At 66.5% G+C, this 112,654-nt stretch carries 104 protein-coding genes, 2 pseudogenes and 1 riboswitch (2 of these 107 only partly in view); of the genes and pseudogenes, 54 read left to right on the top strand and 52 right to left on the bottom strand.

The window, feature by feature from the left end; translation table 11 throughout:
* Together AC5P5V_RS05480 and AC5P5V_RS05475 are read left to right on the top strand one after the other, a co-directional pair.
* Positions 1–416: the 3' portion of a protein tyrosine phosphatase family protein gene (locus AC5P5V_RS05480; protein WP_005420843.1), read on the top strand. It extends 22 nt beyond the left edge of the window; 416 of the gene's 438 nt are visible here — the last part of the coding sequence; its start codon lies off the left edge, out of view; its stop codon occupies positions 414–416.
* Between the two features lie 18 nt (positions 417–434).
* Entirely contained in the window at positions 435–1,196 is a 762-nt protein-coding gene (locus tag AC5P5V_RS05475) for a sulfite exporter TauE/SafE family protein (protein ID WP_134967884.1), read from the top strand.
* 72 nt (positions 1,197–1,268) lie between these two features.
* Here the strand turns inward: AC5P5V_RS05475 and AC5P5V_RS05470 are convergent, their stop codons facing one another.
* The 3 genes from AC5P5V_RS05470 to AC5P5V_RS05460 all read right to left on the bottom strand — a co-directional run bounded on the left by AC5P5V_RS05470 (position 1,269) and on the right by AC5P5V_RS05460 (position 5,791).
* Positions 1,269–2,540, bottom strand: a complete 1,272-nt coding sequence (locus AC5P5V_RS05470; protein ID WP_134967885.1) for a DUF2254 domain-containing protein — start codon at positions 2,538–2,540, stop codon at positions 1,269–1,271.
* 122 nt (positions 2,541–2,662) lie between these two features.
* Entirely contained in the window at positions 2,663–4,642 is a 1,980-nt protein-coding gene (locus tag AC5P5V_RS05465) for a BCCT family transporter (protein ID WP_134967886.1), read from the bottom strand.
* Positions 4,643–4,693: 51 nt separating this feature from the next.
* The gene (locus AC5P5V_RS05460) at positions 4,694–5,791 is read right to left on the bottom strand and encodes a hypothetical protein (protein ID WP_134967887.1); all 1,098 of its coding nucleotides are present in this window, start codon (positions 5,789–5,791) and stop codon (positions 4,694–4,696) included.
* Positions 5,792–6,089: 298 nt separating this feature from the next.
* Between AC5P5V_RS05460 and AC5P5V_RS05455 the strand changes: the two genes are divergently transcribed.
* Complete coding sequence (locus AC5P5V_RS05455) at positions 6,090–6,458, top strand: H-NS histone family protein (RefSeq protein WP_134967888.1); 369 nt, start codon at positions 6,090–6,092, stop codon at positions 6,456–6,458.
* Positions 6,459–6,514: 56 nt separating this feature from the next.
* On the opposite strand, the gene AC5P5V_RS05450 is transcribed toward AC5P5V_RS05455, so the two are convergent.
* The 3 genes from AC5P5V_RS05450 to arsH (AC5P5V_RS05440) form a co-directional block, all read right to left on the bottom strand.
* Positions 6,515–7,015 (bottom strand): chromate transporter, encoded by a 501-nt coding sequence (locus AC5P5V_RS05450; protein ID WP_495215828.1) that lies wholly within the window; start codon positions 7,013–7,015, stop codon positions 6,515–6,517.
* Between the two features lie 153 nt (positions 7,016–7,168).
* On the bottom strand, positions 7,169–7,588 hold the full coding sequence (gene arsC / locus AC5P5V_RS05445; protein ID WP_065178723.1) for an arsenate reductase (glutaredoxin): 420 nt from the start codon (positions 7,586–7,588) through the stop codon (positions 7,169–7,171).
* Complete coding sequence (gene arsH / locus AC5P5V_RS05440; RefSeq protein WP_134967889.1) at positions 7,585–8,325, bottom strand: arsenical resistance protein ArsH; 741 nt, start codon at positions 8,323–8,325, stop codon at positions 7,585–7,587. Before arsH (AC5P5V_RS05440) ends, arsC begins: the two co-directional genes overlap by 4 nt.
* 39 nt (positions 8,326–8,364) lie before the next feature.
* Here arsH (AC5P5V_RS05440) and AC5P5V_RS05435 point away from each other — a divergent pair, with 39 nt between their 5' ends.
* Genes AC5P5V_RS05435 through AC5P5V_RS05420 form a run of 4 tightly spaced genes read left to right on the top strand, consistent with a single transcriptional unit; the run spans position 8,365 to position 11,394 of the window.
* Positions 8,365–8,679 carry an ArsR/SmtB family transcription factor gene (locus AC5P5V_RS05435; RefSeq protein ID WP_005420865.1) on the top strand — a complete coding sequence of 105 codons (315 nt, stop codon included), beginning with the start codon at positions 8,365–8,367 and terminating at the stop codon, positions 8,677–8,679.
* A gap of 25 nt (positions 8,680–8,704) precedes the next feature.
* Positions 8,705–9,196 (top strand): arsenate reductase ArsC, encoded by a 492-nt coding sequence (locus AC5P5V_RS05430; protein ID WP_134967890.1) that lies wholly within the window; start codon positions 8,705–8,707, stop codon positions 9,194–9,196.
* Positions 9,197–9,216: 20 nt separating this feature from the next.
* Positions 9,217–10,275, top strand: coding sequence for an ACR3 family arsenite efflux transporter (arsB, locus tag AC5P5V_RS05425; protein WP_134967891.1), 1,059 nt, complete (start codon positions 9,217–9,219; stop codon positions 10,273–10,275).
* 33 nt (positions 10,276–10,308) lie between these two features.
* Positions 10,309–11,394, top strand: a complete 1,086-nt coding sequence (locus tag AC5P5V_RS05420; RefSeq protein ID WP_134967892.1) for an ArsO family NAD(P)H-dependent flavin-containing monooxygenase — start codon at positions 10,309–10,311, stop codon at positions 11,392–11,394.
* Here AC5P5V_RS05420 and AC5P5V_RS05415 read toward each other — a convergent pair.
* From AC5P5V_RS05415 to AC5P5V_RS05395, 5 genes are all read right to left on the bottom strand, one after another.
* Complete coding sequence (locus AC5P5V_RS05415; protein ID WP_235643198.1) at positions 11,355–11,888, bottom strand: arsenate reductase ArsC; 534 nt, start codon at positions 11,886–11,888, stop codon at positions 11,355–11,357. The two genes, AC5P5V_RS05420 and AC5P5V_RS05415, sit on opposite strands and share 40 nt — an antisense overlap.
* A 111-nt stretch (positions 11,889–11,999) precedes the next feature.
* A complete protein-coding gene (locus AC5P5V_RS05410) occupies positions 12,000–13,478 on the bottom strand; it encodes a SulP family inorganic anion transporter (RefSeq protein ID WP_049453246.1) in 1,479 nt (492 codons plus the stop codon).
* 385 nt (positions 13,479–13,863) lie between these two features.
* Positions 13,864–15,195, bottom strand: coding sequence for a S41 family peptidase (locus tag AC5P5V_RS05405; protein ID WP_134967894.1), 1,332 nt, complete (start codon positions 15,193–15,195; stop codon positions 13,864–13,866).
* A gap of 137 nt (positions 15,196–15,332) precedes the next feature.
* Positions 15,333–16,577 carry an HNH endonuclease gene (locus AC5P5V_RS05400; protein ID WP_181357853.1) on the bottom strand — a complete coding sequence of 415 codons (1,245 nt, stop codon included), beginning with the start codon at positions 16,575–16,577 and terminating at the stop codon, positions 15,333–15,335.
* A 577-nt stretch (positions 16,578–17,154) separates the two neighbouring features.
* On the bottom strand, positions 17,155–17,769 hold the full coding sequence (locus tag AC5P5V_RS05395; RefSeq protein WP_134967896.1) for a hypothetical protein: 615 nt from the start codon (positions 17,767–17,769) through the stop codon (positions 17,155–17,157).
* 477 nt (positions 17,770–18,246) lie between these two features.
* On the opposite strand from AC5P5V_RS05395, the gene AC5P5V_RS05390 reads away from it, so the two are divergent.
* The 4 genes from AC5P5V_RS05390 (at position 18,247) to AC5P5V_RS05375 (ending at position 22,336) form a co-directional block, all read left to right on the top strand.
* A complete protein-coding gene (locus AC5P5V_RS05390) occupies positions 18,247–18,528 on the top strand; it encodes an MDR/zinc-dependent alcohol dehydrogenase-like family protein (protein ID WP_231352428.1) in 282 nt (93 codons plus the stop codon).
* Positions 18,529–18,639: 111 nt separating this feature from the next.
* The gene (locus AC5P5V_RS05385) at positions 18,640–19,470 is read left to right on the top strand and encodes an alpha/beta fold hydrolase (protein ID WP_134967897.1); all 831 of its coding nucleotides are present in this window, start codon (positions 18,640–18,642) and stop codon (positions 19,468–19,470) included.
* Positions 19,471–19,945: 475 nt separating this feature from the next.
* Complete coding sequence (locus tag AC5P5V_RS05380) at positions 19,946–20,332, top strand: BlaI/MecI/CopY family transcriptional regulator (protein ID WP_134967898.1); 387 nt, start codon at positions 19,946–19,948, stop codon at positions 20,330–20,332.
* A gap of 3 nt (positions 20,333–20,335) precedes the next feature.
* Positions 20,336–22,336, top strand: a complete 2,001-nt coding sequence (locus tag AC5P5V_RS05375; RefSeq protein ID WP_231352429.1) for a M56 family metallopeptidase — start codon at positions 20,336–20,338, stop codon at positions 22,334–22,336.
* A 67-nt stretch (positions 22,337–22,403) separates the two neighbouring features.
* Here the strand turns inward: AC5P5V_RS05375 and AC5P5V_RS05370 are convergent, their stop codons facing one another.
* Both AC5P5V_RS05370 and AC5P5V_RS05365 read right to left on the bottom strand, forming a co-directional pair.
* Positions 22,404–23,807 (bottom strand): SGNH/GDSL hydrolase family protein, encoded by a 1,404-nt coding sequence (locus AC5P5V_RS05370; RefSeq protein WP_134969464.1) that lies wholly within the window; start codon positions 23,805–23,807, stop codon positions 22,404–22,406.
* On the bottom strand, positions 23,770–24,093 hold the full coding sequence (locus AC5P5V_RS05365; RefSeq protein WP_005421020.1) for an I78 family peptidase inhibitor: 324 nt from the start codon (positions 24,091–24,093) through the stop codon (positions 23,770–23,772). Before AC5P5V_RS05365 ends, AC5P5V_RS05370 begins: the two co-directional genes overlap by 38 nt.
* 148 nt (positions 24,094–24,241) lie before the next feature.
* On the opposite strand from AC5P5V_RS05365, the gene AC5P5V_RS05360 reads away from it, so the two are divergent.
* Complete coding sequence (locus AC5P5V_RS05360; RefSeq protein ID WP_495215823.1) at positions 24,242–24,829, top strand: hypothetical protein; 588 nt, start codon at positions 24,242–24,244, stop codon at positions 24,827–24,829.
* Between the two features lie 27 nt (positions 24,830–24,856).
* Here the strand turns inward: AC5P5V_RS05360 and AC5P5V_RS05355 are convergent, their stop codons facing one another.
* Together AC5P5V_RS05355 and AC5P5V_RS05350 are read right to left on the bottom strand one after the other, a co-directional pair.
* Positions 24,857–25,894 carry a ribonuclease H-like domain-containing protein gene (locus tag AC5P5V_RS05355; RefSeq protein ID WP_231352430.1) on the bottom strand — a complete coding sequence of 346 codons (1,038 nt, stop codon included), beginning with the start codon at positions 25,892–25,894 and terminating at the stop codon, positions 24,857–24,859.
* Entirely contained in the window at positions 25,891–28,386 is a 2,496-nt protein-coding gene (locus AC5P5V_RS05350; protein WP_134969401.1) for a DEAD/DEAH box helicase, read from the bottom strand. Before AC5P5V_RS05350 ends, AC5P5V_RS05355 begins: the two co-directional genes overlap by 4 nt.
* 212 nt (positions 28,387–28,598) lie before the next feature.
* On the opposite strand from AC5P5V_RS05350, the gene AC5P5V_RS05345 reads away from it, so the two are divergent.
* Positions 28,599–29,117, top strand: coding sequence for a hypothetical protein (locus AC5P5V_RS05345; protein ID WP_061479909.1), 519 nt, complete (start codon positions 28,599–28,601; stop codon positions 29,115–29,117).
* A gap of 40 nt (positions 29,118–29,157) precedes the next feature.
* On the top strand, positions 29,158–29,832 hold the full coding sequence (locus AC5P5V_RS05340) for a hypothetical protein (protein WP_134969400.1): 675 nt from the start codon (positions 29,158–29,160) through the stop codon (positions 29,830–29,832).
* Between the two features lie 99 nt (positions 29,833–29,931).
* On the opposite strand, the gene AC5P5V_RS05335 is transcribed toward AC5P5V_RS05340, so the two are convergent.
* The 9 genes from AC5P5V_RS05335 to AC5P5V_RS05295 are packed head-to-tail and all read right to left on the bottom strand — an operon-like array spanning position 29,932 to position 42,282.
* Positions 29,932–31,740 carry an amino acid adenylation domain-containing protein gene (locus tag AC5P5V_RS05335; RefSeq protein WP_231352431.1) on the bottom strand — a complete coding sequence of 603 codons (1,809 nt, stop codon included), beginning with the start codon at positions 31,738–31,740 and terminating at the stop codon, positions 29,932–29,934.
* Positions 31,737–33,905, bottom strand: coding sequence for a hypothetical protein (locus AC5P5V_RS05330; protein ID WP_231352432.1), 2,169 nt, complete (start codon positions 33,903–33,905; stop codon positions 31,737–31,739). Before AC5P5V_RS05330 ends, AC5P5V_RS05335 begins: the two co-directional genes overlap by 4 nt.
* On the bottom strand, positions 33,902–35,023 hold the full coding sequence (locus tag AC5P5V_RS05325) for a BatA domain-containing protein (RefSeq protein WP_231352434.1): 1,122 nt from the start codon (positions 35,021–35,023) through the stop codon (positions 33,902–33,904). Before AC5P5V_RS05325 ends, AC5P5V_RS05330 begins: the two co-directional genes overlap by 4 nt.
* Positions 35,020–35,916 (bottom strand): DUF58 domain-containing protein, encoded by an 897-nt coding sequence (locus AC5P5V_RS05320; protein ID WP_231352435.1) that lies wholly within the window; start codon positions 35,914–35,916, stop codon positions 35,020–35,022. The genes AC5P5V_RS05325 and AC5P5V_RS05320 overlap by 4 nt, the downstream gene beginning before the upstream one ends.
* Before the next feature lie 7 nt (positions 35,917–35,923).
* A complete protein-coding gene (locus tag AC5P5V_RS05315; RefSeq protein WP_180870082.1) occupies positions 35,924–36,907 on the bottom strand; it encodes an AAA family ATPase in 984 nt (327 codons plus the stop codon).
* A gap of 16 nt (positions 36,908–36,923) precedes the next feature.
* Positions 36,924–37,631: a DUF4159 domain-containing protein gene (locus tag AC5P5V_RS05310; RefSeq protein ID WP_061479902.1), complete on the bottom strand. Its 708-nt coding sequence runs from the start codon at positions 37,629–37,631 to the stop codon at positions 36,924–36,926.
* Entirely contained in the window at positions 37,631–38,965 is a 1,335-nt protein-coding gene (locus tag AC5P5V_RS05305; RefSeq protein WP_061479901.1) for a TldD/PmbA family protein, read from the bottom strand. The genes AC5P5V_RS05310 and AC5P5V_RS05305 overlap by 1 nt, the downstream gene beginning before the upstream one ends.
* Before the next feature lie 20 nt (positions 38,966–38,985).
* Complete coding sequence (locus AC5P5V_RS05300; RefSeq protein ID WP_061479900.1) at positions 38,986–40,620, bottom strand: TldD/PmbA family protein; 1,635 nt, start codon at positions 40,618–40,620, stop codon at positions 38,986–38,988.
* Positions 40,621–40,650: 30 nt separating this feature from the next.
* A complete protein-coding gene (locus AC5P5V_RS05295; RefSeq protein ID WP_181357858.1) occupies positions 40,651–42,282 on the bottom strand; it encodes a TldD/PmbA family protein in 1,632 nt (543 codons plus the stop codon).
* A gap of 677 nt (positions 42,283–42,959) precedes the next feature.
* On the opposite strand from AC5P5V_RS05295, the gene AC5P5V_RS05290 reads away from it, so the two are divergent.
* The gene (locus AC5P5V_RS05290) at positions 42,960–43,574 is read left to right on the top strand and encodes a DUF938 domain-containing protein (protein WP_061479391.1); all 615 of its coding nucleotides are present in this window, start codon (positions 42,960–42,962) and stop codon (positions 43,572–43,574) included.
* Between the two features lie 72 nt (positions 43,575–43,646).
* Here AC5P5V_RS05290 and AC5P5V_RS05285 read toward each other — a convergent pair whose 3' ends face one another.
* Entirely contained in the window at positions 43,647–47,333 is a 3,687-nt protein-coding gene (locus AC5P5V_RS05285; protein ID WP_061479390.1) for an indolepyruvate ferredoxin oxidoreductase family protein, read from the bottom strand.
* Between the two features lie 168 nt (positions 47,334–47,501).
* On the opposite strand from AC5P5V_RS05285, the gene AC5P5V_RS05280 reads away from it, so the two are divergent.
* Positions 47,502–48,137, top strand: coding sequence for a tetratricopeptide repeat protein (locus AC5P5V_RS05280; RefSeq protein ID WP_061479389.1), 636 nt, complete (start codon positions 47,502–47,504; stop codon positions 48,135–48,137).
* 179 nt (positions 48,138–48,316) lie between these two features.
* Here AC5P5V_RS05280 and AC5P5V_RS05275 read toward each other — a convergent pair whose 3' ends face one another.
* Positions 48,317–49,801 carry an AAA family ATPase gene (locus AC5P5V_RS05275; RefSeq protein ID WP_005420987.1) on the bottom strand — a complete coding sequence of 495 codons (1,485 nt, stop codon included), beginning with the start codon at positions 49,799–49,801 and terminating at the stop codon, positions 48,317–48,319.
* Between the two features lie 123 nt (positions 49,802–49,924).
* Between AC5P5V_RS05275 and AC5P5V_RS05270 the strand changes: the two genes are divergently transcribed.
* The 9 genes from AC5P5V_RS05270 to AC5P5V_RS05230 all read left to right on the top strand — a co-directional run bounded on the left by AC5P5V_RS05270 (position 49,925) and on the right by AC5P5V_RS05230 (position 58,898).
* Positions 49,925–50,554, top strand: coding sequence for a nucleotide-binding protein (locus AC5P5V_RS05270; RefSeq protein ID WP_005420986.1), 630 nt, complete (start codon positions 49,925–49,927; stop codon positions 50,552–50,554).
* A gap of 49 nt (positions 50,555–50,603) precedes the next feature.
* On the top strand, positions 50,604–51,080 hold the full coding sequence (locus tag AC5P5V_RS05265) for a SixA phosphatase family protein (protein WP_061479387.1): 477 nt from the start codon (positions 50,604–50,606) through the stop codon (positions 51,078–51,080).
* Positions 51,081–51,084: 4 nt separating this feature from the next.
* Complete coding sequence (locus tag AC5P5V_RS05260; RefSeq protein WP_005420984.1) at positions 51,085–51,702, top strand: YceI family protein; 618 nt, start codon at positions 51,085–51,087, stop codon at positions 51,700–51,702.
* Entirely contained in the window at positions 51,699–53,753 is a 2,055-nt protein-coding gene (locus AC5P5V_RS05255; protein WP_088496480.1) for a phospholipase D family protein, read from the top strand. Before AC5P5V_RS05260 ends, AC5P5V_RS05255 begins: the two co-directional genes overlap by 4 nt.
* 10 nt (positions 53,754–53,763) lie before the next feature.
* Positions 53,764–54,198, top strand: coding sequence for a hotdog fold thioesterase (locus AC5P5V_RS05250; RefSeq protein ID WP_061479385.1), 435 nt, complete (start codon positions 53,764–53,766; stop codon positions 54,196–54,198).
* 118 nt (positions 54,199–54,316) lie between these two features.
* A complete protein-coding gene (locus AC5P5V_RS05245; protein ID WP_061479384.1) occupies positions 54,317–55,108 on the top strand; it encodes a lysophospholipid acyltransferase family protein in 792 nt (263 codons plus the stop codon).
* Positions 55,109–55,160: 52 nt separating this feature from the next.
* The gene (locus AC5P5V_RS05240) at positions 55,161–56,150 is read left to right on the top strand and encodes a YheT family hydrolase (RefSeq protein ID WP_061479400.1); all 990 of its coding nucleotides are present in this window, start codon (positions 55,161–55,163) and stop codon (positions 56,148–56,150) included.
* 56 nt (positions 56,151–56,206) lie between these two features.
* On the top strand, positions 56,207–58,276 hold the full coding sequence (locus AC5P5V_RS05235; protein WP_072167383.1) for a tetratricopeptide repeat protein: 2,070 nt from the start codon (positions 56,207–56,209) through the stop codon (positions 58,274–58,276).
* Positions 58,277–58,286: 10 nt separating this feature from the next.
* Positions 58,287–58,898 (top strand): YbhB/YbcL family Raf kinase inhibitor-like protein, encoded by a 612-nt coding sequence (locus AC5P5V_RS05230; RefSeq protein WP_478490720.1) that lies wholly within the window; start codon positions 58,287–58,289, stop codon positions 58,896–58,898.
* 130 nt (positions 58,899–59,028) lie between these two features.
* Here AC5P5V_RS05230 and AC5P5V_RS05225 read toward each other — a convergent pair whose 3' ends face one another.
* Positions 59,029–59,856 (bottom strand): META and DUF4377 domain-containing protein, encoded by an 828-nt coding sequence (locus AC5P5V_RS05225; protein ID WP_134968124.1) that lies wholly within the window; start codon positions 59,854–59,856, stop codon positions 59,029–59,031.
* Positions 59,857–59,929: 73 nt separating this feature from the next.
* Positions 59,930–60,724 (bottom strand): undecaprenyl-diphosphate phosphatase, encoded by a 795-nt coding sequence (locus AC5P5V_RS05220; protein ID WP_061479399.1) that lies wholly within the window; start codon positions 60,722–60,724, stop codon positions 59,930–59,932.
* Positions 60,725–60,947: 223 nt separating this feature from the next.
* Here AC5P5V_RS05220 and glnA point away from each other — a divergent pair, with 223 nt between their 5' ends.
* From glnA to AC5P5V_RS05165, 11 genes are all read left to right on the top strand, one after another.
* A complete protein-coding gene (gene glnA / locus AC5P5V_RS05215; RefSeq protein WP_005420964.1) occupies positions 60,948–62,357 on the top strand; it encodes a type I glutamate--ammonia ligase in 1,410 nt (469 codons plus the stop codon).
* A gap of 320 nt (positions 62,358–62,677) precedes the next feature.
* The gene (locus tag AC5P5V_RS05210) at positions 62,678–63,016 is read left to right on the top strand and encodes a P-II family nitrogen regulator (RefSeq protein WP_004134334.1); all 339 of its coding nucleotides are present in this window, start codon (positions 62,678–62,680) and stop codon (positions 63,014–63,016) included.
* A gap of 22 nt (positions 63,017–63,038) precedes the next feature.
* Entirely contained in the window at positions 63,039–64,469 is a 1,431-nt protein-coding gene (gene amt, locus AC5P5V_RS05205) for an ammonium transporter (protein ID WP_495215822.1), read from the top strand.
* 220 nt (positions 64,470–64,689) lie between these two features.
* The gene (locus AC5P5V_RS05200) at positions 64,690–65,436 is read left to right on the top strand and encodes an N-acetylmuramoyl-L-alanine amidase (RefSeq protein ID WP_134968127.1); all 747 of its coding nucleotides are present in this window, start codon (positions 64,690–64,692) and stop codon (positions 65,434–65,436) included.
* 67 nt (positions 65,437–65,503) lie between these two features.
* Positions 65,504–66,670 (top strand): murein transglycosylase A, encoded by a 1,167-nt coding sequence (gene mltA, locus AC5P5V_RS05195; RefSeq protein WP_134968128.1) that lies wholly within the window; start codon positions 65,504–65,506, stop codon positions 66,668–66,670.
* A 107-nt stretch (positions 66,671–66,777) separates the two neighbouring features.
* Positions 66,778–67,092 carry a hypothetical protein gene (locus AC5P5V_RS05190; RefSeq protein WP_049435786.1) on the top strand — a complete coding sequence of 105 codons (315 nt, stop codon included), beginning with the start codon at positions 66,778–66,780 and terminating at the stop codon, positions 67,090–67,092.
* Positions 67,093–67,230: 138 nt separating this feature from the next.
* Positions 67,231–69,276, top strand: coding sequence for a TonB-dependent receptor (locus AC5P5V_RS05185; RefSeq protein WP_495215821.1), 2,046 nt, complete (start codon positions 67,231–67,233; stop codon positions 69,274–69,276).
* A gap of 171 nt (positions 69,277–69,447) precedes the next feature.
* Positions 69,448–70,509 carry a two-component system sensor histidine kinase NtrB gene (locus AC5P5V_RS05180; RefSeq protein ID WP_061479397.1) on the top strand — a complete coding sequence of 354 codons (1,062 nt, stop codon included), beginning with the start codon at positions 69,448–69,450 and terminating at the stop codon, positions 70,507–70,509.
* Positions 70,502–71,950: a nitrogen regulation protein NR(I) gene (ntrC, locus tag AC5P5V_RS05175; RefSeq protein WP_134969483.1), complete on the top strand. Its 1,449-nt coding sequence runs from the start codon at positions 70,502–70,504 to the stop codon at positions 71,948–71,950. Before AC5P5V_RS05180 ends, ntrC begins: the two co-directional genes overlap by 8 nt.
* Before the next feature lie 93 nt (positions 71,951–72,043).
* Positions 72,044–72,613, top strand: coding sequence for a superoxide dismutase family protein (locus AC5P5V_RS05170; protein WP_049439225.1), 570 nt, complete (start codon positions 72,044–72,046; stop codon positions 72,611–72,613).
* Between the two features lie 32 nt (positions 72,614–72,645).
* Entirely contained in the window at positions 72,646–73,272 is a 627-nt protein-coding gene (locus tag AC5P5V_RS05165; protein WP_053497798.1) for a superoxide dismutase family protein, read from the top strand.
* A gap of 198 nt (positions 73,273–73,470) precedes the next feature.
* Here the strand turns inward: AC5P5V_RS05165 and AC5P5V_RS05160 are convergent, their stop codons facing one another.
* On the bottom strand, positions 73,471–74,358 hold the full coding sequence (locus AC5P5V_RS05160; protein ID WP_134969467.1) for a hypothetical protein: 888 nt from the start codon (positions 74,356–74,358) through the stop codon (positions 73,471–73,473).
* A 93-nt stretch (positions 74,359–74,451) separates the two neighbouring features.
* Here AC5P5V_RS05160 and AC5P5V_RS05155 point away from each other — a divergent pair, with 93 nt between their 5' ends.
* The gene (locus AC5P5V_RS05155) at positions 74,452–75,747 is read left to right on the top strand and encodes an acetyl-CoA C-acetyltransferase (protein WP_152908679.1); all 1,296 of its coding nucleotides are present in this window, start codon (positions 74,452–74,454) and stop codon (positions 75,745–75,747) included.
* A 121-nt stretch (positions 75,748–75,868) separates the two neighbouring features.
* On the opposite strand, the gene AC5P5V_RS05150 is transcribed toward AC5P5V_RS05155, so the two are convergent.
* The 3 genes from AC5P5V_RS05150 to AC5P5V_RS05140 all read right to left on the bottom strand — a co-directional run bounded on the left by AC5P5V_RS05150 (position 75,869) and on the right by AC5P5V_RS05140 (position 79,063).
* Complete coding sequence (locus tag AC5P5V_RS05150) at positions 75,869–77,164, bottom strand: heme biosynthesis HemY N-terminal domain-containing protein (RefSeq protein ID WP_231352436.1); 1,296 nt, start codon at positions 77,162–77,164, stop codon at positions 75,869–75,871.
* Between the two features lie 6 nt (positions 77,165–77,170).
* Positions 77,171–78,148 (bottom strand): uroporphyrinogen-III C-methyltransferase, encoded by a 978-nt coding sequence (locus AC5P5V_RS05145; RefSeq protein ID WP_134969523.1) that lies wholly within the window; start codon positions 78,146–78,148, stop codon positions 77,171–77,173.
* 105 nt (positions 78,149–78,253) lie between these two features.
* Positions 78,254–79,063: a uroporphyrinogen-III synthase gene (locus AC5P5V_RS05140; protein WP_231352441.1), complete on the bottom strand. Its 810-nt coding sequence runs from the start codon at positions 79,061–79,063 to the stop codon at positions 78,254–78,256.
* A 35-nt stretch (positions 79,064–79,098) separates the two neighbouring features.
* On the opposite strand from AC5P5V_RS05140, the gene AC5P5V_RS05135 reads away from it, so the two are divergent.
* The 5 genes from AC5P5V_RS05135 (at position 79,099) to AC5P5V_RS05115 (ending at position 82,184) form a co-directional block, all read left to right on the top strand.
* Positions 79,099–79,566 carry a YiiD C-terminal domain-containing protein gene (locus AC5P5V_RS05135; RefSeq protein WP_061479369.1) on the top strand — a complete coding sequence of 156 codons (468 nt, stop codon included), beginning with the start codon at positions 79,099–79,101 and terminating at the stop codon, positions 79,564–79,566.
* A 32-nt stretch (positions 79,567–79,598) separates the two neighbouring features.
* Positions 79,599–80,024: a hypothetical protein gene (locus tag AC5P5V_RS05130; RefSeq protein ID WP_061479368.1), complete on the top strand. Its 426-nt coding sequence runs from the start codon at positions 79,599–79,601 to the stop codon at positions 80,022–80,024.
* Between the two features lie 57 nt (positions 80,025–80,081).
* A complete protein-coding gene (locus AC5P5V_RS05125; protein ID WP_134968529.1) occupies positions 80,082–80,519 on the top strand; it encodes a rhodanese-like domain-containing protein in 438 nt (145 codons plus the stop codon).
* Between the two features lie 100 nt (positions 80,520–80,619).
* Entirely contained in the window at positions 80,620–81,138 is a 519-nt protein-coding gene (gene secB, locus AC5P5V_RS05120; protein WP_005407596.1) for a protein-export chaperone SecB, read from the top strand.
* A gap of 20 nt (positions 81,139–81,158) precedes the next feature.
* Positions 81,159–82,184, top strand: a complete 1,026-nt coding sequence (locus AC5P5V_RS05115; protein ID WP_061479367.1) for an NAD(P)H-dependent glycerol-3-phosphate dehydrogenase — start codon at positions 81,159–81,161, stop codon at positions 82,182–82,184.
* Positions 82,185–82,326: 142 nt separating this feature from the next.
* Here the strand turns inward: AC5P5V_RS05115 and AC5P5V_RS05110 are convergent.
* Positions 82,327–82,613 (bottom strand): annotated as a pseudogene (locus AC5P5V_RS05110) (YybH family protein); the annotation flags it as partial.
* Positions 82,614–82,672: 59 nt separating this feature from the next.
* On the opposite strand from AC5P5V_RS05110, the gene AC5P5V_RS05105 reads away from it, so the two are divergent.
* Positions 82,673–83,347: an Ivy family c-type lysozyme inhibitor gene (locus tag AC5P5V_RS05105; RefSeq protein WP_134968528.1), complete on the top strand. Its 675-nt coding sequence runs from the start codon at positions 82,673–82,675 to the stop codon at positions 83,345–83,347.
* Positions 83,348–83,360: 13 nt separating this feature from the next.
* On the opposite strand, the gene AC5P5V_RS05100 is transcribed toward AC5P5V_RS05105, so the two are convergent.
* From AC5P5V_RS05100 to AC5P5V_RS05080, 5 genes and pseudogenes are all read right to left on the bottom strand, one after another.
* Positions 83,361–83,735 (bottom strand): hypothetical protein, encoded by a 375-nt coding sequence (locus AC5P5V_RS05100; protein ID WP_061479364.1) that lies wholly within the window; start codon positions 83,733–83,735, stop codon positions 83,361–83,363.
* A 487-nt stretch (positions 83,736–84,222) separates the two neighbouring features.
* Positions 84,223–85,254 carry an ACR3 family arsenite efflux transporter gene (gene arsB / locus AC5P5V_RS05095; RefSeq protein ID WP_134968527.1) on the bottom strand — a complete coding sequence of 344 codons (1,032 nt, stop codon included), beginning with the start codon at positions 85,252–85,254 and terminating at the stop codon, positions 84,223–84,225.
* 13 nt (positions 85,255–85,267) lie between these two features.
* A complete protein-coding gene (locus tag AC5P5V_RS05090) occupies positions 85,268–85,771 on the bottom strand; it encodes an arsenate reductase ArsC (protein ID WP_231352772.1) in 504 nt (167 codons plus the stop codon).
* Positions 85,772–85,807: 36 nt separating this feature from the next.
* Positions 85,808–86,227: pseudogene (gene arsN2, locus AC5P5V_RS05085) on the bottom strand (arsenic resistance N-acetyltransferase ArsN2); the annotation flags it as partial.
* A 1-nt stretch (position 86,228) separates the two neighbouring features.
* Positions 86,229–86,558 carry an ArsR/SmtB family transcription factor gene (locus AC5P5V_RS05080; RefSeq protein ID WP_495215820.1) on the bottom strand — a complete coding sequence of 110 codons (330 nt, stop codon included), beginning with the start codon at positions 86,556–86,558 and terminating at the stop codon, positions 86,229–86,231.
* A gap of 17 nt (positions 86,559–86,575) precedes the next feature.
* Between AC5P5V_RS05080 and arsH (AC5P5V_RS05075) the strand changes: the two genes are divergently transcribed.
* Positions 86,576–87,304: an arsenical resistance protein ArsH gene (gene arsH / locus AC5P5V_RS05075; RefSeq protein ID WP_134968524.1), complete on the top strand. Its 729-nt coding sequence runs from the start codon at positions 86,576–86,578 to the stop codon at positions 87,302–87,304.
* A gap of 28 nt (positions 87,305–87,332) precedes the next feature.
* Here arsH (AC5P5V_RS05075) and AC5P5V_RS05070 read toward each other — a convergent pair whose 3' ends face one another.
* From AC5P5V_RS05070 to AC5P5V_RS05055, 4 genes are all read right to left on the bottom strand, one after another.
* Positions 87,333–87,665, bottom strand: a complete 333-nt coding sequence (locus AC5P5V_RS05070; protein ID WP_231352443.1) for a hypothetical protein — start codon at positions 87,663–87,665, stop codon at positions 87,333–87,335.
* A 192-nt stretch (positions 87,666–87,857) separates the two neighbouring features.
* Positions 87,858–88,544, bottom strand: a complete 687-nt coding sequence (locus tag AC5P5V_RS05065; RefSeq protein ID WP_134968523.1) for a L,D-transpeptidase family protein — start codon at positions 88,542–88,544, stop codon at positions 87,858–87,860.
* Positions 88,545–88,700: 156 nt separating this feature from the next.
* Entirely contained in the window at positions 88,701–88,973 is a 273-nt protein-coding gene (locus tag AC5P5V_RS05060) for a hypothetical protein (protein WP_005420910.1), read from the bottom strand.
* A gap of 212 nt (positions 88,974–89,185) precedes the next feature.
* Positions 89,186–90,181: a DUF2268 domain-containing putative Zn-dependent protease gene (locus tag AC5P5V_RS05055; RefSeq protein WP_231352445.1), complete on the bottom strand. Its 996-nt coding sequence runs from the start codon at positions 90,179–90,181 to the stop codon at positions 89,186–89,188.
* A gap of 161 nt (positions 90,182–90,342) precedes the next feature.
* On the opposite strand from AC5P5V_RS05055, the gene AC5P5V_RS05050 reads away from it, so the two are divergent.
* The 3 genes from AC5P5V_RS05050 (at position 90,343) to AC5P5V_RS05040 (ending at position 92,662) form a co-directional block, all read left to right on the top strand.
* Positions 90,343–90,918, top strand: coding sequence for an OmpO family porin (locus AC5P5V_RS05050; protein WP_049416584.1), 576 nt, complete (start codon positions 90,343–90,345; stop codon positions 90,916–90,918).
* Between the two features lie 266 nt (positions 90,919–91,184).
* The gene (locus AC5P5V_RS05045) at positions 91,185–92,159 is read left to right on the top strand and encodes a Dyp-type peroxidase (RefSeq protein WP_088496696.1); all 975 of its coding nucleotides are present in this window, start codon (positions 91,185–91,187) and stop codon (positions 92,157–92,159) included.
* Between the two features lie 86 nt (positions 92,160–92,245).
* Complete coding sequence (locus tag AC5P5V_RS05040) at positions 92,246–92,662, top strand: hypothetical protein (protein WP_061479358.1); 417 nt, start codon at positions 92,246–92,248, stop codon at positions 92,660–92,662.
* A 96-nt stretch (positions 92,663–92,758) separates the two neighbouring features.
* Here AC5P5V_RS05040 and pnuC read toward each other — a convergent pair whose 3' ends face one another.
* The 6 genes from pnuC to AC5P5V_RS05010 form a co-directional block, all read right to left on the bottom strand.
* A complete protein-coding gene (gene pnuC, locus AC5P5V_RS05035) occupies positions 92,759–93,331 on the bottom strand; it encodes a nicotinamide riboside transporter PnuC (protein WP_072167431.1) in 573 nt (190 codons plus the stop codon).
* A gap of 8 nt (positions 93,332–93,339) precedes the next feature.
* Positions 93,340–95,529, bottom strand: a complete 2,190-nt coding sequence (locus AC5P5V_RS05030; RefSeq protein ID WP_134968522.1) for a TonB-dependent receptor — start codon at positions 95,527–95,529, stop codon at positions 93,340–93,342.
* A gap of 70 nt (positions 95,530–95,599) precedes the next feature.
* Positions 95,600–95,695, bottom strand: a riboswitch (TPP riboswitch).
* A 43-nt stretch (positions 95,696–95,738) separates the two neighbouring features.
* Positions 95,739–96,863, bottom strand: coding sequence for a phosphotransferase enzyme family protein (locus AC5P5V_RS05025; RefSeq protein WP_134968521.1), 1,125 nt, complete (start codon positions 96,861–96,863; stop codon positions 95,739–95,741).
* 128 nt (positions 96,864–96,991) lie between these two features.
* Positions 96,992–97,384, bottom strand: a complete 393-nt coding sequence (locus tag AC5P5V_RS05020) for a glycine zipper 2TM domain-containing protein (RefSeq protein WP_053497758.1) — start codon at positions 97,382–97,384, stop codon at positions 96,992–96,994.
* Between the two features lie 179 nt (positions 97,385–97,563).
* Positions 97,564–97,767 (bottom strand): hypothetical protein, encoded by a 204-nt coding sequence (locus tag AC5P5V_RS05015; RefSeq protein ID WP_495215819.1) that lies wholly within the window; start codon positions 97,765–97,767, stop codon positions 97,564–97,566.
* Between the two features lie 83 nt (positions 97,768–97,850).
* The gene (locus AC5P5V_RS05010; RefSeq protein ID WP_005420808.1) at positions 97,851–98,489 is read right to left on the bottom strand and encodes a response regulator; all 639 of its coding nucleotides are present in this window, start codon (positions 98,487–98,489) and stop codon (positions 97,851–97,853) included.
* Between the two features lie 75 nt (positions 98,490–98,564).
* Here AC5P5V_RS05010 and AC5P5V_RS05005 point away from each other — a divergent pair, with 75 nt between their 5' ends.
* On the top strand, positions 98,565–102,164 hold the full coding sequence (locus AC5P5V_RS05005; protein WP_231352447.1) for an ATP-binding protein: 3,600 nt from the start codon (positions 98,565–98,567) through the stop codon (positions 102,162–102,164).
* Here AC5P5V_RS05005 and AC5P5V_RS05000 read toward each other — a convergent pair.
* Positions 102,158–102,559: a c-type cytochrome gene (locus AC5P5V_RS05000; RefSeq protein WP_231352449.1), complete on the bottom strand. Its 402-nt coding sequence runs from the start codon at positions 102,557–102,559 to the stop codon at positions 102,158–102,160. The genes AC5P5V_RS05005 and AC5P5V_RS05000 overlap by 7 nt on opposite strands.
* A 65-nt stretch (positions 102,560–102,624) precedes the next feature.
* Entirely contained in the window at positions 102,625–104,301 is a 1,677-nt protein-coding gene (locus AC5P5V_RS04995; RefSeq protein WP_134969142.1) for an electron transfer flavoprotein-ubiquinone oxidoreductase, read from the bottom strand.
* Positions 104,302–104,558: 257 nt separating this feature from the next.
* Between AC5P5V_RS04995 and AC5P5V_RS04990 the strand changes: the two genes are divergently transcribed.
* Complete coding sequence (locus AC5P5V_RS04990; protein ID WP_024956299.1) at positions 104,559–105,722, top strand: acyl-CoA dehydrogenase family protein; 1,164 nt, start codon at positions 104,559–104,561, stop codon at positions 105,720–105,722.
* 82 nt (positions 105,723–105,804) lie between these two features.
* Positions 105,805–106,290 carry a hypothetical protein gene (locus tag AC5P5V_RS04985; RefSeq protein ID WP_134969143.1) on the top strand — a complete coding sequence of 162 codons (486 nt, stop codon included), beginning with the start codon at positions 105,805–105,807 and terminating at the stop codon, positions 106,288–106,290.
* 173 nt (positions 106,291–106,463) lie between these two features.
* Here the strand turns inward: AC5P5V_RS04985 and AC5P5V_RS04980 are convergent, their stop codons facing one another.
* On the bottom strand, positions 106,464–106,943 hold the full coding sequence (locus AC5P5V_RS04980; RefSeq protein WP_061479351.1) for a tRNA (cytidine(34)-2'-O)-methyltransferase: 480 nt from the start codon (positions 106,941–106,943) through the stop codon (positions 106,464–106,466).
* Between the two features lie 69 nt (positions 106,944–107,012).
* Positions 107,013–107,489 (bottom strand): XAC0231 family protein, encoded by a 477-nt coding sequence (locus AC5P5V_RS04975; RefSeq protein ID WP_126928900.1) that lies wholly within the window; start codon positions 107,487–107,489, stop codon positions 107,013–107,015.
* Positions 107,490–107,906: 417 nt separating this feature from the next.
* On the opposite strand from AC5P5V_RS04975, the gene AC5P5V_RS04970 reads away from it, so the two are divergent.
* The 4 genes from AC5P5V_RS04970 to AC5P5V_RS04955 form a co-directional block, all read left to right on the top strand.
* The gene (locus AC5P5V_RS04970; RefSeq protein WP_134969144.1) at positions 107,907–110,756 is read left to right on the top strand and encodes a M16 family metallopeptidase; all 2,850 of its coding nucleotides are present in this window, start codon (positions 107,907–107,909) and stop codon (positions 110,754–110,756) included.
* 194 nt (positions 110,757–110,950) lie between these two features.
* Positions 110,951–111,268 carry a DUF4156 domain-containing protein gene (locus AC5P5V_RS04965; protein ID WP_005407628.1) on the top strand — a complete coding sequence of 106 codons (318 nt, stop codon included), beginning with the start codon at positions 110,951–110,953 and terminating at the stop codon, positions 111,266–111,268.
* A gap of 102 nt (positions 111,269–111,370) precedes the next feature.
* The gene (locus AC5P5V_RS04960) at positions 111,371–112,387 is read left to right on the top strand and encodes a 3-oxoacyl-ACP synthase III (protein ID WP_005420782.1); all 1,017 of its coding nucleotides are present in this window, start codon (positions 111,371–111,373) and stop codon (positions 112,385–112,387) included.
* A gap of 140 nt (positions 112,388–112,527) precedes the next feature.
* A protein-coding gene (locus tag AC5P5V_RS04955; RefSeq protein ID WP_134969505.1) for an alpha/beta fold hydrolase crosses the window boundary here: on the top strand, positions 112,528–112,654 show its beginning. Its footprint extends 764 nt past the window's final position; only the first 127 of its 891 coding nucleotides appear in the window; the start codon lies at positions 112,528–112,530; its stop codon lies off the right edge, out of view.

Raw genomic sequence — 112,654 nt, 5'->3', positions numbered from 1 at the left:
CCAGCCTCAAGGTGTCCGGTCAGCTCCTGCCAAAGGACATTGAAGCCCTGAAGGAGCAGGCCTTTGCGAGCGTGATCTGCAACCGGCCCGACGACGAACAGCCGGAGCAGCCCAGTCACCATGCGCTGCAGGCTGCCTGCGACCAGGCGGGCATGCAGTTTGCCTATCTTCCGGTAGTGCCTGGTGTCATTACCGATGATCAGGTGCATACCTTTGCCAAGTTGATCGACGCGCTGCCACGCCCTGTTGTCGCGTACTGCAGAACCGGCACCCGTGCTGCGATGCTGTGGGCGCTGTCGGAAGTCGTTCACAATGGAGCGGCATTTGCTGACGTCCTGTCTGTTGCTTCGGACGCAGGCTACGACCTTTCCTCCATCGCAACACGGCTGCAGCAAGGTCCGGCGTCCGCCGACTGACATATGGAAACGCTATCTATGCTGCAGTGGGCGCTGGGCGGCCTGTCTGGCGTCCTGGTCGGCTTCGTCCTTGGCGTGGTTGGTGGGGGCGGATCCATCCTTGCGGTACCACTGATGCTCTACGCGGTCGGGGTGGAAGATCCGCATGTGGCTATCGGCACCAGCGCCCTGGCAGTGGCGGTCAATGCGGTGTCGAATCTGGTGATGCATGCCCGTAAAGGGAATGTTCGCTGGCCCTGTGCCTCGGTCTTCGCCTTGGCGGGGATCGCGGGCGCCTACCTGGGTTCCAGCTTGGGCAAGGCGTTCGACGGCAAGAGACTGCTGGCTCTGTTTGCTGTGGTCATGGTCATTGTCGGCATCGCCATGCTTCGCAGGCGCAACACGCTTGGCTTCGCGGACGCTCGGCTCGGCAGGCGCAATGCACCCGCACTGATTGGGCTGGGCGCCACTGCCGGTGGGCTTTCTGGCTTCTTTGGCATTGGCGGAGGTTTCCTCATCGTGCCCGCACTTGTGGCCGCGACGGGAATGCCGATCATTGCCGCAGTCGGAAGCTCGCTCCTCGCCGTCGCCGCATTCGGCATGACCACCGCACTGAACTACGCGCATGCAGGCCTGATCAACTGGAAGCTCGCGGCAGTGTTCGTCGTTGCCGGGATGGCTGGCGGTACTGCAGGAGCAGCAATTTCGACGAAGCTTGCCAACTATCGTGGAGCTCTGAACACGGTATTTGCAGTACTGATCTTCATTACTGCCGCATACATGCTGTGGAAGGTGAGCTGACCGGATGTGCTCCAGACCACAGCCGAGCACTGATAGCCAGCGCAGCGCTTCAAAGGCTTTGATAGGAAGACACTACGAACGGTGGTCCACATCTTCCAGAGTCAAATAAGATGCGACGGCTCGAAGCGCCTCGCGATCAGCTTCGAAATCCATGGCCAATAGGCCGCGCTCCAACGCGATGCGGGCATGCGCCTGTGATGCGACTCTTGTCGCTTCATTCGAGGACCCTGCCAACGCTGCGAAGGCCTTCTGCAGCCGGATACTGACCTCCAGGGACGCGGCGGCATCCCTGGCAATCGGAGTGAACGCGTCCTCAAACATGTCGCGTACGTCGAGACACTGCACGTGCACGCGCGGATACAGCACCTCGCCTGTCGCAGCGTCCCCTGCGTGGCTGGACCATGCACAGAGCAGCCTGACACATGTCCCGATGACGTCGATGCAGGTCCCAGGGTCGTTCACCGCAGGTGACATGGCTCGCTGGGCAATTTCCGCAAGCACGACCAGCCCGAACCGTGGGTCATTTTCGATGGAGCGCGCGTCGCTAAAGGAAATGGCTGAGATCACTTCACTCCGCACGTCCGGAAGTGGATTTCCCTCGATGGCTATCAAGGGACGGGCCGGAGTTGCGAACGTACCCGGCTGGCAGAGCAGATGAACGCGCAGATCATGTTCCTGTGCAATGCCGTCGATCCGGGCGACGTCCACATGTTCAACGTAGGCAACCTGATCGCCAACCAGCAGTACCGCCCCCTCCCCTACCGGGACAGCAGTGGCTCCGCCGAGCCGAGGCTCCGCGGCGCGGCGCTTCATTGCCGCTTTGGTCGCCCGCTCCACCAGATCGATGGTTTCGCCAACGCGGCCAAAGCGTGAGAACTGCTCGATAGCCCTGAGCAACGTCACTGTGATGACAATGATGACCGCGATGGTTGCCCCGAACAGCACAAGCCGGCCGCTGTCCCCGTAGATGCCGGTGCTGAGCGCGATGAGGCCCACGATCGAGAACAGGAAGGCACCAATGAAGGTGGCCAGCGCACCTTGGGCCCGGGTGTCTTCGATCAGCAGGCGGGCCGCGCGCGGGGTGGCGCTGCTGGACGCGGACCCGTATGCCGAGACCATGGTGGACAGCGAGAAGGTGGTTACCGTCAGCATCGACGCGGCAAGAATGCCAAGAATGTTGCCGACGGAATCTGCGCCGATCCGTGCGGCTAGGCCGACGGGAATGAGGAACTTCAGGAACGCGCCCGCCAACGCCGTGATGATGCCTAGGGCGCCATACAGGGTCGAGCGGAACCACATCCGCTTTGTAACTTTGCTGGCTGCAAGCCTCAATCTGGTGAGCATGGGCTACTTCCTGGGAAGTTCGACCATCAATAGCACGGCCGGGCGCCGAGGCCACGTCAACGCAGGGTCATGCCCGACCCAAGGCAGATGCCGCTACTCCGGGCGGCATCTGTGTGCAGATTCTACGAGCGCACCTTGTCCAGGAACTGACGGTGGCGCTCGTATTGATCGAGCACATCGTGGATGAGTTGAACCTTGGTCCATCCCATGACGTCGTAGTCCTGCCCGCCCTCCCGCAGATAGACCTCCGCACGGTAATGACGGGTACCCTCGCTGACCGGCCGACGGGGATCCTGCAGGGCGAACGTCGGCGGCTCATAGGGCTGGGGCCGTACGGAGTAGAAGAAGTCCATCTCCTCGCCATGGCCAACCTGTAGCCACGCACGACCATCCTCTCCCTTGGAGACCTGGACCGGCAGATCCTGCTTGCGAAGCTCAGCGGCAACCTCTTCCAATGCAGGAATGACGCGCTGCTCGATGAAGCCGGTCACCTCGATCTTCAACGGGTTGTGCGCCAGCAGGCGCAGGCGCGCCCGCCAATCCTCGCTGGTACCCGGTAGGATACGTGCCTCGCGCAGGATCGAGCGCTTGGTGGCATCCAGATGCATGGCCTTCAGCAGTCCCCAGCACATCAGGATCATGACGATCGTAAATGGCAACGCGCTGGCAATGGTGGCAGCCTGCAACGATTCCAGCCCGCCAGCCACCAGCAATGCAATCGCCAGGCCGCCGACCAGCAGCGCCCAGAAGATCCGCTGCCAGACCGGGGATTCCTGCTCACCCTTCGAGGTGAGCATGTCGATTACCAGGGCACCGGAGTCAGCTGAGGTTACGAAGAACAGCGCAACCAGGATGACCGCCAGCGAAGAGGTCAGCATGGTCAGCGGCAGGTGCTCCAGGAACTCGAAGAGCGCCATCGAGCTGTCGGTTGAGACCGCCTGCACCAACTGCTGTATGCCCTCCGCCCGCACCATGTGCAACGCGGTGTTGCCGTAGATGGTCATCCACAGGAATGTGAAGCCAAGCGGTACGAGCAGCACCCCCACCACGAACTCACGGACGGTGCGTCCACGTGAGATGCGCGCGATGAACATGCCAACGAAGGGCGACCACGCAATCCACCAGCCCCAGTAGAACAGCGTCCAGCCACCCAGCCAACCAGTGGGTTCGTAGGCATAAAGGTTGAAGGTCATCGAGAACAGCTGGGAAACGTACATGCCGGTGTTCTGCACCAGCGCCTGCATCAGGTGAACGGTGGGTCCACAGACCAGCACGAAGGCCAGCAGCGCCGCCGCCAGGATCATGTTGAGCTCGGACAGCCTGCGTACGCCGCTGTCCAGGCCAGCCACGACCGAGCCGGTCGCCACCAGTGTGATGACGGTGATCAAGCCAACCTGGACGAGCGTACTGACCTCCAGGCCGAACAGGTAGTTCAGGCCGGCGTTGATCTGCATGACGCCCAGCCCCAGCGAGGTGGCCAGGCCGAAGATGGTACCTAGCGCGGCGAACGTGTCTACAGCATGCCCCAACGGGCCGTGGATACGATCGCCGATGAGCGGATACAGTGCGGATCGGACACGCAGCGGGAGATTGTGCCGGTAGGCAAAGTACGCCAGCGACAGCGCTACCACTGCGTAGATCGCCCATGCGTGGATGCCCCAGTGGAAGAAGGTGATGCGCATGGCCTGGCGGGCAGCTGCGGCCGACTCGGGCGAGCCGACCGGCGGCGTGGCGTAGTGCATGATGGGCTCGGCAACGCCGAAGAACATCAGACCGATGCCCATGCCGGCAGCGAACAACATGGCGAACCAGGAGCCGTAGCTGTAGTCCGGCGTACTGTGGTCAGGGCCGAGTTTGATGCGGCCGTAACTGCTGATGGCGACGCCGACGACGAAGACCAGGAAGCCGGCCACCGCAAGGATGGTGAACCAGCCTGCATCATTGGCAGCCCATGACTTGGCCGCGGTGAACCACCGCGTGGCTATATCGGGCGCGATGGCAGCAAGCGCCAGCAGCGCGATGACGATGGCTGCCGTGGGAATGAACACCTGCAGAAGAATCCGCTGGCGAACGGGGGGATGTTGCGGAGCCGTGCTCTGCATGGATACCTCCGTGTTGTTGGGTGAAGAAGCCTCTGGCTTGCGCGAGGCCGATCAGAAGTAGAAGCCGATGTTGAAGTTCAGCCGTGAATGCCAGCGGGAAGGACCTCCCTCGTCGATGCCGATACCATCACCACCGGCAAACCACATGTTGCGGCCAGCGATCCAGTCGACATAGGTGAGCATGATGCCTTTCTGCAGGCTGCAACCGGTCACGTTCTGCCACGAATCACGAAGGCCCGCGCGGTGCCCGACCGGGCGGGTCATGCTGAGGTTGTTATAGCAGGTGATGTCATCCAGCCAGCCCTTCTGGCCGAACGAATAGGCGATGTTGGCGCTTGGCACATCCGCCTGCGCTGCAACCTGGAAGGGGGATTGGAACGCCGACATTGCGATGCGATCTCCGGGCACGTCATACCGGTACCGCGCCCACTGCAACTGCGCGGTCCAACCATCGCGCTGCCACTGTGCGTGGAGGGCCGCGCCCTGATGACCGTATTGACGCCGTGTCTGAGTGTTCTGCACCTTGCCAGCAAACGCTGATGCGCCCAGCAACAGTTCGCCGCCGCCCCAGTCGCGCGCGCTCTCCACGCGTGCATGCAGTCGTTGCCGCTCGCGATACGGCAACGCCTCGGTCTGCGCGACATCAAAGGAGTAGCGATCGTAGCGAGCCCCGGACCCGTATTCGTCTCCGGAGAACCAGCCAAGATGCCAAGTTGTGCTGCCGCTGCGGTGAATCACCACAAGGCCCGGATCGTAATCATCCTCGATGCCCAGGTAGTAGCCGGAGCCGAACCAGAAACTCTGCGAAACGGTGGGGAGCAGCCCGAACGGGACTTGCTGGATACCTGCCTTGAGCTGGGTAGCATCGGAGAACTGCCAGCCCGCGTAGGCGTGATGCACGGCGTCGAAGCCATCGTACCAGCGGTATTGGGCAGAGAAGGAAAACGGTCCGGTTCCAGCGTCAAGGTCTGCACGCATCAGTTCAAGCTGCAGGCGGCTGGACGGCCCGTAGTCGAGCCAGCCATAGTTGAACCTGACGGCGCCTCCTGGATCAAAGTAAGGATCTCTATGGAGGTTATCCTCAGAAGCATCTGCAGCCAGCGAAGTTCCCGCCAACGCGGCAGCGACAATGAAGGGAATTGATCTCACGGTTATGCGCCTTGCCTCCCTGATCTGCTACGGAAAGCGCTTGAGTCTAACGTCGATTCATCCAATGCCTCAAACTGGCGATCTCAAAGAACTCTTGGCGACGCCACAGCAATCACTCACGACGCGTCTTTAGTCCTCAGGTCCATATGCCACGTGAAAATCATGTGTAGTGAGAGAGTAGCTAACACGATCCACTTTTTAGTAGTCGATCCTGAGATTGAGCGACTCATAGTGGACATGGAGTGACACGCAATGTCATTTGAGAATAGGCTAGGGCCTCGACATCGGGGAAGAATTCATGACTATTGATATCAGCGGCCTTTCTGCCAAGGAGCTTCGCTCACTGATTGCTCAGGCGGAGAAGCAGCAGTCCAAGGTGCTGTCACGCCCTAAGGCCACAGCGATGCGCGCCAAGATCAACAAGTACGTCAAGGATCATGGATACACGATAGAGGAACTCTACGGCGCTTCAGTGATCGTGCCCTCCGAAACCGCCAAGAAGCGAGGTGATCGGAGGCCTGCCAAATCGACAGTGTCCAAGATCGCTCCCAAGTACCGCAATCCTGCAGTGCGCGGCCAGACGTGGTCCGGTCGAGGGCGGCAACCGCGATGGATAGCCGAGCTGGTAGCAAGTGGAAAATCACTGAATGACTTCCTGATCAAGTAGTGATAGCGAGGTAGCCGCACACCGGTACCGCAGCAAGTCCTGAGAATCATTAGTCATCAGATCGAACAGGATGCTGGTGCGCGCAATGCCCTGCCAGGTAGGCGATCAAAGATTTCAGCTAGTCGCAGTTGATGTGACAGCGGGCGAACAGCAGGCGCTCCCCCTTGCCTTTGGAGAGTGGGCTCAGGCAGCAATGATTGCAGTATCCACTTCTGGCCGACAGCTGCCCTCCGATCTGGCAGGATCCGCTTCCTAGCGGGGATTCGACGCTGCCCGATCTCGCCGCGCTCGCAGATCCGGGTCATCATCGAACATTCCAACCGCATGGCGGCGCGCGTAGCCGAACTGGTGCAGCGCCAACGCGACCTGACCCATGCGATTAACCTGCCCAGGCGGCCAGCAGGCCAAGCCAGCCGGCGCGGGCCAAGCCCAGCAACACCCCAACCTGGCTGCTTGGCTGGGCCTGGAAGCAACTGGCACAAGGCCACCAGATCCGAGTAGCTACGGTCCGTCAGCCACCGGCGGCGCTCGACAAACTCGAGGCGGAAGTAGCTCAGATGGGCAATCGGGCCACCGAACGAGGTCAGTCCCAGTCATAGGAACACCAGAAAGTCACGCCACGCACTTTCGCTTTTTGCGGGATGGAGCGTCGGCATGGGGCAGGATCTCCGGTTGTTCTCAAAGGCGGCCAGCCCGGCCCAGCACCCAGATTAGGTCGCCGGGCCTCCCCTGTGCTCGGCCACCAACTCTCCATCTTCCTTCCGGAATGGTCCGGGAAGCTTCGGCAGGATATCCAGCACCAGTTCGGAAGGCCGGCACAGGCGCGTGCCATTATCGGTTTGCACGAAAGGACGATTGATGAGTATTGGGTGCGCCAGCATGGCATCAAGCAACGCGTCGTCGCTCAGTGCCGCATCGCCCAGTGCTAGCTCGTCATAAGGAGTGCCCTTCTGGCGGATGGCGTCGCGCACGCTCAAGCCCGCGGCCCTAATGAGGTCGACCAGGCGCGCGCGGCTGGGCGGGTGGGCCAGGTAGTCGATCACTTCCGGCTCGATCCCGGCGAAGCGGATCATCGCCAGAGTGTTGCGCGAGGTGCCGCACTTGGGGTTGTGGTAGATGACCGCGTTCACGCACTTTCCTCCTCGTTAAAAACAGTTTCCACCACCCCTGCAGCGGCCGCCAGCGCCGCCGCCTCGATGGCCCCCTTGCGCTCGCTGTAACGGTCCACCAGGTAGTCGCTGCGCCCACGCACCAGCAGGGTGAACTTGACCAGTTCCTCCATGACGTCCACCACGCGATCGTAGTACGCCGAAGGCTTCATTCGACCTTCGTCGTCGAACTCCTGCCAGGCCTTGGCGACCGAGGACTGGTTGGGGATCGTCACCATCCGCATCCACCGGCCGAGCACACGCAGCGCGTTGACGACGTTGAACGACTGCGAACCGCCGCAGACCTGCATCACGGCCAGCGTGCGGCCTTGGGTGGGGCGCACGCCGCCCTCTTCCAGTGGCAGCCAGTCGATCTGGTTCTTGAATACCGCGGTAAGGGTGCCATGGCGTTCCGGGCTGACCCACACGTGGCCCTCCGACCACAGCGAGGCCTGGCGCAGCTCCTGCACCTTTGGGTGGGTGGCTGGCACCGAGTCAAGCATCGGCAGCTCGTGTGGATCGAACAGGCGGGTTTCCGCCCCGAGCTGTTCCAGCAGCCGCTGCGCCTCCAGCGCCAGCTTGCGGCTGAACGACTGAGGCCGCAGCGAGCCGTACAGGATCAGGATGCGCGGGCGGTGCGGCTGCGCCGCCGGGTCGTTGAGCTTGGTGGCCGTCGGGATGTCCAAGGCACCTGGGACCACGTTGGGGATCTGCTGCACGGGGTTGTCCTGCGATATCGATTCCATTATTCTAGAATTATGGAACATAACACTGCAACCCACGCTCTTGCTGCCCTGGGCCACGCCACCCGCCTGTCGATCTTCCGCCTGCTGGTACAGGCCGGCAGCGGCGGCAAGCTGGCCGGTGACATTGCCCAGACGCTCTGCTTGCCTGGCGCGACGCTCTCCTTCCACCTGAAGGAACTGCTGGCTGCGGGACTGATCAGCGCCGAGCAACGTGGCCGGACCATCTGCTACCGGGCCGAGTTCGTGGCAATGAACGAGCTGGTGGCCTACCTCACTGAAAACTGCTGTGCCGACGAACAGGCCTGTGAACGCCCCGCAGGCTGCTGACCAACCCACCTTAGAGATCGCTCAGATGACCCGTCGCGTCCTGTTCTTGTGTACCGGTAATTCCGCTCGCAGTGTGTTGGCCGAATCGACCCTGAAAAAGTGGGGCCAAGACCGCTACGAGTCCTTCAGCGCCGGCAGCCAGCCGGCCGGCCGTGTCAACCCGTTTGCCATTGCTCAGTTGCAGCGCGAGGGTTTCCCAGTGGACGGCCTTCGCAGCAAGTCGTGGGACGAGTTCGCCGAAGCGGATGCCGCGCCGATGGATCTGATCGTCACCGTCTGCGACAGCGCGGCGGTCGAGGCATGCCCGGTAGTGTTCGGCGACTTTGTACGGGTGCACTGGGGCCTGTTCGATCCGGCCGGCGTTGAAGGCTCGGACGGAGAGAAAGCCGAAGCCTTCGATCGCGCGCACCAGATCATCAAGGCGCGCCTGAGGGCCTTCCTGGAGATCTCCGATCGCGTCTGGGATGACAGCGAGGCCCTCAAGGCCCGGCTCGACCCGATCGCACAGATCAACTGACCGTCCTTCCGGAAATCCCCATGACCACTGATACCTCCCGCCTGTCCTTCCTGGACCGGTATCTCACGCTCTGGATCTTCGCCGCCATGGCACTCGGCGTTGGTATGGGGGCGTTGTTCGAGGGTGTGCCCAGCGCGTTGAACAGCCTCTCCATAGGGTCGACCAACATCCCGATCGCGATTGGTCTGATCCTGATGATGTATCCGCCGCTGGCCAAGGTGAAGTACGAGGAACTGCCGCGGGTCTTCGCCGACAAACGGGTACTGATGCTCTCGCTGCTGCAGAACTGGATCGTCGGTCCGTTCCTGATGTTCGGCCTGGCCGTGCTGTTCCTGCGCGATTACCCCGAGTACATGACCGGCCTGATCCTGATCGGGCTGGCACGCTGCATCGCCATGGTGCTGGTCTGGAATCAGCTTGCCCGCGGTGACGGCCAGTACGTCGCTGGGCTGGTGGCATTCAACTCGATCTTCCAGATTGCGCTGTTCAGCGTCTACGCGTGGTTCTTCCTGTCCTGGTTGCCGCCGGTGTTCGGTCTGCAGGGCAGCGTCATCGATGTCAGTTTCTGGACCATCGCCGAGGCTGTTCTGATCTACCTTGGTATCCCGTTCCTGGCGAGCTTCCTCACCCGCCGATGGTTGAAGGCGCGCATGGGCGTGCAATGGTATGAAGAGACGTTCCTGCCCGCCATCAGCCCGGTAACCCTCGCCGCACTGCTGTTTACCATCGTGGCGATGTTCAGCCTGAAGGGCGGCGATGTGCTGAGGATTCCGATGGACGCGGTACGCATCGCGATCCCGCTGACGTTGTACTTCATCATCCAGTTTGTCATCAGTTTCTTCATGGGCAAGCTGATCGCCAAAGACTACCCCCGCACCACCGCGATCGCGTTCACCGCAGCAGGCAACAACTTCGAACTGGCCATCGCCGTGGCGATCGCGGCGTTCGGGCTGGCTTCCCCGGTAGCCTTCGCGGCTGTTATCGGCCCGCTGGTGGAAGTGCCCGTGCTGATTCTGCTGGTCCACGTCGCCCTGCGCCTGGGCAAAAGCTACTTTCCTGCCGATGCACGGAGCCGCTGAACCGCCTAGGTGCTGCAGCATGAGGAAGTCCCGATGGAAAGCGTCGATGTCGTGGTGATCGGAGGTGGCCAGGCGGGTCTTTCGGCTGGCTACTTTCTGCGTCGCAGCGGGCTGTCCTATGTGATTCTTGATGCCGAAACGTCACCTGGCGGGGCGTGGCAGCATGCGTGGAAATCCCTGCATCTGTTCTCGCCGGCGGGCTGGAGCTCGATTCCCGGTTGGCCGATGCCTGCTACCCGGGAACCGTACCCGTCGCAGGCGGAAGTGCTCGACTACCTCGCGCGCTACGAGCATAAGTATGCGCTGCCTGTCATCCGTCCCGTGCAGGTAAAACGCATCAGCCGCTCGGGGAGCCGGCTGCGGGTGGAAGCAGATGACGGCCGGCAGTGGCAGACACGTGCAGTGATCAGCGCCACGGGTACGTGGCGGCATCCCTGCACGCCCGGATATGAAGGTCTGAACGCTTTCGGTGGCGTGCAGCTGCACTCGGCCCACTACAGCCATCCCGAACCCTTCGCCGGAATGCGCGTGGCCATCATCGGCAGCGGCAACTCAGGCGCACAGATTCTGGCCGAGGTCTCCAAGGTGGCCAAGACCACGTGGATCACCCAGCGGGAGCCAGCCTTCCTGGCCGACGATGTCGACGGGCGCGTTCTCTTCGCACGCGCAACCGAGAAGTGGAGGGCTCAGCAGGAAGGACGCGAGCCGGATATTCAGCGAGATGGTTTTGGCGACATCGTGATGGTGCCGCCGGTGGTGGACGCACGGCGCCGCGGCGTACTGGTCTCCATGCCGCCACCCGTCCGTTTCACCGCCACCGGTATGCAGTGGGCAGATGGCAGCGAACGCAACTTCGACGCGGTGATATGGTGCACCGGCTTCCGGCCGGTATTGTCGCACCTGGAAGGACTGGGCATTGTCAACGCTCGTGGTCGGATCGACGTGGATGACACCCAGGTTCGGTCGGTCGCAGCGCCATCGATTTGGCTGCTTGGCTATGGCGACTGGAATGGCGCAGCATCGGCCACGCTGATCGGGGTGACCCGATACGCGCGCGAGGCAGTAAGGCAGATCAGCGACTACATCGGGGAGGCTTCTCCGGTGTTATCTGGCGCGTGAGCCTCGGCGCCATTGCCCAGCGCCCGCACCTGCGATTGCAGGGCCATGCGGTCCAGCGCTTCAGGCTTAAGCGCCAACAGCAATCCGAGACGGTGCTGGAGCTGGTGAAGCGTGCTCAGGAACGCCTTATGGACCAGATCAGCACTGCCCTGCACTGCGGCCGGGTCGGGGATGCCCCAGTGGGCGGTAGCCGGGTGGCCTGGCCACACGGGACACGCTTCACCCGCGGCACGATCGCACACCGTTACGATGAGATCCATCTGCGGTGCTTCCGGACCTGCGAATGCATCCCACGGCTTGCTCGACAGCCCGGCAACGTCGAAGCCAATCTCCGAGAGCACCTGCAGGGCCACCGGATGAACTACGCCCTTGGGATGACTGCCCGCACTGTAAGCGCGGATACGTTCACGCCCTAAATGGCTGGCCAGTGCTTCGGCAAGAATGCTGCGCGCCGAGTTGCCTGTGCAAATGAACAGAACATTCAGGGGAAGCATGTCATCGCAACCATTTATCTAGAATAATCGAAGTATTGCCTTGCCATATGTCAACTCGATGACTGCCGAAAAGGAAGCGGGCACCCCTCGGTGCCCGCTTCGCTCATCTGTTCAATGACCCGACGACCGTGTGGCGCCTGGCGTACGATGCTTTCCCAAGCGGTCTACCAAGGTCTCACTTGCATCGTTGAGACCGAACACCTCAACGGTCGCGCCGTGCTCGCGCAGCTTCATCACTACCCGGTCGAGCGCATCAACGGCGGTCAGGTCCCAGAAGTGGGCGTCCTTCAGATCGATGATGACCTCCTTGGGGACATCCAGATAGTTGAAGCTACTCACGAACTGTCCGGCAGACGCAAAGAACACCTGCCCCTTCACAACGTAGACGCGCGAGTCGGTCTCGACCTGGGTGTCGTCGATGATCAGCATCTTGCCGACCTTGCGGGTGAAGAACACCGCCGACAGGATCACGCCTGTCAACACGCCTTTGGCGAGGTCGTGGGTAGCCACGGTCACGATGACCGTGCCAATCATCACGACCGAAGAGCTCTTGGGATGAATGGCCAGCTCGCGCAGCGAGCGCCAGCTGAAGGTGCCGATGCTGACCATGATCATCACCGCGACCAGTGCGGCCATTGGAATCTGACTCACCAGGTTTGACCCATAAACAACCAGAAGGAGCAAAACCACGCCGGCCACAAGGCACGAGAGACGGCCCCGGCCACCGGAAGTGATGTTGATCACCGACTGGCCGATCATTGCACAGCCTGCCATGCCCCCAAAGAAGCCCGTTACGGTGTTAGCCAAGCCTTGGCCAGCACATTCGCGATTCTTCTGGCTCGGGGTATCGGTCATGTCTTCGACGATCTGCGCGGTCATCAGCGATTCCAACAAGCCAACGACCGCCAAAGTCGCCGAAACCGGCAGCAGGATCTGGAGTGTTTCCCAGGTAAATGGCACATCCGGAATCAGGAACGACGGCAGGCTGTCAGGCAACGCCCCCATGTCGCCTACGGTGCGTACCTGGAAGCCGAAATACATGGAAGCGGCCGTGAGAACCACGATCGCCACCAATGCCGAAGGAACGGCTTTGGTCAGCAGCGGCAGCAGGTAGATGATTGCCAGACCCACAGCACAGATCGCATACACCATCCACGGCATGCCGATGAGCTCGGGAAGCTGCGCCATGAAAATGAGAATCGCCAGTGCATTCACAAATCCGGTCACCACCGAGCGCGACACAAAGCGCATCAGCGAGCCCAACCGCAGGGCGCCGGCCAGCATCTGCAGGACGCCGGCAAGGATGGTGGCGGCAAACAGATACTGAATGCCGTGCTCGCGCACCAGCGTGACCATCACCAACGCCATGGCGCCCGTCGCAGCCGAGATCATGCCAGGGCGGCCACCGGCGATGGCGGTGATGACGGCGATGCAGAACGAGGCATACAAACCTACCTTTGGGTCGACGCCGGCGATGATGGAAAACGCGATTGCCTCAGGAATCAGGGCTAGCGCAACGACAATGCCCGACAGCAGGTCACCACGGATGTTACCGAGCCATTGCTGGCGCAGGGGATAAATTGCAGACATAGAAAATGATCTCCGCGCACAGCAGTGCGCGCCAAACGAAAGAAACAGGCACCCTTCCAGACCTAAGTGTCTGGGTCGCTTCTTCAATCAAGCGTCAGGGTGGAGTCATCGCTAGCCGATCCGTTGGGTATTTGACGGTATATTGTAGACTGGCATAGCGCCTGAGGGGAAATCCGGCCGGCATCGCGGTCGCCTCGGTGCACTCTCAAGGGTAGCTTCCCAGATCCCAAGATCATTTCGCAGGCGAAGTCGACAAGCTGGTAGGCAGTTGATCAGATTGAATTGAGCTCTGACCGAATCGCCAAAGAAGAGGTGGACATTCGCCGCGGGGCCTATGTCCGCTATCGGCCAAGAGCGGACATCGAATTAGAAGGCGATACGAAACCTACGGCGCCGAACGCAGCCAGTGCAGCGCAATCTCGATCGCATCCTGATCCCCGCGAACAATGCTAACCGGCACGATCCCCTTGGGGTACTCAGTACCCTCACGGTCAGCCATTGCCGCGGTCGTCAGCAACAGCGCGCCACCATCGGGAAGCGGGAAGGTCGTGTTGGACGTCGCAAGCCCTGCGGTTGGCTGTCCGAAGAACCGGGTTCCGGGTCGCGCCCTGAAGGCAACGGCCACGGCCTCGCCGGAACTCGCCGTCCTCGGCCCTACCAGCACGGCGACGCGGCTGTCGGACAGATCGGCGCTGCACGCAGGGCTGGCGCGTGAGCGCCATTTCCTCGTCTTTCCCTGCCCATCTCGGAAGCCGCCTGCATCGCGGTCACCGAGCAGGGATTGTAGTCCATTGAGCATGGGCCACATGTTGCCACCGTTGTCCTGGCGAAGATCAACGATCCAGCCCTTGGTTGAGGTCGGTGCCAGGGTGGCGATGCGGTTGCAGAGTTCCGCGGTGAACGCGCCCCTGTCGTCCTTTCCTATCCCACGCAGCCCCGGCACCAGTATGTATCCGATGTCCGCGATGGATCGGGATTCCATCGGTCGGCTGCGAACGGCCTGCGCGCGATATGTCGAGGCCTCCTTCGGAGTTTGAAGCAGACTGTGGCGGTCTGCAAGCGTGTCCAGCACCCTACGCAACCCCGCATATGCCTCCTGCGCGGGAAGCTCCTTCTGATCGTCCGTGAGTAGCGCCGCCTCTTCGGCGGGCCAGTCGACGTTTCCCGTATTCAACGCCTTCGCGCGAATGAGGGGCAGCGCGTGCGCCAGCATGGCGTAGGCGGATACACCGGTTTTCTCCACCGCCGCCGACGTCAGGGTGAGCTGTTCGGCGTTCAGAGCACCTGCGCTGCCCAAAGTAACCCCGAACTTGATGTGGGTGCTGGCCTCCGGAACATACAGTAACAATTCGCGCTCACGCAGACCTTCACCACCACGCACTGGCACGCCGCCGGAGCTGGCAAATGCAAGCCGTCCCGTTGGGCCATCAGCACGAAGCCAGAGCGCTGCGGCGCCAGTCCCGCCATCCACGCGAAGCCGCCCGGCAAGCCGCACGTTCTTGCCCTTGAACGAACTAGCATCCAGGGATGTGATCGCGCCAATGAAGCTCGCCTCGCCGGTGGATTCGGCAGACAGCTGAATCGTAGCGCCCTCCGTATCCAGGACGTCGCCAGCGCCATCAACCATCGACTTTGCGCTGGTCCCCTTCCACAAGGTTTCACCCTGCGCTGAAGCACTGAAAATCATTGCCAGGAGCAGAACGACCATGCGCGGCATCGGCACCATCCTTGTACACGAGAACGATGATCCTATGACGCTCGGAATGCAGCGGCAAGTGAGGCTACTGCTTCATTGATCTACTGCCGTTGCAGACCGTGATGTTCCGCTTCGTTGAAATCGCCCGTCATGCACCCCTATTGTGTGCGCAATAGATTGAACCGCTCGCGGTGATGCTTCAGATAGTTCTTCAATTTCGAGCCTGGCTTCTTCAGCAGGGGCGCAGGCAATCCCAATGCTTCTCTCTCCTCGGGCGTGATGACACCGCTCGTAAGCATTTCGCCATCGTCGTCAAAGGTGATCAAAAGCGCATCGAACAGCGCATCCAGATTGGCAGTGAGAGGAAGCCCGTTGTGTGGATCAAGCCGCTCCTCATTGTTTGAACCACACCATGGCTTGCAATGTGATGCGCGCAATACGGCGGCGATTGCAGTACCCGTGACAGCACATTTCCCGTCCCATAGCTGCAAGAGATCGCGACGGAAGCGCCCCTGCCCAAGGCGCGCATCAACCAAGGTCTTGCGCGTAGTCTCAGCCCCCTCACCTTCCCGAATCTGCATCAACTCGCTGTCAACCGTCGCTTCCGACGAGTGGCGATAGAAGGCCGATACAGGCAACCTGTCGCTGAGCTTCATGTACAGGTCTCCACCAACATCGGAGATGGCACTCAGACGCGATAACTGGCTAGCGTCGAAGCTGCCAATACTCGTGCTGGACTTTGCTCCTTTCTCGCACACGATGGCGTAGGCGTCATAGCCCGCCCGAACCAGTTCCAAGTGCCGTTGACGTTCAGACCAGCCGTTACTATTGGTTTGACGCGGACCAAGTACGCGAATAGTCGGGAAGTCTTTCTGCTGCTCTACATCCTCTGCCCAGAGCCGAAGGAATACACAACGCCTCGCCTCATCCACCGAGCCCCAGGACCACCGGTCATTGGCTACAGGCGCATGCAAAACATCGCGAAAGAATGCATTGATACGAAGTTGACTGTTGGATAGTGGAGAATCGCCATCGGCTTCTGAGTTTGTGTCTATCCCAGGAGGGGCAGAAGGCGATGTATCAACGACAGGCGCGGCGTATGGCTTGAACGGATAGTTCATGTCCCTCAGCAGCTTCTCGGCGCGGGCCAGCAGAGCAGCATCAAAGTGACCACGCCATTCAGACTCCACGATCAGAGCTTCGCAGGTCAGATCCAGGCGCTTGAGTTCCCACAGCCGCGTGAATCCATCGGAAGGCTTGCCGCTTGCAAGCACACGCTGCACCGTTTCGAAGCCCCCGTACTGTTCGAGCATACGTTTGAACTGAGTTGGCCGATAGCCGATCTTCTCGGCCTGAAGAACTGCATCCCGCAGGAGCTGTGTGAAAGCCTCGTTCTCACGCACATCCATAGCGTCATTGGCCCATTAGTAAAGTAGTGATGAGTCGAAAAGATGAGGCGTAGGAACAAGAGATTTAATCGGCAGAATGCGGCCAATTAGTGAGTTATCGCGATACCAGCAGGCTCCCCCCCCTCAACGAACATTCTACCGAAGCACCTCGCGAGATGTCTGCCGGTGTAGAGGGCCGGCGACCAATCATTGCGAAGCAGTGACCGCGTAGTTAGGCGGTTTCGTTTCCCCTAGCAGGGAGTGTCGGGAATGGCACGGTAAGAACCTTGAAATCGTGAAGCCCTACAATTTCCCACCAGCGCTGGGTGCATGGCACCACACTGACGATCACGTGCAAGAACCCAACTTTCCTCGTCCGCCCCAGAACCCGTACTACTTCACGGATGAGGCCTCCATCGAGTGGCCGGGCCTGACATCGTTTTGGTTAGCGTCCGCTTTCGGCCAGAAGCAGACCTCGGCCGATCAGCGTCGGAAGACTGACTTAGGCTAGCTTGTCTCGCAGTGGCCAGAAGCAGAAATCCGTGAAGCTCCAACCGAGCCGAGCCGCTACAGGGGATTTGTCTCGAACGAATCACATTTCGGGTTGGGAAGCATCCAAACTTTCAACTGCACGCTGCCCCGACTGTGCCGTACCAAAGTCGAACTCTGCAGGAGCCACCGCAATGCAATTGAGCTGGCGCTCCAATTCACGAAGCCGGTTCGGGCCACCTTGGGTGGAGGCTAGAAAGACTCGAACAACGTGCGGATTCTGCAGCAACTCTCTGATGACCGATGCAAACATTGACTTCCGTGCAAGATGCAAGTCTTGAGCATCCTCTATGAATGCGGCATTCCAACCGATGAGAGTTTCGTTCGGAAATTGCCCTGGCGGTGCGGAAGCAAGAGTTGCCATGAGCTGGTTGTACAGCGCGGCCAGATAGCCCCATTGTGCTGCGAACCTAGTGTAGAACGCCGCGTACGCACCGGCAAAGATGGCGCCGAACCATGGGATCATTTGCCCAATCTCGACTTTGAGCTGGGCTGCTGAGAAAACAAGCTCCGTGCCGGCCGCAAAGTACGACTTGATTGGGAGCACGATCGCACAAATTAGCGATGTCACCCAAAGCGACCGCAACAGTACAGCCGTGCCGCCGTTGGGTCTGTTCCGCAGAAAAAACTCACCCGCAAGAAAACTCACTGTCGACATAGTCTCTTCTCCCGCCAAACCATTTGATGGTCGCTCCCCCTTGGGAGTTTGGCTGTGCCACCCACGCCCCTCGAAAGGGTTCGCCCCCCCCCCAGCACAGCTCGATACTAGGCGGATTGTGACCTATTCACAATCCGTTGCAACGCCTGAGAATGACTAGCCTGCATTGCAAAGGTCGTAAGCCGCCGTTGTCATATCGAAGAGGAAATGGACCGTAGTGTGCGTCCGCTTCCGTCCAGAAGCGGACACTCCCTACCCCCGATAAACATTCCTAATCGATCAGCTCCAAAGGTGCAGTGCTACGCCGAGGTCGGCAGCACGCTCCTAGCTGAACGCTCCGCGCAACAGGCTCTTGACCTTAAATAAAGCTCCAATCTTAGAGTTGGCTCGGCGCTCGGATCTGCTGCATCCGAGCCTTAACGCGCAGACCTGCTGAGCGGATATCCGCCAGACAGCACGCACTCTAACGAGCATGCGATGCACACCCCGATTCAAGGCCGCGATCATCCCACTCAGATGGTCGCTATTGAGATCACTCAAGCTGGCGGCCCCGAAGTACCGAGTCCGGCCACCCGTCCCATCCCTTCGCCCAAGGCAGATGAAGTCCTCATCAGGGTTTTGCTGCCCCGAGGGGCAATGCCGATTTGCCCTTCCTCCTCGCAGAACCGAATCCGCGAAGCGCTGGGGCCCGTAGTCTTGACCAACTCTACGATCTTCACTTTCGACCTTAAAGTCGTCGTTAAAAATACACTCATTTGACACGCCAGCATGGCAGCGTTCGCGGTGTGGACCGGCCCACATGGCCGGCCATCGGCCAGTTCGCGGGGTTTCACTCGAGAACTCACAGTCCTACCTATCTTGGAGAGCGAGATGAGCTACGTAACGACAAGCGACGGCGTCGAGATCTTCTACAAAGACTGGGGCCCGAGGAACGGCAAGGTCATCTACTTTCATCATGGCTGGCCACTGTCCGGCGATGACTGGGACGCGCAGATGTTGTTCTTCGTGAACAACGGATTCCGTGTTGTGGCCCATGATCGACGAGGGCATGGTCGATCCACGCAGGTATGGGATGGACACGACATGGACCACTATGCCGATGATGTGGCTGCAGTGGTGACCCACCTTGGCGTTCAAGGTGCCATGCATGTCGGCCACTCAACTGGTGGCGGCGAGGTGGTCCGCTACATTGCCCGTCATGGGGAAGACAAAGTATCCAAGGCGGTCCTCATCAGTGCCGTCCCCCCGCTTATGGTCAAGACTGCCGGAAATCCCGAAGGCACTCCCAAGGAAGTCTTCGACGACTTCCAGGCTCAGCTCGCCTCCAACCGTGCAAAGTTCTACTACGACGTCCCTGCAGGGCCGTTCTACGGATACAACCGCCCTGGCGCCGAACCCTCTGATGCCGTGATCTGGAACTGGTGGAGGCAGGGGATGATGGGCGGGGCCAAGGCGCACTACGATGGCATCGTCGCATTCTCGCAGACCGATTTCACTGAGGACCTGAAGGGAATCACGATTCCCGTACTGGTAATCCACGGGGATGACGACCAGGTTGTGCCATATGCCGACTCCGGGCTGCTGTCTGCCAAGCTGGTGAAGAACGGAAAGCTCAACACCTACAAGGGTGCGCCGCACGGCATTCCGACCACGCATGCCGATCAGGTGAACCAAGACCTCCTTGATTTCGTGAACAGCTAAAAAGCTGGGGTGTCGCCACACCCGCGCAGTCAGGCTGCATAAGTGACAGCCGTGTACGCACGGCTGTCCGCTTGAGGGGTGCACCTGCCAAGTCGGCAGCAATCTTCTGTGGCAAACCCGCCATCAAGCCGATGTGTAGCGGGCAGATCGGAGCCCTTGAGGCTGTACGCGACTATCTAGAAGCTCAACTCGATTAGATTGATTCGCCTATTGCCGGCGTGAAAAGGGCTGCCCGATGGGGCCAGCTTCTCAAAAGTTTGACGTTCTGGTCTACGCGCAAAGTCGGCTTCAACCCCAAAACGCGTCAGACATTCCCGGAATTTCGGGAATGTTTGTCCTAAACGACAAACTTTACGCGTCTGCATATTTAAGCGCGCGGTGTGCCTACCGTTCGTCGGCCCATGACTTCCGGGGGGTTGACTACAGCTGTCGTCAAGCTGACATTGACGACACGTGTAGTCAAGGGAGTGGTGTCATGCGTGGCAAGACGATCGGGGACCAGGAACTGGCCCTGCTGCAGTACATCGATGAACATGCGCCGGCCAGTGTCGGCGAGGTCGCCAGTGGCTACGCCGAGCCCCGTGGCCTGGCCCGTTCCACCGTGCTGACGATGATGGAGCGGCTGCGGGCGAAGGGGTATCTTCAGCGCCGGCAGCAGGACGGCGTCTACCGCTACCAGGCCACCCGTGGCCCGCAGAGCGTGCTGCAGGGCGCGGTGGCGCAGTTCGTCGACAACACCCTGCAGGGCTCGGTGTCGCCGTTCGTGGCCTATCTGTCGCAGCGGCAGAAGGTCAGCGACAACGAGCTGGCCGAACTGGAAGCGCTGGTCGCCCAACTCCAATCGCGTCGCCACGAGGGCTGAGTCATGGACACCACGATGCTGATCCCGATGCTGGAACGCCTGGGCTGGACCAGCCTGCAGACCGTGCTGCTGGTGGCGCTGGTGTACGGCCTGTGCCGCGCGCTGCCGTCGCTGTCGGCGGCGACCCGCTGCCGCCTGTGGTGGCTGGTCTCGCTGCAGGCCGTGCTCGGCCTGTTCTGGAGCCAGCCGTTGCAGTTGGCCTGGCTGCCTGCCCCGCAGGCGGTGGCGACGACCGCGACCGACGTGGCCGCTGACATCGTCTACCCGCTGGCCCCGGAGGCCTCGGCACAGTTGCTGGCCGCGATGCCGATGCCTGCAGCAGACGCGCCGGCAGTGGCGTGGTGGGCCGTCGCACTGGCCGCGCTGTGGGCATCCGGCGTGCTGCTGATGGCGCTGCGTACCTTTGGTGAGTGGCGTCGCTGCCGCGCGCTGCTGGCAGCGGCCTATCCCTGCGAGGACCAGGCGTTGGTGCAGGCCCTGCAGCTGGCTTCCGATGCACACGGCGTGCGGCCTGCGCCGCGGTTGTGGATGAGCACGCAGGTGGACGCACCGCAGCTGGTCGGTCCGTTCCGCCCGGTGCTGCTGTTGCCGGCTGGCGACAACGCCCTGCAGGGCGACGCACTGGACCTGGCCCTGACCCATGAACTGCAGCACCTGCAGCGGCGGGACCTGCAGTGGGGCCTGCTGCCTGCGCTGGCCCAGCACCTGTTCTTCTTCCATCCGCTGCTGCGCCTGTCGGTGCGTGAATATGCACAAGCGCGCGAAGAAGCGGTGGACGCGGCGGTGGTGGGCCAGCACGCTGCCAGCCGCCAGGCCTATGGCCGTCTGCTGCTGCAGCTGGGGGTGGCACCGCAGCCGCACCTGGGCGTGGCCAGTGCCGCACCCGATGCCACCAGCCTCAAGCGTCGCCTGCTCTCGCTGCAGCCGCGCCGGGCCTGCCCCCGCATCCTGGCGATGGCGCTGACTGCTGTGGTGGTGGTGGTGGGCGTGGCGCCGATGCGACTGGTCGCAGCGCCGGTGCCGCCGGCACCGCCCGCGCCACCGGCGGCACCCAAGGTCGTGGCGCCAGCACCGCCGAAGGCTCCCAAGGCTCCGGCCGCACCGCCATCCGCCGCGGGCGTACCGGCGGCACCGGCTGCGCCTGCAGCACCGGCCGTGCCGGCCGCGCCGGCCGAACCCGCTGACGCGACCGGGCCCGACGATGCCGATGTGGCCGATGTCGACGATGCCACGGGCATGGCCGAAGGCGATGAAGGCGCGACGTCGGCCGCCACCTCCATCACCACCTACGGTCGCCTCGACCTGGGCAGGTCGCCCCGGGAGGCCTTCGTTCTGGTTGATGGTGATTCGACCTTCGCCAACGGCGGCATGGACGACGTGACGGTGGCCCGCAGGCAGCTCGGCAAGGGCCCGGCGTTGTGGTTCCGCCAGGGTGACAAGCGCTACGTGGTGCGTGACCCGATGCTGATCCAGACCCTGCAGCGTGCCTACAGCGGTGCCGTAGAGCTGGGCCGCCAGCAGAGCGAACTGGGCCGGCAGCAAAGCGTGCTGGGTCGCCAGCAGGGTGAACTCGGCAGGCAGATGGGTGAAATGAGCCGCCTGCAGGGCGAGGAGTCGCGCCGCATCGCACTGATTGCCGCCGAGGCTGCACGCAATGCGATGGCCGCCCACGACATCAACCGTGAGGCGGCTGCGGAAGCGGCGAAGGCAGCGCGCGGTGCAACCAGCGACGTGGCCGTTGCGCGTGAGGCTGCACGCGAGGCCGCCGCCGAGGCACGCCGTGCGATGCAGGAAGCCCGCAGCGAGGCCGCGCAGTCCGGCCGCACTCGTGACATGCAGCGCCTGGCCAGCCAGCAGTCTGAACTGGCCAGCCGCCAGGCGGCACTGGGCAGCCAGCAGGCCGCCTTGGGCGAGCGCCAGGCACGCGTGCATGCCCAGGCGTCGCAGCAGGCGCAGCAGGTGATCGCGCGCGCACTGGCCAGCGGCAAGGCCGAGCGACTCTGATCGGTAGTGCCGGCCGCTGGCCGGCAATGTGGGGTGCCGGCCAGCGGCCGGCACTACCCTGGGGCAATCAGTGCTGCAGCCAGCGTATCGGGAACGCGTCCGCCATCGCTGCATAGCCGGCATCACTGGGATGCAGATGATCCCCGCTGTCATAGCTGGGAAGCAGATGGGTCGGGCGCTGTGGATCGCGCATGATGCGATCGAAGTCGATGACACCATCGACGCCCTGTGCTGCCCTGATCCAATCGTTCACGGCTTGCCGCTTGGTTTCTCCGGCGGCGTCGAAGTAGCCTGATCCTCCGTAGGGCAGCAACGTTCCAAGCATCACCCTGATCCCACGTTGCCGGGCTCGCTGCACCGACGTGCGCAGGGCGTCGATCAACTGCGCTGCAGACACCGCCTGCGGCGGATGCAGCTGGCCGATGCCGATATCGTTGATGCCCAGCAGCAGCACGGCATGGCTGGCACCGGACACCGCCAGCACATCGTGCCCGAAGCGCGACACGCCTGCTGGCCCGACTCCATCATGCAGCCAGCGATTGCCGGCAATGCCGCCATTGACCACGCTGACCTTGCGCAGGCCTGCACTGCGGACACGGTCATCGAGCAGGTTGGGCCAGCGGAAATTGCGATCCACTGTAGAGCCGGCACCATCGGTGATCGAGTCACCGAAGGCGACCATGACCACCGGCTTGCCGCCAGCTGCTGGTACCGCCGATGGCTGGTTTCCGGCAACGTCAATGGCGTCCAGCCAATAATAGGCCCGCATGGGGTCGGCGGAGCGCAGCAGGGCCGCGCCGACCTGGTTGCCGGGCGCGCGGTAGTTGGTCTGCAGGCCGACCGAATGCGTGGTGACCACCGGCGTCGGTGCCATGACGTACAGGCTGACGGACAGCTCCGTCTGGTCAGCCACATGCAGGTTGATCCGATCACTCCAGCGCTCTTCGCCGGGGGCGAGCGTCAAGCGTGCTGCACCACTGAAACGCAATGAGCGCTGCTTGTGGAGGACGACACCATCGGCGCCCATGCTTGGCGCAATACGGAGGTCCTCCAATGTGACCGGGGCCTTGCCGAACCGGTTGGAGAAGCGAACGCGCAGTGTTTCTCCGCCGCGCGAAAGACGTACGGTCATGCGTACGGTCTGGTCGGCCAGGGTGACGGGTGGGGGCGGGGGAACGATGTTGTCCGGAAAGGTAACGCCGTAGTCCTGCTGGGCGGCGAACCAGGTGGCGGACCATGGGGGCCGGCCCTCATGTGCCGCCAGCGGGGGGGCGGGGGCCACGCACAGCAGAGTGGCGAACAGACAGCCCAACCACCGTCGATACGGTTTCCTGTTGCGGAACCTCGGCATACAGCACTCCTTGCAGTGTGGCTGGAACCTTATCCCGCTGGCGCGGGTGGATACCCGGTGCCAGCGGGATCGGTAAGGAACATCAACCGCAGCTGGCGCGCTCGATGCGGTTCTGCGCATCCACCTGCACGGTCACGCGGTCCTGGCGGAAGTCCATGGTCACCGCCATGCCGGGTTTGACTACCCGTGCACCGCGCGCGCCGCTGTCAGCCACCAGTTTCTTGATCGTGGCTTCGTCGGCGGTTTTGCCGGTGAACGCTTCCAGCGCCTCGGGGCGGCATTCGTGCGGGCCATCGGAGACTTTGGCCGGCAGGCTGCCGGTATCGGCGGTGCCGTTGGCATCGGCATGGCTGCAGGCCGCGAGCGGCAGGATGCTGGCCAGCAGCAACAGGGTGGTAGGGCGCATGGGCACGGCTCCGGTGAAGGGACAGCGGGCAGTGTCGCCGCTGCGCGTCTCTGTGGTGTCAACGCGGCCTGAATCCGTGCCTGGCAAGCGCCACAGTGTGTGAAGTCGTCGAAGAGCAGCGGATTGATGCCTGTGCGGGCAGCGGTTAGTGTCTTGCACCCAGTCAACTCAAGGCGCATGTCCGATGGTTGAGCGCGTTCAACGCCTGATCAATGCGGTTTCGTCCATTCCAGGCGTGCGCACCGCTTCTGTGACCAAGCAGGATTTGTCGGAGCTGGCCGTAGACGAATTGTCGCTGTTGCCCTACGCGGATCTACCGCTGGCCGTATTGCGGCGTAGCGAAGGTGCTCTGTCGCATGAGGTGCTGATTGGGATCGAGTTTGAACTGGACGGCGGCCCGGCAGGCTTGCTGGCGCTGGAGTTTCTGTCGTGGTGGGTGCGTGACGCTGCGCGCAGTGGAGCGCTGATGCAGTTGCGCAGCCTGGCGTTGCCCCCCCTGGAGCAGCAGTTTGGCCAGACCCTGAAGTTCACCGTCGACTGGTTCCATGCTGACCCACAGCAGGACCTGGAACGGCTGCTGATCGCCGTAGACGAACGGGCCGCAAACCTGGAAGCGACCTTGGATCACTTCGCCATTGCCGAGCGCATCAAGGCCGCCGCTGTCGATTCGTCCAGCAGCGACGTGCCCGCGCCCAGTGCGTTTGCTGGACGACTGCGGAAGTTCTTGACTGCGTGAATCGCGGGGAAAAGCGGGGCGCTGCGGTCAACGCGAGTCGTCCTGCCTGGCGACCAGAGCCAGCGTTTCGCGCTCACGCTGTTCTTCGCGGATCAGCCGCTGCAGCAGCAGGGCCAGGGTCACCACGTCCTGGTGATTGTGGTCGGCCACCCGGCGCAGGTTCACCGCGTCGCCGCCGCGCAGGAAGCGCAACCACGCACCGGGTGCCTCCGAGCCCGGCAGATCGTCCTCGCGCACCACGCGCAGCAGCTGGCGTTCGATGGTGGACAGCTTGCAGTTCTCCCACGTGCCGCGATAGCGGCGGCGGGTGGGGTAGAGCAGGTCGACATGGTCCAGCGCGCTGATCGGGTCGCGTTGCCGGGCAAGCCGGTAACGCGCTTTCAGCAGCGGTGCGTCATAGCTGCGGCCGTTGTAGCTGCAGAACACGGTGGACGGTTGCAGCCAGCCGGCGAAGGTGGCCAGCATCGCGTCCTCGGCGGCCATCGTGGCCATCAGCAACTGGCGGATGCGCAGGCCTTCGCCACGCTGCGGGCACACATGCCAATCGGCCGCGCCGATCATGAAGGCACGGGTGCCGGTGCCGCCGGCCAGGCCGGTGGTCTCGGTGTCGAAGAACAGCAGATCGCGTGCAGTCACGTGCTCGCCGTCGCGACGGGCGAAATCAAGCGACAGCGGTTGTGCCGGGATCGCCTGCGGCTGCAGCGATTCGATCAGGAACAGGCCCGGTGCGATCTCCTCACCTGGCAACTGACGGTCCTGTGCGCTGGCGCGAGCAGGAGCGGGGCCGCCGCGCGTGCGCAGGCCGAGCAGGCGATGCAGGCTGCCCACTTCGGGCCGACGCAGCGCGGGCGGCGTCGTGGCAGGTGCCGCCGCGCCGGTCGGCTTGTGGCGGATCTCCTGCTCGACCCAGGCGAACACCGAACGCTCGGCCGGTGGTTGCCGCGCATCGTTGGCGGCCACGGGTGCCGGTGGCGCAGGGGGCACGTCCGGCACGGCCGGTGTGCTTGCCTTCGGGTCGCCGGCCTGCCTGCGCAGCAGGCGCAGCTTGTCCAGGCTCAGGCTCACGGTGCCAGCAGCTCCATCGGATCGCGCGTGGTCACCACCACGTCGGGCACATGCTGGCAGGCATCGGCATCGGCATCGAACAGGTCGAGCACGCGCAGTGCCAGTGCGCGCGGCGAGGTCTCATCCTCTTCCTGCGCGGCCAGCACCGGGCCGACGCAGGCCGGGCAGCCGGCCTTGCAGTCGCAGCGCTGCACCAGTTCGCGCGCGCGCTGCACCAGTTCGGCCTGGCGCTGCCACAGCGGTTCGCTGAGGCCCACGCCACCAGGGAAGTTGTCATACAGGTACACGGTGGGCACGAATTCCTGCAGCAGTTCGACAACCCCAGGATCACCCTCGCTGCCGCGCAACTGGCCACGGCCGCTCTGGTCGGCGATCGCAAACCAGGAGCCATCGCCGTTACCGACCGACTTCTGCAGGTCGCGCGCATCGGCCATCACCGCCACGGTGGCGACGATGTGCAGCGCATACGCCGCACCGAGGAAGCCATCGAGCGCATCCTGCCTGCTGGCGAACGCGCGCAGCAGCAGTGCCTGCGGCAGCTGCCACCACACTGCGGTGGTGTGCAGTTCCTGGTCGGGCAGGTTCACCGGCCCGTAGCCGATGTTTTCGTGGGTGTAGTAGCGGATCTTCTTGTAGCCGGCCACGCGCCGCACCACGTGCACTTCGCCATGGTGCGAATCACCGCGCCCGGCCACGCCACCATCGAAGCGGTCCAGCACCTTGAGCTTGGTGAAATCGATGCTGTCGGTGTAGTAATCCACATGCGTGCGGGTGACGTAGGCCTTGCGGCCCTCCCAGTCGAGCGTCTCCACCTGGTAGGGCGTGGACTGCACCATGTGGATGGCGCCTTCATACAGCGTGAGCGCGGCGGCGGAGTAATCGACCTCGGCGATGATCTGCTGGCGGCCGTCGCTGCGGTCGACCACCACGAAGTTGCCATCGGCCACCGCGCGCAGGCTGACCGCGTTGGCCGGATAGCTGTCGGCAATCCATTCCCAGCGCTCGCCTTCGCGGTGGATGACTTCGGTTTCGGCCAGCGCTTCCAGGAACACTTCCGGGTCGATCGGGCCGAAGCCATCGCCGACCCGGAACGGCAGTTCAAAGGCCGCGCAGCGAATGTGGTCGAACAGGATCAGCGGCTGGTCTGGCGCAATGCGCGCATGTTCGGGCGAGGCTTCGGCGAAGAAGTCCGGATGCCGCACCACGTACTGGTCCAGCGGCTGCGAACTGGCCACCATCACGCCGAGTGCGGGTTGCTGGCGGCGACCGGCACGGCCGAAACGCTGCCAGGTGGCGGCCACGCTGCCGGGGTAGCCATTGAGGATGACCACGTCCAGGCTGCCGATATCCACGCCCAGTTCCAGCGCCGAGGTGCTGACGATGCCGTCGATGTTGCCGGCACGCATCGCACGCTCGGTCTCGCGGCGTTCGGTGGGCAGATAACCGCCGCGGTAGGCGCGGATGCGCGGCGGCTTGCGCGGGTCGTGGTCGAAGATGTCCTTCAGGTACTTGGTCAGCACCTCGACCATCAACCGGGTCTGCGCGAACACCAGGGTCTTCAGCCCGGACTTGATCGCGATGCGCGCGATGCGGTTGCTCTGCGAGCGCGCCGAGGCACGCAGGCCCAGGTCGGGGTTGATCACCGGCGGGTTCCACAGCAGCACCTGCTTCGGCCCGGTGGGCGCGCCGGATTCGGTGACGGCGGTGACCGGTGCCTCGATCAACGCCTCGGCATGCGCCTGCGGGTTGCCGATGGTGGCCGAGCACAGGATGAACTGCGGTTGCACGCCATAGAACGCGCAGATGCGCTTGAGCCGGCGCAGCACGTTGGTGACGTGGCTGCCGAACACGCCGCGGTAGGTGTGTACTTCGTCGATGACGATGTAGCGCAGGTTCTCGAAGAACTGTGCCCACTTGGTGTGATGCGGCAGGATGGCCTGGTGCAGCATGTCCGGGTTGGACACCACGATGTCGCCATGCAGGCGGATCGCCTGGCGCGCATCGCCGGGGGTGTCGCCGTCGAAGGTGAAGGCCTTGACGCCGAGATCGCCGGCACGATTGAGTTCCAGCAGCTCGGCCACCTGGTCCTGGGCCAGTGCCTTGGTCGGGAACAGGTACAGCGCCTTGGCCTTGTCCTGCATGGCCGCGCTGACCACCGGCAGGGTGTAGCACAGCGACTTGCCGCTGGCGGTGGGGGTGACGATGGCCACGTGCTCGCCGCGCTGGCTGGCCTCCCAGGCTTCGGCCTGGTGGCTGTAGAGCTGCTCGATGCCACGTGCCTTCAGTGCTGCGGCCAGCGCCGGTGGTACCGAGTCGGGAACGGGCGCGTAGCGGCCTTCGCGGCCGGGAATGGCGAAGCTGCCGGTGATGCGGTCCTGGTAGCGGCGCTGCAGGCGCGCGCTGAGCAGCGCGCCGTCGCGGGCGGGCAGGCCATCGCGGGTGGCGAGCTTCTGCTCGGCATCGGCGGTGCGCTTGGCGAGTTCGTAGGCCATGGAAGAGGAAGCGGGGACGGATTGCGAGGGGTCACATGGCACCACATCCATGTCTCAGGATGTGAGACACCGCACACGGCGGGCGTGAACCGTTCAGTGCTCGCGTCCCGTGGCGTCGCCGCATCTCCCTTGGCTGAACAGCTGCCGGTGCAGCAACGAAATCTGAAGCCGGCATCCGTATCCTTGGGCGCTGGACGCAACCAACAGGGTGGATGGCTGTGGCACGACGTGGAACGCAGGGAGCACTCCTGGCCGGCATGCTGCTGACCGGCATCGTACAGGCGCAACAGGCTGCGCCGGTGGCGGTGCCCGATCCTGCACCCGTTCCCCCTGAAGATGCGCCGCCTGCCCCGACCGCACCGATCTCCACCACCTTGCCGCAGGACAACGTCACCACCCTCGGCGAAGTGCGTGCGCTCAAGCCCGATGACGAGCCGCTGGACCTGTACCGCTTCAAGAACCCGGTGAAGTTCGGCGATAACCGCTTCAGCCGCGACTGGAGCGAACCGCCATCGCCGGAGCAGGTCAGCATGGGCGGTGGCTACATCATGATGGGTGTGGTCAAGGGTGTGCTGGCGGCAGCCAAAGGCATCAACAAACTCACCGGCGGTCCCGACCAGATCCAGGCGGCCGTGGCGCGGCCACCCCCAGAGCTCAGTGCCGAACAGCAGCAGCGCGCGCTGCGGTTCTCACAGGAGCAGGATGCCGGCGACACAGCGCCAGTGAAGTAGGCCGGTATATCCTGCGGGCTCCCCCACCGCTAATGCTGTCATGTCCCTGCGTTCGATCTGCCTGCTGTCCGCGTTGCTGCCGGCCTCCGCCTTCGCGTCCGATATCGCCGATGGCGGCGCCTGCCGCAATGGCGCGTTCCCCTCCCAACAGAGCCGGTTCGCGCTGGCGCGGGTGGTCGATGCACCGCGCCTGTACCTGCTCGGCGACATGGAGGGCTGCCCCGCCAAGGGCGAACCGGCCTGCCGCCAGCGCAGCTATGTGGTCAACGGCGATACGGTGGTGACCGGTCGCGACCTGGGCCGTTACCGCTGCGCGTTCTTCCCGAACAGGGTGGGCGGCAGCGCCGGCTGGGTCGACCGCAGCAAGCTGCAGCCGTTGCCGGTGGCCGTGCCCACGCTGCAGGACTGGACGGGCCACTGGAAAGATGGCGACAACGGCCTGCGCATCACCGTGCAGGGTGGACAACTGCATGTGGATGGCGACGCCTACTGGCCCTCGGCCAACCCCACGCCGGAACAGCGCCCGTACGGGCCGAACCTGGGCCAGGTGGAAGCGCGTGCCACACCGCAGGGTGCCGATGTCGAGTTCGCCGAGGATACTTGCCGGGTGCGTGTGCACTCGCTGGGTGAGGTGCTGATCGTGGCCGACAACAGCGAATGCGGTGGCATGAACGTGCGCTTCAATGGCGTGTACCGGCGCGCGGGAACGCGTTGACCCCGCCGAAAGACGCCAGCCAAGGTTGGCGTCCATCAGGGCAACCGGCCAGTAGATCCACGCCATGCGTGGATGCCGCCCGCGATCCCATCGTCGCGGTCAGCGCCGCCGCTCCAACCACCACAGCAGCGATGCGCACAGCACGAACGCCAGCCACCACGGCCAGCGCGATCCCGGCACGGGTTGCATCACCGACGCGGTTGCCGGGGAGCTGCCCGCCAGCGCCTGCGTGGTTGCATCGATCATTGCCTGCTGATGCAGCGCGGGCGCGTCCTTCGGGTCGAATGCATAGCGCCAGACGGTAGCGTCGCCGTGCTGCAGGCGCTGCCAACCCGCCTCGCGCGGCCACCAGCCCGCGCAACGCAGGTCTGACGTCGCGCCATCGACGATCAGCGGCGTGCCTTCGCCGCGTGCGTTGAAGGCCTGCAGCGGCGCCTGCACGCCGCACAGCGCCTGCCGTTCGCCCGCCCAGCTGATCGGCTGTGGCGACCACAGCGCCTCAGCGCTGCCCTGCGCCCGCGCCAGCGTGGCAACCACGCCGCTCCACAGTTCGCCGTGGCGGTCATCGCGGCCGGCCAGCACCCAGCGCCAACTGTCGGTGATGGGCAGCAGGCCGATGCGGCCTTTGCCGGTAGCGCGCCAGCCGCCGACAGCCTTGCCGGTGCGATCGTGCAGCAGCGCGTTGCTGCCAGGTACCTGCAGCGCCAGTGTTTCCAGTGTGGGCAGCGCGGCGTCGTGCGAACTGCGGTCTGCCTCTTCGCCGTAGCCGGTCGGCAGCGTACCCGCGGCGAGCGGGCCACGTCGTGCGGCGAGGACCGCGCTCTCGCCGTCGCCGGGAAGTTCGAGGACCTGGCTGCTGCCATCACCCCGCAGCGGCAGACCCAGATCGTGCAGGCGCTGGCGCGCGCTGGCCGAAGGCGCGCCCGCACTGCGTACCAGCACGCCCAGTCCTTCGCGCAGCGCCTGCCGCACAGCGGCCAGCTGGGCGGCATTCAATGCCGCCAGGCTGCGCTCGTCCAGCAGCAGCAGATCGCTGCGCGCCAGCGACGCCGCGTCCAGCGGCAAGGCGCCGTCGCCGACGCTCAGGCCGGCACCGGTATCGGCCTGCACCTGCACGCGGATGCCGGCATCGGCTGCCCAGCGGCGCAGGTACTTCAGTTCGGGGCCCGGCGCGCTGGCGCGTACCTGCAGGCGCAACGGCGCCGCCGGCAGGGTCTGCTGCGGCACCGGCACGTTGTCCACCACATGGCCGTCGGCATCGAGCAGGCGCAGCTGGAACACGCTGCGGCCTTCGGCGCGGGTGATGCCACTCAACTGAACGTGGCCATCGTCGGCAACATCCGCGCGATCGACCACGCTGCCGGCCGGGTCGAGCAGTTCCGCCTTTGCCCTGGCAACGCCACGCGCCTGTGCCTGTACCTCGAAGCGTGCGCCGGGCGCGGCGTCGGCCGGTGGCTGCAAGGCGACCCAGCCGCGCGGCGGTGCTGCCGGCTGCCAACGTACGTCGCGTGGCAGTACCGCATCGCGATCGCGTGCGACCAGGCCGGCACCGACCAGGGTGAGCGTGGAGGCCGGATGCTGCCGCAGCGCGGTGGCCAGGTCGGGTACGCGCTTTGCGCCGGGCACATCGGCAGCTTCCGGCAACAGCCACAGCGGACCTTCGCTGGCCGGGAACGCGCCGGCCCTGCTGGCATCGATTCCGAGCACAACCAGCCCGCCTGCGGGTTGCTGGCGGGTGGGCGGCACCAGGCAGAAATACAGCAGCGTGGCGACGATGACCTGCAGCCCGATCACCCCCCAGCGGCGGCCACGGTGCGTGGTGTTGCCGTGCGACTGGCGAACGCTGGCGATCGCCACGATCACAGCGAGTGCCAGGGCGATCCACAGGTTCAGGCCGGAGGGGTTCATGGCTGCGCCTCCAGCGCGTCCAGGTAGCGCTGGCCCATCGCATCGGCGGCACTGCGCCGCATCGCCTGCGGCAGTGGACGCTGCAGCGCCCGCCACAACTGAGCGCGCAGGCGCAGGCGGCAGTCGCGGCAACCGGGCTCGATGCGCAGCTGCTCGATGGCGGCAGCCAGATCAAGGGCATCGGGCAGGTAGGCGGCATTGCGCTGCTGCCAGGCAGCGAGTGCGTCGAGGTCGGGCACACTGGTGTCATCACCGAGGCGCTGCCAGGCTTCGATGATGGTCGGGTCGGGCGGCGCTCGTGCGGCCAGCGGCAGTTCGCGACTGGCCAGTCCGGTGCGATCGCCGCCGAGGCGACGGCCTTCATCGATCGGCGGCAGCTCCGGTCCCACCCGCGCCAGATAGATGCGTTCGGCCTGCTGCACCTGCTTGATGAACGCCAGTGCCTTGTAGGCGAACGGCAGTGCCTGCTCCGGACGGCCCTGGCGCAGCTCGCCTTCGGCCGACCACATCTGGTCCAGCGCGGCCTTCAGCGTGGCCCGGGTCTGCGGGTCGAGCAGGGTCGCGGCCTCGGCATGGTCATGGGTGTGGCCGTATTCGGAGAGCACATCGGTGGCGCTGCCGAACACCGGTGGGGCATCGGCATTGGCCGGCTTGCCGCCGTGATCGTGGCCATGCTCATTGTGTGCCCCGGCCTCGGCGCCATGGTCGTGCTCGTGCTCGTCGTCGTGGCTGCCTGCAGCTGGCGCATCGCTGGTGGGCAGGTCGCTGGTCGGCGGCGGCTTCGGTGCGCCTTCGCTTTCCTCACCCAGGAACTGGCCGTAGCGCAGACGCAGGATGCGCTGGTCGACACCGATCGCATCGCTGCGCTTCACGAAGTCCTCGGCGGCCAGGCTGCGTCGCTGCCGGATCAGCGCTTCGGCATCGATGATGATCTGCCGCTGGCTGCGGAAGTAGGCCGGCAGCGTCTTCTTGATGCGGCCTTCCAGTTCGGCACCGAGTGCAACCTCGGCGCTGGGCAGGCGCAGGATCACGCTGCTGCTGCGCCCGGCCTGCGGTGTTGGCGCGTGGTTGTCGCGTACTTCCAGCTGGGCGATGACATCGCTGCCTGGCTGCGCGCCCAGCGCAGCCAGGTCGAGGCTGTGCGCGAAACGCCGTGCAGTCGCTTCGCCGCTGCCGGTGAGGCCGACACTGCGGCGAACGAAGGTGATGTTCTCGCCGCTGCCCTGGGTAATGGTGATCGACAGCGTTGCCGGCGTGGCCACGGCGTAGTCATCGCTGGCTTCGAAGCGCAACGACCACTGGCGTTGCCCGGGCGTGCCCAGCACCAGGGTCGCGGCGGGCTCCAGCACGCGCACGCTGGGCGCACGATCAGCGACCACATCCAGGCGATGCAGGCGGGTCTGGGCCAGTGCAGGTTCGCTCACCACGCGGTACAGCACAGGCACGCGCGCCACATCCTGCGCCAGCCACTGCCCATCCTGCTCGCTCAGCGGCAGCCGGCGGCCGTCGTGGAACTGCAGCCATGCCTTGTCCGGCGCGCGATCGAAGCGCAACGACCACGACAGCCGGCTGTCCGCGGCGACCTTGGCATCCAGCGCGTTCTGGGTGCGCGTGGCCTGGCCGGTATAGGCCGGTGCGTCGATCCGCAGGCGGGTGGACTGAAGGTGCAGCGGGCCGGCGGCAGCCGTGCTGACAGGCGCCAATGTGCGGGCCGGCGCGGAGCCGGGGCCGGAACGTGGCCAGCCGAATGCCAGCGCAGTGATCGCCAGGCCTGCGACCCAGCTCAGGGCCAACGCCCTGCGCGGCCAGCGCGGACGCAGGTCCGGTGTCGCGCGCTCCAGCGTGGCCAGCACATGCGCGCGCTGGCGCTGCTGCAGCGGATTGAGCAAGGCGGCATCGGCGAACAGCAGGTCGGCACTGTCCTCGCTGGCACCGCTGGCATCGAGCTGGCGCTGCACCCACTGTGGGTCCAGCTGGCGGGCACGTGCCGTGGCGAGCGCTGCGCAGGCGAGCACGCTGACCGTGCCGACCACGCAGGCGATATCGAAGCCCGCCAGACGCAGCACCAGCGTCGTCGCGGCCAGCGCCCATGGCAGGCCCAGCAGCAGGGTAACGAGTGCACGTCGACGGCGTGCGCGTTGCCAGGCGTGCTGCAGGGTGTTCATGTGGCCACCCTGCGCCGGCGACTGCTGGCCATCCAGCACTCCAGCGCGAACAGCAGCACGATGGCCAGCAGCAACCACGTGGTTGGCTCACGCGCGGGGGGCGCTATGGCGGGCAGTGCGGCTCGGCGTGGTGCCTGGTCCTGTGCATCGCCGAGGCGCGGTGACGCTGGCGGTTGCAGCGCCAGCAGCAGGGCACGCGGCAACCGCGGGTCGCGCAGCGCAGCGTTGCCTGAGGCATCCCAGTCGCCGGGTAGTGACAGCAGGACGCCGTGGCCGATGCGCTGTTGCCACAGCACTGGTGAGCCGTCGGCGTTGCGCAGCAGGATGCCGGCGTCGCCAGCAGGCTTGCCGGCGCTCACTGCACGACCGCCGTCGCGCAGCCACGCCTGCCAGCTCGCCGGCAGTGCATCGCTGCGGCTCCATACGCCGATCTCGCCGCGTTCGGGCAGGGCATCGGCCGACAGAGGAGCGAGCGGCGCCTGCATGCCCCACGCGCGCTGCAGTGCGTTCACCCAGTGCTGGGCGGCGGCGGACGCATCGCTGTGCACGCGCAGACGCGGCACCGTCGCGGCACTCGGTTGCGGAGTGGCCGGTATCGGTTGCGGCCGCCACGTTACTTCGCGCGACAGCTGCAGGCGGACGCCATCCAGACCGGGCAGGGGATCGGGAACGTGCACGGTCAACGCGGTGCCCGCGGGCAGCTGTGCGTCCAGCTCGCGCAGCAGGCTGGGCAGCGATGCGCTGGACGCAGGTGGTGGGTGGTCGATAGCGGGGAAGCCGGGTGCCAGCCAGTGCCAGTTGCCCGCTTCGGCGGTGCCGCGCAGTGCGGTCGCGTCCAGTCCGGGAGCCACTACCGTCCAGGCAGTGGGGACCGGGGCAGGGCCGACCAACGCAGGTCGTGCCAGCAGCAAGGCCAATGCGGCCAGCAGCAACAGGCGCACCATCAGCAACGGCCAGTCATCGAAACGGATGCGCTGGCGCGGGCGGATCTGTGCGCGCAGCCAGCGCAGCGCGGCGAAATCCAGCGGCGTGTACGGATGGCGCCGGGCCAAATGAATCAGCAGCGGCAGCAACCCTGCAGCGAGCGCGGCCAGGCCCAACGGGAACAGCAGGGTCATGCACCGCCCCCACGGCCGAACAGCGCCTGCAGTGCCTGGTCCAGCGGCTGGTCGAGCCAGCTGGTGGCACTGGCGATGCCGCTGGCCTGCAGGCGCGACTGCAATGCGTTGCGTGCGTCAGCGAAGCGCTGCAGGTAGTCGGCGCGGATCGCCGCGCCATCGCCCAGTAGTTCCTCGCCGGTCTCCGGATCGCGGAAGCGATGGCCGGCGTCGAACGGGAAATCGCGCTCGTCGGCGGTCAGGATCTGCAGCAGTGCCACTTCACGGCGTGCGCTGGCCAGTTGCTCCAGCAGCACGATGCAGGCCGCATCGAAGCCATCACCCATCGCCAGCAGCAGGTCGCCCGGGCGCACGCGCTCCCACAGCGGGCGCAGGCGTTCGGCCGCGGGCCAGGTGCCGCGCGCCTGCAGGGCATGCAGCTGCAGATGCACGCGGTCACGCTGGCGTGCGCCGTCCGCTGCGGCCACCAGCTGCAGTCCATCGCCATTGATCGCCAGCAGGCCGAAACGGTCGCCCTGCTGCAGCGCCAGTTCCACCACGCAGGCGGCCACGCCGCGCATGTGATCCAGGCGCGTGCGCTGAGGTGCCGCGCGATCGGCCTGGCCGGCCGAGGCGGTGGCATCGAGCAACAGCCAGACCATGATCGGGCTTTCGCGTTCGGATTCGCGCACGAAGAAGCGGTCCGAACGCGCGTACAGCTTCCAGTCGATCTGGCGCAGCTCGTCGCCCGGTTCGTAGGCCCGGTACTGGGCGAACTCGAGGCCGGCACCGCGGCTGCGGCTGGCGTGCTGGCCGATGCCACTGGCGCCGCTGGCCAGGCGCGGCCGCAGCCGCAGCAGGCGCAGGCGCGCACGCAGTTCCGGAGGCAAGGTCAGCGGGGTACCGGCGTTCACGCGTGGCTCAACCCGGGAACGGCACGGCCTGCAGAAGGGCGGCGACCACGTCGTCGGCACGCTTCTGCTCGGCCTCGGCGGCGAACGACAGCAGCAGGCGATGACGCATCACCGGCGCGGCCAGTGCCTGCACATCCTCGCGGGTGGCGGCGAAGCGGCCCTGCAGCAGTGCGCGCGCCTTCGCCGCCAGCACCAGCGACTGCCCGGCGCGCGGGCCTGCGCCCCACTTCACCCACTGGTTGATCGCCGCCGGTGCGCCTTCGCCCGGACGGCTGGCGCGCACCAGGCGGGTGATCCAGGCCAGCACATCAGGGCTGACATGCACCTGGCGTACTGCCGCCTGCAGGGCGATCACCGCCTCGGCATCCATCACCTTCGGCACCGCGTCGGTGGCACCGCCGGTGGTCTGTTCCAGGATCCGCCGTTCCTCGTCTTCGCTGGGGTAATCCACCAGCACATGCAGCAGGAAGCGGTCCAGCTGCGCTTCGGGCAGCGGGTAGGTGCCGGCCTGCTCGATCGGGTTCTGCGTGGCCAGCACGAAGAACGGCGCGGGCAATGCGTAGGTGGTGCCGGCGTAGCTGACCGTGCGCTCCTGCATCGCTTCCAGCAGCGCGGCCTGGGTCTTGGGCGGGGTGCGGTTGAGTTCGTCGGCCAGCAGCAGGTGGGTGAAGATCGGGCCCTGCTGGAAGCGGAAATGGCGATGGCCGGTGCCATGGTCTTCCTCCAGCAGCTCGGTGCCGAGAATGTCGCTGGGCATCAGGTCGGGGGTGAACTGCACGCGCCGGAACTGCAGTTCCAATGCCTGGCCGAGTGAGCGCACCAGCAGGGTCTTGCCGAGCCCCGGCGCACCTTCCAGCAGGCAGTGGCCACCGGCCAGCAGGCCGATCAACAGCTGCTCGACCACCGTGTGCTGGCCCACCACCGCGCGTGCGAGCGCGGCGCGCAGTTCATCCAGGCGCGGCAGCAGGGATTCGAGGTCGGAGGAGTTCATGGGCGTGCAGGTCCTGTCAATTGTTCAACGCGTACATCACGATGTTGACGCCAAAGCGGGTGTTGTCTTCGGCCAGGAAGCGCTTGTTGCGCCAGTCGTAGTCCCACTCGCAGCCGTAGTCCTTGTTGCTGTAGAGCAGGCCCAGCCGACCCTCGACCTCGATGCCTTTCAGATAGTCGTGCACCAGGTCGTCGCCCCAGCCGTTGAGTTCGAAGCTGGTGGCGGGCGGACCGTCCGGGAAGCGGAAGAAACTGCGGTACAGCGCGTGGCTGTTGGGCAGTTTCTGCAATGCCTTCGGGCCGAACAGCCGGCCCATCTGTGCCTCGAACGAGGTGGCGAACAGGCCGTCGATGTCATGGTTGCAGTCGTCGACGAAGACGAAGCCGCCATTGCGCACGTAGCGCACGAAGTTCTGCCGTTCGGCGGCGTTGAACTCCACCAGCGTGTGCCCGGCCAGGTAGCAGAACGGCGCTTCCAGCATGCGCGGGTCGGCCAGCGCCACCACGTGTTCCTGCGGGTCCACGCGCAGCGATGTGTAGTCGATCAGCGAGGTGATCAGGTTGGATGGCATGCGCGCGTCCACGTCCCAGTCACCGGAGTCGTACTGCAGGCGGGTGAACCAGAAGTCGTAGCGCGAACTGCGCGGGCCTGCCTGTGCCCAGGCCGGCAGCGCCGCCGCCGAAGCGGCAGCGGCCAACCAGCGCAGGCAGGCCCGGCGATCCATCAGACCGCGTCGGACAGCGAGGTGAAGGTGAAATCGCGCAGCTTCATCGGCGGGATCATCATCACGTAGCTGGATTCATCACCGGCCACACGCACCGGCTTGCCCAGCTCTTCGATGTTGTTGAGCATGATCACCGGCGACTCGTTGAAGCGGAAGTTCTTCACCGGGTGCTTGATCTGGCCGTTCTCGATGTAGAAGGTGCCGTCGCGGGTCAGGCCGGTCAGCAGCACGGTCTGCGGATCGACCATGCGGATGTACCAGGTACGCGTGACCAGGATGCCCTTCTGGGTGCCGCGCACCAGCTCGGCGGTGCTCTTGTCGCCACCGCTCATCAGCAGGTTGCCCGGCGAGGCCTTGGCGGTCTTGCCCTGCTTCTGCGCCCAGAAGCGCGAGTAGTCCAGATTGGCGATCCTGCCGTTCTCGATGATGGCCATGCGCTCGCGCGGCAGCCCTTCGTTGTCCCACGGCAGCACCGGTGCATCCGGATGCCACGGGTCGGCGATCATGGTCACGCGCGGGTCGTAGACCTGCTCGCCCAGCTTGTTGCCGCCGCCCTTCTTCGACAGAAAGCTGCGGCCTTCATCGGCCGAGCGTGCACTGAAGAAGTTCATCATGAAGCTGATCAGGCCTGCCGCTGCGGCCGGCTCCAGGATGACCGTGTACTTGCCCGGTTCCAGTGCCTTGGCTTCGGCCGATTCGGTGGCCTTGCGCATGGCGATGCGGATGTCCTGGTCAGCCTTGAAGTCCGCCGCGTCCTTCAGGTTGCGGCCGACCCAGCCCGAACCGCGGCCATCTTCGGTGCGCACAGTGCAGGTGTAATCGAAGTTGGTGGTGCGCTGGTAGGCGAAGTTGCCGTTGCTGTTGGCGGTGGCCTGGAAGCCCTGGCCGTCCTCCAGGAAGCCGGCGGCGACCAGGCCGTGGCCGCGGCACGGGGCGATCGAATCGGCAGCGACTTTGGCACGGAAGGCCGGATCGATCGCGGCGGTGGATTCGCTGAAGGTCGGGCTGGCGCGGTAGCTCTGCTTGCCGATGGCCGGCATGAACTCCGGGTTCTCCGGGGCCAGGCGGGCCAGGTCTTCGGCACGGCGTACCACGCGTTCCAGCGCGGCGTCGTCGAACTCGTTGATCGAGGCGGTGCCGACGCGCTTGCCGAAGGCGACGGTGACCGCCAGCTCGGTGTTGTCGACGATGCCGCTGGTGGAGACATTGTTCAGCGCGAAACGGATGTTGCCGCTGATCGCACCGGCCAGCACGGCGGTGCACTCGTCGGCCTTGGACAGGGCGATGACCTTGTCGAGGATGGCCTTGGCCTGGGCTTCGGTGAAGATACTCATGTGTAAGGGCTCCTGACCGGTCAGCCGAGGCTGCGTGCGGTGTTGATGACGTTGATGCCGTTGAAGCGCGCGGTGGACGAGCCGTGCGAGACCGCCGAGACCTGGCCCGGCTGGCCCTTGCCGTCGAAGAACGAACCGCCCAGGCGGTAGTCGCGCTCGTCGGCCACGGCGGTACAGGCGTTCCAGAATTCCGGCGTGCGGATCTGGTAGGCCACGTCTTCCAGCATGCGGGTGATCTGGCCGTTCTTGATCTCGTAGAACAGCTGGCCGCCGAACTGCGCGTTGTAGCGCTGCTGGTCGATCGAGAACGAACCGTCACCGATGATGTAGATGCCGTTCTCCACGTCCTTGATCAGGTCCGGCACGCTCAGCGGCTTCTTGCCCGGTGCCATCGACACGTTGGCCATGCGCTGGAACTGCACGCTGGACCACGAGTCGGCATAGCAGCAGCCGTCGGACTCGGTCTTGCCGAGGATGTGCGCCTGGTCGCGGATGGTCTGGTAGTCCACCAGCTTGCCGTTGCTGATCAGGTCCCAGCGCTTGCACTTCACGCCTTCGTCGTCGTATGCCACGGCGCCGAGGCTGCCCGGCTGGGTCTTGTCGGCGAAGATGTTGACCAGCTCGCTGCCGTACTGGAAACGCTGTTCGCGCTTGTCCAGGGTGGCGAAGCTGGTGCCGGCGTAGTTGGCTTCGTAGCCGAGCACGCGGTCCAGTTCCAGCGGGTGGCCGATCGACTCGTGGATGGTCAGCCAGGTGTGCGACGGATCGAGCACCAGGTCGTACTTGCCCGGCTTCACCGACGGTGCCTTCAGCTTTTCCTGCGCCTGCCGGGCGGCGGCGATGGCGTCTTCCTTCATGTCGTAGGAAGAACTGTAGTTGACCACGCCATTGGGGCTGACCACCTTGCCCGCGGCGGCACCGTCCAGGTACTCGTAGCCCAGGCCCATCGGCGAGGACAGGCCCGAACGGGTGCGGAACTTGCCGCTGGCCTTGTCGATGGCGGTGACCGTCATCGGCGCCCAGATGCGATGCACGTCCTGGTCGATGTAGGAACCGTCGGTGGAGGCGAAGTACTTCTGCTCGTTGACCAGGAACAGCATCGAGTTGACGAAGCTGGCACCGGCGCCCATTGCGGCGGCGTTGACGTCCAGCAGCAGGCCGACCTTGTCCTTGATCGGCACCTCCATCGCATTCTTGCGGATCGGCGTGCGCCAGCTCACCTCACCCACGCCCGGCGCCTTGGCCAGCTGCACCGGCGCGGTCTGCACGCCGGCATTGGCCTTGGCGATCGCGGCCGCCTGCTGCGCCGCCTTGGCCACGTCGGCGGTGCCCAGCGCATTGGTGGCGGCAAAGCCCCACGCACCATTGACGATCACGCGGATGCCGACGCCGGTGGACTCGGTGTTCACCACGTTCTGCACCTTGTCCTCGCGGGTGATCACGAACTGCCGCAGGTAGCGGCCGATGCGCACGTCGCAGTAGGTGGCACCGGCCTGGCGGGCGGCGGCCAGCGCCGCATCGGCCAGGCGCTTCTTCAGCCCCAGGTCCAGCGTGCTCTGCAGCTGCTCGGCGGCGATCACCTTGCCGAAGAAGGAGGGCACGATCAGCCCGCCCGCGGTAAGCCCGGTCAGGGCCAGGAAGTCACGTCTTTGCAAGGCTGCTCTCCATGTCGAAGGATGGGTGGCTCAAGCGCCGAGACTGCGCGCGGTGTTGATGATGTTGATGCCGTTGAAGCGGGTGGTGGATGAACCGTGCGAGACCGCCGACACCTGGCCCGGCTGGCCCTTGCCATCGAAGAACGAACCGCCCAGGCGGAAGTCGCGTTCATCGCAGATGGCGGTGCAGGCATTCCAGAATTCCGGGGTGCGGATCTGGTAGGCCGCATCCTCGACCATGCCGGCGATCTTTCCGTCCTTGATCTGGTAGTACAGCTGGCCGCCGAACTGCGCGTTGTAACGCTGCTGATCGATCGAATACGAACCGCGGCCGTGGATGTAGATGCCGTTCTCCACGTCCTTGATCATGTCCTCGACGCTGAGCGGTTGCTTGCCCGGCGCCAGCGAGACATTGGCCATGCGCTGGAACTGCACGCTGGACCAGGAATCGGCATAGCTGCAGCCATGCGATGCATCGCGGCCGAGGATGTGGGCTTCATCGCGGGTGGCCTGGTAGTCGACCAGGATGCCGTCGCGCACCAGGTCCCAGCGCTGGGTCTTCACGCCCTCGTCGTCGTAGCCGACCGCACCGAGGCTGCCGGGCTGGGTCTTGTCGGCGAAGAAGGTGACGATGTCGCTGCCCCAGCGGAAGCCGGCATCGCGCTTGTCCAGCGTGGCGAAGCTGGTACCAGCGTAGTTGGCCTCGTAGCCGAGCACGCGGTCCAGCTCCAGCGGGTGGCCGACGTTCTCGTGGATGGTCAGGAACAGATTGGACGGGTCCAGCACCAGGTCGTACTTGCCGGGCTTCACCGATGGCGCCTTCAGTTTCTCGCGCGCGTGGCGGGCGGCCGCAATGGCGTCCTCGACCGGGTCGTAGGAATCGCGGTAGGCAGTGATGCCGCCGGGCAGCTGCACCTTGCCGCGCGCATCGCCATCGAGGAACTCATAGCCCATGCCCATTGGCGAGGACAGGCCGGCGCGGGTGCGGAATTTGCCGCTGGCCTTGTCGATGGCGGTGGCGGTGAACGGCAACCAGATGCGGTGGATGTCCTGGTCGATGAACGAGCCGTCGCTGGAGGCGAAGTACTTCTGTTCGTTGACCAGGAACAGGGTGGAATTGATGTAGTCGGCGCCCGCATCCAGCGCAGCGGCATTGAGGGCCAGCAGCAGCTGGACCTTGTCCTGGATCGGCACCGCCATCGCGTTCCTGCGGATGGGCGTCTGCCAGCGCACTTCACCGACGGACGGCGTGGGTGCCAGTTGCACTGGGCGGGTCTGGATGCTGGCGTTGGCGCGGGCGATTGCTGCGGCCTGCTCGACCGCTGCGCGCACGGCGGCCTCGGTCTGCTGATGGGTGGCAGCAAAGCCCCAGGCACCGTTGACGATCACCCGCACACCCACGCCGGACGATTCTCGGTTGGTCACATTGCCGACCTGGTGCTCGCGGGTGATCACCGACTGGTTGAGGTAGCGGCCGATGCGCACATCGCAGTAGCTGGCCTTGGCCGAGCGTGCGGTGGCCAGCGCGACCTCGGCCAAGCGCCGGCGCTGGGCGGTATCGACCGGCGCCAGCAGCTGCTCGGCGGCGATGGCACGGGAATGCGGCAGCAGCAGGCCGGCCAGGCCCAGGCCGGAAAAAGCCAGGAACTCACGTCGTTGCACAGCGTTTCTCTCTCTCGCTTGCGGTCGGCAACGCGCCGGACCGATCACGTCAACTCCTCGACTTTCGCCAGCGCGGCGCAACCGGGCAAGTGACTGCAGTCATGGTTGGGGAGGGTTTCGGCAGGGCTTGCAGCCCTGCACCTGCTCAATGCAACGGCAACGGCCAAAGCCAGAGCCAGAGCCAGAGCGGCATTCCGTGGGTGGGCGGGGCGGTGTCGGATTGCGGGGACGCCGTGAATCCGTCCATGGAGGCTTGGCAGCCGCATCCATGCGGCTGACACCCCGCAATCCGACACCGCCCCACCTCTGACAGATTCCTGCGGCTGTTGGTAGGTGTCGACCTTGGTCGACACATCTGTCAGGTATCGAAATGAATCCGGGGTCAGATCCGTTTTCCACAGGAAAACGGATCTGACCCCAAGAGCACTTCCGACAGATCGCGGAATCTGTCGAAGGCGGGGTGGGTCCGGTTGCGGGGGCGTGAGCCGCATGGATGCGGCGACCGAGCCTACAGGGACGTATTTACGGCGCCCCCCGCAACCGGGCCCACCCCGCCAACCCACGGAATGCCAGCTTTTGACGTTGCTCTGGTTCCGGCTCCTGCGGGTGCAGGGCTGCAAGCCCTGCAGACACCCCCTCGTGCACAATGGGGCCGACCCCGCCTGGACACCGTCCTGATGTCGAGCAAGCCGTATTCAGAAGCCTGCGAGCGAAACCGCGAACCCATCGCCACCGCACTCGACCCGTGGATGGGCGACCGCCATCGGGTGCTGGAGATCGGCAGCGGTACCGGCCAGCACGCAGCCTTCTTCGCCGAGCGCTGGCCGTGGCTGCGCTGGCAGCCCAGCGACCATCCGGACCATCTGCCCGGCATCGAAGCCTGGCGTGCGGAGGCCGCGCTGCTGAACCTGCTGCCGCCGGTGGCGCTGCAGGTGGAGCTGCCACCGGCAACGGGCCTGGACCTTCCAGAAAGCAGCACGTTCGACGCCGCATTCAGCGCCAACACGCTGCACATCATGGGCTGGGAGTACGTGCAGGTGCTGTTCGGCGCGCTGCCGCCGCTGTTGCGTCACGGTGCGTTGCTGGCGGTGTATGGCCCCTTCAACTACGGCGGTCGCTATACCAGCGACAGCAACGCGCAGTTCGATGCCTGGCTGAAGGCGCGCGACCCGCGCAGCGGTATCCGCGATAGCGAAGCGGTGCAGGCGCTGGCGGCGGACAACGGGTTTACCCGGTTGGGTGACGTGGCGATGCCGGCCAATAACCGGCTATTGCTGTGGCGGTTGGGGTGAACCACCGGCAGTGCCGGCCGTTGGCCGGCAACCGATTGCCAGGAAGATGCCGGCCAGCGGCCGGCACCACCTTCAAGCCACCTGCACGATATGCAGCGCCTTCGGATTGCGCCACTGCGCCAGCAGGGCCGCTTCGCGCGCCTTGGCCTGCGCGAAATGCGCTTCCTTGACATGGCCGAAGCCGCGGATGTGCTCGGGAACGCTGGCGATCTCCACCGCCAGCGACAGACGGTCGTCCTCCAGCCCGTCCAGCAGCACCTGCACCGTCGCCTCGTAATCAGCAATCAGCTTGCGTTCCATGCGGCGCTCCTCGGTGCGTCCGAACACATCGAAGCGGCCGCCACGCAGGAACTTCAGCTTCGCCAACAGACCGAAGGCCTTGAACATCCACGGGCCGTATTCCTTCTTCAGCAGCCGGCCCTGCTCGTCCTTCTTCGCGAACAGCGGCGGTGCCAGATGGAAGCGCAGCTGGTAGTCGCCCTCGAATTGCTGCTGCAGGCGACGCTGGAAGTCGCCGCTGGTGTACAGGCGCGCCACTTCGTACTCGTCCTTGTAGGCCATCAGCTTGAACAGGTAGCGCGCCACGGTCTCGGTCAGCGCAGTGGAACCGCCGATGCGGTCGGCTTCGGTGGCGCGTACGCGCGCTACCAGGTCACGGTAGCGCTTGGCGTAGGCGGCATCCTGGTACTCGACCAGGAACGCGGCGCGGCGCTCGATCATTTCATCCAGCGAGCGCGACAGGCGTGCGTCGTCCAGCGGCAGGAACGCCACGTCGCCACCGTGCGAGGGCAGGCCACGCAGTTCGCGTTCGTCGCCGGTGTTGCGCGGTGCCGCAGTGGCACCCCATTCATTGCCCTCCCACTCGCCTGGCGGCAGCGGATGCAGCGGGCCCGGGGTGGATTCGGTATCGGTATGGCGGTTGCGTACCAGGCCGGCCGCCTGCTGCACGGCCTGCGGATCGACCACGGCCAGGCGGCCCCAGGCGAACGCCTGCTGGTTCATCGCCACGGCGGCGCCGTTGAGTTCGATGGCGCGCATCAGTGACTCGAACGACAACGGTACCAGGCCCTGCTGCCAGGCGTAGCCGAGGATGAACAGGTTGGCGGCAATGGCATCGCCCAGCAGCGCGGTGGCCAGCTGGGTGGCATCGAGCAGCAACGGCTCCTGGCCGCCCAGTGCCACGCGCACGCCGGCGATGATGTCGGCGGCGGGGAACTGCATGTCCGGGCGGGTGGTGAAGGTGCCTGGCATCGCTTCGTAAGTGTTCAGCACCACCTGCGAACGGCCGGCACGGACCTTCGACAGCGCCCAGTAATCGTTGACCACCACCATGTCGCAGCCCAGCACCAGGTCGGCCTCGCCAGCGGCGATACGCACGGCATGGATGTCTTCAGGGCGACGGGCAATGCGGATATGCGTGGTCACCGCGCCGCCCTTCTGCGCCAGGCCGGTCTGGTCGAGCACGGTCGCGCCCTTGCCCTCCAGGTGGCCGGCCATGCCCAGCAGCGCACCGATGGTCACCACGCCGGTACCGCCGACGCCGGTGATCAGGATGTTCCAGGGCTGTTCCAGGCTGTCGCGGAGGGTCGGCGCCGGCAGGTTGTCCAGCAGCGTGGACGCATCGCGCTTGCTGCCCTTGCGCGGCTGGCCACCGTGCACGGTGACGAAGCTGGGGCAGAAGCCGTTCACGCAGGAATAGTCCTTGTTGCAGTTGGACTGGTCGATCTCGCGCTTGCGTCCGAACTCGGTTTCCTTCGGCAGCACCGACACGCAGAAGCTCTTCTTGCCGCAGTCGCCGCAGCCTTCGCAGACCAGCGAGTTGATCATCACCCGCTTCTGCGGGTCTTCCAGCTTGCCGCGCTTGCGGCGGCGACGCTTCTCGGTCGCGCAGGTCTGTTCGTAGATCAGGATCGAAACACCCTTCACTTCGCGCAGGCGCTTCTGCACTTCGTCCAGTTCGCTGCGGTCATGGAACTCGACGTCGCTGGGGAAGTGCTCGCGCTGGCCGGTCCACTTGCCGATGTTGTCCGACAGCACCACGATGGTGTGGATGCCTTCGGCGCGCATCTGCTTTGCAATGTCCGGCACGCTCAGTGGGCCGTCCACCGGCTGGCCGCCGGTCATCGCCACCGCATCGTTGTAGAGGATCTTGTAGGTGATGTTGACGCCGGCGGCGACCGCCTGGCGGATCGCCAGCGAGCCGCTGTGGAAGTAGGTGCCGTCGCCGAGGTTCTGGAACACGTGCGGGGTATCGGTGAACGGCGCCTGCCCGGCCCAGGTCACGCCTTCGCCGCCCATGTGGGTGAAGGTGTCGGTGCTGCGGTCCATCCAGGTCACCATGTAATGGCAACCGATGCCGGCCAGCGCACGCGAGCCTTCCGGCACGTTGGTGGAGGTGTTGTGCGGGCAGCCCGAGCAGTAATGCGGTACGCGCGGGAAACTGGCGCGCGGCAACGCAAGCTCGGCTTCCTTCTCCTGCATCCACTGCAGCCGCTGCTCGATCGATGCGTTGTTGAAGAACTTCTGGATGCGGCGGCCGATCACGCCGGCGATGGTGGCCGGGGTCAGCTCGCCGGTGGACGGCAGGATCCATTCGCCAGTCTCGTCATACTTGCCGACGATGGACGGGCGCTGGCCCCAGCTGGCCGGCCAGTTGAAGAACTGTTCCTTCATCTGGCGCTCGATGAAGGCACGCTTTTCCTCCACCACGATGATGTCTTCCAGGCCCTGCGCGAAGCGCGCGATGCCCTGCGGCTCCAGCGGCCAGGTCATGCCGACCTTGTACACGCGGATGCCGATGTCGGCGCAGGCGGCTTCGTCCAGGCCCAGGTATTCCAGCGCCTGCAGCACGTCCAGGTAGCTCTTGCCGGTGGTGACGATGCCCAGCCGCGCGCGCGGCGCGTCCATCACCACCTTGTCGATGCCGTTGGCGCGGGCGAACGCCTGTGCGGCCTTCACCGCATAGCGGTGCAGGCGCATTTCCTGGTCCAGCGGCGGGTCCGGCCAGCGGATGTTGAGCCCGCCGGTCGGCATCTCGAAGTCTTCCGGCAGCACGATGCGGCGCGCCATCGGGTCGACCTCGACCGAGGCCGACGATTCGACCGTCTCGGCGATCGTCTTGAAGCCGACCCAGCGCCCGGTATAGCGGCTCATCGCCCAGCCCAGCAGGCCCATGTCGAGGATGTCCTGCACACCGGCCGGATTCAGTACCGGCATCATCGCGCTGACGAACTCGTCCTCGCTGCCATGCGGCAGGGTTGAACTGCGGCAGGCATGGTCATCGGCGGCCAGTGCCAGCACGCCGCCGTAGCGCGAGGTGCCGGCGGCATTGGCGTGCTTGAACACGTCGCCGCAGCGGTCCACGCCCGGGCCCTTGCCGTACCACATGCCGAACACGCCCTGCACGTTGGCGCCGGGGAACAGGTTGGTCTGCTGGGTGCCCCACACCATGGTGGCGCCCAGGTCCTCGTTCAGGCCGGGGGTGAACTTCACCTTGGCCGCGTCGAGGTGTTTGCGTGCGCGCCACAGCTCCAGGTCGAAGCCGCCCAGCGGGCTGCCGCGGTAGCCGCTGACGAAGCCGGCGCTGTCGATGCCTTCGTGCGCGTCGCGCAGCCGCTGCATCAGCGGCAGCTTCACCAGCGCCTGCACGCCACTCAGGTAGATCCGCCCCTCGTTGCGGGTGTACTTGTGGTCGAGCGTGTAGTCACGGTCGATCAGGTCGGTGGAGGAGGGCGACGTGAGTTGCGCGGTACTGGTCATGGCTGGCCCGGTCAGGATCGGCTGGCACCGGCCGCATGCAGGCACGCGGCGGGAAAGGCGCGAATTGTAGCAGCGAGGCCCGGCCGCCCCGGCACTCGCGCCGGCGGCCATGCTGGGGTTAGGATCGGGGAGAGAGAGGGGGCTGCGGTTGCGGCCTGGGGAGAAGGGATGTCAGTTGCAGGAAAGATCCTGGGCAGCATGTTGCTGGTCTCGGGAACGGCCCCGGTGTGGGCCGCGCCGGCGGTGCCGGCACCACAGGAGTTCTACTTCGACAGCGATGCGGCCGCCGTGCCCATGATCGTGGTCCAGTCCGACGGGGATGAGCTGGTGGCGCAGCTGCTCAAGCAGCGCGAGCGCGGCCGGCGGACCGTGGAGGCCACCGTGCAGCTGGCGTCGGTGGCCATTGCCCAGGGCCGTACCGAACTGGGTGAACAGCTGTATCGCGAAGCGCTGAAGGATGCGCCGGTGCAGGGCAGCCTGGGCCGTGGCGTGCGCTGGAACTACGGCTGGGACCTGCTGCGTCAGGGCCAGCCCGAAGCCGCCCTGGAGCAATGGCAGGCCGCTGCCGGTGGTTCGCTGAGCAAGCCGGGCTGGTTGCCACCGACCTATGCGCTGGCGCTGTGGCGGGCCGGGCGGAAGCAGGAGGCGGTGCAGTGGTATGCCGCCGCAGTGCGTACCGAGCCGACGCAATGGAGCGACAGCAGCCGCTATGCGCAGTTGTTGCCGTTGTGGCGAGACGACGAGCGTGCCTCGCTGGCGGAAGTGCAGCAGGCGTGGGCGGCCGCGCCGCCGGCCTGGCCCTGAGGGTAGGGGGCGGCCGGGTTGCACCCGGCACCCGCAGAGGCAACAGCGGGCTTCCTTAGGATGGCGGGGTACTGTGGATTTGCGGGGCCGCCGTAAACCCCCAGTCCGGCCAAGCGCGGCTTTTGATGTTCACAGCCAACCAGCCGCCACGAGGGGCTGCGCCGTTCGCTGGAAACCCCTCAGTCGTCTGCAGAAACCGTCCGCCCCGACGCCCATGCCCGCAGTGCCTCTACCTGCTCGGCCATCAGCACCGACAGCGGCCGCGTCGCACGGATCTCGTTCATCAGCAGCTCGGTATCCAACGGCCGGCCTTCGGCGTGCGCTGCATACAGCCCGGCCACGATCGCCTGCTCGATCTCCGCGCCGGAGAAACCATTCGCCGCGGCCGCCAACGCCGGCAGCGCAAAGTCGTCACCATTGAGCTGGCGTCGCCCCAGATGCAGCCGCAGCAGTTCCACGCGCACTTCGGGGGTGGGCAGGTCGACGAAGAAGATCTCGTCGAAACGCCCCTTGCGCAGCAGCTCGGCCGGCAGTTCGTGCACCTGGTTGGCGGTGGCGACGATGAAGACCGGCGCCTTGCGTTCGGCCATCCAGGTCAGCAGGTAGCCGAGCACGCGGCGCGATACGCCACCGTCCTCGCCACCACTGGCCAGGCCCTTCTCGATCTCGTCCATCCACAGCACGCAGGGCGCCAGCTGCTCGGCCGAGGCCAGCGCCTGGCGCAGGTTGGCCTCGGTTTCGCCGTGGTACTTGTTGTACAGCGCACCCACGTCCAGGCGCAGCAGCGGTACACCGAAGCCGGCGGCGGTGGCCTTGGCCAGCATTGATTTGCCGCAGCCCTGCACGCCCAGCAGCAACATGCCGCGCGGCGGGTCCAGGCCGGCCGGTGCCGAGCCGGCGATGAAGGCCACCCGGCGCTGGCTGATCCAGCGCTTGAGCCGGTTGGCGCCGGCCACGTCGCCGAAGCGTGCGCTGTCGTGCTCGAAGAACAGGTGGCCGCTGCGGTTGAGCAGCTCGAACTTCAGCCGTGCCAGCTGCGGCAGGTCGTCGTCGCGCAGCGCGCCATCGGCGTAGATCAGCTGGCGGGCGATGCGGCGGGCATCGACCAGGCTCAGGCCCTGCAGGTTCTTCAGGATCTTCTTCACCGCCTCGCTGTCGACCTCGACACGGCGGCCGCCGTGTTCGCGCGCATAGGCGTCGGCCTCCTCGCGCAGCATCTTCAGCAGGGCGTTGGCATCGGGCAGGCGCGGGTTGAAGCGCACCGCCAGTGCTTCCAGCTCGGCCGGCAGCTCGACCTTGGCGCCGATCAGCACCAGCACGTGCGGTTCGCTGTGGCGGCGCTGGATCAGGTCGCGCAGTGCGCGCTGGTGGCTGGCATAGCCCAGGTAGGGGTGGAAATCGAGCAGCAGGTAGACACCGCGCTGATCAGCCTGGCGGATCATCTGCAGCGCGGCGCTGGCATCGGGCGGGCCGACCGGCGGATCCTCGCGGTCCAGGTCGATGCGGCGCAGGCCCTCGGTGATGGACCAGCGGTGCAGGGCCCGCCACACGTGCATCAGCGTCTGCCGGAACAGTTCGACGATGCGCCCCTCATCCTGGGTCTCGATCACGATCAGGGGGGTATTGGCGCGGATCAGTGCGCTCAGGTCCTGCAGTTCGCTCATGCCGGTTCGATCCTTCGGGGGCGCCACGATAGCAAAGGCGATGGCCACGGGTTCAGCACGGCGCTACCTCCCGTCACCACCGCCGGTGTACGCTCGGGGCACGTACCCGGAAGCGAGGCTGGCATGAAGACGATCCTGGTGGCCGGTTCCAAGGGCGGGGTGGGCAAGACCACCGTCGCCACCCACCTGGCCGCGTACGCGGCATTGCAGGGCAAGGCCACGGTGATCGCCGATGCCGACCCGCAGGGCTCCAGCACCCGCTGGGCACAACGGCGTGCCGGGCTGGAAAGCGCGGTGCTCCCCATCGATGTGTATCGGAAGAAGCAGTGGGCGCAGAAGCTGCCCGACGGTACCGATACCGTCATCATCGATGCACCCGCCGGTGCGCTGGCCGACGATATCCCCCATTTCCTGGACGCGGCCGACGCCGTGGTGGTGCCGGTGCTGCCCTCGGCGCTGGATATCGAAGCCATCGTCGGCTTCCTCAACAGCCTGGCCCAGAACCCGCGCGTGCACAGCCGCAAGCTGCCGGTAGGGCTGGTCCTCAACCGCACCAAACCCTGGACCCAGACCTCGCAGCAGGCATTGCAGATGCTGGCCGAATGGCCGTACCCGGTGGTCGCGCAGCTGCGTGACAGCCAGAGCTACGTGGTCATGACCGGCCTGGGCCGCAGCCTGTTCGACTATCGCTCCGCCCAGGTGCGCGAACACCAGGCCGACTGGGAACCGCTGCTGTCCTGGCTCAAGCTTTGATGCCTGCCTCACTTCTCCTGCTGCATCCTCTTCTCCATGGAAACCCGCGATGCGTGAACTGATCCTGCTGCGCCATGCCCATGCCGAACCCGCCGTTTCCGGCCAGGCCGACCTCGACCGGCCGCTGTCGCCGGTAGGGCTGGCCGAAGCTGAAGCCGCCGGCAAGTGGTTGAAGGAAAACAAGCTGCTGCCGGACTGCGTGCTGTGCTCGCCGTCGCGACGTACCCGTGAGACCCTGGAAGCGGTGATGACGGCCATCGGCTATGTCGAGAAGCGCCTGGAAGACCGGATCTACGAAGCCACCCCGGGCACCCTGGCGGCGCTGGTTGACGAGCGTCGCGACCTGGACCGGGTGCTGATCGTGGGCCACAACCCGGGCCTGGAGCAGCTGGTGGCCCTGATGACCGACGGCACCAGCAGCGACTACCGCGGCATGCCGCCGGGCGGCGTGGCCGTCCTCGGCTTCCCGCGCGAGGTCTCGATCGAGCCGGGCGTGGCCAGCCTGAACGCGTTCTGGTGGCCGTGATCCGATGAGCCAGGCGCGGCGCAGCCGCTTCCTGCTGCCCGCGTTGCTGGCGCTTGGCCCGGCCTGGGCCGCTGTACCCCCACCAACCCCGTTGCCGCCGGTGTCCGCCGAAGCACCGCGGGTACTGCGCCTGGATACCCAGCGCTCGCGGATCGGTTTCGAGGTGCGGACCCGTTTCGGCCAGCGCATCGAAGGCGTATTCCCGCACTTCGAGGGGCGCATCGAGATCCTGTCCGACGGGCGCCACCAGGTGCACCTGAAGATGTTCACCCGTTCGGTGGAGATCCCTGGCAAGGCGCGCTACACCGGCTGGATGCGCGGCGAAGAGTTCTTCGATGCAGGGCGCCATCCGGTGGTCGAGTTCGACTCGCTGCCGTACTGGCCGGAGACGGTGGAACAGGGCGGCGACATCAACGGCCGGCTGACCCTGCGCGGCGTCAGCCACCCCGAGTCGCTGCGGGTCGAGAAGGCGGAGTGCGCCCGACCCGGCTATGATTGCGATGTCGTCAGCCGCGGTACCGTGCAGCGAGGCCGGTATGGAATGGACAGCTGGCAGTTAGCCCTGAGTGACCGAGTGACCTTCGTATTACGTGCGCGCCTGAGCGAGGCGCCGAAACCGTGAACCTCCTGCTGCGTTTACTGGCGCTGGCAACGGTGTTGCTGGGCAGCGGCTGCGCGTCGCTGTCGCATGCCGAGCGCGACCGTGCCGAGGCGATCGCCGTGCAGGCGCGCTCGACCGTGGTCGGCTGCCAGCGCGCCGACCGCTGCGCGCAGGACTCACCGCTGCGAGCGCTGGCCGGCCGGGCGTTCACCGAATCCACCCCCGAACAGCCGCGCCACTACGCCACCCTGCTCGACGAGGGCGAAGGTGCGCTGGTGGCGCGCCTGAACCTGCTGCGCAGCGCTACCCGCAGCATCGACCTGCAGACCTACATCTTCGACAAGGACGACAGCGCCCGGCTGGTCATCGACGAGCTGCTGGCTGCATCGCGGCGCGGGGTGAAGGTGCGCGTGCTGATCGACCAGCTCTCGGCGATCTCCGACCTGCAGATCCTCGGCGCGCTGTCCGGCGCGCACCAGAACTTCCAGCTGCGGGTCTACAACCCGACCTTCGGCAAGGCCCGGCTGAACTACTTCGACTATGCCGGCAGCGTGCTGTGCTGCTTCCGCCGCTTCAACCAGCGCATGCACAACAAGCTGCTGGTGATCGACGATGCGATCGGCGTGGTCGGTGGCCGCAACTACCAGGACGACTATTACGACTGGGACCGCGAGTACAACTTCCGCGACCGCGACGTGCTGATCGCCGGCCCGGAAGCGCGGGCGATGGCCGCCAACTTCGATGCCTTCTGGCATGCCAGGCGCAGCGTGCCGGCCGAGCGCCTGAACGATGTCGGCCGCACCTTGCTGCGCGAGGGCGTGCCGACCCTGCCGCCGGCCAGCTTCCGCCGCCCCGAGCGGGTGCAGCGGGTCAGTGCCGAAGCCAATGACATGGACTTCGTCAGCCGTTCCTTCGTCGATACCGCCTTGCCGGTGGCCTCGGTGCGCTATGTCGCCGACCTGCCACGCAAGCACCGGCGCGAGAAGGCCGATGCGCCGCTGGCGGGCCAGCACGTGACCGAGCCGCAGCTGGATGCGCTGATCGCCGGCGCGCAGGAGGAAGTGATCCTGCAGACGCCGTACCTGGTGTTGTCCAAGCCGGCGCAGAAGCTGTTCCGCGAGCTGCGCAAGCGCCCGCAGCCGCCGCGGGTGGTGGTGTCCAGCAACAGCCTGGCGGCCACCGACAACCCGATCGTGTATGCGCTGTCGTACAAGTACAAGCGGCGCAACATGCGCGAACTGGGCTTCAACATCTTCGAGTACAAGCCGTTCCCGCTGGATGCACCGGTCGACTACCGCAACCTGCTGCCTGATCCGATCGCCGCGCCCGGGGGTGACGACGACGGCGGGCGCAATCCGCTGATCGGCGGCAGCGCCGCGGGCAGCAATGCCGGCGACAGCCGCGATCGCGATGAGCATCCGGCACCCACCGGCAAGCAGCTGGCGGTGAACCCGCGCACTGGCAGTGCCTACCAGAACGCGCGCGAGCGCCGCCGCGCGGCCGGCAGCGAGGTCGAGACCCGCCTGCTGCGCACCGAGACCCGGCCCTCCTTCCTGGGCAGCAAGGCGGTCAACAAGCCGTTGCCGGTCACCCGCAAGGGCGCGCGCATGGGCCTGCATGCCAAGTCGCTGGTGGTCGACCGCCGCATCGGCGTGGTCGGCACCCACAACTTCGATCCGCGCAGCGAGAACTACAACACCGAGGGTGCGGTGATCATCGATGACCCGGCCTTCGCCGAGCAGCTGGCCGAGAGCATCCTGCGCGATATCCACCCGCAGAACTCGTGGACGGTGGCGCCGCGGGCCAAGCCGCCGGTGCTGTCGGGGCTGAACTACAGCGTCGGCAAGGCCTCCGAAGCGCTGCCCATCCTCGATTTCTGGCCGTGGCGCTACGCCACCGACTACGAGTTCAAGCCCGGCCCGGACTGCCCGCGGCCGCTGCCTCGGCAGGACCCAGACTTCCACCGCTGCTATGTCGCCGTGGGCGATTTCCCCGAGGTCAATGTCGGCCCGAAATGGCTGCTGGTCCGCATGCTCACTGCATTCGGCGCCGGCCTCGTTCCCATCCTCTGAAGGTGCCCGCATGAGCCTGGTGTTCCGCGAAGCCGTTTCCCTCGAGAAGCTCAACACGCTCAGCCGCAACACCGCGATCGAGTCGCTGGGCATCGTCTTCAGCGCGGCCGGCGACGATTGGCTGCAGGCCACCATGCCGGTGGACGAGCGCACCCGCCAGCCCTACGGCATCCTGCATGGCGGCGCGTCGGTGGTGCTGGCCGAGACCCTGGGCAGCAGCGCCGGCAACCTGTGCGTGGATACGGCCAAACAGATCTGCGTAGGGCTGGAGATCAACGCCAACCATGTACGCGCCGTTCGCTCGGGCACCGTGACCGGCACCGCACGTGCACTGCACGTCGGCCGCAGCACCCAGCTGTGGGAGATCCGCATCGAGGACGAGCAGGGCCGCCTGGTGTGCATCTCGCGGCTGACCCTGGCGGTGGTGGCGGCCGGCCACGGCTGAGCCCCGGACGGCCGGTGACGGCAGCGGAACCCAGCGTTCCCCGCCGATTGCCCCGGTCGATGGGTGTTATGGCCTAAATCGGCTGGCAGCGATGACGGCCCTCCGGTATCGTGCGCGGATGACTTCCCCCACTCCGGCCCCCCGCGGCGGCGTGGCGCGTGTGTGCCGTTACCTGTACCGCGTACCGCTGCTGTTGGTCCACATCGTTGTGTTCCTGCCGCTCATCCTGATCGGCATGCTTCGGCCGTGGGGCGAACTGCGCGTGGGCGAGGCGACCCTGGGGGCCAAAGTGGTCAACTGGTGGCAGGGCGGGCTGATGTGGATCTTCGGCTTCCGCCTGGTGCAGATCGGTACGCCGTTGCCCGGCGCCGTGCTGTTCGTCGCCAACCACGTCAGCTGGGTCGACATCTGCATCCTGCACAGCCAGCGCATGATGGGCTTCGTCGCCAAGCGCGAGATCGCCAGCTGGCCGTTGGTCGGTTGGCTGGCCGCGCGTGGCCAGACCATCTTCCACCAGCGCGGCAACACCGAATCGCTCGGTGGCGTGATGCAGGTGATGGCCGATCGCCTGCGCGAAGGCAAGGCGGTGGGCGTGTTCCCGGAAGGGCGCACCCGCGGCGGCCACGAAGTAGGCCCGTTCCATGCCCGCATCTTCCAGGCCGCGGTTGAAACCGGCGTGCCGGTGCAGCCGGTGGCACTGGTGTACGGGCTCAAGGGCGATGCGCAGACCATTGTCGCGTTCGGCCCCGGTGAGAGTTTCTTCGCCAATTTCCTGCGCCTGCTCGGTGAGCCGGCGCGGCGTGCAGAAGTGCACTTCCTGGCACCGATCGGTGCGCAGGACCTGGAAGGCCGTCGGCGCATCGCGGAGACGTCGCGCGCGCGCATCGTGGCGGCCATGAGCTCCGAGTGAGGGTGCGGTGGCCCTGATCCCGCCACCCGTCCTGGACGCCGGCACGCCGACGCTGCACGCGGCTGACTACCAGCCCCCGCGCTGGCTGCGCAATCCGCATCTGCAGTCGATGCTCAGCTCCAGCCGCATGCGCCTGCAGCGCGGCCTGCTGCTGCTGGCCGCGACCGGTGCGATCAGCGAAGAACTGATCCTCGACGGCGGTGATGGCGTGCGCCTGCAGGGCTGGCACAGCCACATCGAAGGCCGCGAACCCAAGGGCATGGCCCTGCTGCTGCACGGCTGGGAAGGCAGCGCCGAATCCAGCTACATGCGCATGGCGGCCGCGCGCATGCTCGAACAGGGCTTCGACGTGGTGCGGCTGAATTTCCGCGACCACGGCAATACCCATCATCTCAACCCCGGCATCTTCCACTCCAACCTGATCGACGAAGTGGTGCATGCCGCGGGCGATATCGCCCAGCGCTGGCCGCAGTTGCCGCTGGTGGCCGCCGGTTACTCGCTGGGCGGCAATTTCGTGCTGCGCCTGGCCCAGCGCGCGCCAGCGGCCGGCGTGCCGCTGCTGCGCGTGGCCTCGGTATGCCCGGTGCTGGACCCGGCGCTGACCATGGAGAGCATCGAGAACGGCCCGGCAATGTACGACTGGTACTTCCGCCGCAAGTGGGCCGGTTCGCTGCGGCGCAAGCGCGACCTGTTCCCCGAACTGAGCGACTGCGACGACCGCGTCCTGAAACTGGACATCCGCGCGCTGACTGCCTGGCTGGTCGAGCGCCACACCAGTTTCGGTTCGTTGCAGGCCTATTTCGATGGCTACTCGATTGCCGGCGATCGGCTGTCCACGTTGCAGGTGCCGGCCGACATCCTGATGGCGCAGGACGACCCGGTGATCCCCTACGCGACCTTCAGCGACTGGCAGCTGCCGCACCAGGCGCATCTGGAAACCGCCAGCTGGGGCGGACACTGTGGCTTCCTGGAAAACTGGCGCGGTGACGGCTTCTCCGAGCGCTGGGTGGCGCAGCGCCTGCAGCGCGTGCTGCAAGGCTGAACCGGCACGGGCGCGCAGGCCGCTACAATGCGGGTTTGCCCTTGAACCGGACCGCCATGCAAGACCAGATCATCCAAGCGTTGCGCCAGAACGAGGCCGACCAGGCCGTGCAGCTGGCCCAGGCGTGGACCCGTGATGAACCCGGCCAGGCCGAGGCCCACCGCTGGCTGGCGCTTGCGCTGCAGCAGCAGGGCAAGGCCGAGGACGCGATGGAGGCCCTGCAGCAGGCGCTGCAGCTGGCCCCGGACAACGCCCAGCTGCACCTGCAGCACGCTGGCCTGCTGCTGGCCCTGCGCCAGTTCGACGGCGCCGGCGAAGCACTGACGCGCACCACCGGGCTGGACCCGAACGCGTTCGCCGCGTACCTGATGCAGGCCCACCTGGCGATCGGTCGCAACGATTTCGATGAAGCGCAGCGCCTGTCCACGCTGGCCTCGCGTGTCGAACCGGACCACCCGGAGCTGCTGACCATCGATGGCATGATCGCGCTGCGCCGCGATGATGCCGATCGCGCGCTGACGCTGCTGTCGGCCGCCAACCAGGCCCTGCCCAACGACATCCGCGTGCTTTACGCACTGGGCTTCGCCTACCTGGGCAAGAACATGCTGGCCTTCGCCGAGCAGGCGTTCCGCCGCGTGCTGGAACTGAACCCGACCATCGCCTCGTTGCATGGCCTGGTGGTGCAGCTGGCCATGCGCCAGGGCAACCTGGAAGCTGCGGCAGAGGCGATGCAGATCGCGCTGCAGCAGGAAGGCCTGGATACGCCTTCGATGCGCCGCCTGGCCGGCGAACTGGCACTGCGCAGCGGCCAGCCGCTGCAGGCGCTGGAGCACCTGCTGCCGTTGCTGGAATCGCTGCCTGATGACCGCGACGTGCTGCAGCTGCTGCTGATGTCCTGGCAGCGCCTGGGTCGCGAAGACGAGGCCCGCGCACGCCTGGATGCCGCCCTGGAGCAGCACCCGCAGCTGCACGACCTGTGGCTGGCACGCCTGGCGGTGGAGGAGGTCGGCAGTGCCACCGCCGCCGCCACGGTCGAGCGCTGGATGGACGCGATGCCGGGCCACCTGCCGGCGCTGGAAGCGCGCCTGCGGCTGCACGACATGGTGGGCGAACACGCGCAGGCCGAAGCGATCGCCGAGCGTATCGTCAGCCTTGAACCGGGCCGCGTCAGTGGCGAAACCCGCCTGGTCGAAGGCCTGCTGCAGCGCGATCCGGCCGCTGCCGTCGCCCGCGTGCAGGCGCTGATCGGCATGGCGCCGGAAGGCCACCGTGCCGACCTGCGCACCTGGCTGGGCGAGATCCAGGATCGCGCCGGGCAGCACGAAGACGCGCTGCAGACCTGGCTGGCCCTGCAGGCCGACCAGGCCCCACAGCGCCTGCCGCTGCCGCCGCAGGCCAAGGCACCGCCGAGCTGGCCGGACAAGGGCGAGATCGACGGTGATGCCACTTCCGCGCCGATCTTCCTGTGGGGTGCGCCCGGGTCGGGCGTGGAGCGCGTGGCGACCGGCCTGGCTGCGGCCAGCCCGGTGCTGCGCAGCGACCGCTATACCTCCAACGCACCCGACGACGCGTTCCAGAACTACCACACGCTGCAGGACCTCGCTTCGGGCGTGTTGACGCCGGAGCGGCTGGTGCAGCGCTGGCGCGAACAGCTGCCGTCGCGCGGCGTGCAGGACGACGCGATCATCGACTGGCTGCTGTGGTGGGACAACGCGCTGCTGTGGGCGCTGCGCCCGCAGTTGCCGCAGGGCCGCCTGCTGGTGGTGCTGCGCGATCCGCGCGACATGCTGCTGGACTGGGTGGCCTACGGTGCCGCCGCACCGCTGGCGATGACCTCGCTGGCCGAAGCCAGCGAATGGCTGGCGCGCGCGTTGGCCCAGGTCGCCGCCCTGCACGAGGACGATCTGTACCCGCAGGTGCTGCTGCGCATCGACCAGATCGGCAACGATCCGCAGGCGATGGCCGAACTGCTGGGCCGACTGTTCGAGCGGCCGATGCCGCCGGCCGCGCAGCTGGGCGCGCCGCGCTTCCCGCCGGGCCACTGGCGCAACTACCGCGACGTGATGAGCGCCGCCTTCGCCAAGCTCACCCCGATCGCGGTGCGCCTGGGTTACCCGGAAGAGTGAGGACACGCCGATGCAACTGAGCAGCCACAGCCTGACCAACGGTGCACCGATCGACCGCGAATTCGCCGCAGGCGATGCCGCGGGCTTCGCACCGGACCGCAATCCGCACCTGGCCTGGAGCGATGTGCCGGAGGGCACCCGTTCGTTCCTGCTGGTATGCGTCGATCCGGACGTGCCGACCGTGCCGGAGACGGTCGACCGCACCGACATGAGCGTGCCACGCGACCAGCCGCGCTGTGATTTCGTGCACTGGGTGATGGTCGATATTCCGGCTTCGGTGCGCGAGATTGCCGCAGGCAGCTGCAGCGACGGCTTCGTGGTGAAGGGCAAGACCACGCCGGCCGGGCCGGCCGGCAGCCGCCAGGGCCTGAACGACTTCACCGGCTGGTTCGCCGGCAACCCGGACATGGCCGGTGACTACCTGGGCTACGACGGCCCCTATCCGCCGTTCAATGACGAGCGCGTGCACCGCTACTTCTTCCGCGTGTTCGCGCTGGACGTGGCATCGCTGCAGCTGCCGGCACGCTTCAGCGCCGCCGACGCGTACCGGGCCATGCACGGCCACGTGCTGGCCGAAGCGGCACTGCACGGTACCTACACCTTGAACCCCGCATTGGCCTGAGCGGGCAATGTGCTTCTGTAGAGCCGAGCCCATGCTCGGCTGCTTTTCCCGATAGACAGCAGCCGAGCATGGGCTCGGCTCTACAACGCACAATGAAGAAGGGCGGCCTTTCGGCCGCCCTTCTGTCGTTTTACTTCTTCTCGATGGCCGACTCGACCACCATGTCCAGCACATACGCCTGCGACGGCGCATCGGCCGGCGGGTTCTTCACTTCGTAGCGCTTCACGCGCACCACGTTGCGCACGCCGTCTTCGTGGGTGTAGCCCTCGATGTTGCCGTAGAAGTTCTCGAACTTGCCCGGCTCACCCTGCTTCAGGCCCTTGTCGTCGAACTTCACTTCGCGCACCTGCAGGCACTGGTAGTCCGGAATCAGCGGGTGCGAGCACTTCTCGGTCTTCGCGGCCACTTCCAGGAACACGGTTTCGCCGGCGCCGCCGTAGCGGGTTTCAGCGGTCGGTTCCGGGTTGAACACCAGCACGTCGCCCTTGGCGTTGGTCAGGGTCAGCTTGCCATCGGCATCCTGCTCGGCCTTCAGTTCGCCCTGCAGGCGGCTCGACACGGCTTCGTCCAGCGCCATCAGCGCCTTGTCGGTGCAGGCCATCATGGTCGAGGCCATCGCACTGACCGTCAGCTTGCCGTCGGCCAGGGTGTAGCCGCCGCCCATGCGGTTGCAGGTGTTGCTGACCGACAGGCGGCCCTCAGCGAAGTCCAGGGTGACCGGCTTGTCTTCGCGGGCGAACAGCGCGTCGATGCGCTTGCCGTCGGCGCCGGTGGCCTGCTGCAGCAGCCAGTGCTGGCTCTGCAGGCGCTGCGCATCCAGGTGCGCCAGCGTCTGCTGGTCCGCTGCCTTGGTCGCGGCCGGGGCCACGTCGTCGCCGCCATTGCCGGCCGGGGCCGGGGTCTGGCTGCAGGCGGCCATCAGGGCCAGCGGGAGGAGCAGGGTGAGCTTGCGGTTCATGGTGATTCTCCTTGGGGAACCGTGGGGGAAACGGGGTGGGGCCGGCCATGGGGTTACCGTGCCCCAGTGCTGTTCAGCTGCCGGAGGGCAACCACAGCAGCAGCGCCGCGCCCAGCGCGATGCGGTAGAGGGCGAAGGCGGTGAACCGGTGCGACTTGATGTAGCCCATCAGCCACTTCACTACGACGAAGCCGGTGACGGCCGCGGCAAGGAAGGCCACGCCCACCTCGGTCCAGTTCTCGCTGCCCAGCTGCCCGTCCCTGGCCAGTTCCAGGAAGGTGTAGGCGCTGGCGGCGAACATGGTGGGAATGCCGACCAGGAACACGAACTCGGCGGCAGCGGCGCGGCGGCTCAGGCCCAGCAGCATGGCCAGGAAGATCGCCGAGGCCGAGCGCGAGGTACCGGGGAACACGCCCGCCACCACCTGCGCCAGGCCGACGCCGATCGCCACGGTCCAGGTCACCTGGTCGCGGTCGGGCAGGCGCGCGGTGTAGGCCTCCACCAGCAGCATCCAGGCGCCACCGATGATCAGTGCCCAGGCCACCGGGCTGACCGTCTCCGGCAGCGACCAGCCGGCCTTGCGCACCACCAGGCCGACCACGGCGGTGACCAGGAAGGCGGCGCCCAGCTTGAACAGGTACTCACGGTTCCCGCGTTGGTTGAAGCCGGTGGCCAGCTGCAGCAGGCGCTGGCGGAACACCAGCACCACGGCCACGATCGCGCCAGCCTGGATGACGATGTTGAAGAAGTCCGAGCGGGCACCCAGCCAGTGCTGGGCGATGAGCAGGTGGCCGGTGCTGGAGATCGGCAGGAATTCGGTCAAGCCTTCGAGGATGCCCAGCAGCAGGGCGGAGAGCAGGTCGGACATGGACGGTGCGGGCACGCGCGGCGGAAGGAAGAAGGTCGAGAGGATAGACGATCCCTGCTGCACCAAACGGGTGCGTCTGATGGCGGGTGCACCGGTTTGGTGCGCACCGTTCTGCACCAGCGCGGGGCAGCCATATTGAAATCAACAACTTGCGGGTATCAAAAAGTTGGCACGGTCATTGCTTTACCTCAGCAGGCATTCATCCCCATCCGAGGTCGTACCGATGTCCGTGGAAAACGTTGAGAAGCTGATCAAGGACAACCAGATCGAGTTCGTCGATCTGCGTTTCGTGGACATGCGTGGCGTCGAGCAGCACGTCACCTTCCCGGTCAGCATCGTCGAACCGTCGCTGTTCGAAGAAGGCAAGATGTTCGACGGCAGCTCGATCGCCGGCTGGAAGGGCATCAACGAATCGGACATGGTGCTGCTGCCGGATCCGTCCAGCGCCTACGTCGATCCGTTCTACGCCGATCCGACCATCGTGATCAGCTGTGACATCCTCGATCCGGCCACCATGCAGGCCTATGGCCGCTGCCCGCGCGGCATCGCCAAGCGTGCCGAGGCCTACCTGAAGTCCTCCGGCATCGCCGAAACCGCGTTTTTCGGCCCGGAGCCGGAATTCTTCATCTTCGACTCGGTCCGTTTCGCCAACGAAATGGGCAACACCTTCTTCAAGGTCGACTCGGAAGAAGCGGCGTGGAACAGCGGCGCCAAGTATGACGGCGCCAACAGCGGCTACCGTCCGGGCGTGAAGGGCGGCTACTTCCCCGTCCCGCCGACCGACACCCTGCACGACCTGCGCGCGGAAATGTGCAAGACCCTGGAACAGGTCGGCATCGAAGTGGAAGTGCAGCACCACGAAGTGGCCACCGCCGGCCAGTGCGAGATCGGCACCAAGTTCAGCACCCTGGTGCAGAAGGCCGACGAGCTGCTGCGCATGAAGTACGTCATCAAGAACGTCGCGCACCGCAACGGCAAGACCGTCACCTTCATGCCCAAGCCGATCGTCGGCGACAACGGCAGCGGCATGCATGTGCACCAGTCGCTGTCCAAGGGCGGCACCAACCTGTTCTCCGGTGACGGCTACGGTGGCCTGAGCCAGCTGGCGCTGTGGTACATCGGCGGAATCTTCAAGCATGCCAAGGCCATCAATGCCTTCGCCAACTCGGGCACCAACAGCTACAAGCGCCTGGTGCCGGGCTTCGAGGCGCCGGTGATGCTGGCCTATTCGGCCCGCAACCGTTCGGCGTCGTGCCGCATTCCGTGGGTCTCCAACCCGAAGGCGCGCCGCATCGAAATGCGCTTCCCGGATCCGATCCAGTCCGGCTACCTGACCTTCACCGCGCTGATGATGGCCGGCCTGGACGGCATCAAGAACCAGATCGACCCGGGTGCACCGAGCGACAAGGACCTGTACGACCTGCCGCCGGAAGAAGAGAAGCTGATCCCGCAGGTCTGCTCCTCGCTGGACCAGGCGCTGGAAGCACTGGACAAGGATCGCGAGTTCCTGAAGGCCGGCGGCGTGATGAGCGATGACTTCATCGACGGCTACATCGCGCTGAAGATGCAGGAAGTGACCAAGTTCCGCGCGGCCACCCACCCGCTGGAATACCAGCTGTACTACGCCAGCTGACCGGGCGCGATGGCGGTGGGTTCCCCCTCCCACCCGCCGCCATCGCCTCCGTTCTCGCGGCTGGGGAGCCGCGGTTGTAGGGGGTCAGATCCGTTTCGCGCCGCGAAAGGGCTCTGACTCCACCCAGGGGCAAGAGAGAGACCGGATACGCGACCAGGGCCGCCCTCCCTCCCGCGTCGGTCGTGCAAGGAGAGAGGCACGGCCGTCCCGGCCCTGTACGTGTCCGGTGCAACAGCCACGGTCATCACCCTGATGACCTGTGGTTGCCTGATGCCAACGCGCGCTGGCGCGCTGGCCCCATCCACCATCGGGACATGCGCATGAAACTGATCTCCGCCATCATCCGACCGTTCAAGCTCGACGAGGTCCGCGAGGCCCTGTCCGATGCAGGCGTGTCGGGCATCACCGTGACCGAAGTGAAAGGTTTCGGTCGCCAGAAGGGCCACACCGAGCTGTATCGCGGCGCCGAGTACGTCGTCGATTTCCTGCCCAAGATCAAGATCGAAACGGTGGTCACCGACGAGCGTGCCGACGCGGTGATCGAAGCGATCCAGTCGTCGGCAGGCACCGGCAAGATCGGTGACGGCAAGATCTTCGTCACCGCCGTTGAACAGGTCATCCGCATCCGCACCGGCGAAATCGGTGCCGACGCGCTGTAACCCCCTTCCGGAGATTCCCCCCATGAAGATGCGCCTTCTCACCGGGTGGCAAGCCCGGTTCCACCTGGTGTGCCTGCTGATGCTGCTCAGCGCGCTGGCCGCCGGTGCCTGGCCGGGCAGCGCCCACGCCCAGGCCCAGGTCTCGCCGTTGCCGAGCGAAAGCGTGGCGGTCGAGCCGCTGCACGATCCGGTCGCCAGCGCCGCTGCGCCGGCCGTGGCCGAAGCGGCCGCCGCCTATGATCGTGGCGACGTCGCCTGGATGCTTACCTCTACGTTGCTGGTGCTGCTGATGGTGGTGCCGGGTCTGGCCCTGTTCTACGGCGGACTGGTGCGTTCGAAGAATGTGCTGTCGGTGCTCAGCCAGATCCTGGTGGTGTTCTCGCTGGTGCTGCTGCTGTGGGTGGCCTACGGCTACAGCGCGGTGTTCAGCGCGGGCAATCCATTCTTCGGTTCGTTCACCGAGTTCGCCTTCCTCAAGGGCTTCACCCCGGATTCGGTGGGCAACACGCCGATCAAGGGCCTGCCGGATTACCTGTTCGTCGCCTTCCAGTCGACCTTCGCCGGCATCACCACCGCGCTGATCGTCGGTGCCTTCGCCGAGCGCATCAAGTTCCGTGCGGTACTGCTGTTCTCGGCACTGTGGTTCACCCTCAGCTACATCCCGATGGCACACATCGTCTGGGGCGGCGGCTACCTGGGTGAACTGGGCGCGATCGACTTCGCCGGTGGCACCGTGGTGCACATCAATGCGGGCGTGGCCGGCCTGGTCGGCGCGTGGTTCGTCGGCAAGCGCCTGGGCTACGGCCAGACCGCGCTGAAGCCGCACAACGTGCCGTTTACCTACATCGGCGCGATGCTGCTGTGGGTGGGCTGGTTCGGCTTCAATGCCGGTTCCGCCGCCGCCGCCGATACGGTGGCCTCGCTGGCCTTCCTCAACACCGTGCTGGCCACCGCTGCTGCCGTGCTTGGCTGGACCCTGGTGGAGGCGATCGGCAAGGGCAAGCCGTCGGCGCTGGGTGCGGCCTCGGGTGCGGTGGCCGGGCTGGTCGGCATCACCCCGGCCTGTGGCACCGTCGGGCCGCTTGGCGCGATCGTGATCGGCTTTGTCGCCGGCGTGGTCTGCGTGTGGGGCGTGACCGGTCTCAAGCGCCTGCTGAAAGTGGACGACACGGCCGACGTGTTCGGTGTGCATGGTGTCGGCGGCATCGTCGGCGCGATCCTCACCGGCGTTTTCAGTGCACAGTCGCTGGGCGGTACCAAGGCCGATCTGGATATCGCCCATCAGGTGTGGGTGCAGGTGGTCAGCGTCGGCTTGACCGTACTGTGGTCGGCGGTGGTGACCGCGGTCATCCTGCTGGTGGTCAAGGTCGTGGTCGGCCTGCGCGTGACCGAAGAGGCCGAACGCACCGGCCTGGATGTGACTTCGCACGGCGAGTCTGCCTACGAGGCCTGAGGCAGCGGTGCACGGACGGGGTGGGTGCCGGCCGTTGGTCGGCACTTCCCCGTCCTGGTTCTGATAGTTGCCAAGCTTGCTTGGCACAGGGTCTGGGTCTGCTCTGGTGAGTGCCGACCGTTGGTCGGCACAGCCCGAGTGGCGCATCCACGCCTGGCGCGGATCAACAGAATCTATCTTGTGGCATGCATCATCGCGCCTGATCACGCACAATCAGGCCATGCACCCGATCCGCACCACTGTGATGCTCTCGGCCTGCCTGCTGCTGGCCGCCTGCGCTTCCACGCCACGAGAGACGCGCAACCCGCTCGCCACCTGGGTGCCGTCACCCAACCAGAACGCGCGCACGCCGGTCATCATCGTCATCCACCATACCGATCAGAAATCGGTGCAGCAGAGCCTGCGTACGCTGCGCACCGCCAACAGTGGCGGGCCGGTCAGCGCGCACTACCTGATCGGCGCCGATGGCCATCGTTACCAGCTGGTCGCTGATGAACGCCGTGCCTGGCATGCCGGCGCCGGGCGCTGGGGCACCATCACCGATCTCAACTCGGCCTCGATCGGCATCGAACTCGACAACGATGGCCGCAGCCCGTTCAGTGCGGCACAGATCGAATCGCTGATCCTGCTGCTGCGTGATCTCACCACGCGCCTGAACATCCCGCCGCGCCAGGTGATCGGCCATGCCGACCTGGCGCCGACGCGCAAGCAGGATCCGAGCCGCTTCTTCCCGTGGCAACAGCTGGCCGAGGCCGGTTTCGGCGTCTGGCCGCGCGCGGCCGACGGCGCGGCACCGGAAGGCTTCGACGCGTGGAATGCGCTGGCCCGCTTCGGTTATCCGCTCGACAACCGCGAAGCCACCGTCGCCGCCTTCCACCGCCGCTTCCGTGGCCGCGACGACCTGCCGAAGACGCTGGATGCCGAGGACGCCCGTATCCTGCATTCGTTGCTGCTGCAGATGCCGTGACCCCGCGCATGAACGCTTGACCCCGCGCTGGGTTGCCGCCCAGCGGCCAGCACTCCACCATGGCGGCATGATCGATTCCGCTACCTTCTTCAAGCGCAAGCACTGGACCCTGTTGGCAGCGGCGGTGCTCGCCGGTTGCGCCACCACCGCTCCCCGCACGGGCTCCGAAGCGCCGACGCCGACCTCGTCGCCGGCGGCCACCTACGCCAAGGGCGACTGGAAAGCCCTGCCAGCGGTCTCGGACAGCGATCTGCAGGCCGGCTTCGTTGCCTGGCGCAGCAGCTGCACCCGCCTGAAGAATGATGCGGTCTGGGCCAAGCCATGTGCCACCGCCGCGACGGTGGCGGACAAGGACCCGGCCGCGATCCGCCAGTTCCTGCAGCGCGACCTCGATGCCTACGCGCTGCGTGCCGGTGGCCACCAGGCCGACGGGTTGATTACTGGCTACTACGAGCCGATCTACCCCGGCAGCCTCACCCGCACCGACAAAGCGACGGTGCCGGTCTACGGCACGCCGGATGATCTGGTGGTGGTGCAACTGGACAGCCTCTACCCGGAACTGAAGGGCAAGCGCCTGCGCGGTCGCGTCGAAGGCAAGGTGCTCAAGCCCTATGACGACGCCGGTACCATCGCGGCCAAGGGCGCCAAGGCGCCGGTACTGGCCTGGCTGACCGACCCGATGGACCTGCAGCTGCTGCAGATCCAGGGGTCTGGCCGCGTGCGCCTGGCCGATGGCAAGCAGGTGCGGCTGGCCTATGCGGAACAGAACGGCCACCCGTACCGCGCGATCGGTCGCTGGCTGGTGGACCAGGGCCAGCTGAAGAAGGAAGACGTCACCATGGACGCGATCCGCGCCTGGGCACGGGCCAACCCCGCGCGCGTACCGGAACTGCTGCGCAGTAACCCCAGCTACGTGTTCTTCGTGCGCAACCCGGACAGCCCGGAGGGGCCACGGGGTTCACTGAACGTGCCGCTCACCGCGGGCTACAGCGTGGCGGTGGATCGCACCGTGGTGCCACTGGGCAGCCTGCTGTGGCTGTCCACCACGCGCCCGGACGGCACCCCGGTGGTGCGCCCGGTGGCTGCGCAGGACACCGGCGGCGCCATCGCCGGCGAAGTGCGCGCCGACCTGTACTGGGGCAGCGGCGATGCCGCCGGCAAGCTGGCTGGCGACATGAAGCAGAAGGGCAACATCTGGATGCTGTGGCCGAAGGGCGTGCCCCTGCCCAACTGAACCGGCAAGGGTCGGATCCCTTCCAAAGGAAAGGGCTCTGACCCCGGATGCCTGATAATGGCGCCATTCCGTACTTTCCGGCCGCGCCTGCGGCCAGGGCTCCTGCAATGACCTACGCAAAGCACAACGCAAGATCCGGCGCGAAATCCGCCGCAAAGAAGTACTACAAGCACTGGGCCGAATCGGGCCTGGGCAAGGGCAATGTGCTGATGGAAGCGCGCGGCGAGAAGATCGTGCGGCAGGTGGAAATCTACGGGACCAAGATGGTCTGGGCCGACGAGCATGCCCACAGCGACGACCGCTTCCTGCTGGCCGACCAGCCAGTGTCGTTCCTGGATTTCGACGAGGACGACGAAATTTCCGCGCGTGAATTCGAAGCCGCCTGGAAGAAGGCACGGGAAGCCACCGGCTACCCGGTGTAGTCCCCCTCGCCACCCGTCTTTGTAGAGTCGAGCCACGCTCGACTGCCGTTTGCCAGCAGCAGTCGAGCGTGGCTCGACTCTACAACGGCTACATGTGAAATGTTATATAATTACATTTTATCGTAGCCGTCCCTTCCCATGAAGACTCCCACCCTGGTGGCCGCCCTCGCCGCCGCACCGTTTGCTCCTGAAGCTTTCGCACAGTCCGCCGACGCCGCGCTCACTCTCGGCAAGGTGCAGGTGCACCAGCACGGCGAAGGCCAGCTCAGTGCGCATCAGGTACTGACCTCGGTGGACGTCCTGGGTGCAGACCAGATCGAAAACCGCAACGTCTCGCACAGCTGGGAACTGCTCGGGCAGATGCCCGGCATCCAGCTCACCGAAACCCGGCAGGGCGCCGAATCGGGCAAGGTCAGCTTCCGCGCCTTCAACGGTGAGGGCTACCTCAATGCCATCAAGACGCTGATCGATGGCATCCCCAGCAACGTCAACAGCGGCAACCAGCGCTTCATCGACATGCTGTTCCCGCTGGACATCAGCTACATCGAAGTGGTGCGCGGTACCAACGACCCGCGCTACGGCCTGCACAACATCGGCGGCAACGTGAACTTCGGTACGCGCCAGGGTGGCAGCTACACCGATGCGCGCCTGGCCTACGGCAGCTATAACACCCGCGATGCGCAGCTGGCAGTCGGCCGTGAAGGCAATGGCTTCGCGCAGAACTATTTCGTCGGCACCCAGGCCAGCGACGGCTACCGCGACCACGACACCTCGAAGAAATATTCGCTGGGCGGCAAGTGGTTCTACGGCTCGCTGGACGACGGCCTGCGCGTGGGCCTGACCGCCCGTGCGTACCACCACGAAGCCGACGAACCCGGCTTCATGACCGCCGACGAGCTGCGCACGCACCGCCGTGGCAGCGACCTGCGCAACGGCAACGATGGTGATGACCGCGACATGCGCCAGCTTGCCGCGCACCTGGACATGAAACTGTCCGACGCACTCACCCTTGGCACGCGGCTGTACTACAACCGCTACGAAGACGACCGCCGCGTGACCTTCAGCAACCTGCCCACCGGCAACCTGCCGCGCCAGCGCCGCGTGTGGGACGAGCGGCAGCATGGCCTGCTCAGCACGCTCACCTGGCAGGCCAGCCCCACGCTCACCGTCGAAGGTGGCCTGAACTACGAGCAGCAGGACAACGGCTACCTCCGCGAGCGCTACGCCTACGCCGAACCCACTGATTTCAGCCAGCCGCCAGCGCGGGTGCAGAACAACGATCGCCACAGCTTCGACAACTGGGGCGCCTACGTGCAGGCCGTCTACCAGCCCGTCCAGGCCTGGAAGATCGTGCCGGCCTATCGTATCGATCGCTTCAGTGGCCGCACCCACCTGATGAACGGCGTCAGCGGCCGCCTGCAGGACTACGGCAGCATCGGCCAGCCCAAGCTGAGCGTCATCCACAGCCTGGGCCAGACCACCCATGTCTACGCGAACTGGGGCCGCACCTTCCAGGTGCTGACCGGCTCCACCGCACCGGCCTACCTCACCCCGGGGCAGGCGCCCCTGCAGCCGTCCACCAACACCGGCATGGAGCTGGGCCTGAAATTCCAGCCGTTTGCCGGCAGCCAGGCACGCCTGGCGGTGTGGCAGCAGGACGCGGAAAACGAGGTGTCCAACATTCCGGCCACCGGCACCACGGTCACCCTGGGCAAGACCCGCCGGCGCGGGGTGGATGCGCAGTTGAGCCTGCAGCTGGGCGACGACTGGACGGTATGGGCGTCGCACGCCTACCAGGAAGCGAAGATCACCCGCGACGACCGCGATGCCAGCATTTCCCTGCAGGGCCGGGAAGTGGCCGCCACCCCGCGCCACATCAGCAATCTGGGCGTGGACTACCGCGCCACGGATGCGCTGCGGCTGGGCCTGCAGGCGCGTGCACAGGGCGATTACTACCTGGAAGAGCGCAACGTGGACGGCAAGTTCGGAGGCTTCGCCGTGCTCGACCTCAGCGCGGCCTACCAACTCACCCCGCGTTTCAGCGTGGACCTGCAGCTGAAGAACGTGACCGGCCGCGAGTACGCCTACGCCTGGTACGACAGCTTTTTCTGGGACAGCGCACGCCCGATGTTCTCGCCGGCCCCGGGCCGCAGCGTGTTCGTCGGCCTCAACATGAAGCTGTAACCGGCCACGCATGTGGTCGTGGTCGAGCTTGCTCGACCTGCGGCAGGGGTCAGAGCCCTTTCCAGGCGGAAAGGGATCCGACCCCGGACCCCGCAGCGCATGCGGTCAGATCCCTTTCCGCGAGGAAAGGGCTCTGACCCCGAACCCCGCGTTTTGCACTACATTGGTGCAATGTCCGACCCCTCTCCCCCGCCGTCCCTCGATGCCCTGGGCACGCCGCTGGCCTGGGCCGGGGCCGATGGCCGCATCATCGGCTGCAATCCGGCCTTCGGGCGCTGGCTGGGCGTCAGCGGGCGCCGCCTGCTGGGCCAGCCATTGGCCGCACTGGAAGTGCAGGGTGAGGCACTGGCCCATTTCCTTGCCCGCGATGAGCGCGACAGCCTGCGCCTGAACCGGCTGGCGCTGGCGGTGCCCGGCGAAGCGCCGCGCTTCGCCGAGGGCTGGATGAGTCGCCGCGACGATGGTGGCTGGCTGCTGGAGGCGCATCCGGTCGATGAATTCCCCGGGCTGGACCCGACCCAGGCCCTGCCCAGCGCGCTCAGCGCGGCGCTGAAGGGCTTGGCCCACGAGCTGCGCAACCCGCTGGCCGGGTTGAAGGGTGCGGCCCAGCTGCTGGCCCGCCGCGCGGCCCAGCGCGAGGCCAGCGAACGCGAGCTGATCGAGCTGATCGGCTCGGAGATCGAGCGCCTCAACGGCCTGCTCGACCAGCTGCTGTCGCCGGCCCCGGCCGCACCGCACGCCGAACTGAACATCCATGCCGCGCTCGAGCGCGTGCTGCGCCTGGCCGAGAACGAGGCCGGCTGGGCGGTACGCCTGCAGCGTGACTACGACCCCAGCATTCCCGAATTCCATGGCGATGCCGACCGCCTCACCCAGGCGGTGTGGAACCTGGTGCGCAACGCGATCCAGGCCGGTGCCGGCGGCATCACCCTGCGCACCCGCGTGGAGCATGGCGTGCGCATCGCTGAGCAGCTGCACACGCTGGCGTTGCGCCTGGAGATCGCCGACGACGGCCGTGGCGTGCCGGAGGAACTGGCCGAACACCTGTTCCTGCCCTTGGTGAGTGGCCGCGCCGAAGGCACCGGGCTGGGCCTGGCGCTGGCCCAGCAGGTGGCGCGCGAGCATCGCGGCACGCTCACCTACCGCTCGCGCCCGGGCCATACCGTGTTCACCCTGCTGTTGCCGATCGGCAACGGCGCCGCCCCGGCCGAGGAGGCCCCGCGCGATGTCTGAGTTCCCCACCACCGCGCAGCGCATCTGGGTGGTCGATGACGATCGTGCCGTGCGCTTCGTGCTGTGCACCGCGCTGCGCGAGGCGGGCTACCAGGTTGTCGATTTCGACAGCGCTGCGGCTGCCCTGCAGGCCCTGGGCGAAGGCGCGCCGCCGGCGCTGCTGTTCACCGATGTGCGCATGCCCGGCGACGATGGCCTGGTGCTGCTGGACAAGCTCAAGGCCGCGTTGCCGCAGCTGCCGGTGGTCGTGATGTCGGCCTATACCGATGTGGCCAGCACGGCCGGTGCGTTCCGCGGCGGCGCGCATGAATTCCTGTCCAAGCCGTTCGACCTGGACGATGCGGTGGCATTGGCGCAGCGGGTACTGCCGGCGGTGGCGCCCGCGCTGGCCGCTCCCAGCCCCGCCACCGAAGCGCCCAGCGACCAGCCGCCGCAACTGGTGGGTGATACGCCGCCGATGCGCGCGCTGTTCCGCGCCATTGGACGCCTGGCGCAGGCACCGCTGGCGGTGCTGATCACCGGCGAGACCGGCACCGGCAAGGAGCTGGTGGCCAATGCGTTGCATCGCGAATCGCCGCGCGCGCAGGGTCCGTTCGTCGCGCTCAATACCGCTGCAATCCCATCCGAGCTGCTGGAAAGCGAGTTGTTCGGCCACGAGGCCGGTGCCTTCACCGGTGCGCAGCGCCGCCATATCGGCCGCTTCGAGCAGGCCAACGGTGGCACGCTGTTCCTTGACGAGATCGGCGACATGCCGCTGCCGTTGCAGACCCGGTTGCTGCGCGTGCTGGCGCAGGGCGAGTTCTTCCGCGTCGGTGGCCGCGAACTGATCCGCGTCGATGTGCGCGTGGTGGCCGCCACCCACCAGGACCTGGAAGGGCTGGTCGCGCAGGGGAAGTTCCGTGCCGACCTTCTGCATCGCCTGGACGTGGTGCGCCTGCAGCTGCCGCCGCTGCGCGAGCGCCGCGAGGACATCGCACAGCTGGCCAGCACCTTCCTGGCCGCCGCCGCACGCAGGCTGGACACGCCACCGAAGCGCCTCACCGCCGCGGCGCTGCAGGCGCTGCGCGAACACGACTGGCCGGGCAACGTGCGCGAACTGGAAAACGTGTGCTGGCGGATGGCCGCGCTGGCCGCCGCTGACACCATCGGCGTGGCCGACGTCGATACCGCGCTCAACCGTACGCGCGGTCGTCGCAGCAGCACCACCATCGCCGATCCGGGGCAGTGGGAAGCGCTGCTGGCCGAATGGGCACGCCGTCAGCTGGCCGAAGGTGTGGAAGGGCTGCACGCGCAGGTGCGCGAGCGGGTCGACCATGCCCTGCTGGAGGCCGCTCTGCAGATCACCCACGGCCGCCGTGCCGAAGCCGCGGCCCGCCTGGGCCTTGGCCGCAATACCCTTACCCGCAAGCTGGGCGCCGGACGCCGCCGCGGGGGCCATTGAACGGTCCCTGCACGCGATCCTCGCGCCCGCTTGCCGAACCGTTGATCGTTCATGGACGATGCAATGCTTAGTGTCACCTGCAAGGAGTCTTCGATGCGTCTGTCCTTTGCCATCCTGCCGTTGTCCGCCGCCGTGCTGCTGTCTGCCTGTGGCAGTGCGCCGAAGAAGGCCGAACCCACGCCGCCACCGCCGACCGTGGTCAGTGCTGCGAAGCAGGGCGAGGCCAATCTCGCGCCGGCCTCGGCCAGCATCGTCAGTGGCCGCATCGCACTGATGGTGGAGCCTGGTGGCATCCACATCACCGGCCTGGTCGGTGGCCTGCAGCCGATGCAGCAGGCGGGCTTCCACATCCATGAGCGCGGCGACTGCAGTGCAGTGGATGCCAGCAGTGCCGGCAATCACTTCAATCCCGGTGGTGCTGCGCATGGCCGCGCCGGTACCGGCAAGCACCACCTGGGCGACATGGACAATCTGCGTGCCGATGCCCAGGGCCGCGCCAACGTCGATATCCACCTCAAGGGGGTTACCCTTGGCGGAGGCGCCGCCACCGATATCGCCGGACGTGCACTGGTCGTGCATGCCAACGCCGACGACTATCGCAGCCAGCCCGCCGGCAATGCCGGCGTCCGCATCGCCTGTGGCGTGATCCGGGTCGTCCGCTGATCACTGCAGGCATCATCGAGGGAGAGATTCCAATGCGTCTGATCCACACTTCGCTGTTTGCGGCCATCGCCGCGCTGGGCCTGGCGGCCTGCAACCAGCAGCCCGCCGCGCCGCAGACTGAAACCCCGCCGGCCGCGCCGGCTGACGGCGCCACCACCGAGCCGGCTGCAGCCCCGGCACCGGCGGCTGCACCGACGGGCGATGCTTCGGCAACGGCCGAACTGGCACCGACCCAGGGCAACGAGACCAAAGGCAGCGTCACCTTCAAGGTGGTTGATGGCAAGGTCCACGTGACCGGCCAGATCACCGGCCTGAAGCCGGGCAGCGAACATGGCTTCCACATCCACGAGAAGGGCGACTGCAGCGCGCCGGACGGCATGAGCGCCGGCGGTCACTTCAACCCGGGCAAGCAGGATCACGGCAACGTCGCCACCGATCCGCACCACGGCGGCGACATGCCCAACATCAAGGCCGACGACAAGGGCGTGGCCACCATCGACGGCCCGGTGTCGAGCAACGTCAACATCGGCAAGGGTGATGATTTCGACATCATCGGCCGCGGCCTGATCGTCCACGCCGATGCGGACGACTACAAGACCCAGCCGACCGGCAACGCCGGCGCGCGCCTGGCCTGTGCGGTGATCCAGAAGGCCCCGTAAGAAACAAAGAACGCCGGCGCAAGCCGGCGTTTTTCTTTGCATCGCTTTCTGTAGAGCCGAGCCCGCGCTCGGCTGCTCTTCCGGCGGCCTGAGCCGAGCATGGGCTCGGCGCTACAGCAATACGCACGGCGGTCGCGCCCCGGCGAAACGCAATTGCACGGTAGCGCCGGGCCATGCCCGGCGGTGCGGATCCGCAGATCAGCGCGCCAGCAGCTCGCGCGCGTCCTGCCCGGCCTCGCAGTGCACGAACAGTACCGGCACGCCATGTGCTTCCAGCACCGCAGCCATCTGTCGCTGGCGCATCAGGAACTGCTCGTAGATGCCCTTCAGGCGGTCGCAATCGTTCTTGCTGTGGCTGTAGTGCGCGCACCAACCGGCCGGGTCGAACAGCGCCATGCGTGCTTCGCCATGCGTATAGCGCAGCAGCGGCTCGGGCGCGGCATTGAGCCACTCGTCCTCGCCCGGCGCCATGATCGCGGTCTCGATCAGCGGCCACAGTGCGGCCAGGCCCTGGTTGTCGTACTGCATCGACATCATCGCGGCCAGGTCGTTCACGGTGAAATAGCGCGCGTGTTCGATGCGGGCACCGAAGCTGTTCTGTGCCATCAACGCGGTGTCGGCATGCGCCATGCCGTTGGCCAGCAGTGTTTCTTCCAGCGCATCGGCGACCGCGTTGGTGGTGGCCACATCGCTGCCGGTCAGCAGGAACGGCACCACGCGCAGGCCACCGCCCACCAGCGTGGCATCGGCCTGGAACGGCAGTGGCACGTCACCCTCGGCATCGGTACCAAAGGCCAGCAGGCGCGGGCCCTGGTTGCGGCCCGGGGCGCGCATCTGCAGTTCTTCCAGGCGGCGATGGATCGGCCAGCCCGGGCGCAGCACCTCGGCCGGGTCGAAATGGGCGGCGGCGAACACCAGGTCCAGCTCGGCCACCTGCGGCACCAGCTTGGACAGGTCGCGGCCGACGCGATCGGCCAGTTCACCGGCCTGTTCGGCGCTGAGTACCGCCTGGCGGGGGATTTCACCGCCGGCCAGTTCCAGGGCCAGCACGCCAAGGGCATTCATCGCGGGGTCGGGTTTGCTCATGGTTCCACGGTTGGCCCATCACAGGGCGGCAGCTACACTTGGCTCCATTATGCCTGCTCCGTCGTGCAGGCCATGTTGCAGACACCCTCATCCATGCCAGGTATCTCCATGCCCAACGCTCGTCCCGTCGCCATCCTCGGTGGCGTCCGCATTCCGTTCTGCCGCCAGAACACCGCGTATTCGGATGTCGGCAACCTCGGCATGTCGGTCCGTACGCTGGGCGCGCTGGTCGAACGGTTCGGCCTGCATGGTCAGCAACTGGGTGAAGTGGCGATGGGCGCGGTGATCAAGCATTCCAGCGACTGGAACCTGGGCCGCGAAGCGACGCTGTCTTCCGGCCTGTCGCCGCTGACCCCGGGCATCACCCTGCAGCGTGCCTGCGGCACCTCGCTGGACAGCATCATCACCGTGGCCAACAAGATCGCACTGGGCCAGATCGAATCGGGCATCGGCGGTGGTTCGGACACCACCTCCGACGTGCCGATCGTCTACGGCAAGAAACTGCGTGCGCGCCTGCTGGCGGCCAACCGCGCCAAGAGCACCGGCGACAAGATCCGTGCGCTCACCTCCGGTTTCAAGTTCTCCGAGCTCAAGCCCGAGTTCCCGGGCGTGGCCGAGCCGCGCACCGGCAAGAGCATGGGCGACCACTGCGAGGACATGGCGAAGGAGTGGAACATCTCGCGCGACTCGCAGGATGAGTGGGCGGTGTCGTCGCACAAGAAGCTGGCCGCGGCCTACGAGCGTGGCTTCTTCAACGACCTGATCGCACCGTTCCGTGGCGTCGAGCGCGACAACATCCTGCGCCCGGATACCTCGCTGGAAAAGCTGGCGACGCTGAAGCCGGCCTTCGACAAGGTTTCCGGGCGTGGCACGCTCACCGCCGCCAACTCCACCCCGCTGACCGACGGTGCCGCTGCGGTACTGCTGGCCAGCGAAGAGTGGGCGCGCGCGCATGGCCATGAGCCGCAGGCCTACCTGCGTGACGCACACGTGGCGGCAGTGGACTTCGTGCATGGCGAAGGCCTGCTGATGGCACCGACCATCGCGGTGCCGGAGATGCTCAAGCGCAACGGCCTGACCCTGCAGGACTTCGACATCTACGAGATCCACGAAGCCTTTGCCGCGCAGGTGTTGTGCACCCTGCGTGCGTGGGAGAGCGAGGATTACTGCCGCAACCGCCTGGGCCTGGACGCGCCGCTGGGCCGCATCGACCCGGACAAGATCAACCTGCTGGGCTCGTCGCTGGCCACCGGCCACCCGTTCGCCGCTACCGGCGCACGCGTGATCGCCACGGCAGCCAAGCAGCTGGCCGAACGCGGCGGTGGCCGCGCACTGGTGTCGATCTGCACCGCCGGCGGCATGGGCGTGGTGGCGATCGTCGAACGCTGAGCATCACGGTAGTGCCGGCCGCTGGCCGGCAGCGCTGGTACGAAAACGCCGCCCAATGGGCGGCGTTTTCGTTGGTTGCTCCGGTGGGTGCCGACCGTTGGTCGGCACACCTCAGCCATGCTTACGGCAACCGCGGGTTGCCGAACTCGTCGCGCTCTTCGTTGGCGTCATACACCGGCGGCTGTGCAACGATGGGCTGCTCCTCCACCGTGGTGCGCAGCGGCGTCTCGGTGCCACGCACCAGTTCCACGCTGTCCTCGCCGCGCTGCAGGCGCAGCGCATTGGCCAGGCACTGCGCGGCCAGCGCGTGTTCGCCACGTTGCGCGAACACTTCACCCAGCGCTTCCCACGCCGGTGCACCGGCGCCCGCGGCGATGGCCTCGTGCAGGAACGCATCGGCGGCATCCCATTGCTGCTGGCCCAGGGCCACGCGGCCCTGTGCCAGGCGCAGCGCGGCCGAGCCGTCATGCACGTTGCGCCAGCGCGCCAGATTGGCCTGGCGGGTGGCCAGGCGCTCGGCCGGCAGGCGGCCATACAGCGCCACCAGTTCGTCGTCCCAGCGATGGTCCAGGGCCTGTTCCAGCGCCAGCAGCGCCGGCTCGTCCCAGTTCAGGGCCACCGCGCGGCTGGCATACGCGCCGACCACGTCCGGGGTGGGGCGCAGCGCCTTCGGCGTGGCTTCCCACTGCGCGGCCAGCGCGTTGACGTCGGCCGCTTCCAGCAGCGCCTGTGCGGCCAGGCGTGCTTCCAGTTCGCTGTTCGCGTCGGCCGGCAGCACCTTGCTCTGGCGCAGTGCACCCAGCTGGCCATACGCCTCGTGGGCGCGGCCGGCCTGTGCCAGTGCTTCGGTGCGCAGCCACAGGCCGCGCGGCGGCAGCGGCTGGATCGCCGCTACGTCCAGCGCATTGATCGCATCGACCGGCAGATCGCGCGCCAGCAGCTGTTCGGCGCGCAGCAGCGCCTGCAGGGTGGCGTCGCTTTCACCCAGGCGCTGCAGCAGCGCCTCTCCGGCGGGGCCGTCGGCCCGTGCCTGCGCGCTGCGCACGGCGGTGGCCAGTGCCACCGCGCTCACTTCCGGGTCTTTGGCGGCGCCGTCCAGCAGCTTCTCCGCACGCTGCCACTGGCCATGCTCGTAGGCCTGCAGGCCGTCGATCAGGCGCACCCGGCCCTGCTTGCGGCGGTAGCGGCCCCAGGCACGGAACGGTGCAGCGATCAGGCTCCACAGCAGCCACAGCACCAGCACCGTGATCACCGCCAGCAGCGCTACCTTCGGCAGGTTGCTGTGATAGTCGTAGCCGCCGTAGCGCAGGGTCACTTCGCCGAAGCGGTTCAGGTCATCGGCGCCGAGCCATTGCGCGGCGACCACGCCGATGGCCACGGCCAGCAACAGCACGACCAGGGATTGCAGGGGTTTCATGCGGGCTTACCTCCGGTCGGTCTGGGTGCGCAGTTGTTGCAGGGTGCTGCCAAGGACAGCGTCGTTGGCCTGCAGCGGCAGTTCGCGCAAGGCCTTCAGTTCAGCACGTTGCGCGCGCAGGGCCGGTGAATCCGGCCAGCGCCGCTGTGCCCACTGCTCCACGCGGTCCAATGCGGTGTTGCGGCCCGCGCGGTCGCCGCGCTCGATCGCGGCGCGCGCCAAGGTCAGTTCCAGCTGCAGCGCATCGTCGGCGTTGCGCTTTTCGGCGGCAGTCAGTGGGCCGTTCTGGCGGCTCGGGGTGATGTCCACGAACGGTGCCAGCGTGGCCTGCCACCAGGGCTTGGCGGTGCTGCTGCCGGTCGTACCGGTGATCTGCGAGGGCAGGCCCTGCAGCGCCCGGGCCACAGCATCCAGGCGCTGCAGCGACTGCACGCGCGGGCCGCTGCCGAGCGCATCCAGTGCCTCGCGCTCCTGCACCAGCGCCTGGCGCAGGTTCAGGCCGTCGGCATCGGGCAGATCGGCCAGCGCGGTGGCGGCCTGTGCATACAGGCGGCGTGCGCCGTCCACGTCGTCGGCGTAGTTCAGGCGCTGAGCAGCCTGGGTCAGCAACAGCTCGGCCTCATCGCGCTGCACCGCTTGGCGGCCCTGGTTGGCACTGTCGGCCAGCTTGGCCACGTTCTCTTCCAGCAGCGCGCTGCGCTGTGAGAGTCCCAGCATCTCGTCGCGCAGCACGCGGTTGGTGGTCGCCGCATCCTGCAGGCGTTGGCTGGTCGCGCGCTGGTCACGGCGCAGCGCATCCAGCGTGGCCTCCAGGCCCTTCAGCTGTACGGCCGTGGTCTGTGCCTGCGCCTGCTGTTCGCGCTGTTGCTGCTGCCAGACGTACCAGCCGGCATAACCGCCCGCGCCGAGCACGACCACGGCGGCCAGCGGCAGCAGCCAGCGCACGGGTCGATGGGGTGGAGGTGCGGGCGGAGTATCGTTCATCGGGCTTCCTTGTCGGCAACGTCGCCGGTCGGGGTGCCGGCAGGCTGCGTTGTGCACAGCATCACCGTTGCCGACGACAGCGGCAAGCGTGATCCACGTCCCTGTTCAGGTCGCTGCCGGGACGGTGAGCGTGGCGTGTGCGGCCGCCACCAGCTGCGCAGCGGTGGGGCCGGCGCTGCGTGTGATGCGCTGCAGGCCGAGCGCCTGCGCCTGTTCGCCGAGGCGGTCACTGGCAACCACCACGCGGGCAGACGCCCGCAGGCGCTGCTGCCCGGCCGGCGAAAGCTGTTGCCAGAAATGCTGCAGCGCTTCGCCACTGCTCACGGCCAGTACCCACGGCTGTGCTGAATGCGCCAATCGCGCCAGCGTTCGCGGGGGCAGTCGCAGCAGGCGACGCTGGTAGACGTCGGCACGTTCGATCGTGGCGCCCGCCGCCTGCAGCTGCGCGGCAATCAGGCCACGCCCGCCGGGCGCGGTCACCAGTCCGATGCGCAGGCCGCGTACGTCGGCCAGCACCGGCATCGCCAGCAGCCCCTCGCTGTCCATCCGCTGCGGCGCGTGCACCTCGGTGATGCCGTGTGCCCGCAATGCGCGCGCAGTGCCTTCGCCCACGGTCAGCCACGGGCTGCGCTGCACGTCGGCCAGCGGCAGCAGGGACGCGGCTGCGGCAACGGCGGCCGGGCTGGTGAACACCACCCGATCGCAGTTCAGCGCGCGTTGCAGCTGGCGCACCACAGCCGTGCCATGCAGGCGCTGCAGGCGCCAGGGCGCCAGGGCCAGGACATTCCCGCCCAGCCCGGCAACGGCGCGGCGCAGCGCCACGTTCTGGCCCCGCGGGCGCAGCGAGATCAGGGTCCAGCGTGGGCCGGAACGGGTGGCGCCAGTGGGTATCGTATGGTCGACCATTGCCTGCATTATGCGGGCCCTTCGTTGTCGTGGTCGCTGCTCCGATGTCCGTTGATGCCCTGACTTCCTCGTTGGCCGCCCTGCAGGACGTGCTGGACTGCATGCCGGCGGTGCGCGCCATGCAGATCCAGCTCGACGGCTATGCCGATGGCGTGCTGCGCATCACCGCGCCGCTGGCGGCCAACGTCAACGACAAGGGCAACGCCTTCGGCGGCAGCCTGGCCTCGGTGCTGACCCTGTCCGGCTGGGCCCTGGTCAGCCTGCGCCTGCGCCTGGCCGGCCACGATGCCGAGGTCTATGTGGCCGACAGCAACCTGCGCTACCTGGCGCCGGTCTATGAGGACCTGCATGCCCACGCCGAAGCGGCCGAAGCCACCGGCTGGGACGCCTTCCTGAATACCTTCCGGCAGCGCCGCAAGGCCCGCATCAGCATCATCGCCACCCAGCCCGGCGCCGATGGCAGGCCCGCCGCCGAGTTCAGCGGTCGCTTTGTTGCCTTCGCCAAAGGGTAGGATGGCAGGCTGACGTTCTGGGGAAACCACCGATGCGCCGCCTCATCCAGTTCCTGATGTATTCCCTGCTGCTGGCCAGTGCCGTGGCCTCGGCCGACGACCTCAGCCGCAAGCAGCGCAAGCTGCTGGAAGAGACCCAGATCGCCTACGGGGCGACCATCCGCTGGGGCAGCATGGACGATGCCATCGGCTACCTCGACCCCAAGCTGCGCAAGGAAAAGCCGCCGACCGAGTTCGAGCTCAACCGTTACGCGCAGCTGCGCGTGTCGTCCTATCGCGAGCGCAGCAGCGCCTCGCTGGACGGTGGCCTGGTCGAGCGCCGGGTGGAAATCGGGGTGATCAACCAGAACACCCAGGCCGAGCGCACCGTGGTCGTGGTCGAGCGCTGGCGCTGGGACCCGGAGGCCAAGCGCTGGTGGCAGACCGCCGGCCTGCCGGACCTGTGGAAGGGGCAGTGACGGGCCGCGTCCGGCTTGTGCGACAATCGGCGCCCGCTTAATCGACCCGTGACCTGAGTGAATTACGAAGAGTTGCTGGCCTTTGCAGGCCGAAACCCGATGCTGTCCGCGGCCCTGGTCGGCCTGACCGTGGCCATCATCGTCACCGAGATCCGCCGCCTGTTCCGGGGCTTCAAGGGCATCAAGCCCGCCGAACTGACCCAGCTGATCAACGCGGGCGGCACGGTGGTGGTCGACCTGTCGGCCAGCGGTGACTTCGAGAAGGGCCACATTGCCGGCAGCCGCAATGCCCAGGCCAGTGCCTTCGGCCCGGAAAACAAGCTGGTGGCCAATACCAAGCAGTCGCCGGTGGTGCTGGTGTGCCGCAGCGGCAACGCCTCGGAAACCGCCGCCAAGGCGCTGAAGAAGGCCGGCTTCGAAAAGGTCTACGTGCTCGACGGCGGCATTCCTGCCTGGCAGCAGGCCGAACTGCCGCTGGTCAAGGGCCGCAACTGATTGTCGCAGGTGGCGGATCCGGCCTTGTATGGGCCGGGTCCCGCCCCCATCGCAGTAATTCGACCATCGTTTTCATTGCATTCACCTGGAGTTACTGGAAATGTCCGAAGAGATCACCAACGGCGCCGCTGCGCCGGTCGATGCCGCTACCGGCCCCGCTTTCACCGTCGAGAAGATCTACGTCAAGGACGTCTCCTTCGAGTCGCCGAACGCGCCGACCATCTTCAATGACCAGGTGCAGCCGGAGCTGCAGCTGAACCTGAACCAGCAGGTGCAGCGCCTGGGTGAGAACGCCTTCGAAGTCGTGCTGGCCGTGACCCTGACCTGCCAGGCCGGTGAGCGCACCGCCTACGTGGCCGAAGTGAAGCAGGCCGGCGTGTTCGGCCTGGTCGGCCTGGACCCGCAGTCGATCGACGTGCTGCTCGGCACCCAGTGCCCGAACATCCTGTTCCCCTACGTGCGCCAGCTGATCAGCGATCTGATCCAGGCCGGCGGCTTCCCGCCGTTCTTCCTGCAGCCGATCAACTTCGAAGGCCTGTACGCAGAAACCCTGCGCCAGCGCCAGGAGCAGGGCGACGCACCGTCGCTGGCTGACTCCGAGCCGGCCGGCAACGCCTGATTCCTGCCGCGACGTCACGGATGAGCACTCCCGCTGACAAGATCGCCGTGCTCGGCGCCGGTTCCTGGGGAACCGCGCTGGCCAGCCTGCTCGCACGGCACGGTCACCCGACCGTGCTGTGGGGGCGCGATGCTGCCGTGGTCGAGGCCATCGACCAGCGCCACGAGAACCCGCGTTACCTGCCGGGCATCCCGCTGCCGGACAGCCTGCGTGCCACCACCGACTTGGCGTCGGCGGTGCAGGGCGCGGCCTGGATCCTGGTGGTGACGCCGTCGCACGCGTTTGGCGAGACCGTGCGTGCGCTGGCGCCGCTGCGACCGCCCGGTGCCGGCGTGGCCTGGGCCACCAAGGGCTTCGAACCCGGTTCGGGCCGTTTCCTGCATGAAGTGGCGCGCGAAGTGCTGGGTGAGGATGTGCCGCTGGCCGTCGTCACCGGGCCGTCGTTCGCCAAGGAAGTCACCCAGGGCCTGCCGACCGCGATCACCGTGCACGGCGACGTACCCGAGTTCGCGCAGACGGTGGCCGAGGCGATGCATGGCCCGGCGTTCCGCGCCTACACCGGCGACGACATGGTCGGTGCCGAGCTGGGCGGCGCGATGAAGAACGTGCTGGCCGTGGCCACCGGCGTGGCCGATGGCATGCAGCTGGGCCTCAACGCCCGTGCCGGCCTGATCACCCGTGGTCTGAACGAAATGCTGCGCCTGGCCGCTGCGATCGGCGCCAAGCCGGAAACGCTGATGGGCCTGGCCGGCCTGGGCGATCTGGTGCTGACCTGCACCGGCGACCTGTCGCGCAACCGCCGCCTGGGCCTGGCCCTGGGCCGCGGCCAGACGCTGCAGGATGCCGTGCGCGAGATCGGCCAGGTGGTCGAGTCGGTGCAGACTGCCGACGAAGTGATGCGACAGGCGCGCCGTCATGGCATCGACCTGCCGATCTCCGACGGTGTGCGTGCCGTGCTGCATGGCGAGCAGACCCCGGAAGAAGGCCTGCGCGCACTGCTGGCGCGGGAACAGAAACCGGAGTATCCGGACACGCTGTTCAAGTGAATCGAAAAACCCCGGCCAGGTGCCGGGGTTTTTTGTGCGCGCCCCATCCACGAATGGCGTGGATCTACGACGGACCCCGCTTCTGGTAGCGGCCAACCTTGGTTGGCGCCCGGTAGCGCCGGGCCATGCCCGGCGGCATTCATCACCGCGCGCGCGGCCGTGCGTTGCTGTTGTCCATGTCCGATAAAATCAACCACGGCCCATCCCCCTCGCGCTTCAGCATGAGCGTGAACTTGCCGGTATCCCTCACGTTGCTGCCGTAGCTGTACGCACCAATGATGTAGCCGTGCTGCCCTCCATCGAATACGGCAACGCACGCAGCCGCAACGGACTGCCATCCCGGCCGGCATACGCGGCCTCGATCGCGCTGCGGCCGCGCATCGGCAGCTGGTTGCTCTGCAGCACAAAGCCATCTTCGGCGAACAGCGCATTAGAATCACGCGGCCGTCGATTCGGCGGACGCAGCGCAGATCAGACAAGGACACGCGATGAAGATGCGAATCACAGGGATGGCGATGATGGCCGCGCTGCTGGCAGCCTGCGGACAGGCACCGGAAAAGACTGGCGAGACTGCACCTGCTGTGGCGCCAGCGCCGACCGCCGAAGCGCCGGCCGCCGCGGCGACGGTGGTCGAGGAGGAACCGTCCGCCGAAGACGGCGTGGCCCCCGCGGTGTGGGACAGCGAGGGCGAACCGGAAGACCCGGGCGCCGGCGGCGAACTGACCTGCGCGGACAATCCGCTGGCGACCCACTTCTTCACCCTGGTCGGCGGCAGTACCGTGGACGACTGCGGCCGCAAGGACCCGAAGGTGCTGGCCGCGTTCGATGCGCTGATGAAGGACACGCAGGACGCCGAATCCACTGACAAGGATATGCCGTCGCTGCGCCAACGCCTGTTGAGCGGACCCAGCGGCCCTGGCGAGCTGCTGGTGCTGCAGGGCGAGCCGTGGTGGTTCTACACCGCCTGCCAGGCCCACGACTGCCCCGGCACCGCGTTGGCGATGCTGTACTCACCCACGCAGGCGAAGATGGTCGGCCGTCTTACCGCGCGCTGCCGTGTGTGGTGGCTGGGCGAGCCGACGGCGGAACAGCGTGAGCAGATCGAACAGCGCCAGCCACTGCAGGATGCCGCGTTGAAGGAAGACAGCGCGCTCTGCGAGTGATGTGGCGCCGGCGTCACCCGTCCGGCTGCATGCGCGCGCTGGCCTGTGCGTTCATCGTCAGGCACGCCATGATCAGCCCTTCCATCACCCGGTCGCCCACGTACTCGGCCTCCGTGCCGTTCTGGCGCACGCGCTCGGCCGCCAGCAGCAGCTCCAACGTCACGCGTTGGCCGGCCAGTGCACAGTCCGCATCGCCCAGCGCCATGCAACGGCCCGGCATCTGGTGACGCTCCGGCCAAGGTTGGCCATCGGCGGCCGCGCCTTTGCCGATGCGGTGAAGCGTGGCGATGAAGGCGTTCGGGTCGGTCGCAGCCGCGTGCTCTGAGGGCTCACCGCCAGTGGCGGACGAGCGATGCGGATGCAGGCGGGGGAAGTCCGGTGAGGTCATGGCAGTGCTCCGTGCAGGACAGACGGTAGCCGCCACGCGAAGGTGGCGGGCGGAGACGTGGCTCGAAAACCGGGAGATCACGAACAAGACCGGCAGGCGCAAGGCCTCCACGCTCCGCCCGCCATAGCCGGCAGACGGAATGCCAGCCGGCGCCACGCGGGGTGACGCCGGCTGGCAAGCGCAAACAACGTTCGTGATCTAACGGGTTTTCGAGGCCCGGCCACCGATTTTCCGGTGGCCCGCCATCTGTACCGCTGTCGCTGCGCAACGCCAATCAGACGAGTTGCAAACAGCGTTTGATCGAAGACGCTTTCAGCATTCTTGCATCCTGCTAAGCCGTCGCTGACGCAGGTGCCGCAACGTCCGTAGCAGCATGGGGAATATGCGACATGGTTCGAACTTGATGACAGGGATATGGGTACCCCACCAAGCCGATGACGACAGTGCGGAGCGAAGAACGTAGATCGAACTCGCCCCACTCTGGTTGTCAGCGCTCTTCGGGTCCTTCGTACCAAGCCTGAGTACGGTTCACGATCCGCACCACGGACAGCATGACCGGCACCTCGATCAGCACACCCACCACCGTCGCCAGCGCAGCACCCGAATGCACGCCGAACAGTCCCACCGCAGTCGCCACCGCCAGTTCGAAGAAGTTGCTGGCGCCAATCAGCGCTGACGGGCCGGCCACGCAATGCGCCACGCCCAGACGGCGGTTCAGAAGGTAGGCCAGGCCCGAAGTGAAATAGACCTGGATCAGGATCGGCACCGCAATCAGCGCGATCACCAGCGGTTGCTTCACGATCTGCTGGCCCTGGAACCCGAACAGCAGCACCAGCGTCAGCAGCAGGGCGGACAGTGACAGCGGGCCCAGCCGTCGAAGCGCACGCTGCAGCCTCGCCTCGCCGCCACGCGAAAGGATCCAGCGCCGCAGCAACGCGGCCACCAGCACGGGCACCACGATGTAGAGGCCAACCGACAACAGAAGGGTGTCCCACGGCACGCTGATCGCCGACAGGCCCAGCAGCAGTGCAACCACCGGCGCGTAGGCAACCACCATGATCGCGTCGTTCAAGGCCACCTGGCTCAGGGTGAAGTTGGCATCACCGCGGCACAGGTTGCTCCACACGAACACCATGGCGGTGCAGGGCGCGGCCGCCAGCAGGATCAAACCGGCGATGTAGCTGTCGATCTGTGCTGCGGGCAGCCAGTCCGCGAAGGCATGGCGCAGGAACAGCCAGCCCAGCAGCGCCATCGAGAACGGCTTCACGGCCCAGTTGATGAACAGCGTCACGCCGATGCCCTTCCAGTGCTGCTGCAACTGGCGCATCGCAGTGAAGTCAACCTTCAGCAGCATCGGGATGATCATCAGCCAGATCAGCACCGCAACCGGCAGGTTGACTTTGGCCACTTCGGCGGAGGCCAGCACCGCGAAGGCATCGGGCAGGACGTGGCCCAGCAGCGTGCCCATCGCAATGCACAGCACAACCCACAGCGTCAGGTGTCGCTCGAACAGGCTCATGGCAGTGGCACCGTCACTGCGCGCCGTCGGTCGGCAGCAGCTGGCCGATCCGGTCCAGCGCGTGCTGCAGCGCTTCGCGTTCAGACCACACCGATTCGGGCAGTGCGAGCAGCGCACGCAGGCGCGTTTTCACGATGGCATGGGCCAGTGCGAAGGCTGCGGCCTTGTCGGCATCGCTGCCTGCCACGGCGGCCGGATCAGGCAGGCCCCAGTGGCTGCGGATGAAGTCACCGAACACCACAGGGCAGGCTTCGGCAGCGGCCGCGTCACACACGGTGATGACCAGGTCCATCGGGGCTGCATCCACGAATTCGTCCCATGATTTGCTGCGCAGCCCGTCAATGGGCATTCCTTCGGCCTGCAACTGGGCCAGCGCGAATGGATTGACCTGGCCGGCAGGGTGGCTGCCGGCGCTGAACGCGGTGAAGCGATCACCACCCCAGGCGCGCAGGGTGGCTTCGGCGAGCACGCTGCGGGCGCTGTTGCCGGTGCAGAGGAACAGGACATTGCGGGTCATGTGGCTTCCGTGGTCAGGGAGTGGCTTGGACATGCACAGCGCGCTGGCCGGGCAGAGACTAGTGAACTCGGCAGAGCTGCGGATCGCCTCCACTATCTGCGCGCGATCGCATCCGGCATAGCCGTGCCGCGCGAACCACGGGCCTGCCGACGTTGTCAGCAGCACCAGTTCCCTGACCTGCATGCGGCGGGCCATGTCCTCGGCCGCTGACAGCAACGCGCGCCCAAGGCCGGTATTGCGTCGGTCATCGGACACCACCAGGGAGCGAAGCAGGGCCGACGCGCCGAAGATCTGCAATCCAACGGCACCCACGGGAATGCCGTCGAGGTCTGCGACGAGAAACGCCACCTCGCTGCTTTCCAGATCGGCCACGGGCAACTGCGCCTGCTGCAGAAGGTCACGGATGGAGCACAGGTCGTCGCGCGTGCCTGCACGAATCACCGGATCGGGTTTCATCTCAGCACCTGCATGCCGGTTCGGTGACCGCGCACCGCTCATCCGGGGAGCCCGCGCAGCAGTTGTGCGTCAGGTACTGGATCAAGCCGTTCATCGCATCGAAGTTGGCGCGGTAGCAGACGTGGCGGCCTTGGCTTTCGCTCTCCACCAGCCCGGCCTGCACCAGCTCTTTCAGGTGGAAGCTGAGCGTGGCGGGAGGCACCTGCAGGGCCGTGGCGATGTCGCCCGCCATACGCCCTGCCGGGCCCGCCTCCACCAGCAGGCGGAAGGCAGCCAGGCGGGTGGCATGGCCGAGGGCGGTCAGGGCAGCGATTGCATTCGACGTGTCCATATTTCTAGAATAATCGAATGAATAAGCCAATCACAAGCCTGGACCTGCCCAACCTGGCGGAATCGTCATTGCCCCAGCCCAATCATCATCAGCTCGCCGCGGCAGATCTGGGGCCGCCACGCATTCTCCTGCTCTACGGCTCGCTGCGGCCCCAGTCGTTCAGCCGCAAGCTGGCGCTGGAAGCCGAGCGGCTGCTGCGCCACCTGGGGTGCGAAACCCGGGTGTTCGATCCGCATGCGCTGCCGATGCTGGACAGCGTGGACAGGAATCACCCCGAAGTGCAGCGACTGCGCGAATGGTCACAGTGGTCGGAAGGGCAGGTCTGGGTCAGCCCCGAGCGGCATGGCACGGTCACCGGCGTGTTCAAGAACCAGATCGACTGGTTGCCGCTGGAAGATGGCAGCGTGCGGCCGACGCAGGGCAGGACGCTGGCGGTGATGCAGGTGAGCGGCGGCTCGCAGTCGTTCAACACCGTCAACACGTTGCGCGTGCTCGGCCGCTGGATGCGCATGCTGACCATCCCCAACCAGTCGTCGGTGGCCAAGGCCTGGCAGGAATTCGATGACGACGGCCGGATGAAACCCTCGCCGTACTACGACCGGGTGGTGGACGTGATGGAGGAACTGGTGAAGTTCACGCTGCTGACGCGGGGCCGGTCGGACTACCTGGTGGACCGCTACAGCGAGCGGAAGGGCGACGCGCACGCCGCGGCATTGGCGCGGGCTGCAGGGGCTACGGCTTCCTGATCCTCATGGGTGCCGATGTGAGGCACGCTCACCCGAGCAGCCTCTTCACCCTTGAAGCTGCAAGGCGGATGATCACCACATAGGCAAGCAACATGCCGGTACCGATGCCCATTACTTCGATTTCCCAGTTGCGGCGGTAGGGAGAAGGGCCCATGAAGGCCCACGCCAGAAGCACCGCCGCAATCAGCAAGGCGCTGCGGTTGGCCTTCGAAATGAGTTCATCTTCTGTCGCGCACCCCATGTTCGGATCCCAGGAACCGAGCAGCCATCCAAGGCCACGCAGGTACTCACGTCCCACGAAGAACAGGAAGACGAATACGCCACCCATCTTGCTCAGCAAAAACTGGAAGAGTGGGTCCACCGGCGGCCTCATGGACGAGGCAGACATTGCCTCGCAGGATCGTCGCAGGATGCCAGCGCGCCGCGCCTCGGGGGGCACCAGGTCTCATAGGCAGGCGGCTTTCCACGAGCAGACCGTGCATCGCGGCCGCCCCGGCGGCCGGGCAAGGCCCAGGCATGTGCCCACAACGCCCAGGGCGGACGCACAAACGCACTACTCGCCAGCGTGCTGTGCGGTCTTCTTTTCGTCGCCATCTGCGGCGGCACGGCTCTGCGCGAATTCCGGGAACGTCTTCGCGATCGAATCCTTGTCCGGCAGGATGTAGAACACGCCGCCCTTCTCGAACGTGGAGTGCACGATCTGCTCGTAAAACGCGGGTGAGACGTTGATGCAGCCGTGGGTGACGCGGTTGTCGTCTGGCGTGGGCGATGCCAGTCGTTCGGCACGCATTTCCTTCGGGCTGCCCGGCGGCAGTGGATGCATCGACACGGCGGAATCGTAGTCCACCCACAGCACACGCCCGGCATCGTCGGAGGGGCCATAGGCACCAATGAAGCGGCCCGCCGGCGTGGTGCGGTCGTGGCCGGGAATCGCGCTCAGGGCGAGCTTGGCGACGCCGGGTGCAGAATGATCGCCGATGGCCGAACCGAACAGCGCCGGCGCGGCGCCGCGCAGCTTGCCGTCGCCGCCGAAGACCAGGACCTGCGCGGCCGCCTTGTCCATGATCGCGAACGGATAGCCCTGGTTGTCCTTGCTGGCGACCACCCAGCCGGCCAGCGCGATCACTGTTTCGGAGACGCTCTGGTCGGGCGGAAGTTCATCAACGGCGGCCGCCGGTGGTGCGGGTGCGTCCTTGTCCCTGGCGTTGGCTACGCCGCTGCATGCAACGGCCAGTGCCATGGCCAGAGCGACATGGAGGGCGCGGCGCGCAGGGGAGGAGGAGGTACGAATGGGAAGGCTCCTGGCAATGCAATCCTGGTGGAAGGAGGCCAGTGGCCGGCGAGGGCCACTGGTTCCCGATACAGAGGTGGATCAATTCAAACGGTGAGGGAGCGATCAGCCGCGCGGCTTGCGCCCGACGGGTGCCCTTTCAAGCTGCTGCACGCGGCCTTCGATCTGATCCAGGCGCTGATTGGCCTGCTGTGCCGACTGGTTGGCGGACTCGGCACTCTGTGCAGCGCCCTGCACCTTTACATCGAGCTGATCGAGGCGCGAGTTGATGGTTGCGAACTCGTCCTTGTAGGTGGCACAAGCGCCAAGGCTTACGGTGGCGATGAGCGCCACAGCAAGTGCGCGGGCCGTCTTCATGTGTTGCGGGTTCAGGTTCATTGCACTCCCTCCTTCGTCTGGGGAAGCTGGAATATAGCGGCGTTTGTTCCCCACGCTGACAAGCGCTTTCAGCTGAAGTTGGAAGACGTGGAAGGGTTGTGAAATATGTTCATCAGCAAAGCTTAACGAGTGAGATCAGGCGAGCTGATGTGCACAGAGGCGATTGCCTTGCAGTTGCTTGAATCGCCCAATTCATCAGCCTGAAGACGGCCTCATTCCTGCCCGTTTTCCACTGGCCCACACGCCGGGCGCCATTCACTTGCGGCAAACAGTGCCGGCGCACTTTCCGGACGCACCGCCAGCAGCGTGGCGACGGCACCGGCTTTGTCATCGGCGCGGGCAACGTAGTCAGCGGCAATGCGGTAGCCGATCCAGTAGCCAAGATCGCCGCGGCGCGTTTCGTCGCCGGCGCCGTTGTAGAGCCATTGCGACAGCTCAGTACCAGCGCTGTCCCGGGCGAACTGGCGTTCCAGGGCGCATTCGCGGCCCTGCGTCCAACGACGCAGATGCGCGTTGGCCGGTTGCCCCGAGATCAGTTCGCCCACGTACTCGGCGCCGCCTTCAAGCAACGTCTGATAGAGCAGGGTGGGCTGCGCGACATCAACGCTCGCACCGGGCTGCTGCACGTGCACGTACTCATGGGCGATCAGGTGCACGAAACGGTCGCCCACATCGGGCTGCATCCAGTCGGCGTTGCACAGTGCCTCCAGTCCGATCACCACGCCGTCGGGCGTGGTGACACCCCCGCTGTTTCCCCGACCCACCAGCACGGTGACCGGCGGAAAACGTGCGGAGGGAAGCAGAGTGCCCAACCGATCGAGTGCCTTGGCAACCCCCTCGCGGATCTCCGGCAGCGCCGTCGCACAGGTACGTGCTTTGGCAAACAGCGCAGGTCTGCGCTGGATCGCATCTGCAAGACGATCCATCGAGCCGATACGGCTGTCAGTGAAGCTGCGTAGTGCATCCGTACCCGCATGCAGATAGCCGCGCTGCAGATCGTCGGCATTCGGCTTCCCTCCGCTTGCATCCAGCACGCTGAAGAAGCGCGTGACATCGTCGGTCTGAATCACGATGCGCCCGGAAGGGCGGGTACGCTCGGCTGCGTTGGCTACCTGCAGCATCATCGGCAGGGCGAAGAGCAGCAAAGCCCGCACTGTGCGCCGGGCATGAAGTGGAAACAGCAGTGACGCGACTGATGCGTGCGGCATGAGGAGTTCCCTGAACGCCAGCCTTATTTATACACCAGTCAGTTCAATATTCAGGGTCGATTGGCCCCCCTAACGGATAATTCACACCTGTCGACCGCCTCCTCTCTCTCCCCCTCCCGGGAGGCGGCCGACGAAACCAAAATAATTAAAGGTGTGTCCCGATGAACAAGAATTCGCTGCTCGCCCTGGGTCTTCTGGCTGCCCTGCCGTTCGCTGCATCGGCAACCGACGGCCTGTCGTACAACTACGTTGAAGGCGGCTACGTGAACACCGATGCCAAGGGCGGCGACGCCGATGGCTGGAAGGTGAAGGGTTCGGTGGCGGTGCACCCGAACTTCCACATCTTCGGCGACTACAGCGCGCAGGAGACCGACACGTTCAAGAATGACGTCGACCAGTGGCGCATCGGTGCCGGCTACAACTACGGCATCGCACCGAACACCGACCTGGTGGCCCGTGTCGCGTACCAGAAGTTCGACATGAAGCACGGCCTGGACTTCAACGGCTACTCGACCGAAGTCGGCGTGCGTACCGCGTTCAACCCGTACGTGGAAGGCTACGTGATGGCCGGCTACGAGGACTACGCCAAGAAGCACGGTATCAACCCGGACGGCGAGTTCTACGGCCGCGTCGGCGCCACCGCCAAGTTCAACCAGAACTGGGGCCTGAGTGGCGAAGTGAAGCTGGCCAAGGCCGGCGACCGCGAGTGGTTCGTGGGCCCGCGCTTCACCTGGTAACAAACGCCTGTCGTTAGAGCGTGTTGTGCTGGCGTGTGACTCTCTCTCTCTCCCACACGCCAACCGAAGCCCGGCCTCGCGCCGGGCTTCTTCTTTTGTGTGCGTCCGGAGAGTGCAGGGCCGCAGCAGTTCCATGTAGCGCGGGAATGCACGGTGCTGCTCGCAGGACGGAACGAGAACCGCTCCGTCCCGGGCCAGGCGGTTCCGCTATGATCCCGGCACGTCGCCATTGACGATGCACCCGCCTCAAGCCAGCAGGAACTGCCGTGAATTCCCAGCCCGCACCGATCACCGCCCTCAACCATACGCTCGACAACGAGCCGCAGCAGATCACCGCGCCGCTCACCCATTCGGCGGCGTTCCTGGTGCTGAAGGTGAAGGACGACGAGGCGTCGATCGCCAAGGCGCGGGAGGTGCTGGCGAGCACCGATGATCTGATCAAGAACACCGCCATCCGCGAGATCGAGCGCACTTTCACCTGCAACGTGGCCATCGGCCATCGCGTGTGGCAGCCGCTGGTGGGCTCCACGCCGCCACGCGAGCTGAAGCCGTTCCGCGAGATCAAGGGCGCGACCCACACCGCTGTGGCCACGCCCGGTGACCTGCTGTACCACATCCGCGCACGTACCATGGACCTGATCGTGGCGTTCGAGCGCAACCTGCTGATGGCCTTCGGTGATGCGGTGGAAGCGGTCGATGACGTGGCCGGCTTCCGCTACTTCGATGGCCGCGATCTGCTCGACTTCGTCGACGGCACCGCCAACCCGGAAGGACTGTCGCTGCCGGAAGCCACCATTGTTGGCGATGAAGACCCGGAGCATGCCGGCGGCAGCTACGTGGTGGTGCAGAAGTACCTGCACAACCTCGATGCCTGGCGCGCGCAGAAGACCGAGGCGCAGGAGGCGATCATCGGCCGCACCAAGCACGACAACATCGAGCTGGATGATGCGCCGGCCGATGCGCAGAAATCGCACAAGACGCTGTGCACCATCGAAGACGCCGACGGCGAGCACGAAATCCTGCGCGACAACATGCCGTTCGCCAACCCGGGTCGCGGCGAGTACGGCACCTACTTCATCGGCTACACGCGCCGCCTGTGGGTGATCGAGAAGATGCTCGAGCGCATGTTCATCGGCAATCCTGCGCCGCTGCACGACCGCATCCTCGACTTCTCCACCGCCACCACCGGCGTGACCTTCTTCGCGCCCTCGCGCAAGGTGCTGGCCGACCTGGGCGAGTGATCGCGCCGGGCCATCACGGCCCGCCATCTGCCTGTCATCTATGGCGCCGACCATGGCGCGCTGGAGGGGAGCGCAGGAGGCAGGCGATGGTCATGTCAGCAAACAGGACCGGCATCCGCCGCTGGTGGCGGCCACTGGCCGCGTTGTTCGCCGCGCTGGCGCTGGGCAGTTCGGCGGCGTCCGCACACGAAGCCCCTGCGCACTGGATGGCCTACGCCGCCGCCGTGGGTGGCCAGCTGCAGCAGCGCCTGCAGCAGGAACAGGACCCGCAGGCGCAGCGCGTGGTGGAGTGGTTGCGTGCACACCCGGATACACCCACGCCGCTGCCTGTGAGCCTGTGGATTGCGGCGGACGGCCGCATCTCGAAGCTGGAGTTCGACAGCCTGGGTGACGCCCAGGTCGATGCCGACCTGCGCGCGACGTTGCAGGCAGCGCCGTTGCAGGCCGCACCGCCGGCCGACATGCGCCAACCGCTGCGATTGGGTCTGGTGCTTGACCGGTAGATCCACGCCATGCGTGGATGGGCCTACCGGTGACCCTTCAGCCACGCATGGCGTGGCTCTACTGTGGATGGCCAGCGCACAGCCCGGCCATCCGCATCAACGAACCGGCGCCACCTGCGGTTCGCGCGCGGCCGCGCTCCATGCGCGCAGGCCGAACACGGCCAGGCCGAGGAAGAACACGTACAGCGCGGCAGTTACGTGCAGCGACTTGAACAGGTACGCACCCACATAGACCACGTCCACGGCGATCCATACCCACCAGCAGGCGACGTGGCGGCGCGCCTGCCACCACTGGCCGACCAGGCTCAGTGCGGTCAGCATCGCGTCCAGCCACGGCAGCGCGGCATCGGTGAAGGTGTGCATGGCCGCACCCAGTGCCACGCCACCGCACAGGCCGAAGGCCAGGTCGCGCAGCAGCTTGCCTCGCGCCAGTGGCACGATGCGGATGCTGCCCTCATCGGCGGCGTGCTGGCGCCAGTTGAGCCAGCCGTAGACCAGGAAGCCACCGAAGGCGACCTGCAGCAGGGTGTCCGAGTACAGCTTGGCCTCGGCGAACACCAGGCCATACAGCGTGACCGACAGCAGGCCCACCGGCCATGCAGACAACCGGCGCCGGGCCATCAGCCAGACGCCGAGCACGCTGCACAGCGCGGCGGTCCACTCGAGCACGACGCCGTTCACAGCGCGAACGTCACCGACAGGCGCGCCTGTCGCGGTGCGCCGGGGAACAGGTAGTAGTCACCGCCGCTGCTGCCGGTGTCACGCCAGTAGAAGCGGTTGAACACGTTGTCCACCGACAGGTTCCAGGTCACGGCACGCTCGTGCAGCCGGTGCTGGAAACGCAGGCCGGCATCGAACACCGAGTAGTCCGGCGCGCGCACGGCGCCGTCGGCGCGTGCCACGTTGGCACCGGCATAGCGCCACCCGCCAGTGACATCCAGGCCCTGCACGAACGGCAGTGCATAGGCCACGTGCACGCTGGCACGCACCTTCGGCACGTTCACCAGCTGATGGCCCTCATAGGCCGGCGTGCCGGTGTCGCGCGCGCGCGCCTGCAGCACGCTGGCGCTGGCCACGATCTGCAATGCATCCGTCAGCTGGCCGTTGGCGGTCAGCTCCAGGCCGGTGTGGGTCTGCGTGCCTTCCTCGACGAAGGTGTAACCCACGTCGCTGTTGTCCGGCTTGGCGTACTGGTACGGCTGCGAGATGCGGAACACGGCTGCGCCCAGCGTCAGCGCCTCGACCGGCACGTACTTCACGCCCACTTCCAGCTGGCGCGACTGCACCGACGGCAGGAAAGTGTCGGCATTGCTGGTCCAGAACGGCGCTTCCTGGCCCAGCGAAATGCCGCGCACGTAACTGGCGTAGGCGTTGAGCTGGTCGGTGGCTTTCCACACCACCGCAGTCTGTGGCAGGAAGCGCGACAGGCGGCTGTGCCGCTGCGGGATGCCGCGCTTGTCGTAGGCGCGCTCGTCCAGGCGCACGAAGCGGCCACCGGCCAGCCACTGCCAGTCGTCACCAAAGCTCATCCGGTCCAGCGCGAAGAACGCGGTCTGGCGACTGTCCAGGCGACGTGCGGACGGGCCCGGCATCTTCGGCGACGGCGCGAACACCGGCACCGGTGCGTCGTGGATGTTGCTGGTGCCGACGTACTCGTTGACGCTCGGGCGCCTGTCCACGGTGCGGCGGAAGTAGTCGGCACCGAGGGTCAGCTGGTGGCCGATGCTGCCGGTCTCGAAGCGGCCACGCAGTTCGGCACGGGCCTGCTGGTTCTGGCGGGTGTCGTCCGGGCTGCGGTAGTCGTAGATGTCATAGTCGCCATTGGGCGCGAAGTAGTTGCCCGGCACGCTGCCATCGGCGCACTGCACGGCGTAGTAGCAGCCGTAGGCGAAGGCGACGTTGTCATCGATCACCGACCGGCTGTGGCCGACCGACACACGCGACTGCCAGGCCTCGTTGAAGTCGTAGGTGTGCAGTGCGGTGATGTTGGTGCTGGCGATATCCACCGGGCGCTGCCACGGCTGGTAGCCGAGCAGGTGCTCGCGGTCGACGCCACGCGGCAGTTCGCGCGCACCCAGCAGCTGATAGCCCGATACCGAGCGCTGCGAACTGGTCTGGTAGTTGGCATCCACTTCCAGCTTGCCGCGCTCGCCGATCAGCCAGTCGGCGGCCAGCGAGTAGAAGTTGCGGCGGCCATCGGCATGCTCGACGTAGGATTTGCTGGAATCCCATGCGGCATTCAGGCGCAGGCCGAAGCGCGGGGTGATCCAGTGGCCGACATCGACGGCGACGTAGCGCGAGCCTTCCGAATCGGTGCCGAGCGTGGCGGTGCGCACTTCGGCCGGGCGCTTGCCGATGTAGTTGATGATGCCGCCCGGCGCCATCACCCCTGCCGCCAGGCCGGCTTCACCCTTGAGGATCTCCACCGACTGCACGTTCTCCAGCGCCAGGCGCTGTTCGCCGGCGATGGACAGGCCGTTGAAGCGGTAGCCGGTGGCGGCGTCCAGGGAGAAGCCGCGGATGGCGATGTTCTGGTAGTAGCCCACCGGCGCATACGCGTCGCCCAGCGAGGCATCGTTGTTGGCCAGCTCGGACAGCGTGCGCACCTGGCGGCGCTCGAGGTAGTCGCGCTCGAGCACGTTCACCGAGGCCGGCGTGTCTTTCCACGAACCGCCACCGAAGTCGTTCACGCGCGAGGTATCGGCCTTCGGTTTGCCGGCCTGCACGCGCACCGCTGCCAGTTCGGTCGGCGAATGCTCGGCGCCGGTGGCAGCCGCATCGGGGGACGCCTCGGCCTCGCTGGCGTGCAGCGGCAGCGCGGCGCAGAGGGCGAGGGAGAGCAGGGTGGGGCGCAGGCAGCGGTTCATTCGATTCGTCTTCGGACAACAAGGGAGACGAAGCGACGGCGCGCAGGTGCACCGGCCCATGACGGGGGTGTGGCTGCGGCTCAAAGCTCCCTACGCCGGTGCAAACCGGATCAGGTTCCAAGGGACTCTCTCAGCCTGGCAGATCCAGGCACCCCCGCTTCAGGTGACCATTTCACTACAAATGGTACGGATTTGCGAGCCGGCGCCCTTCAGGCTGCCGCGTGCAGGGCCTGCAGCAATGCCTGTCCCGGCGCGCTGTGGAACCACGCCGGGTGCCCCAGCATGAAGGGCTGCCACGCCACGTCGGCATTCGCGGTCGAGCCGGTGACACCTTCGAAGTACTCCACTTCGGACAGTGCGAAGTCGAAATGGACCATCGGCAGCAGGTCGGCCAGCAGGTGCACGCGTGCTGCCGACAGCGGCAGTACCTGGCGGTAGCCGTCGAGCAACGCCAGCGCGATATCGATGCGCACCGCCTCCATGCCGCGCTCCAACTCCAGCCACGCCACGGCGTTGCGCTCGATGGCGGTGGCCAGGTCGAACAGTGCACTGGTGGGCGAGGCCAGGCCGAAATCCAGCACGGTGCTGACCTGCCCGTCGCGCCACAGCAGGTTGGAGACATGCCAGTCGTTGTGCGCCCACAGCCGTGGTTCGTCGCGCAGGCGCTCGGCCAGTCCCGTGTGCCACGGCAGCACGTCACGCCGCAACTGCGCTTCCCACGGAATGCGCGCGAGATAGCGGGCCAGGCCGGGGCGCGCGTGCAGCCCTGCCTTGATTGCCGCCACCGGATCGTCGGCGCGGATCAGATCATCGCGCGCGACCAGCAGATGGGTGCTGCGCTGGGGCGCGCGGTAGCCGTCGGCAGCACGGTGCAGCTGGGCCAGCATGCGTCCGGCTTCACGGGCCTGCGCGACGTCGGTCAGCAGCGACCACGACACCGCGTCGCGGTACAGGTCGTCGCCTACGCCGACGTCGTGCAGTTCAAACGTCCATTCGCCGCGTTCGACTGCGGTGTGACCATCGGTCGCTGCAAGCACCTGCACCACCGGCACGCCAGCAGTGGCGAGATGGGCGATGAAGCGGTGCTCTTCCTCCAGGCAGGCCGCGTTGCGCACGCTGTGGTGATGGCGCTTGATGAACACCGCGCCGCGCGTGCCATCGACGATGGCGGCAGCCGACAGCGGTCGCGGGCTGTGCCAGCGCGGTTGGCTGCCGCTGTGCAGCTGCGGATAGCACTGCCGCAACCACGCGATGTCCGCCGCGCTGATCGGTGGCCAGTCGGCAGCGACCTCGTCGTTGTTGAGGCCCTGCACGCGGTGGGAGGAAGACGTCATGCCGCAGCCCGAGAGGGGAAAGTCACATCCAAGGCTGCGCATTCAACGCCATGCGCGCGGCCAACGCAAACGGGCGGGTCATCGACCCGCCCGTCTCTGCCATCGGCAGGGTAACGCCGCCGTGCCGCTTACCAGCCGCGATGGCGACCGCGGTCGTGGTAGTAGCGGTTGTCGTAGTAACGCTCGCGCTGCCAGCGGCGGTCGTCGCCACGGTTGTAGTAGCCGCTGCGGTAGTAGCCGCGATCGTAACGGCGGTCGTAGCGATTGTCGTAATAACGACGGTCGCGGCGGTCGGAGGTGGTCAGATTGCCGATCGCGCCGCCGGCCACGGCACCACCGACGGTGGCGGCAGGATCACCGTTGGAGAGCAGGTTGCCGGCCACGCCACCGACCACGGCGCCGACCAGGGTGCGCTTGTCCTTCCTCGACATCGCGCTGGCATCGCTGACCACGGCGACACCGGCCACCAGTGCCAGAGCCATCGCCAGACCACGGAAGCTGAGTGTGGAAGTACTGAGCATGTTCGTTCTCCTGTGAGGTGCATGCCACGCTGGGCAGGGAGGGCGCGGGGCGCCCCGGCTGCCGTGATGTCCACGCTGGCGTTCCAACATTGCCGGAACATTGCCTGGTGCACCGAGCGGCTTGCGCATTCATCTAGCGGCAGGCGGCATGAAGCAAGGCTGAAAGCGGCTGCGGCCGCTCAGCTGGCGGAAAGGAAAAGGGCCGCGGAGGTGGCCCCTCCCTTCTCTGCCAAGGCGTTGGCATGTCCGACGCCCATCGCCTTCTGGGCCTGCCGCGCCTGCTCCTGCGGGGTCTCCTGCTGCGGCCGCAGCACGTCAGGCGCGCTCTGCACCGCACCGCGGCGAAGCGCCAGGCTCTGCCCGCTGGCGGCCCGCGTCTCCACGGTGACGCGGCTGGCGGCCGGACATGCGCCGGTCGATTCCTTCGACCTCGCATTGTTGCTGGGGCGATTATGTGAATCGCGTCTCAGATCTTGCCGTCACGCAGATAGTCGAACAATTCGGCATCGCCCTTCAGCCCCAGCTTGAGCATCGCATCGCCCTTCTGCCGGCTGATGGTGCTGACGCTCTTGTGCAGCAGCAGCGAAATCTCCTTTACCGTCATGCCGGTGCCGAGCAAGCGCAGCACCTCCACCTCGCGCGGGGACAGCGGCTTGCCGTCGCCCTCGCGCATGCGCCAGCTGCCGGCCGCTTCCACCCGCTCGCGCAGGCTGCGGCTGATGTAGGGCTGGCCGCGGTAGACCGACTGGATGGCCTGTGGCAGTTCGTCCATCGACGAACTCTTGTCGACCAGGCCGAGCACGCCGCTGTCGAGCACCATGCGCAGGATCGCCAGGTTGCTGGAGACGCTGAGCATCAGCACCGGCAGGTCGGGATGGCGGCGGCGGATCATGCCGATCATGGCGAAGCCGTCGGCCTGCGGGCTGCCCGGCATGGAGTAGTCGGTGACCAGCAGGTCACAGGGCTGGCTGGCGAGCAGGGTCATCAGCGCCTGCGCGCTGTCGGCCTCGCCGACCACGCGGCCGACGCCGCTCGACTCGATGACGGCGCGGGTACCGATACGGACCACGGGGTGATCGTCTGCGATGATGATGCGCAAGCTCATGCTCTAGTATGGCCATCGGGCACGCCGGACCGCGACCATCGCGGTCCCTGGCAGGATTCTAGGAGATCGACGCAGATGCGTAGGTGGGCTGTTCGCGGGCTGCTCCTGCTGCTGGCGGTGCTGGCGCTGCCCGTGGCCCAGGCACAGCCGGCCCCTGGCCTGCTGCCGCTCAGCCCGTTGCAGCGCGAATACCTGGTGGCGCATCCGACCATCGTTGTCGGGCAGTATGACAGCGGCTGGCCGCCCTTCGAGTCCCTCCGTGATGGCGAGCAGGTCGGGCTGGGACCGGACTACCTGTCGCATCTTGCTCGCCAGCTCGGTGTGAAGGTCGAGGCGCGCCGCTATCCGGACTGGACATCCGTGCTGGATGCGGCATGTCGTGGCGAGATCGACGTGGTGATGAATGTCGGACTCAGTGCCGACCGCACCCGCTGCATGGTCTATACCGCCGCCTACAGTGAGGCGCCGCTCGCACTGGTGGGCCGGCCCGATGACCTGCGTGCCTCCGACATGCCGGACCTGGATGGGCTGAGGGTGGTGATCGAACAGGACTTCCTGACCGGTCCGCAGGTGCGCGCCCGATTCCCGCGTGCCCGCCAGCTTGTCGCAAATGACACGTTGAGCGCATTGCAGATGGTCAGAGACGACAAAGCGGACGTCTACATCGGCAATGCCTTCGTCGCCACCGAGCTGATTGCCAGCCGGCGCCTGCAGGGCGTGGCGCTGTTGCGGCCGAGCGACCTGCCCCCTGAACGGTTGCACTTCGGCATTCCCAACAGCAAGCAACCCCTGGCCGAAGCCCTGGACCTGGCGCTGGCCGCGACCAGCCAGGCCCAGCGCGATGCCCTCGCACAACGCTGGTTGTCACCGCCGCACTGGTCGGCATCGGCGCAGCTGGCGCTGAGCCAGGCCGAGAAGCGTGTGCTGGAGCAGCCGCTGATGATCGGTTTCGCGCCGAATGCCGCGCCCCTGTCGTTCACCGGCGAGGATGGCCGGCCCAGTGGCCTGGCCAGCGAGTACCTGCAGCGCCTGATGCAGGCCGGCGCCAACCTGAAGGTCGAGAACAGCCACGACTGGTACGAGGTGCGTGAGAAGGCCCGCCGCGGTGAACTGCAGGCGGTGATGGGCATACCCGTTGATTCGCGCTACCTGGGCCCGGACTGGGTGTTCAGCCAGCCCTTCATCAGCGTGCCGAACGTGATTGTGGTCAGGAGCGATGGCGAGTCGCTGCTGGGCCTGGCCGACCTGCAGGGCAAGCGCGTGCTGCTGTCCGACCCGGAGCGCGTGCGTGGCTATGTGCAGCAACAGGCGCCGCAGGCCCGGATCATTGCTGCGCGGAGTGCCGAGCAGGCGCTGCAGCGCCTGCTTGAGGGTGAAGCCGATGCCTATGTCGGCAACCTTGCCGTGGTCGATCACCTGCTGCGCAGCCGTTTCCCGGGGCGGATGCAGGTCGCGGCTCCGGCCGGTTTCAACGACCAGCTGGCGCTGGCAGTGGATCGCCGCCATGCGGCCCTGGCCACGACCTTCGATCGCCTGCTGCTGCAGATGACCCCACGCAAGCGCGAGGCGCTGCGCAGCGCCTGGCTGGCGGTGGAGTACCGCAATGGGGTCGACTGGAGCAATCTGCTGCGGTGGGGCGTGCCCGTGCTGATGGTGCTGCTGACCGCACTGCTGGTGCATGGCGTGGGCCATTGGCGGCTGCGCCGTGAGGTGGCAGGACGCCGCCAGCTGGAGCAGCGCCTGGCCGAGGTGACCGACAACCTGCCGGCGGTGGTCTACCAGGCCCGTCGCGATGCCGATGGCACGCTGAGCTTCCCGTTCATCGCCGGCGACCTGCCTGCGTTGTTCGGCATCACCCGGCAGCAGGCCGAACAGGATGCGAGGGTGTTGCTGGAACGCGTCGAGCAGGAGGACCGCGCGCGCATCCTGCATTCCATCGAGCAGGCCGCGCACCAGTTCGCGCCGTTGATCCTGGAGTTCCGCCTGCGCAGCGACGGGGAAGGCGTGCGCTGGGTGCGCAGCCAGGCCCATCCCTACGCCGCCGAAGAAGGCGCGGTGATCTGGAGCGGGTACTGGGTGGATGTAAGCGAAGCCCGGATGCAGGCCGATGCACTGGCGGCGGCGAAGGCGGACGCCGAGCAGGCCGCTGAGGCCAAATCGCGTTTCCTGGCCACGATGAGCCACGAGATCCGTACGCCGATGAGCGGCGTGCTGGGCATGCTGGAGGTGCTGGCGCACTCACCGCTGGACAGCGAGCAGCAGCGCATCCTCGGCGTGATCGAGGATTCGGCGCAGATGCTGCGGCAGATCCTCGACGACATCCTCGATTACTCGCGGCTGGAAGCGGGTGCACTGCGCCTGGAGCCGGTGCCGCAACCGCTGCGGCCCCTGCTGGAAAGCGTGTGCCGGTTGATGTCGGCGCAGGCCAGTGCACGCGGGCTGGAACTGCACGTGCAGATCGACCCTCAGCTGGCGGCAGCGCACGAAGTGGATGGCGTGCGCCTGCGCCAGATCGTGTTCAACCTGCTCAGCAATGCCATCAAGTTCACTGCACGCGGCGAAGTGCGGCTGCAGCTGGAGGTACTGGGCCCGACCGCCGAAGACGGCAGCCAGCCGCTGTGCCTGAGCGTCACCGACACCGGCACCGGGATCGCACCGGAACAGCTGCAGCACCTGTTTGCGCCGTTCACCCAGGCCGGTGCCTACATCCAGCGCGACCATGGTGGTACCGGCCTCGGCCTGAGCATCTGCCAGCGTCTGGTGCAGATGATGGGCGGCGAGCTGGAGTTGCACAGCACGCTGGGCGAGGGCACCCGCGCCGAGGTGCGGCTGGCGCTGGTGGAGGCAGGCAGGGGTGACGTTGAAGCGCTGGTTGCGGAGCAGGAGCAGGCGGCGCTGCTGCCGCCGGCGCTGCGCGAGGCACGCGTGCTGGTGATCGAGGATCACCCGACCAACCAGGCGATGATGGCGTGGCGGCTGCAGCAGCTGGGCGTACCCCATGTGCTGCTGGGCGATGGCCAGCAGGCACTGGACCGCTTGTCATCGGAGGCCTTCGATCTGGTCATTACCGACTGCCGCATGCCGGTACTCGACGGCTTCGGTTTCACCCGCCTGCTGCGCGAGCGCGAGGGCCGTACCGGCCAGCCGCGGCTGACGGTGCTGGCGCTGACCGCCAGCGTGCTGGACGACGATGCGCGCCGCTGCCGCGAGGCCGGCATGGACGAGGTGCTGGCCAAGCCGCTGTCGCTGGCCACGCTGCGCACCGCGCTGCTGCGCTGGCTGCCGCAGGCACAGGGCCAGTCGTTCGATGCGCCCGTGCAGGAGACTGTCGCCGACGACGCTGAAGTGCTGCCTGATCTGGCCACCCTGCAGCAGCGCTATGGCTCGCGCGCCGTGGCCGAGCAGCTGCGCGACAGCCTGCTGCAGGCCAGTGAAAGTGATCTGGCGGCGGTGCAGCGCGCCGTGCGGGCCGGTGACCGCGAGACTGCGGCGCTCCACCTGCATCGCCAGGCGGGCGGTCTGGGGGCGATCGGGGCAAGCGCACTGGCCGGGGAGGCCAACGCGCTGGTCGAGCGCCTGCAGGATGCGACCGAGGCCGATCCGGCACCGGTGTTGGCCGCTGTAACGGCGTTCGTGGAGCGCCTGCAGCACCAGCTGCAGCGACTGGGTCACTGAGCCGACTGCTGTTGCAGGTAGGCGATCACCAGTGCGCGGCGTTCGGCGCTGGGAAAGGCGTTGTACATGCGCGTGCCGGGCACCACGTGGGTGGGCGACTGCAGGAACGCGTCCAGGGTCTGCGCGCTCCAGGTGATGTCGGCGCGGCGCATGCCGTCGGAATAGCCGTAATCGGGCAGGCTGCCGGCGCGACGGCCGATCACGCCGTGCAGGTTGGGGCCGAAGCGGTGGATGCCGCCAGGCTGTACGGTGTGGCAGCCGGCGCACAGTTCGAACGCGCGCTGCATGGCCTGCTGCCGGGCCTGTTCAGGCGTGGCCGGCGCCGCAGGCGTGCGCTGGCAGGCCGTGGCAAGCAGGGCCACGGCAACGGTGGTGAGCAGGCGGGAGGCACGCATGGGCGGGCAGGATAGCGGTGCGGTGGAGCGGCCGGGCTGCGACACGTGGTCGCAGCCCGGGGCGATCACATGCCCGAGTAGTTCGGGCCGCCGCCGCCCTGCGGGGTCACCCAGACGATGTTCTGGGTCGGGTCCTTGATGTCGCAGGTCTTGCAGTGCACGCAGTTCTGCGCGTTGATCTGCAGGCGCGCGTTGTCGGCGTCGCCGACGAACTCGTACACGCCGGCCGGGCAGTAACGGGCTTCGGGACCGGCGTACTCGGCCAGATTCACCTTCACCGGAATGCTCGGATCCTTCAGTGTCAGGTGGCTGGGCTGGTTCTCGTCGTGGTTGGTGCTGCTCAGGAACACCGAGCTGAGACGATCGAAGGTCAGCACGCCATCGGGCTTGGGGTAGGCGATGCGGGTGTGCTGGGACGCCGGCTCCAGGCAGGCGTGGTCAGGCTGGGTGCGGTGCAGGGTCCACGGCGGGTTGCGCACGCCCAGCTTCGGCAGCAGCCACTGCTCCACGCCGGTCATCAGCGTGGCAACGGTCTGACCCTTCTTGAACCACTGCTTGAAGTTCTTGGCCTGCTGCAGTTCGGTGAACAGCCAGCTGGCTTCAAACGCCTTCGGGTAGGCGCTCAGTTCATCGTGCTGGCGATCGGCGGCCAGCGCGTCGAACGCGGCGTCGGCGCACAGCATGCCGGTCTTGATCGCGGCATGGCTGCCCTTGATGCGGCTGGCGTTGAGGTAGCCGGCTTCGCAGCCGACCAGCGCGCCCCCGGGAAACACCGTCTTCGGCAGCGACAGCAGGCCGCCGGCGGTGATCGCACGGGCGCCGTAACCGATGCGGGTGCCGCCCTCCAGGTGCTTGCGGATGGAGGGATGGGTCTTGAAACGCTGGAACTCCTCGAACGGGCTCAGCCACGGATTTTTGTAGTCCAGGCCGACCACGTAGCCGATGGCGACCTTGCCGCCGTCGGCGTGGTACAGGAACGCACCGCCGTAGGTGTCGCTGTCCAGCGGCCAGCCGGCGGCATGCACCACCAGGCCCGGCTCGTGCCGGGCCGGGTCGATCTGCCACAGCTCCTTGATGCCGATGCCGTAGGCCTGCGGGTCCTTGCCATCGTCCAGTTTGTAGCGGGCGATCAGCTGGCGGCCGAGGTGGCCGCGCGCACCTTCGGCGAAGATCGTGTACTTGGCGTGCAGCGCCATCCCACGCTCGAAGGCCGGACCGATGCTGCCGTCCTTCTCGATGCCCATGTCGCCGGTGGCCACGCCGATGACCTCGCCGTTGTCGCCGTACAGCACCTCGGCGGCGGCGAAGCCGGGGAAGATCGCAACCTCCAGCGCCTCGGCCTGCTGCGCCAGCCAGCGGGTCACTTCGCCCAGGCTGATGATGTAGTTGCCTTCGTTGTGGAAGCACTCCGGCAGCAGCGCATTGGGGGTGCTGCGCGCGCCGGTCTCGCTGAGGAACAGGAATTCGTCGCGGGTGACCTTCTGCTTCAGCGGTGCGCCGCGCTCGGCCCAGTCCGGGAACAGTTCGGTCAGCGCGCGCGGATCCATCACCGCGCCGGACAGCACGTGCGCGCCCGGTTCGGAGCCCTTCTCCAGCACGCACACCGACAGCTCGCGGCCGGCTTCGATCGCGCGCTGGCGCAGGCGGATCGCGGTGGCCAGGCCGGCGGGGCCGGCACCGACGATCACCACGTCGAACTCCATTACTTCACGCGGGGGCAGGGCGTTGGCTTCAGCGCTCATCGATTGCATGACTCGTGGGTAGGGCCGGCATCGGGGCCACCGGCGGTGCCTGGGAATCGCGCGTGCGGCCACGGGCGAAACGGTTGTTTGAATGTGTCAGGGTACCGGGCCGCGCGTGATCGAGCTAGATCGGCCATGTTCACGTCATGATTGCTGCATTGCAGCGTAGCGGTGCATCTCTGGTGGGTGCCGACCTTGGTCGGCACGCGCTGCCCGGATGACCGACAATGGCCGGGTCCTGACTGCGTGTGAGTGCCATGGCTTTGCATCCGTACGATCTGTTCGATGTCCGTTCCCTGCTCAACGAGGAAGAGCGCGCGGTGCAGGAGAGCGTCGCCCGCTTCACCAACGAGCGCGTGCTGCCGATCATCGGCGATGCTTTCGATCAGGCCCGCTTCCCCGACGAACTGGTGCCGGAGATCGCCTCGTTGGGCCTGCTGGGCGCGACCCTGCCGACCGAGTACGGCGGCGGTGGCCTCGGCGCGGTCAGCTATGGCCTGATCTGCCAGGAGCTGGAGCGCGGCGATTCGGGCCTGCGCAGCTTCGTTTCGGTGCAGAGCTCGCTGTGCATGTATCCCATCTACGCGTACGGCAGCGAGGAACAGCGCCAGCAGTGGCTGCCGGCGATGGCACGCGGCGAACTGATCGGCTGCTTCGGCCTGACCGAGGCGCACGGTGGTTCCGACCCGGCCAGCATGAAGACCCGCGCGGTGCGCGACGGCAGCGACTGGCGCATCAGCGGCAGCAAGATGTGGATCACCAGCGGCCCGGTGGCCGACCTCGCGATCGTCTGGGCACAGACCGAGGACGGCATCCAGGGCTTCGTGCTGGAAAAGGGCATGGCCGGCTTCACGACGCAGGAGATCAAGCACAAGATGAGCCTGCGCGCCTCGTTGACCGGCGCGCTGTTCTTCGATGACGTGCGCGTGCCCGACAGCCATCGCCTGCCGAACGTGAAGGGCCTGAAGGGGCCGCTGGGCTGCCTGACCCAGGCCCGTTACGGCATCAGCTGGGGGCCGATCGGTGCGGCGATTGCCTGCCTGGATGAAGCGCTGGGCTATGCCAAGGAGCGCGTGCTGTTTGGTCGTCCGCTGGCGGCCACGCAGAGCGCGCAGATCAAGCTGGCCGAGATGGCCCGCCGCATCACCACCGCGCAGCTGCTGGCGCTGCAGCTGGGCCGCCTGAAGGAAGCCGGCCAGCTGCAGCCGCAGCAGGTCAGCCTGGCCAAGTGGAACAACTGCCGCATGGCGATTGACATCGCCCGCGAGTGTCGCGATCTGCTCGGTGGGGCTGGGATCACCACCGAGCACGTGGCGATCCGCCACGCCCTGAACCTGGAATCGGTGATCACCTACGAGGGCACCGAGACCGTGCACCAGCTGGTGATCGGCCGCGAACTGACCGGCATCAACGCGTTCTGAGTGCATCGGTAGTGCCGGCCGCTTGCCGGCATCGCCGGGTAGGGTGGGCGGCAAGGGACGCCTATCCGGAGATGCAAGCTGAATGAAGAACAATTCCGCTGTAAGGCTGCTGTGTCTCCCGCTGCTCTTCCAAGCCTCCGTGCTGCAGATGGCGTGGGCAGGCAACAGGGATGATGGGGCATGGGCAGGCAGCTATTCGCAGGCGAGCGATCTGTGTACCGAACCGGGCAGCGGACGCAGTTGCCGTGATGGGTTCAGGGACAGCCTGTCGATTGTCGAAGAATCACTGGGCTATAGGGTTGAGCTGCACAGTACCCAGGCGATGCAGCACGTCTGCTCCTTCGTGCTGCATATGAAGCCCGAAGGCGGAAAACTGATTCATCAGTCCGAACTAGGCACAGTGGCTATCGAGAAACATGCAGGTGCGCTGAGAGTCTCATCCGGCGGGATCGACCCGACGGTGACGGGCTTGGGCATGTGCGGTGCGCATGCCGATATTGATGGTCTGGAGTTTTCTTCTGTCGGCAATCGCACGCGCCCCGGGCAACGCAAGGGCGCCCACTCCTGATTGATCCAGGCGGAACGCATCCACGCATGGCGTGGATCTACCGCGCGGCTGTCGGGTCCGCCTTGAAGCGGGCCGAGGAGCGCAGGGTACCGGTGCGCAGCACCGGCTCGCCGATGGCGGCGCGTTTCTTTGGTTACTTTCTTTGCGCGAGCAAAGAAAGTAACACACGTGAGCTACGCGCCGCCGGCAAACCCATGCTGCCGCCACGCCTCGTACATCACCACCGCAACGGTGTTGGAAAGATTGAGGCTGCGGTTGTCCGGCCGCATCGGCAGGCGCAGGCGGCGGCCATCCGGCAGTGCATCGAGCACGTCCTGCGGCAGGCCACGGCTTTCCGGGCCGAACAGGAACGCATCGCCCTCTTCAAAGGCCACGCTGTCGTAGCGCACGCTGGCGCGGGTACTGAGTGCGAACAACCGATTCGGTGCGATCCGCGCCAGCGCGGTGTCCAGGTCGGGGTGCACCTGCAGGCGCGAGTACTCGTGGTAGTCCAGCCCGGCGCGCTTGAGCTGCTTGTCTTCCAGTGCGAAGCCGAGTGGCTCGACCAGGTGCAGCTGCGCGCCGGTGTTGGCGCAGAGCCGGATCACATTGCCCGTGTTGGGCGGGATTTCCGGTTGGAACAGGATCACGTGGAACTGGGGCGCGGCATTCATCGGCGCAGTGTACCTGCGACGACCGCCGCCTTTACGGCGCACGCCCTGCGCGGGGCAGGGCGGCACCGGTTACGGGCGCAGCAGGACCTGGGCGGTTTCGGTGGCCAGGGCCTGCAGGTCGGCAGCGCTCGGGCGTACCTGCAGGGCCGGCAGGTTGACGATGACCGAGTGGGCAACGTTGGTGGCGGCGGCGGCCAGGGTGGCGGCGTAGCGCTGGGCTTCCAGTTCGGCGGCCAGGGCGACGCGCTGTTCCAGGCTCGGGCGCACTTCCACCGAGGCCAGGGTGGTGATCGGCATCGCGGCGGCGACCGGGGCGGCGACGTAGCCGTTGCGCTCAGCCAGCTGGTCGGCGCTGGGGCGCACTTCCACGGTGGCCAGGGTCGGGATGCCGCTGGCCTGTTCCCAGGCCTGCTGGGCCAGCTGGTCGGCGGCAGGGCGAACCTGCACGGTGGACAGCGTCTTGATGGATTCGGAGGCCTGCACCGACGAAACAACCGCGGTGCCGGCGATCAGGGCGATGGCGATGGCAATGGTCTTGGCGTTCATGACGGGGCCTGTTTAGTGTTGGTGAGCAGTGGTGTGGTAGTAATGTAGTACACCAATTCTGGGCATGCAAGAGAAATTTTCGATTTCCTGCATTTGTTCAGTCTTCAGTCAGCTTTTGTCTGAAGCCCTTCCTGGCGCAGGAAGTACCAAGCAATCCGCGTGCCAACTTTTAGTTGTTGATTTGCAAGGCTTTTATGTGGTCCCGAAAGTGTCCGGTGGGCGGACACCTGTCCATTCGATAAGCCGCGGACACTGTCCGGACCGCCTTCAGCCGGCGTCTGTGACGTTTCAAGAGCGCCCGTGGGCGTCGGGCAGGATGGCCATCTGGGCAAACACCCCCAGTGACTGGCGACCGATTCCGGCCGCCGCGCGCGCAGGCTAGGATCGGGGTTCACCTTCGTGACCAAGGATCCGGATATGTCTCTCGCCCTTCGCCCGCGCGCTGCACTGCTGGCCGTCGCCCTCAGCACCGCCCTGGGCACGCTCGCGCCCACCCATGCGCTCGCCGCCAAGCCGGCGGCACCGGCCAAGGTCGATATCCCGTACGAGCAGTTCACCCTGCCCAACGGCCTGCGCGTGATCGTGCATACTGATCGCAAGGCGCCGATCGTTGCGGTCAACGTCTGGTACCACGTGGGCAGCAAGGACGAGCCGGCTGGCCGTACCGGCTTTGCGCACCTGTTCGAACACCTGATGTTCCAGGGCAGCGAAAACCACGACGGCGAATTCTTCGAACCGTTCAAGCAGGTGGGTGCCACCAACCAGAACGGCACCACCAACACCGATCGCACCAACTATTTCGAAAACGTGCCGACCACCGCGCTGGACATGGCGCTGTGGATGGAATCGGACCGCATGGGCCATCTGGTCGGTGCGATCGACCAGGCCGCGCTGGACGAGCAGCGTGGCGTGGTGCAGAACGAGAAGCGCCAAGGCGAGAACCAGCCCTACGGCCAGGCCTGGGACCAGCTCAACAAGGCGCTGTACCCGGTGGGCCACCCGTACCACCACGGCGTGATCGGGTCGATGAACGATCTGAACGCGGCGTCGCTGGATGACGTGAAGACCTGGTTCCGTACCTGGTACGGCCCGAACAACGCGGTGCTGGTGCTGGCCGGCGACATCGACCTGGCCACCGCCAAGGAAAAGGTCGCCAGGTACTTCGGCAGCATCCCGGCCGGCCCGACCATGGCGCAGCCGGCGGTGAACGTGGCCAAGCGTAGTGCCGACACGCGCGAGACGATGACCGACAAGGTGCCGCAGGCGCGCATCTACCGCGCCTGGAACGTGCCGCAGGTCGGCACCACCGAGGTCGATCAGCTGCAGTTGTTCGCGCAGGTGCTGGGCGGTGCGAAGTCTTCGCGCCTGAGCCAGCGCCTGCAGCACCAGGACAAGCTGGTGGACAGCATCGCGTCGGGCCTGTCGACCTCGCAGTTGGGCTCGAACTTCGTGATCATGGCGACGGTCAAGCAGGGCCAGGACCCGGCCAAGGTCGAGAAGATCATCGACGAGGAACTGGACCGGCTGATCAAGCAGGGCCCGACCGCGGCCGAGCTGGAGCGCGCCAAGACCAGTGCCCGCGCCGGTTTCATCCGCGGCATCGAGCGCATTGGTGGCTTCGGCGGCAAGGCCGACGCACTGGCCGAGTGCGCGGTGTTCACCGGCGACCCGGGCTGCTTCCGCACCTCGCTGGCCAACATCGAGAAGGCCAGTGCTGCTGATCTGAGCCGGCTCGGCGCGCAGTGGCTGGACAAGGGCAGCCACACCCTGGTGATCGCACCGGGTGAGCGCGTGGCGCTGAAGGAAGACCCGAGCCAGGCGCCGAAGCCGTTCACCGTGCCGGCGGTGGACCCGAAGTACAGCACCCTGCCCGAGCAGGTCGACCGCAAGGCCGGCGTGCCGCAGACCCGCGAGTTCCCGCAGCTGAAGTTCCCGGCGCTGCAGCGCGCCACGCTGAAGAACGGCACCCAGGTGATCCTGGCCGAGCGCCACGAGATTCCGGTGGTGCAGTTCAGCTACCAGTTCCCGGGCGGCTTCAGTGCCGACCAGGGCCGCAAGCCGGGCACCGCCAACTTCACCATGAGCCTGATGACCGAAGGCGCCGGCAAGCTGGGCTCGCTGGCCTTCGCCGACGCCGCGGATGCGCTGGGCGCCAGCCTGGATGCCTCGGCCGGCCTGGACTCGATGAGCGTGGACCTGTCGGCGCTGAAGGAGAACCTGGTGCCGTCGCTGGCGCTGTACCGCGACCTGCTGCGCGAGCCGCGCTTCGAGCAGGGCGAGATCGACCGGGTCAAGGCGAGCTGGATCGCTGGCATCCAGCAGGAGAAGGTCAACCCGGGTGCGGTGGCAATGCGCGTGCTGCCCCCGCTGCTGTACGGCAAGGGCCACCCGTATGCCATTCCGTTTACCGGTAGCGGTGACGAGGCGGCGATCAACGGCCTGACCCGCGAGGACCTGGTCGACTTCCACCACGACTGGCTGCGCCCGCAGAACGGCACCTTGATCGTGGTCGGCGACACCACCCTGGCCGAGATCGTGCCGCTGCTGGACAAGCAGCTGGGCGACTGGAAGGCCAGTGGCGAGGCCCCGCAGGTGAAGGCGGCCACCGACGTTGCGCTGCCGAAGGGCCCGCGCGTGTTCCTGATCGACCAGCCGGGCGCGGTACAGGCCAACCTGTTTGCCGGCCAGGTGGTGGCACCTTCCAGCGCCACCAGTTCGACCCGCTTCGACATCGCCAACGGCGTGATCGGCGGCGACTTCACCTCGCGCCTGAACATGAACCTGCGCGAGGACAAGCACTGGTCGTACGGTGCGCGCAGCAGCGCGGTCAATTCGGTGGGCCAGCGCCCGTGGATGGCCAGCGCGCCGGTGCAGATCGACAAGACCGGCCCGGCGCTGGCGGAAATGCGCAAGGAAATCGCCGCGTTCGCCGATGGCAGCAAGCCGGCCACCGCTGCCGAGGTCAACCGCATCCGCAACATCCAGACCCTGAGCCTGCCCGGTGCCTACGAGACCGCCAGTGCGGTGGCGTCGACCATCGGTTCGATCGTGCAGTTCAAGCGCCCGGACGATTACGTGCTGCGGCGCAAGGCCGAGATCGAAGCGATGACCCCGGCGCAGGTGCAGCTGGCCGCCGCCGAGATCAAGCCGCAGGCCCTGACCTGGGTGGTGGTGGGTGACCTCAAGCAGACCGAAGCGGCCGTTCGCGCGCTGAACCTGGGCGAGGTGACGGTGATCGACGCCGAAGGCAACCCGGTCAAGAAATAAGGGATGTGCCTGCCCGCCACGGCGGGCAGGTCTCCCGTGGTAGCGCCGGGCCATGCCCGGCGGCTTTCCGGCGGCCAGCCATGCCGCGCTGTGCGCTCGCCGGGCATGGCCCGGCGCTACCTGGGCTCCGCCCCGGCTACCCCCGATTCAGGCTGTTCAGGCAGAATCCCCCCATACCCTTCCAGGATCTGCCCATGCGCGTTCTGCTGCTTTCCTCCCTGCTGCTCACCGTCACCGCCTGTACCTGGGTGCCGATCGAACCGGCCGGCAAGGCAACCCGCGTGCTGCCGGCAGGGCCGGTTCCGGCTGGCTGCATCGCCAAGGGCGAGGTGGTGGTCACCGTGAAGAGCAAGGTCGGCTTCTACAACCGCAACCCGCTGCGGGTGCAGGAAGAGCTGGAAACCCTGGCCCGCAACGAGGCCCCGAGCGCCGGTGCCAATGCCGTCCAGGCCGCTGCGGCCCCCGCCGATGGCAGCCAGCGCTTCGCCGCGTTCCAGTGCCCGCCGCGCTGAACGCTTCACCATACGGCCGAGGCTGAATTCGTAAAGATGCGGTGAAAGCCCGGGGGTTATAGAATAGCGCCCCCTTTTGCCTGAGCCTTGGCGCTAACCTCGATGCTCTTCAAGAATGTCTCGATCGCCGGCCTGGCACACGTCGACGCACCGCATACGCTGACGACCAAGGAAATCAACGAACGCCTGCAGCCGACGTTGGATCGCCTGGGTATCCGCACCGATGTGCTCGGCGACATCGCCGGCATCCACGCCCGCCGCCTGTGGGACAACGGCGTGCTGGCGTCGGACGCCGCCACCATGGCCGGCCGCAAGGCACTGGAAGACGCGGGCATCACCGCGACCCAGGTCGGCCTGCTGGTCAACACCTCGGTCAGCCGCGACTACCTGGAGCCGTCCACGGCCTCGATCGTGTCGGGCAACCTCGGTGTCAGCGACGAATGCATGACCTTCGACGTCGCCAACGCCTGCCTGGCCTTCATCAACGGCATGGACATCGCGGCGCGCATGATCGAGCGCGGTGATATCGACTACGCGCTGGTGGTGGACGGCGAGACCGCCAACCTGGTGTACGAGAAGACCCTGGAGCGCATGACCGCCCCGGACGTCACCGCCGACGACTTCCGCAACGAGCTGGCCGCGCTGACCACCGGGTCGGGCGCCGCCGCGATGGTGATGGCGCGCGCGGAGCTGGTGCCGGACGCGCCGCGCTACAAGGGCGGCGTGACCCGCTCGGCCACCGAGTGGAACCAGCTGTGCCTGGGCAACCTGGACCGCATGGTCACCGACACCCGCCTGTTGCTGATCGAAGGCATCAAGCTGGCGCAGAAGACCTTCAGCGCCGCCAAGATCGCACTCGGCTGGGCCGTGGAGGAGCTGGACCAGTTCGTGATCCACCAGGTCAGCCAGCCGCACACCGCCGCGTTCATCAAGAACTTCGGCATCGACCCGAAGAAGGTCATGACCATCTTCGGCGAGCACGGCAACATCGGCCCGGCCTCGGTGCCGATCGTGCTGAGCAAGCTCAAGCAGCTGGGCAAGCTGAAGAAGGGTGATCGCATCGCGCTTCTGGGTATTGGCTCGGGCCTGAACTGCTCGATGGCTGAAGTGGTCTGGTAAGCAGCCCGTTGCCCGACCTCCTGTAGAGCCGAGCCATGCTCGGCTCACGCGCGCAGCGCGGCTCTTCCGCAGCGGACCGGAGAGCAGCCGAGCAACGGCTCGGCTCTACATTGCGCCGCGACTCTCCTTAGGTGCTCCGCATGCGCGATCTTCCCGGTTACCCCGCCCACCCGCAGCGCTTCGAGGTCCGCCCCGGCCTGTCGATGAACTATCTCGACGAGGGCCCGCGCGATGGCGAGGTGGTGGTGATGGTGCACGGCAACCCGT

The organism is Stenotrophomonas sp. YJH_SMC_130, assembly GCF_059369035.1.
This window is presented reverse-complemented; position numbering and strand designations above follow the sequence as displayed.

Bases quoted from the DNA above. Each gene is read 5' to 3' on its own strand.
- AC5P5V_RS05415 (WP_235643198.1), bottom strand. From the start codon at position 11,888: ATGCTTCCCCTGAATGTTCTGTTCATTTGCACAGGCAACTCGGCGCGC.
- AC5P5V_RS05145 (WP_134969523.1), bottom strand. From the start codon at position 78,148: ATGAACGATACTCCGCCCGCACCTCCACCCCATCGACCCGTGCGCTGG.
- AC5P5V_RS05245 (WP_061479384.1), top strand. From the start codon at position 54,317: ATGACTTCCCCCACTCCGGCCCCCCGCGGCGGCGTGGCGCGTGTGTGC.
- AC5P5V_RS05350 (WP_134969401.1), bottom strand. From the start codon at position 28,386: ATGGCCTACGAACTCGCCAAGCGCACCGCCGATGCCGAGCAGAAGCTC.
- arsB (WP_134967891.1), top strand. From the start codon at position 9,217: ATGACCACTGATACCTCCCGCCTGTCCTTCCTGGACCGGTATCTCACG.
- AC5P5V_RS05140 (WP_231352441.1), bottom strand. From the start codon at position 79,063: ATGCAGGCAATGGTCGACCATACGATACCCACTGGCGCCACCCGTTCC.
- AC5P5V_RS05385 (WP_134967897.1), top strand. From the start codon at position 18,640: ATGAGCTACGTAACGACAAGCGACGGCGTCGAGATCTTCTACAAAGAC.
- AC5P5V_RS05130 (WP_061479368.1), top strand. From the start codon at position 79,599: ATGCGCCGCCTCATCCAGTTCCTGATGTATTCCCTGCTGCTGGCCAGT.
- AC5P5V_RS04975 (WP_126928900.1), bottom strand. From the start codon at position 107,489: ATGAACGCCAAGACCATTGCCATCGCCATCGCCCTGATCGCCGGCACC.
- AC5P5V_RS05135 (WP_061479369.1), top strand. From the start codon at position 79,099: ATGTCCGTTGATGCCCTGACTTCCTCGTTGGCCGCCCTGCAGGACGTG.
- AC5P5V_RS05290 (WP_061479391.1), top strand. From the start codon at position 42,960: ATGTCGAGCAAGCCGTATTCAGAAGCCTGCGAGCGAAACCGCGAACCC.
- AC5P5V_RS05325 (WP_231352434.1), bottom strand. From the start codon at position 35,023: ATGACCCTGCTGTTCCCGTTGGGCCTGGCCGCGCTCGCTGCAGGGTTG.
- AC5P5V_RS04965 (WP_005407628.1), top strand. From the start codon at position 110,951: ATGCGCGTTCTGCTGCTTTCCTCCCTGCTGCTCACCGTCACCGCCTGT.
- AC5P5V_RS05090 (WP_231352772.1), bottom strand. From the start codon at position 85,771: ATGACCCGCAATGTCCTGTTCCTCTGCACCGGCAACAGCGCCCGCAGC.
- AC5P5V_RS05335 (WP_231352431.1), bottom strand. From the start codon at position 31,740: ATGAACCCCTCCGGCCTGAACCTGTGGATCGCCCTGGCACTCGCTGTG.
- AC5P5V_RS05190 (WP_049435786.1), top strand. From the start codon at position 66,778: ATGACCTACGCAAAGCACAACGCAAGATCCGGCGCGAAATCCGCCGCA.
- glnA (WP_005420964.1), top strand. From the start codon at position 60,948: ATGTCCGTGGAAAACGTTGAGAAGCTGATCAAGGACAACCAGATCGAG.
- AC5P5V_RS05405 (WP_134967894.1), bottom strand. From the start codon at position 15,195: ATGCCGCGCATGGTCGTTCTGCTCCTGGCAATGATTTTCAGTGCTTCA.
- AC5P5V_RS05475 (WP_134967884.1), top strand. From the start codon at position 435: ATGCTGCAGTGGGCGCTGGGCGGCCTGTCTGGCGTCCTGGTCGGCTTC.
- AC5P5V_RS05315 (WP_180870082.1), bottom strand. From the start codon at position 36,907: ATGAACTCCTCCGACCTCGAATCCCTGCTGCCGCGCCTGGATGAACTG.
- AC5P5V_RS05225 (WP_134968124.1), bottom strand. From the start codon at position 59,856: ATGAACCGCAAGCTCACCCTGCTCCTCCCGCTGGCCCTGATGGCCGCC.
- AC5P5V_RS05200 (WP_134968127.1), top strand. From the start codon at position 64,690: ATGCACCCGATCCGCACCACTGTGATGCTCTCGGCCTGCCTGCTGCTG.
- AC5P5V_RS05005 (WP_231352447.1), top strand. From the start codon at position 98,565: ATGCGTAGGTGGGCTGTTCGCGGGCTGCTCCTGCTGCTGGCGGTGCTG.
- AC5P5V_RS05210 (WP_004134334.1), top strand. From the start codon at position 62,678: ATGAAACTGATCTCCGCCATCATCCGACCGTTCAAGCTCGACGAGGTC.
- AC5P5V_RS05380 (WP_134967898.1), top strand. From the start codon at position 19,946: ATGCGTGGCAAGACGATCGGGGACCAGGAACTGGCCCTGCTGCAGTAC.
- AC5P5V_RS05065 (WP_134968523.1), bottom strand. From the start codon at position 88,544: ATGGCACTGGCCGTTGCATGCAGCGGCGTAGCCAACGCCAGGGACAAG.
- AC5P5V_RS05280 (WP_061479389.1), top strand. From the start codon at position 47,502: ATGTCAGTTGCAGGAAAGATCCTGGGCAGCATGTTGCTGGTCTCGGGA.
- AC5P5V_RS05455 (WP_134967888.1), top strand. From the start codon at position 6,090: ATGACTATTGATATCAGCGGCCTTTCTGCCAAGGAGCTTCGCTCACTG.
- AC5P5V_RS05160 (WP_134969467.1), bottom strand. From the start codon at position 74,358: ATGAGCAAACCCGACCCCGCGATGAATGCCCTTGGCGTGCTGGCCCTG.
- AC5P5V_RS05345 (WP_061479909.1), top strand. From the start codon at position 28,599: ATGGCTGTGGCACGACGTGGAACGCAGGGAGCACTCCTGGCCGGCATG.
- AC5P5V_RS05410 (WP_049453246.1), bottom strand. From the start codon at position 13,478: ATGTCTGCAATTTATCCCCTGCGCCAGCAATGGCTCGGTAACATCCGT.
- AC5P5V_RS05265 (WP_061479387.1), top strand. From the start codon at position 50,604: ATGCGTGAACTGATCCTGCTGCGCCATGCCCATGCCGAACCCGCCGTT.
- AC5P5V_RS05185 (WP_495215821.1), top strand. From the start codon at position 67,231: ATGAAGACTCCCACCCTGGTGGCCGCCCTCGCCGCCGCACCGTTTGCT.
- AC5P5V_RS05020 (WP_053497758.1), bottom strand. From the start codon at position 97,384: ATGCTCAGTACTTCCACACTCAGCTTCCGTGGTCTGGCGATGGCTCTG.
- AC5P5V_RS05330 (WP_231352432.1), bottom strand. From the start codon at position 33,905: ATGAACACCCTGCAGCACGCCTGGCAACGCGCACGCCGTCGACGTGCA.
- AC5P5V_RS05365 (WP_005421020.1), bottom strand. From the start codon at position 24,093: ATGCGCCCTACCACCCTGTTGCTGCTGGCCAGCATCCTGCCGCTCGCG.
- AC5P5V_RS04990 (WP_024956299.1), top strand. From the start codon at position 104,559: ATGGCTTTGCATCCGTACGATCTGTTCGATGTCCGTTCCCTGCTCAAC.
- AC5P5V_RS05050 (WP_049416584.1), top strand. From the start codon at position 90,343: ATGAACAAGAATTCGCTGCTCGCCCTGGGTCTTCTGGCTGCCCTGCCG.
- AC5P5V_RS05025 (WP_134968521.1), bottom strand. From the start codon at position 96,863: ATGACGTCTTCCTCCCACCGCGTGCAGGGCCTCAACAACGACGAGGTC.
- AC5P5V_RS05010 (WP_005420808.1), bottom strand. From the start codon at position 98,489: ATGAGCTTGCGCATCATCATCGCAGACGATCACCCCGTGGTCCGTATC.
- AC5P5V_RS05060 (WP_005420910.1), bottom strand. From the start codon at position 88,973: ATGAACCTGAACCCGCAACACATGAAGACGGCCCGCGCACTTGCTGTG.
- AC5P5V_RS05260 (WP_005420984.1), top strand. From the start codon at position 51,085: ATGAGCCAGGCGCGGCGCAGCCGCTTCCTGCTGCCCGCGTTGCTGGCG.
- AC5P5V_RS05465 (WP_134967886.1), bottom strand. From the start codon at position 4,642: ATGCAGAGCACGGCTCCGCAACATCCCCCCGTTCGCCAGCGGATTCTT.
- AC5P5V_RS05055 (WP_231352445.1), bottom strand. From the start codon at position 90,181: ATGCCGCACGCATCAGTCGCGTCACTGCTGTTTCCACTTCATGCCCGG.
- secB (WP_005407596.1), top strand. From the start codon at position 80,620: ATGTCCGAAGAGATCACCAACGGCGCCGCTGCGCCGGTCGATGCCGCT.
- AC5P5V_RS05030 (WP_134968522.1), bottom strand. From the start codon at position 95,529: ATGAACCGCTGCCTGCGCCCCACCCTGCTCTCCCTCGCCCTCTGCGCC.
- AC5P5V_RS05105 (WP_134968528.1), top strand. From the start codon at position 82,673: ATGAAGATGCGAATCACAGGGATGGCGATGATGGCCGCGCTGCTGGCA.
- AC5P5V_RS05395 (WP_134967896.1), bottom strand. From the start codon at position 17,769: ATGTCGACAGTGAGTTTTCTTGCGGGTGAGTTTTTTCTGCGGAACAGA.
- AC5P5V_RS04985 (WP_134969143.1), top strand. From the start codon at position 105,805: ATGAAGAACAATTCCGCTGTAAGGCTGCTGTGTCTCCCGCTGCTCTTC.
- AC5P5V_RS05470 (WP_134967885.1), bottom strand. From the start codon at position 2,540: ATGCTCACCAGATTGAGGCTTGCAGCCAGCAAAGTTACAAAGCGGATG.
- AC5P5V_RS04980 (WP_061479351.1), bottom strand. From the start codon at position 106,943: ATGAATGCCGCGCCCCAGTTCCACGTGATCCTGTTCCAACCGGAAATC.
- arsB (WP_134968527.1), bottom strand. From the start codon at position 85,254: ATGAGCCTGTTCGAGCGACACCTGACGCTGTGGGTTGTGCTGTGCATT.
- AC5P5V_RS05170 (WP_049439225.1), top strand. From the start codon at position 72,044: ATGCGTCTGTCCTTTGCCATCCTGCCGTTGTCCGCCGCCGTGCTGCTG.
- AC5P5V_RS05310 (WP_061479902.1), bottom strand. From the start codon at position 37,631: ATGGATCGCCGGGCCTGCCTGCGCTGGTTGGCCGCTGCCGCTTCGGCG.
- amt (WP_495215822.1), top strand. From the start codon at position 63,039: ATGAAGATGCGCCTTCTCACCGGGTGGCAAGCCCGGTTCCACCTGGTG.
- ntrC (WP_134969483.1), top strand. From the start codon at position 70,502: ATGTCTGAGTTCCCCACCACCGCGCAGCGCATCTGGGTGGTCGATGAC.
- AC5P5V_RS05180 (WP_061479397.1), top strand. From the start codon at position 69,448: ATGTCCGACCCCTCTCCCCCGCCGTCCCTCGATGCCCTGGGCACGCCG.
- AC5P5V_RS05435 (WP_005420865.1), top strand. From the start codon at position 8,365: ATGGAACATAACACTGCAACCCACGCTCTTGCTGCCCTGGGCCACGCC.
- AC5P5V_RS05340 (WP_134969400.1), top strand. From the start codon at position 29,158: ATGTCCCTGCGTTCGATCTGCCTGCTGTCCGCGTTGCTGCCGGCCTCC.
- AC5P5V_RS05165 (WP_053497798.1), top strand. From the start codon at position 72,646: ATGCGTCTGATCCACACTTCGCTGTTTGCGGCCATCGCCGCGCTGGGC.
- AC5P5V_RS05270 (WP_005420986.1), top strand. From the start codon at position 49,925: ATGAAGACGATCCTGGTGGCCGGTTCCAAGGGCGGGGTGGGCAAGACC.
- AC5P5V_RS05370 (WP_134969464.1), bottom strand. From the start codon at position 23,807: ATGCGCAGAACCGCATCGAGCGCGCCAGCTGCGGTTGATGTTCCTTAC.
- AC5P5V_RS05235 (WP_072167383.1), top strand. From the start codon at position 56,207: ATGCAAGACCAGATCATCCAAGCGTTGCGCCAGAACGAGGCCGACCAG.
- AC5P5V_RS05115 (WP_061479367.1), top strand. From the start codon at position 81,159: ATGAGCACTCCCGCTGACAAGATCGCCGTGCTCGGCGCCGGTTCCTGG.
- arsH (WP_134968524.1), top strand. From the start codon at position 86,576: ATGAATAAGCCAATCACAAGCCTGGACCTGCCCAACCTGGCGGAATCG.
- AC5P5V_RS05080 (WP_495215820.1), bottom strand. From the start codon at position 86,558: ATGGACACGTCGAATGCAATCGCTGCCCTGACCGCCCTCGGCCATGCC.
- AC5P5V_RS05000 (WP_231352449.1), bottom strand. From the start codon at position 102,559: ATGCGTGCCTCCCGCCTGCTCACCACCGTTGCCGTGGCCCTGCTTGCC.
- AC5P5V_RS05155 (WP_152908679.1), top strand. From the start codon at position 74,452: ATGCCAGGTATCTCCATGCCCAACGCTCGTCCCGTCGCCATCCTCGGT.
- AC5P5V_RS05285 (WP_061479390.1), bottom strand. From the start codon at position 47,333: ATGACCAGTACCGCGCAACTCACGTCGCCCTCCTCCACCGACCTGATC.
- AC5P5V_RS05220 (WP_061479399.1), bottom strand. From the start codon at position 60,724: ATGTCCGACCTGCTCTCCGCCCTGCTGCTGGGCATCCTCGAAGGCTTG.
- AC5P5V_RS05230 (WP_478490720.1), top strand. From the start codon at position 58,287: ATGCAACTGAGCAGCCACAGCCTGACCAACGGTGCACCGATCGACCGC.
- mltA (WP_134968128.1), top strand. From the start codon at position 65,504: ATGATCGATTCCGCTACCTTCTTCAAGCGCAAGCACTGGACCCTGTTG.
- AC5P5V_RS05275 (WP_005420987.1), bottom strand. From the start codon at position 49,801: ATGAGCGAACTGCAGGACCTGAGCGCACTGATCCGCGCCAATACCCCC.
- AC5P5V_RS05420 (WP_134967892.1), top strand. From the start codon at position 10,309: ATGGAAAGCGTCGATGTCGTGGTGATCGGAGGTGGCCAGGCGGGTCTT.
- AC5P5V_RS04960 (WP_005420782.1), top strand. From the start codon at position 111,371: ATGCTCTTCAAGAATGTCTCGATCGCCGGCCTGGCACACGTCGACGCA.
- AC5P5V_RS05390 (WP_231352428.1), top strand. From the start codon at position 18,247: ATGCACACCCCGATTCAAGGCCGCGATCATCCCACTCAGATGGTCGCT.
- AC5P5V_RS05430 (WP_134967890.1), top strand. From the start codon at position 8,705: ATGACCCGTCGCGTCCTGTTCTTGTGTACCGGTAATTCCGCTCGCAGT.
- AC5P5V_RS04970 (WP_134969144.1), top strand. From the start codon at position 107,907: ATGTCTCTCGCCCTTCGCCCGCGCGCTGCACTGCTGGCCGTCGCCCTC.
- AC5P5V_RS05375 (WP_231352429.1), top strand. From the start codon at position 20,336: ATGGACACCACGATGCTGATCCCGATGCTGGAACGCCTGGGCTGGACC.
- AC5P5V_RS05100 (WP_061479364.1), bottom strand. From the start codon at position 83,735: ATGACCTCACCGGACTTCCCCCGCCTGCATCCGCATCGCTCGTCCGCC.
- AC5P5V_RS05040 (WP_061479358.1), top strand. From the start codon at position 92,246: ATGGTCATGTCAGCAAACAGGACCGGCATCCGCCGCTGGTGGCGGCCA.
- AC5P5V_RS04995 (WP_134969142.1), bottom strand. From the start codon at position 104,301: ATGAGCGCTGAAGCCAACGCCCTGCCCCCGCGTGAAGTAATGGAGTTC.
- AC5P5V_RS05150 (WP_231352436.1), bottom strand. From the start codon at position 77,164: ATGAAACCCCTGCAATCCCTGGTCGTGCTGTTGCTGGCCGTGGCCATC.
- AC5P5V_RS05305 (WP_061479901.1), bottom strand. From the start codon at position 38,965: ATGAGTATCTTCACCGAAGCCCAGGCCAAGGCCATCCTCGACAAGGTC.
- AC5P5V_RS05250 (WP_061479385.1), top strand. From the start codon at position 53,764: ATGAGCCTGGTGTTCCGCGAAGCCGTTTCCCTCGAGAAGCTCAACACG.